Origin of the sequence: Streptomyces sp. P9-A2, assembly GCF_036634175.1 — a bacterium.
In the GTDB taxonomy this organism is placed as follows: Bacteria; Actinomycetota; Actinomycetes; order Streptomycetales; family Streptomycetaceae; genus Streptomyces; species Streptomyces pratens.
Window position 1 is genome coordinate 6239938 of record NZ_JAZIFX010000001.1, and the last position, 114953, is coordinate 6354890.

Consider the following 114953-nt stretch of genomic DNA (forward strand, 5'->3'; position numbering starts at 1 on the left):
ACACCCGGCGCGCGGGCCGTCACCCCGTTCCCTCGACCGGTCGGTGTCCTGCGCGGAGCCTCCCGGGCGCAGGGACGGACCCGGATGAGCTCCCGACAGCCGGTCGGGCGGCGCGCCCAGTGGCAGTCGAGCCGGGGAGGGCCCTGTTCACCGGGTGCCCGCCTCTTTCATGCCGCCGGTGTCCCGGGCGCGCCCGCCCACGCGGGCGGCGGTCCGGATGACGGCCTCGGTCACGGCGTCCGGGTCCTCCAAGGGCAGGACATGACCGGCGCGGGGGATCGAGGTGAACACGGCGTCCGGCAGCGCGGACGCCAACTCCCGTCCCAGCTCGGGCCGGATGACCCGGTCGGACTCGCCCGCGAGGACCGCGGCGGGCAACCGGACCTCGGCCAGCGCGGCCCGCAGGTCCATGCCCCGGGAGGTACGGAAGCAAGCAGCCCGCACCTGCGGTGTGGTCGCGGCGAACACCTGCCGGTTGACCTCGCGGAGCCGGGGGGCCAGTGACGTGCCCGTCATCTGCCCCAGCAGGGCCCGCCCGAGGCCCGGTCGGCGCAGGGCCCACGAGAAGAGCGGCGCCTCCATCATGCGGGCCTCCTTCTCCGGGGTGTCCTGATCATGCGCGGCCGAGGCGACCAGGACCAGGCCCACCGGACGGGCCCCGGGCTCGGGTGCCGCGGCCAGCGCGAGCGCGGCGAACCCGCCGCCGGAGTGCCCGACGACGAGCGGCGTGCCCCCTGCGTGATGGACGACCGCCGCCAGGTCCGCGTTCATCGCCTCGGTGGTCACCTCCGAGGCGCCCACGGTGGAGGCGCCGTGGCCACGCAGGTCGTAGGCGACCACCGGGAAGCCGCTCCGCAGCAGCCGGTCGGTCACCGGGCTCCAGATCCGGCGGCTGCCGCCCCAGCCGTGCGCGAGCACCACCACGGGCCGGTCCTCGGCGCCCCGCTCCAGCGGCTCCAGGACGGAGACTGCCAGCCGGGCCCCGTCCTTCGTACGCAGGAACGTCTCGCCGGGGGCGGGAGCCGGAGCGGGCCCGGTCACCGGGAGACTTCCGGGGCCGGGGCGGCGGGGGCCGCCGGCGACGGCGCGGCGGACAGCAGACGGCTGAGCCGCGCGAACGCCGCGCGCGTGGCGCGGGTGTGCTTCGCGTCCATGTCCACGAGGTTCGCCAGGACGGCGAGCGCGCCGTGCGGCTGGGCCCGGAAGCGCATCGCGAGCCGGGTACCGCCGTCGTCGAGCGGGGCGAGGGTGAACTCCGCCGTGCCCCGGAACGCCCCCTCCACGTACTTCAGGGCCAGGCGCCTGCCAGGTTCCACAGCGGTCGTGCGCGCGGTGAACCGGATCTTCTTGCCCCCTTTGTCCACGCCCTTGGTGTGGACGGTGACCCGGGTGAGCGCGCCCACCCGGGCCGGGGTGCCGTTCACCGGCTCGAAGGTGTTGTCCGGCACCCACCACCGGGCGTCGCCCGCGAGTTCGCCCATCAGGGCCTCCCAGACAGCGCCCGGACCGGCGGCGAGCAATGCCTCGTCGACCAGGTCGTATCTCTTCAACTGCTCTTCCTCCTCATGGGATCGACGGTGACGGGCCGCCCTCGAAGGGCGGCCGGGCCGTGCTCGGTCAGCCGAAGAAGCCCTGGCCGGGGGTGAGAACGTTGCCGGGGTCGAAGCGCTGCTTCGCCTTGCCCAGCGTCTTGTAGGAGGTGCCGAAGTGGCGGCGCCAGTCGTCGGTGGTGAGGTTCGGCACCGCGCCGACGAGGTAGCGCTTGGCGCCCATCGCCACCGCCCGGTCGTACAGCCAACGGTTCTGCTGCATCATGCGGTCGATGTCGGCGGCTCCGGTGCCCGGGTGCGGGAAGCGCAACAGGTCGAAGAGGTAGCCCACCCGGTCGTCCGGCTGGACGGCCATGGGCGCGGTGACAGCGGAGGTGAGGTACGGGTAGCTCAGCAGCACGCCCGCGCCCAGATCGTCCGGTGCCAGTTCGCCCTCCACCATGCGCAGGAAGCGCGCGGCCGAGGAGCGCGGCAGGAACAGGCTCAGCCAGGGCTTGGGCTGGGCCCAGTGTCCGGCGTCCTTCAGATACGCCTCGAAGCCGTCGAGACGGAAGAGGTAGTCGCGCAGCGCGTAGTCCTCGATGAGCGCCTCGGCGCGCAGGTCCTTGAGGCCCCTCAGCAGCCGGGCGCGGTCCGGGACGCGGCCGCCGGAGTACGTGGCGACCGCCTCGATCTTGTAGCGCCATCCCGAGTCGTCCGGCCGCCGGACCATCTCACCGCCCTGCATCTGGAAGCGGTGGTCCGCCAGCAGGATTTCGGAGTCCTTCATGAAGGCGGCGACGTTGTCGTAGAGCAGGCTGAAGACGGTGGCGCGTTCGGCGGCGGGCACGGTCCGCAGGGTGACCTGGACGATGACGCCGACCTGTCCGCCGCCCGCCAGCGCGGTGCGGAACAGTTCGGGCTGACGGCTCGGTGAGGTGGTGACGACCTCGCCGGTGCCCGTCACCACGACCAGCGACTGCACGGTGTCGGCGATCAGACCCTCGGTACCCATGGTCAGGCCGATGCCGCCGACGCTGAGGGTGCCGCCGACGGAGAGCGGCAGGTAGTCGGGCAGGGCGGGAAGCGTACGGCCCCGGAGCAGCAGGTGGTCGGTGATCTCCGCGAACGTCGCGCCGGCCTCGACGGTGATCGAGGCGGAGCCGGTGGACAGGATGCGCGCCATGCCCCGGGCGTCCACCGCGATGCCCCCGGGGACGGCGGCCTGGCCGTAGCAGGAGTGGGACTCCAGGTCCCCGCCGGTGCCGCTGCGGCCGCTGACGGCGAGCTTGAGCTTGTTGGCCCGGGCGTAGCGGATCATCACGGCGATGTCCTGGACCGAGCCGGGGGTGAGCACCGCCCATGGAACCGTGCCCGTCACCAGACGGCCGAAGTCGTGGGAATAGGAGCCGAACTGGGAAGTGTCGGTGGTGAGGGTGCCGTCGAGGTCGGGCACGGGCACGACGCGGTCGCCGGTGCGTCGGGCGGTGTCGGCGGCAAAGGCCCAGCTTCCGGTGGTGGCGTTCCAGCCGATCACGGCGGCGGCGGCGCCCACCGTGCCGAGGACCGCTCTGCGGGAGGGAGTGTGCAGGTTCATCGGGGAAACTCCGTGTCTCGTCGGTCGCGGGTACGCGGTTCGGTCGCGGTGGCGCGGCCGTCAGGAAGCGGTGTGCGCGGGGGCGCGCAGATCCTCGCTGGTGCTCAGCAGGTGCTCGGCCGGGTCGAAGCGGCTGGTGGCCCGCCGGAAGCGCCAGGTGTAGGTGGGCCAGATCGAGGGGTTGCGCCCGTGCTCGTCGAGGTACCAGCTCCGGCAGTTGCCCGCGTTCCACACGGTGCCCTCAAGCCGCTGGTCGAGTCGCTCGTTGTACGCCCGCTGGGCCTCGGGGAGCACCTCCACGCAGGCCAGCCCGCGCTTGTTCATCATCTTCAACGCGTCGAGGACGTAGGCGATCTGCGCCTCGATCATGATCACCTGGGAGGAGTGGCCCAGGGTCGTGTTGGGGCCGAGCATCATGAAGAGGTTGGGGAAGCCGGCGACACCGGTTCCGCGCAGGGCGCTCATGCCCTCGCTCCATGTCTCCTCGAGGCTCACACCGTCCCGTCCGAAGAGGCGTTCCGCGATCGGCCGCTGTACGGCTTCGAAGCCTGTCCCGAGGATGATCGTGTCCACCGGCCGCTCCTGGCCGTCGGCCGTGACCACCGCGTCGGCCGTGACCTTGGCGATGCCGTCGGTGACCAGGTCCACGTTGGGCTGCTGGATCGCCGGGTAGTACGTGTTGGAGAAGAGCAGGCGCTTGCAGGCCAACACGTAGTCGGGCGTCAGCACGGCCCGCAGCCGCTCGTCCGGCACGCTCGTCTTCAGGTGGTCGGAGGCCATCTTCTGCATCTTCGCGGCGACGGCGGGGCGCGCCATGACGAAGGCGAGGATCTCCCGGCCCCACATGTTGAAGTTCCGCCGGAAGCGCTGGTAGCCGGGCACGGAGGTCAGCAGCTTCGTCTGCAGGGCGCTGTTGACCTTGTCGTTCTTGGGCCCGATCCAGGGCGGGGTGCGCTGGTAGAGGTCGAGGTGGCCGACCTCCGGCTGGATGGCGGGCACGAACTGGATGGCGGAGGCGCCGGTGCCGACCACGGCGACCCGGCGGCCGGTGAGGTCTACGTCATGGCGCCAGCGGGCGGAGTGGAAGACCTCGCCCTGAAAGTCGGCCAGGCCCGGGATGTCGGGGATGGCGGGTTCGCTGAGGTAGCCGGTGCCGGTGACGAGCACCTGGGCTGTGTAGTCCCCGCCCGTGGTGGAAATCCGCCAGCGCTTGCGCAGGTCGTCCCAGCGCGCCTCGGTCAGCTCGTGCCGGAAGCGGATGCGGGAGCGCACGCCGAACTCGTCGGCGCAGTCGCGCAGGTAGGCGAAGAGCTCCTGCTGCTTGCCGAAGGTGCTCTTCCAGCGGGGGTTCGGCGCGAAGGAGAAGGAGTAGAGGTGCGACATCACGTCGCAGGCACAGCCCGGGTAGGTGTTGTCCCGCCAGGTGCCGCCGACCTCGTCGGCCCGTTCGAAGACGAGGAAATCGTCGATGCCCTGCTGGAGCAGCCGGATCGCCGTTCCCAGCCCCGAGAAGCCGCTGCCGATCACCGCCACCCGCAGGTCGCGTGCGGAGTCCGGAAATGTCTCGGTCATGCCCGTCACCCCTTGCGGACCAGCGTGAGCCGGAAGTTGTTGAAGAAGCGGTCCTCCAGCGTGTACGCGAAGATGTCCAGGTAGCGCTCGAAGCGGGCCACCACCTCCTCGTTCTCCAACGCGACCGCCTCGTCGCGCCGTTCGGCGAGCCGGCCCAGCCAGGCGCGGCACGCCCGCGCGAACGCCTCGCGCTCGTTGACCAGTTCCACGACCTCGAACAGGCCCTCGGCGCCGGCCGCCAGCTCGTGCAGGTGCGGGATGTGCATCCCGGTGAACTCGGAGCGCTGGAGGAACTTCAGGTCCGCCAGGATCTTGCGGCCGATGGGCTGGGCCTCGGCGGTCATCGTGTGCAGCACGAACCGGCCGTCCGGCACCAGTGCCTCGTGCACCTGCTGGAAGAAGAAGCGGTAACGCTTGGTCCGCTCCTTCGGAGGGAGGCTGGAGGGGACGAAGTGCTCCAGGGCGTTGACGCAGAATGCCGCGTCGTACGCGCCGGGGGCGTGGTGCTCCGACCAGCTCTCGACCCGGGTGGTGACGGCCGGGTTGCCCAGATCCGCGATATACGCCGCCTGGGTGCGGCTCAGAGTGAGGCCGACGGCCTCCCGGACGCCGTGCTTCGTCGTCAGGCGGTGGACGAGGGTGCCCCAGCCGCATCCGATGTCGAGCACGCGGTCCTTCCCGGCCGCGTGCGCCAGGTCGGCGAACACGTCGAGCTTGCGTTCCTGCGCGACGTCCAGGGCCTCGACCAGGCGCTCACCCGGCTCCCAATAACCCCCGCTGTACATCATGCTGGGGCCGAGCAACAGTCGGTAGAACTCGTTTCCCACCTCGTAGTGGTGGCGGACGGCGTCCACCTCCGGCTCCGCGGTGTGGGAGGCAATCGTCGCCATCCTCGCCCTCTCCTCGCAGCTTCGACCGTCGGGCACCCGCGCGTCGCGGCGGCCGTCCGGCTGTCTGAACCGTGCTGGGGCTGAGCCAAGCCGATCGGCGCAATTCGGCCGCAACAGCGTTGTGTGACCGCCTTGTTGCGGTCGGGTTGCGAGGGACGGCTTTCATGCGGACACACGACCTTCCGTCGCGTTCAGAGAGGAACAACCATGGCACTGCCGACCGTCGAGGAACTCGCGCAGCAGCTCGCCGTCGTCTCGGGGGCCACCGAGGTGACCCCCGACGCGCCGATCCAGCACATCGCGGATGTGGACTCGCTGGACCTGATGGAGTGGCTCTACAACTTCCAGAACCAGTACCCCGACATTCCCGCGGACGAGTCCCTCTTCGCGGACCTGGACGACACCACGACCATGCGCGACGTGTACACCAAGCTGCTGGAGCACCTGCCCCAGCCGGCCGAGCGGTGACGGTACGTCACATGAGTGGATTCGACATCGCGGGGTGGGGCAAGGCCCTGCCCGAACGGGTCATCACCAGTGCCGAGCTGGCGGACCGCTTCGGGGTCGACGAGGACTGGGTCGTCAGCCGCTGCGGCATCCGCGAGCGGCGGGCGGTCGACCCCGGTCAGACCACTGCCTCGCTGGCCGTCGAGGCGGGCCGCGCGGCCTTGGACAAGGCGGGCCTGACCGGTGCCGACATCGCCCATCTGATCGTGGCCACGGCCACCCCCGAACAACCCTCGCCCGCCACCTCCGCCTTCGTCCACCATGAACTGGGCATCGGCGGCGGGGCGATGGACGTCAACTCCGAATGTGCGGGCTTCGTGTACGGCCTGGTCACGGCCATGGGGTTCCTCCGTATGGACCGCCGCCCGATCCTGTTGATCGGCTCGGACACGCACACGCTGACCGCCGACCCGGCCGACCGTGACCTGTCCATCCTGGTGGGCGACGGCGCGGCCGCGGTGGTACTCGTGCCGGGTCCGGAGGATCCGGTACTGGCGTGGAACCTGGGTGCGGACGGCTCCTGCGCCGACGCGCTGAAGGTGCCCGCGGGCGGCAGCCGGATGCCCACCACACCGGAGACGGTCGCGCAGGGACTCCACTACGCGCAGATCAAGGGCAACGAGATCTACCTCAACGCGGTCCGCTACACGGTCCGCACGGTGCGCGAGACCCTGGAGAGCGCCAAGGTCCCGCCCACTGAGGTGGACCACGTCGTCCCGCACCAGGCGAACATCCGGATCATCAACTCCGTTCTCCAGCACACCGGTCTGCGGCCGGAGTCCCTGGTGACCAACCTGGAGCGGTACGGCAACACCGCCTCGGCCTCCATCCCGCTGGCGCTCACCGAGGCGCTGGAGGCAGGACGCATCCGGCCTGGGGAGCTCGTGCTGTTCGCGGGCTTCGGCGCGGGGATGACCTGGGGTTCGGTGCTGATGCGCTGGGGAGGGGCCGCGTGAGCGGACAGGGGGCGGGGAAGCGCCCCGACGCGCCGGTCGCGCTGGTGACCGGCGCGTCGGGCGGGCTCGGGCAGGCGCTCGCGGTCGAACTCGACGCGTTGGGCTGTCGGGTGGCCGTACACTACCGCCGTGCTGCCGACCAGGCCGATGCGGTGCGCGAGAAGCTGACGCACGACGCGGTGGTCGTCGGCGCGGACGTGGGCTCGTGGGAGGCGACCCAGAAGCTGTACCGGCGCGTCGAGGAGTCCCTCGGGCCTATCGATGTCGTGGTCAACAACGGGGCGATCCGCCGGGACGCCCTGATGGCGATGCAGTCCCCGGACGACTGGCACGAGGTCATCCGAACCAACCTGCTGGGGACGTTCCACACCAGCCGGGTCGCACTGCCGCACATGTTGCGGCAGCGCTGGGGCCGGATCATCAACGTCGTCTCGCCCTCGGGCCTGATCGCCACGGCGGGTCAGACAGCGTATTCCGCCTCCAAGGCCGGGGTCATCGGCATGACCCGGACGCTGGCCGCCGAGTGCGGCCGGCGCGGGGTCACGGTGAACGCCGTCTCACCGGGATTCATGATCACGGGCATGACCCAGGACCTGCCGGAACGGATCATGGACGACATGGCACGCAAGGCGCCGGTGCCGAGGTTCGTCACGGTGGAGGAGGTCGCCCGCAGTGTCTCGCTCTTCCTCGACCAGGACTGCATGACCGGTCAGGTGGTCAGCATCGACAGCGGGGTCTCCGTCATGTGAGACGGGACCCGCGGCGATGAGTCCGGGAGGGGCGCGTGGGAGCGCCCCTCCCGGATTTCGTGCGGGTCGATCGGGTTCTGGGTGGGGGTGGGTCCGAAGCGGACAGGTCCGGGATTCCGGCCGTACGGGCAGGTCCGGAAACAGCCGTACGGGCAGGTCCGGAAACAACGGTGAGCCGGGGGGCCGCGGACGCCGGTCCCGGCGTCCGCGGCCCCCCGGCTTCCGGTGTCAGCTCAGCGCGTGCGACGGCACCGCCTGGTGCGGTGACGGGACGGGCGGGGGCATGGGCCTGGAACTGCTCAGCAGCCCCAGGTAGGCGGCCTCGCTCTCCGGGCTGGGGTCTATCCCCAGCTCCTCGGCGAGCACCGTGCGTAACTGCTGGTATATCTGCAGGGCTTCGGCCCTGTTGCCGGCCAGCCGGTGCGCGGTCATCTGACACCGGTAGGCGCTCTCTCTGAACGGCGCCTGGCGCACCGCCTCATCCGCGTACCGCAGGGCGTGATGCGTGTCGCCCAGCGCGGAGGACGAGCTACTGGCGGTCTCCAGCGCGGAGACGCGCACCTCCTTCAGCCGGCCCCGGACCGAGCCGACCCACTCGCCCTCGTGGGAAGCGAGGAAAGGTCCCCGCAGCAGGGACACGGCCATGACGGCGAGCCGTTGCGCGGTGGCGTGGTCACCGTTGCGGTACGCTGCCGCCGCGCTGACGGCGGCACTCTCGGCGCGGTCCACGTCCACCTGGGCACCCTCCGGAAGCCGCAACAGATAGCGCCCCCCGCGGGCGATCAGAAGGGGCTCGGAGGTGGGTGACTCCTCGGACAGGAAGGCCCGCAGGCGGCTGACGACGCTGCGGAGGGCCGAGGCCCAGGTGCTCGGCGGGCCGTCCGGCCAGATGGTGTCGGCGAGCTGTTCCCGGTCGATACCGGTGGGCCGCTCGACGCAGAGCCGGGCGAGAGCGATCTGAGCCTGGTGACTGGAGAGAACCTGGGGGGCCTCTCTGTCGTGTTCGATGGACACAAGGCCGACAAGCCTGATGAGCACGGCTACTCCCCCGAGAGTTTGAGGCGGCCCCCACCGGTTTGGCCGAGGGAAGCCGACTTGCTGTCGTGTGGCGTGCTGGTGGTGCGTACGGCCCCGGTCCGGCCCGCGCCCCTGAACGGCGGACTTGTGGATTCCGCGAGAGGAGGGAGCCGGAGCGGAAGGGGCTTTACAAAATCCTCCCCAGAACTGAGTAAACATCATTCTCGTTCAAAACAGTGGTGTGTCAACTGAGCTGTGAATCGGTAAAAGTTGAATCACGACGCATATAACTTTCCATATGCGAATCAGTCGGGTGGCTACTTGGTCTTGCTCCCGTGTTGCGCCCTCATTGCGTGGTGGACGTTGAATTCGAGGCACGACGGTTCCGTTGTGCCGGTGCGCAATGGACGCCATGAACGAGAGGACGTCCGATGGCTTCCGCAGGGTGGGGGAGAATCGCGTACAAGCTCGACGCTACTCGGCGTCGCGTGGCCTCGCTGGAGTGGGGCGCCGAGCGCCGCAACAGCTTCGTCCCCTACACCGCCGAGCGCGACTCGGCCTACGTCGACCTGGACGGCCGGCGTCTGCTGATGATGTCGGGCTACAGCTACCTCGGCCTCTCCGGTGACGAGCGAGTGGTCTCCGCCGCCCAGGAGGCCGCCGCCCGATACGGCACCGGCAACCACGGGGTGCGCGCGCTGGCGGGTTCCATCCCGCTCCACGAGGAGCTGGAGGCCGAGATCGCCGAGATCGCCGAGCGGGACCGGGCCATCGCCTTCGGCTCCGGCTACGCCGCCAACGTCGGGACGATCGGTGCGCTCGTCGGTCCCGGCGACACCGTCTTCGTCGACAAGTACGCCCACGCCAGCATCGTGGACGGCTGCCGGCTCAGCGGTGCCACCGTGGTCCGTTTCCGGCACAACGACACCGAGCACCTCACTCGGCGGATGGAGGCCGCCGCACCCGGCGGGGTACGCCTGGTGATCGTCGACAGCGTCTACTCGATGGACGGTGACATCGCCCCGCTGCCGCGGCTGCGCGAGGTCTGCGACGCCCACGAGGCATTGCTGATGGCCGATGAGGCCCACGCCCTCGGCGTCATCGGCCGCACCGGCATGGGCATCGAGGAGCACTTCGACCGCGAGGTGCGGGTGGATGTCAAACTCGGCACCCTCTCCAAGGCCATCCCCTCCATGGGCGGCTGGGTCGCCGGGTCGGCCGAGCTCATCGGCCATCTGCGGTACGCCGCCCGGCCGTTCCTCTTCTCCGCCGCGCTCGCCCCCGCGTCGGCCGCCGCCGCCCTGGCGGCGTTGCGGGTGCTGCGCGCCGAACCGGAGCTCGTCGCCCGGGTCCAGAGCCACGGCACCCGCTTCCGGGATCTGGTCACGGCGGGCGGGATGCGGATCGGCGACAGCGAGACGGCCGTCGTCCCGCTTATCGCCGGTACCGATGAGGCTGCCTACGACCTGGCGACCGCCGCCCGAAGGCTGGGCGTCATCGGCCTGCCGGTGGTGACCCCGGCCGTCCCCCGCGACCTGGCCCGGCTGCGCATCGCCGTGACCGCACGGCACACGGACGCGGACATCGAATTCGCGGCCGAGGCCCTCCTCAAGGCTGCGGGGGAGTGCGGCCTGCCGACCGCCTGACCGGAGCCGCCCGGCCCGAACCGAAGGGCTCCGGGCCGCGACCCCGGGGCCGTACGGGACCCGACGCCGCACCGGACCCCGCCGGGCGACCGCCCCGGAGAGCGGCGGGAAACAGGCTGTGCTTGCTTGCTCCGGTCGGCCCGAGACCACCGGAGAGTGAAGGAGAGAACAGACCATGCGTACTCCGGCAGGACGTCCCGCCCGATCGGACGTGGCCATCAGCGGCATGGGTGTCGTCACCCCGGCCGGCTGCACCACCGAGGAGCTGTGGACCGCCGTCTCGGCCGGCCGCTCCCTCGCCGCCGACCTCACCCACTTCGATGTCGCGCAGCACCGCATCCGCATCGGCTGCCGGGTGCGCGGCCTCACCGACGCCGACCGGGACCACCCCTGGCAGCGGGTGCTGGCGAGCAAGGACGCCCAGCGGCTCGATCCCTTCGCCCGGTACGGGCTCGCCGCCGCCCTGGCCGCGCACGCCGACGCCGGGCTTCCCGAGGCCTCCGCCGCCCGTTGCGCGATCGTGGTCGGCAACGCCGTCGGCGGGCGCACCACCAGTGACCTGGAGTCCGTGAACTTCGCGGCCCGCGGCCCCCAGGGCGTCCGCCCACTGATGCCCCTGATGACGATGCCCAACGCCGCCGCCGCGCAGATCGCCCTTCAACTGGGCTGGCACGGGCCGGCCCTCACGGTCAGTACCACCTGCGCCAGCGGCGCCGACGCCATCGGCCTGGGCGCCGCGATGCTCCGGGACCACCGCGCGGACATCGTGATCGCCGGGGGCTGCGAGGCGACCCTCACCCCGATCACCCTCGCCGGTTTCGGCAACCTCAACGCCACCTCCACCCGCACCGACGCCGCGACCGCGTGCCGCCCCTTCGACGAGAGCCGGGACGGCTTCGTCATGGGAGAGGGAGCCGCCTTCGTGGTCCTGGAGCGGGCGGAGGACGCCCGGGCCCGGGGTGCCCGCCCGCACGGCCTCGTAGCTGGGCACGCCGCCACCTCCGACGCGTACCACCTCTCCGCCCCGCACCCCGAAGGCGCCTTCGCCGCCGATGCCATGTCCGGTGCCCTCACCGACGCCGGGCTCGCCCCCGCCGACATCGCCCATGTCAACGCCCACGGCACCGCCACCGTGCACAACGATCGCGCCGAAGCCGCCGCGCTGGCCAAGGTGTTCGGGCCGTACGGGCTTCCGGTGACCGCCAGCAAGGGCGTCATCGGCCACCTCATCGGAGCGGCCGGGGCCGTCGAACTCGTCGTCGCCGTCCTGTCGATGAACGCGGGCGCGGTGCCGCCCACCGCCAACCACACACGAACGGAGCCCGAGATGGAGATCGACGTGGTCCACGGCGCCCCGCGGCCCGTCGCCCTCGGCCCGGCACTGACCAACTCCTTCGGCTTCGGCGGCCACAACAGCAGCCTGGTGGTGACCCCCGCATGACACTCCCCGGACCCCTCCTCGACCCGGCCGCCCCGCCGTTCGACCCGGCGGCCGCCCACCGCTACCGCACGGTGACGCGCCAGGCCCTCGGCCGGGCGGAGCCCGCCCGCCCCGACGCGGGCCCCCTCGCAGCCTTCGTGCTCACCCACCCGCTCGCCGAACGCACCGTCGCCGACCTCGCCGCCGGGCACGGCCCGTACGCCCTGGTCCACCTTGCCCAGGAGATCGAGCTGCGCGCCCCGCTGCTGCCCGGCACCGCCGTCGACGCCCGCGCCGAGGTGCTCGGGGCACGCGTCGAACTCAAGGGCACCCGCCTCGCCCTGCGCACCCGCCTCACCGACCGGAAGGCCGGGACCCCGGTCGCCGACCTCACCACGCACATCCTGCTGGTCGGCATCCGCGCCACCGAGCCGCACGGCACCCTCGCCACGGCCCCCGCGCCCCGCCTGGAGGCGCCCGGTACGCCGGTGAGCCACGCCGTCGCGATCGACCGGGAGTGGATCGCCCGCTACGGCGAGGCCGCAGGGGACCTCAACCCGGTCCACCTCGACCCGGCGGCCGGCCGGGAGGCGGGCTTCCCCGATGTCATCGCCCACGGCATGGCGCTGGTCTCGCTGGCCGTCGAGGAGATCACCGAGCGGTACGCCGACGGGCACGCCGACCGCGTCCGGGCGCTCGGCGCCCGCTTCGCCCGCCCGGTGCTCCCCGGCACGGAAACGGCCCTCGAACTGACCCCGCCGTCCGCGCCGCCCGGCCCCGGAGACACCGTCCTGTTCACCGTCCGCTCCCAGGGTGCCGCTGCCGTCAGGGGCGGCTGGGCCCGCCTGGGACCCGCAGAGGGAGGGCACCGATGACCGACCGACACGGCGAGACCGCCGAGGCCGTCCTGCGCTGGGCCGAGAAGACCCCCGACGCCCCCGCCCTGTGGTGGAACGGCACCGCCACCACCTACCGCGAGCTGGCCGGCGAGACCGCCGCCGCCCGCGCCCGTCTCGCCGGGCATCTCCCCGCCGGCGCCACGCTCGCGGTCCTCGACACCAAGGCGCCCCGGACCGTCGCCACCGTTCTCGCCTGCCTCGTCTCCGGCCACCCCGTCCTGCTCCCCTCGCCCACGCTGCCGCGCGACCACCTCGCCGCCGTGACCGCTGAGGCGGGCTGCGGGTACACCCTGACGGGGGAGACCGTCACGGCTCTGCCCCCGCAGCCCGGTGACGCCCGCAAGCAGGCCGTCCCGCCGGGCACCGGTTTCGTCCTGACCACCTCCGGGTCCACCGGAACACCCAAGGCCGTCCCCCTGCCCCACGACGGCGTGGACGCCTTCACCCGCTGGGCCGCCGACGCCTTCGGTATCACCGAGGGAACCCCCGTCCTCAACTACGCTCCGCTCAACTTCGACCTGTGCCTGCTCGACGTGTGGACCACGCTCGCCCACGGCGGCCAAGTCGTGCTCGTGGACCCAGCGGTCGCCGCCAGTGGCCCCCGCCTGGTCGGCCTGCTGCGCGCCCACCGGATCGAGGTGGTCCAGGCGGTACCGCTCTTCTACGCGCTGCTCGCCGCCGCCGCGCGGGCCGAGGGAGGCGGCCCGCTGGAGACCATGCGCCATGCGGTCTTCACCGGGGACGTGATGGCCGAGCGGCCCCTCGCCGACCTCACGGCCCTCGCCCCGGGCGCGCGACTGCACAACGTCTACGGCTGCACCGAGACCAACGACAGCCTGATCCACGAGGTCGACCGGGACCGGCCGCTGCCCTCCCCGCCGCCGCTGGGCCGCCCGCTGCCGGGCGTGCACGTCCGGCTGCGGGACTCCGAGGGCCGCCTCGTCACCGGCCGGGGCGAGCTGGAGGTCTCCACGCCCTTCCAGAGCACCGGCTACCCCGACCGGCGACGCACCGCCGAGAAGTTCATCACAGACCCGGCCGACGGCTCGGACGAGGGGGTGCGCTGGTTCCGTACCGGCGACCTGGTCGAGGCCGACGCCGACGGGGTCCTGCGGCTCGTAGGACGCCTCGACCATCAGGTGAAGATCAGGGGCGTCGCCGTCAACACCGCCGAGGTCGAGCAGGTGATGCTCGACCACCCCGACGTCGTGGAAGCCGGGGTGACCACCCTGCCCGACCCCGTCGAGGGCCGCCGCCTGGTCGCCGTGGTCCGGCTGGAGCGCGACTCGACCGCGACCAGCCTCGACCTCAAACGCCATTGCTCCGCCCGGCTGCCACGTGGTTCGGTGCCCGCCACCCTCGTTCCCGTACGCGAGCCTCTGCCCCGTACCAGCACCGGGAAGGTGGACCGCCGGGCCTTGGCCGCGCTCCGCCCCGCCGCGCCCCAGGCGCCGGCCATGTCGGTCGGCACCCGGTCCTGACTGCCGCGTACACGGGCACGTCCCGCACGAACACGCCGTACCGGCACGCCTGTGCGCGTACCCCGTACGAAAGCTTCCGCACCACCACGCCCGTACGCACACCTCTGTACGAACACCCTGTCAAGGAGAGCCTCGTGAGCAACGCCGACCAGATCAGCGAGTACATCGTCCGGGAGTTCCTGCCCGACCTCACACCCTCCCAACTGCCGTACGACCAGAACCTCCTGGGCGACGGCGTCATCGACAGCCTCGGAGTCCTCAAGTTGATCGCCTGGGTCGAGCACCACTTCCAGCTCGCCGTCGGCGACACCGACCTCGACCCGGACAACTTCCGCAGTGTCCAGGCCATCGACGCCTACATCGCCCGTTCCCGGGGCGCCTCCGTCACGGGTAGCTGAGCCGTGCACCCCGCTCTCGTCCCGCTCGTCGACCGGCGTGCCCCGGCAGACGCGGACAACTGGGACACGCTGTGGCAGGCACTGGCCGACGGAGCGCTGGACCGCGCCGACGTCCTCGCCCTGCTCGCCTCGCTCACCGCTGCGCTCCCCGACGGCCCGAGCCTGCTCACGCTCCTCGACTCGCTGGACCGGCGCCGCCCGGCCCCGCCGGCCGTGCCCTGGCCCGGCACCGTCAACGTGGTGGGCACCGGGGGCGGGCCCCCGACCGTCAACCTCTCCACGGCGTCCGCCCTGGTGGCCGCCGCCACCGGCGTCCGGGTCGTCAAGTCCGGTTCGCGCGCCCACACCGCGCGGACGGGCTCGGTCGACCTCCTGGACCGCCTCGGCGTCCCCCTCACCTCCTCCCTCGATCACACCGCCGACCACCTGGCCGCGCACGGCATCGCCTTCACCGGCCCGTTCGTCTACCCCGGCCAGCTCGCCCGGCTCGCGCTGCTCGCGGTCCCCACCCCGATGCGGGTCTTCGGCCGCTTCCTCAACACCCTTGGCCCCTTCCTGGCCGTCGTCCCCGTGGCCGCCCAGGTCACCGGGGTCTCCGCGGCCGAACCCCCGCCCCCGCTCCGCACCCTCGCCGCCCGGCCCGGCGGCCCCGTGACCTGGCTGACCACCAACGCGGCGGGCGCCGACGAACTCCTCAGCGTCACCGACAACACGATCCACCTCCCGGGCGGCGACACGCGCATGCTCCGGGCGGGCGAACTGGTCCCTTGTGAGGGCACTCTCGACGACCTCGCCCCCGTCTCCCGGGAGGAAGCGGCCGACCACTTCCGGACCGTCCTGACCGGCCGGGCGGGCGCCCCGCTGCGCGCCACCCTCCAGCTCAATGCCGCCGCGCTCGCCGTCGCATCCGGCCACCGCGACGACTGGGCCACGGCCGTCGCCGAAGCCGGCGCCGCGCTCGACGACGGGGCCGCGCTCGGACTGCTGGAACGCCTCACCACGACCCGCGCGCGAGGAGTGAGCCGCGTTGGCTGAGTTCACCCAGAGGTTCTTCGGCGAGGCACGCGCCCGCGCCGAACTGGGCCTGGCCGTCTTCCTGAACGCCGGGGACCCGCCCCTGTCCGTCCTCAAGGACTGCGTCGCCATGCTGGACGAGTCGGGCATCGGCTGCCTCGAACTAGCCGTCCCCTTCCCGGACTCGCCCACCGACGGGCCCGTCGTACGGCGCTCCGCGGACCGGGCGCTCGCCGAAGGTGTGGGCCTCGCCGAGACCCTGGCCTTCGTCGCGGCCGTACGGCCATCCCTGAAGCGCCTGCGCATAGCCCTGCTCGCCGACTGGAGCCACACCCTGCGCACCGCGCCACCGACCGACTACGCGCGGGCCGTGGCGGACAGCGGTGTCGACGCCCTGCTCGCCCACGGTCTGCCACCCCGGCTGCGTTCCGCCCACCACGAGGCGCTGCGCGAGGCCGGACTGCCCGAGGTCACCACCTGCTACCCGGCGAGCCCCCCGGCCACGGTGACCGATGCGGCGGCCCACGCCACCGGCTACCTCTACCTGATCGCCCGCTACGGTCGCAGCGGCAGCGGCACGCCCTCCGCCGGCCACGCCGGACTGGCTCCGGTCGTCGGTTTTCTGCGTGACCTCACAGCTTCCCCGATAGCCGTCGGCTTCGGGGTGTCGACCGCCGAGGACCTCGCCTCCGTCGCGCTGAGCGGCGCGGACGCGGCGATCGTCGGTTCCGCCGGGGTGGCGGTGATGGAGCGGGCCCGCGAGACCGGGGCGGACCCGGTCGACGCCTACCGCTCCTTCATCGCCACCCTCACCACAACCCCCACGTGCCGAGGAGGATATCCGTGATCATCCGCCAGCTCGAGAACGCCAAGACCGTCGAATGGGGCAACGGCCTCAGCCGCCGCTTCATCGTGGAAGCCGACGGCCTGGGCTACAGCATCACCGACACCATCGTCCTGGCCGGAACCAAGTCCCGGTTGCAGTACCGCAACCACCTGGAGACCTGCTACTGCATCGAGGGCTCAGGGGAGGTCGTGGAGTTCGACGGCACGAGCCACCCACTGAGACCGGGCGTCCTGTACTCGCTGAACGATTACGACCCGCACTATCTGATCGCCTCACCCGACGAGGACATGCGGCTGGTCTGCGTCTTCGCCCCCGCGCTCCAGGGCGACGAGGTCCACAACCTGGACGAGAACGTCTCGTCGGCCTACTAGGGCGTGCCGGACGCCGCGGGGCAGGCGGGACTTTCGAAACACGCCCCAGCCGACCGGTTCAGCGGGCGACCAGGTCGTCACGCATCCCCCGCCCGTAACCGACCGAGGCCACCCGCACGGCCCGTACGGAAGGCTCCGCAGTGAGGCACCGCAACGAAGATCAGCAGGCGCTGAGCGCAGGCATGGCCCAGTGGGGCAAGGCCCTCAGCGAAGGACACGTCGAGGCGGACGCGCGGTCCGCCTTCGACCCGGCCCGCTGGCGGCTGGTGAGTGGGAGCGGGGTGCTGGGGCTGCCCTTCCCCGAGCGGTGGGGCGGCGCCGGCCAGTCCCTCGTCACCACCCTCCACGTCCTGGAGACCCTGGGCGAGACCTGCCGGGAGACCGGCCTCAACTTCTGCGTGACGACCTCGATGGCCAGCACCGGGGTGCCGCTCGACGCCTTCGGAACGGACTCCCAGCGGGAGCGCTTCCTGCCGGGAATCTGCTCCGGGGAGCTGATCGGCGCCCACGCCATCACCGAACCCGACAGCGGCTCGGACGCGATGGCGATGACCACCCGGGCCGAGCGGGACGGCGCGGACTACGTGCTCACCGGCGGCAAGGCGTTCGTCAGCAACGGTCCGATCGCCGACGTCTTCGTCGTCTACGCCCGTACCCACCCCGACGGCGGTCCGCTCGGGACCACCGCCTTCCTCGTCGAACGCGGTACGCCCGGCCTCTTCGTGGGCGAGCCGACCGCCAAGATGGGCCTTCGGACCGCCCCGTTGTCCACCCTGCACCTCGACGGCTGCCGGATCCCGGCCGACCGCGTCCTCGGCCGGGCAGGCGGCGGGCTCCTCGTCCTCGACCACGTGATGAAGCGCGAGATCCTCTTCGGCTTCACCGTCGGCCTGGGCGAGATGCGCCACCGGCTGGGGCGCGCCGTCGCCTACGCGCGCGAACGCCGCGCCTTCGGCCACCCCATCGGTGACTACCAGGCGGTCTCGCACCGAGTGGTCGACATGAAGATCCGCACCGAGACCGCCGCGAAGTGGCTGTACGACACCGCCGAGCGGCTCACGGCGGGGGAGGACGTCACCGCCGACCTCGCCATCACCAAGATCCTCGCCAGCGAGGCCGCCCTGTCCACCAGCCTCTCGGCGATCCGCGTCTTCGGCGGCGCGGGCTACCTCTCCGAGGCCGGCCTGGAGAAGGACCTGCGCGCCGCCGTCGCCGGCACCCTCTACTCCGGCACCAACGACATCCAGTACAACCGGATCGCCTCGACCCTGGGGCTCGGGGGATGAGCGCACCGCACCGGTCCGGCCTGCCGCCGGGGCACCGGCCGCTGCTGAAGGTGTGCGGGGCGACCCGCGTCGAGGAGGCCACCGCTGTCGCCGCGCGGGCCGATCTGGTCGGCCTCTGGTACGGCGTCGAGGGCGGCGCCCACGACCTGCCCGCCGCCCTGCCCGAGCTGGCTGACGCCGTCCGCGCCGGGGGCCGGGCCGAACCCGTCCTCGTCACCTTCCTGCATGACGCCGACCGGCTCGCGCGGGCGGCCCGGGCCGCCCGCATCCGCTGGATCCAGCTCCACGCCTACCAGCCGCCCCGGGCCGTCGCCGCCCTGCGCGCCGCGTTGCCGGACGCGGTCCTCGTCAAAGCCGTGCACGTCGTCGACGGGAGTTGCGCCGAACGCCCTTTCTTCGGGGCCTACGCGCGGGCGGGCACCGACCTGTTCCTCGTGGACGCCGCGACCCCGGGCGGCGGGGTCGGCAGCACCGGCCACCATCTCCCCCCCGAGGTGCTGGAGCCGCTGCTGCCCGCCCTCGGGCTGTCCTTCCTGCTCGCCGGGGGCATTACCGAGGCCGACGCGGCGCGCGGCCCGGCCCTCGGGGCGCACCCCGGCTTCCGGGGTGTGGACGTGGACAGTGCCGCCCGGGGCGACGACGGCCTGCTGAGTGCCGACCGGGTCACCAGCCTGGACCGCGCCTGGACGGGGGCGGACACAGGATCGGGAAGCCCGCCGGGGATTCACGCAGGGGCCGGTCAGAGCGCCCGGTCCCGTACGGACGCCCCTCCCGCATCCATCACCCCGCGAGGGAACCTGACATGACCCAGCCCCTGCCCTTCATCTCCGCGCTCCTCGGCGCCGAGCGCCCCCTGATCATGGAGGTGAAAGCCCGCGACGCGCACGGCGGCAACCTGCTGCGGGGCCGCGCCCCCGGCGACCTGGCCGCAGCCTACGAGCGGTCCGGTGCCCCGTGCGTCTCCGTCGTGACCGGCCGGTGGTTCGGCGGATCGGCCGCCATGCTGACGGAGGTCACCTCCCGGGTCCGCGTCCCCGTGTTGCTCAAGGACTTCGTCACCCGCCGCGACCAGATCGCTGCCGCAGCCTCGGCGGGTGCCTCGGCGGTGCTGCTGACGGCTGCACTGCTGCCGCGCGAGTCTCTGGAGGGCCTCTCCCGGGAGTGCCAGGAGTACGGCCTCACCCCCTTCGTCGAGATCACCCGCGCCGAGGAGGCGGCCGGTCTGCCCGACCCGCACCGCTGCGTCATCGCGGTCAACAACAAGGACATCGCGGCCAAGGAACGCGACGCGGGAGACCTGGACCGCAGCCGGTCCCTGCTGCCCGCCGTACGGGCCGCGGGCACCCTCTGCCCGGTCAGCGCAAGCGCGGTGGGCGGTCCAAAGGTCGCTGCCGGGCTGCTGGCGGAGGGGTACGCCGCCCTGCTCGTCGGGACGGCGCTCCTTCGCGCGCCCAGCGTGGAGGAGTGGCTGCGTGAGTTCGACGCCTGCCGCGCCGGGGCCGTCGTGCCGGGGGCGATTCCGGTTCCGACGACCGCCTCCGTATCCTCCTCGGCGCCCGCGACCCCCGCCGAGCCGCCGCTTCCGGCCGGTCCCGTCGCCGAGGCGGAAGGAGCGCCCGTGTGAGCGCCGCACCCATGGAGACCGTCACCACCGGCGGCGTGGAGCGGATCGTGCTGGGACGCGGCCGCCACCGGCTCGGTGCTTGGCAGGCCGCCTCCGCCACCGGCAGCCCCCGGTCCGTACTCGTCGCGATCCATGGCCGGGCGATGTCCCCGGGCTACTTCGCCGGACCGGTCGCCCCGCACACCTCCCTGCTCGCCCTCGCCTCCTCCCTCGGCCACACCGTCCTCGCGGTCGAGCGGCCCGGCTACGGCCTCTCCCGCTCGTCACTCCCGCTCGGGCTCCCCCTGGCCGACCAGGCCCGCCTGCTGCGCCAGGCGCTCGCCGACTACGCCGAACTCCACCCGGTCGGGGCCGGGTTCTTCCTCCTCGGTCATTCCGACGGCGGCAAGACCGCCCTGTACCTGGCGGGCGAGTCGTGGGGCGAGGCCCCGGCCGAGCGCCTGCTCGGACTCGACCTCAACGGCTGCGGCTGGCACTACTCTCCGGCAGCCGCCCACTTCCCCGACACCTTGGGGGGCGGCGCGGGCCGACTCAACTGGGGCCCGCTGCGGCTCTATCCGGGCGGTACCTTCCGCGCCAGCCGCGTCCTGCTCCGCGACGTCCCGGCCGCCGAGGAGGCCGATACGGCCCTCTGGCCCGCACGCTTCCCGGGCGTCGCGGCCCGGGTGCGCTGCCCCGTGCGGCTCACCTTCGGGGAGTACGAGGGCTGGTGGTGCCTCGACCGCGACGAACTGGCGGCCGTGGCCGCCTGCTTCACCAGGACACGTCGGCCCGTGGCCGAACGCGTTCCTGAGGCGGGCCACAACCTCAGTCTCGGACTGGCCGCCCCCCGCTACCACTTGTGCGCGCTGGCGTTCCTGGAGGAGTGCCTGACGACCGTGCCGACCCCCGTCCGGTGACGACCGCGTATGCGTCCGAGCGTGTGAAGCATGGACCGCGCATCCCTCCGCCTGCTGGGATGGTCCTTCGAGTAGTGCGGACGGTGCGCTCTCGCTCGCGCACCGTCCGTCAGCAGCCGGGAGAGACCACCCGATCGACAGGACGGCAATGTGAGCCATCACCCTCCGCCCAGCCCCTCACCCTGGGCGGCACCTCCCTTCCGGCCGGCCGCGCCGCCTGGCCGCGACCGTTTCACCGGGCCGCTCCTGGTGGCCTCCGTCCTCTGCACCGGCTTGATGGCCGGGCTGTTCTTCTCCTACGACATCTCCGTCATGCCGGGCCTCGCGGAGCTGGACGACCGCACGTACGCGGCGGCCATGCAGCGCTTCAACGCGGTGATCGACGGCAGCGCGCTGTTCGGCATGGTTTTCCTCGCCGCGCTGGGTCTCACGGTCGCTTCCGCGATCCTGGCCTTCCGGAAGAAACGGCTCACGGTCGCCGTGCCACTGGTCGTCGCGGCCGTCTGCTACCTGGTGGTACTCGTGATCACCGTCACGGTCAGCCTCCCGCTCAACGCGGAGCTGGCGGCGCTCGGGAGCACGGCCACCGCCAAGGACCTCTCGGCGGTGATCGAGGACTTCAAGTCGGTGTGGGTGCCGGTGAACGTCGTCCGGACCGTGCTGTGTGTGCTGAGCCTCGGGGCGCTGTGTTCAGCCGTGCTCCGGTACGGCCGCGCGACCGCGGCCGTACCCTTCCCGCCCGTGTGACCTGCCTCCGCCCGGCGCGACGGTCCGGTCCCCGCCCGACCTCCGGGTCCGGGACCGGAATCGGGGAAATCCGCGCGTCGCACGATGCGGTGAAGGGGCGGGGCGAAGAGCCGCTTGCCGTACCCCGGGAATTCATTCGACCGAAAGCTCGGGATTTTTCGCGAGGGCGAATTCCTTGAGAACCCATTCCCGTTCCACCCCGTGCTTTGCGTTCGCGTACGGCCGTGGAGTGAATGCCCCGTGCCCGCACACGCATCGGCGCGCCTCTCACCCGCGTTCGTGCGGGGTGAGGGGGTACGCCGAGTACGCCGTCCGGGAATTTACGGGACGGTCAGGTGCCTGTCTCCACCAGCGCCGTCCGGCCGCCCAGCGCCACCGAGAACGCGTCCGCGTCGAAGCTGGTCGGTGACAGCGCCTTCCTGCCGACGGCCGGCTCTGCCTCGCGTGCCGGCTGGACCTGGTCACCCTGCGAGGTCGTCGGCTGCGCCATGGCCGATCACCACCGCGTCACCGGGGCACCCGGCTGGGTGCCGTCGGCAGTGTCGTTCTCCTTGCGGCGCTTGCCGGCGGTCTCGGTGCCGTCGGCGATCACGTCCGGTGACTGCTGGAGTGAGCGCCTCGCGAAGTCGGTCCGGAAGGCTCCGGGCTCCTTGGCCATGGCCGTGATGCCCAGCGGGGTGACCTTGTTGCGCGGTGAGGCGGACACCGCTTCCAGTGCCGCCTTGGTGGCGGAGCAGTAGCCGGAGCCGGGTGCGTTGACGCGGGTGGCGACCGAGGAGACGCCGGCGATGACGCCACTGCGCCGGGCACGCATGCCGGGGAGTGCGGCTTTGATCATGTCGACGGCGCCGAAGGAGTGGGTGGCGAACAGTTGCCGTACGTCTGCTCCGCGGCCTTCCCCGACAGCGGCGCGGTATCCGTAGCCGGCGTTGTCGACCAGCACGTCGATCGCGCCGAAGTGTTCCTCGGCCCGCTTGACCGCTTCGGCGATCTGCTCGGTCGGTCACGTCGAGGGGAAGGGCGAGCGCGGTGGCGGAGTGGGCGTCGGCGAGATCTTGGACGCGGGCCGTGTCCCGGGTGGTGATCACGGCATTGTGGCCACTTTCGAGTACGGCCTGTGCGAGAGCACGGCCGAGACCGGTCGAGCGGCCGGTGATGAGCCAGATGGACAGGGTGGGCAAACCTTCCGGAGCGGGGGTGGTTCGAAGGGCCGGCAGAGGACGGCCCCGGCGCGCGGATGATCCTGTGTGGGTCCGCGATGAGCGTCATGCGCGAACTGCTGTCCGGAACGAAGCCGTTGCGCGGCCGTGCGGTGATCGATCTGAGGCTGGGGGTCTTCGACTGCCGGGCCAGCCGTACCGGAGGCCGGAGAAGACCGTGCCCACCTTCACCGACCGGGGCGATCGGCGCACTGTGACGCGGTACATGCCCTTACCACGTCGACGGCGGCGAGAAGCGGATCTACCGTACTCCCACGGTTGCGAGCGGACCGCCGGGCGTCACCGCGGAGTTCGGAGCCGGGGCCGTTCTCGGTACGAGTGGCCGAGGCACTTCGGGCCATCGCGTCCACGCAGGCCCCTACGGGTGACCACGAGACGAAAGAGCCGAGCATGCTCATTGGAGTGACCCGGGAGACCAGACCCGGGGAGACCCGGGTCGCGGCCACACCCGCGACCGTCAGACAACTGACCGGACTGGGCTACGACGTGGTGATCGAGACCGGGGCGGGGGCGGGCTCGAGCATCACCGACGAGGCGTACACCCAGGCCGGTGCCGCGATCGGCACTGCGGAGGAGGCGTGGCGTGCCGACCTGGTCTTTCGGGTGAACGCCCCCGAACTCCCGGAAGTGGAGCGGCTCAAGGAGGGCGCGACACTGGTCGCCCCGCTCGCGCCGGCGGCCAACGGCGACCTGCTCACGGCGTTGGCCGCGTGCAAGGTCGACGCCCTCGCGATGGACGCGGTTCCGCGCATCTCCCGAGCCCAGTCGCTGGACATTCTCTCCAGCCAGGCCAACATCGCGGGGTACCGTGCGGTGATCGAGGCGGCGCACCACTTCGGCCGGTTCTTCACCGGTCAGGTGACCGCGGCGGGCAAGGTGCCGCCGGCCAAGGTGCTCGTCGCCGGTGTCGGCGTGGCGGGTCTGGCGGCGATCGGCGCGGCCGCCTCCCTGGGCGCCGTCGTCCGTGCCACCGATCCACGGCCCGAGGTCGCCGACCAGGTGAAGTCGCTCGGCGGCGCGTACCTGCCGGTGGACATCGAGGTCGAGCAGTCGACCGACGGGTACGCGAGGGCGACCTCCGGGGCGTACGACCGACGGGCCGCCGAGATCTACTCCGAGCAGGCCGCGGACGTGGACATCATCATCACCACGGCGCTGATCCCGGGGCGGCCGGCGCCGAGACTGATCACGGCCGCCGATGTCGCTTCCATGAAGCCCGGGAGCGTCATCGTCGACATGGCGGCCGCCCAGGGCGGGAACGTCGAGGGATCGGTCAAGGACAGGGTCGTCACGACCGACAACGGTGTGACGATCATCGGCTACACCGACCTGCCCGCGCGTCTGCCGGCGCAGTCGTCACAGCTGTACGGCACCAACCTGGTCAACCTGATGAAGCTGATCACTCCCGCCAAGGACGGGCGGATCGCCGTCGATCTCGAGGATGCCGTGCAGCGCGGGCTGACCGTGGTCCACCAAGGCGACGTGCTCTGGCCCCCGCCCCCGGTGCAGGTGGCCGCGGTCCCCGCCGCGGCCACTGCGGCGAAGGAGCCGGGGAAGACGGGAGAGAAGGTGCCAAGGGCGGAGAAGAAGCTCTCCGCGACCGCCAAGACGGCACTCGTCGGCACCGGATCGCTGGCGCTGTTCCTGCTCAACGCCTTCGCCCCCTCGGACATCACGCAGCACTTCACCGTGCTGACACTGGCGACCGTGGTCGGCTTCTACGTGATCGGGCACGTGCACCACGCGCTGCACACGCCGCTGATGTCGGTCACCAACGCCATCTCGGGAATCGTCGTGGTGGGTGCGCTGCTTCAGCTGACGGGCACCGACAACGTGGTGCTGGTGCTGGCCGGCGTCGCCACGCTGCTCGCCTCGATCAACATCTTCGGAGGCTTCGCCGTCACCCGCCGCATGCTCTCGATGTTCCGGAAAGCGTGAGGTGACCATGGACGTCCTCTCGATCTCCAGCGCGGCGTACCTGGTCGCCGCCCTCCTGTTCATCCTGGCGCTCGCCGGGCTCTCCCGGCACGACACCGCGTCCCAGGGCTGGGGCTACGGCGTCGCGGGCATGACGCTCGCGCTCGCGGCCACGATCCTGCGGGTCACCGACGTCGGTTCACTCACCTCCGTCATCGTCCTCGGGTCCGCGGTCGCGGTCGGCGCGGTCGTCGGACTCTGGTGCGCGAGGAGGGTGCAGATGACCGGCATGCCGGAACTCATCGCGCTGCTGCACTCCTTCGTCGGTCTCGCCGCGGTGCTGATCGGCTGGAACGGTCACCTCGAGGCGGGCTCGCACGCCGACGGCATCCATCACGCCGAAGTCTTCATCAGCGTCTTCATCGGCGCGGTCACCTTCACCGGCTCCGTCGTCGCCTTCCTGAAGCTCTCGGCGCGGATGAGGTCCGCACCGCTGATGCTGCCGGGCAAGAACGTCATCAACGTCGGGGCTCTGGCCGGCTTCGTGATCCTCACGGCGCTCTACGTCGTCACGCCGTCACTCGGGCTGCTGACAGCGGTCACCGCGCTGGCGCTGGTGCTCGGCTGGCACCTGGTCGCCTCCATCGGCGGCGGCGACATGCCCGTGGTCGTCTCCATGCTCAACAGTTACTCCGGCTGGGCGGCCGCCGCTTCGGGATTCCTGCTGGGCAACGACCTCCTGATCGTCACGGGCGCGCTGGTCGGTTCCTCCGGTGCGTACCTCTCCTACATCATGTGCAAGGCGATGAACCGCTCCTTCATCTCTGTCATCGCGGGTGGCTTCGGGCTGGAGGCCGGTCCGTCGGGTGACCGGGACTACGGCGAGCACCGTGAGATCTCCGCGGCGGACACCGCCGAACTTCTCCTGTCGGCCTCGTCCGTCGTCATCACCCCCGGTTACGGCATGGCGGTGGCGCAGGCGCAGTACCCGGTCGCGGAGATGGCCCGGCTGCTGCGCGAGAAGGGTGTCGAGGTGCGCTTCGCCATCCACCCGGTCGCCGGGCGTCTGCCCGGACACATGAACGTCCTGCTGGCCGAGGCGAAGGTGCCGTACGACATCGTCCTGGAGATGGACGAGATCAACGACGAACTCGCCGACACGGACGTCGTGCTGGTCATCGGCGCCAACGACACCGTCAACCCGTCGGCGGCCGAGGACCCGGACTCGCCGATCGCGGGGATGCCGGTGCTGCGGGTGTGGGAGACCAAGAACGTCGTGGTCTTCAAGCGGTCGATGGCCGCCGGCTACGCCGGCGTGCAGAACCCGCTCTTCTTCCGGGAGAACTCCCAGATGCTCTTCGGTGATGCCAAGACCCGCGTCGACGAGATAGTGGGTGCGCTGTCGCGGATGCCGGCCTGAGAGAGAGGCGGCAGTGTGCTGCTGGTGCGGTGGTGGGACCGCACCAGCACACTGAGGGTTCTCCCCGTACCTCATCGGGTCAGCGGCCGGCCTGCCGTCCGTGTTCCCGTAGGCCACCGTCGGCCACCTCCCGCACATCTGCCACGCCGTACCGCCCCTGACCGGCTCCATCGGCACGCCCAGTGACGCATACCGTCTACGGAATGCGCGCGCACGCTGACGCCGCGTACGCGCGTCGACTGTGGTGAAACGGCAGGAATCGCCAAAGGATTGGGCATATGGCGCCACTGGTCACCCCGTCGCCCCCCAAGAACCCGTCACCGTACGTGTGTTCTTCCGACGGCGCGGCTCCACCCTGCGCGGCGGCGATGATGGACCCATGGTGGAAGAACTGACCCGGCCCACCCGCGGTGGGTGTACGGCCGGTCGGCCGACGCGCGCGGTGCTGCCCCCGTCGTCGCGTGTGTGGCTCGGGCCGGTCGCGGTTCTCGCCGCGCTGGTGGTCGTCGTGCTCGGGGTGGTGTACGCCGGCGGCAGCGAGCCCGGTGGGGCGGACGCGTGGATCGCGGTGGACGGGGTGGGGCCGCCGTGGCGGCACGTCGCTCTGACCACGGACTTCCTGGGGGAGCCCGTGGGAGCGGCGGTGCTGGTCGGGGCCGCCGTGACGGGCTGTCTGCTGGTTCGGTGGCCTCGCGCGGCGGTGCTCGTCGTGGTCGGGACCGGTCTGGCCGTGGGGACCACGAAGCTGCTCAAGCCGCTGGTGGGGCGCACCATCCACGGTGACGCCAACCTGTCCTACCCGAGCGGGCACACCGCCTTCCTCACCGCGTTCGCCCTCGTGGTGGCGCTGCTCGTGACCGGCCGGCTCGGCCTGGGCAGGACGGCCGGCACGTCACTCGTGCTCGCCGCGGCGCTGGCCGCCGGCGGCGCCATGGGCTGGGCGCAGGTCGTCCTGGGCGCGCACTATCCGACCGACGTCCTCGGCGGCTGGTGCACCGCGCTGGCGGTGGTACCGACGACCGCGTGGCTGGTCGACGCGGGGCGGCGGAAACACTTCTGACGTCACGTCACGTCACGTCACGCCAGGCGGCGGAACGCCGGCTTCACCGGTCGTCCGCCCAGCCACGGGGTGGGGTCACCGGCGTCCAGCGCCTTCCGGTACACCGCACATGCCTGGGCCACCACGTCGACGGTGTGGTCGATGTCGGCGTCGGTGAGCGCGGCGCTCACCACGAACGACGGGGCCAGCACCCCGCCTGCGAGGAGCCGGCGCAGGAACAGGGTGCGGTACTCCTGAGACGGCTGCCGGTTCTCGTCGAGGGTGGCGAAGACCAGGTTGCTGGCCCGGCCCCGGACGACGACGTGGTCGCCGACGCCCATGGCGGCCGCGGCGTCGCGGACCCCGGCGGCCAGTCGCTCGCCGAGGGTGTGCAGTCGCGCGGTGACGCCCTCTTCGGCGTAGGTGGTCTGCACGGCCATCGCGGCCGCCAGGGAGTGCGTCTCCGCACCGTGCGTGGTGGACAGGAGGAACACCCGCTCCCGGGAGTGGCGCAGCCCGCCCCGCTCCATCAACGCGCGGCGCCCGGCCAGCGCCGAGACGGCGAATCCGTTGCCCAGCGCCTTGCCGAACGTGGAGAGGTCGGGGACGACGCCGTACAGACCCTGGGCGCCCGCCTCGGACCAGCGGAAGCCGGTGATCATCTCGTCGAAGATCAGTACGCAGCCGTGCCGGTCGGCCAGTTCGCGCAGGCCGGCCAGGTACCCGGGAGTGGGGTCTCCCCTGCTCGAACGAAGTTGAGAGCCCGGGGAAGGCTCGGTGTGGGTGGCGGGTTCCAGGATCAGGCAGGCGACCTCGTCCCGGTGGCGGGTGAGGAGCTCCTCCGTGGCGGCCAGGTCCCCGTAGGGGAACGCCACGGTGAGTTCGGTGGTCGCCGCCGGAACACCGGCGGACATCGGCGTGGTGCCGATGAACCAGTCGTCGACGGAGAAGAAGGGGTGGTCGGCGCAGAGGGCCACCCGGGGGCGGCCGGTGGCGGCGCGGGCCAGGCGCACCGCGGCGGTGGTGGCGTCGGAGCCGTTCTTCGCGAACTTCACCATCTCGGCGGTCGGCACGGTGGCCAGGAAGCGTTCCGCGGCCTCGGCCTCCACCAGGGACGGACGGACGAAGTTGCTGCCCCGGTCCAGTTCGCGCCGCACCGCCTCGAGCACGCGCGGGTGGGCGTGGCCGAGGCTGACCGACCGCAGGCCGGAGCCGTACTCGACGTAGCGGTTGCCGTCGACGTCCCACACGTGGGCGCCGCGGCCGTGGCTGATGACCGGGGCCAGGTTCTCGGGGTACTGGTCGTCGCCCTTGGCGTAGGTGTGCGCGCCCCCGGGGATCAGGGCGTGCAGCCGCTCGTTCGCCGCGCGTGAGCGGGGCAGTTCGAACTCTTCGGTGTCCACGGCGGCCTCAGCTCTCCCTGTTCTTCAGGACCTCGGCGAGGCTCGGCGCTTCCCGGTCCCGCTGGGACATCGAGGTGACCGGCAGCGGCCAGGGGATGGCGAGCTCCGGGTCGTCGAAGGCGATCGTCACGTCCTCGGCCGGATCGTGCGGGCGGTCGATCCGGTACGAGGTGTCGGCGGTGTCCGTCAGCGCCTGGAAGCCGTGCGCGCATCCCGCCGGGATGTACAGGGTCGCCTGCGTCTCGCCGGACAGTTCGAAGGAGGCCCGGCCCAGGTAGGTCGGTGAGTCCGGCCGCAGGTCCACGACGACGTCGTAGATCCTCCCGTACGAGCACCGCACCAGTTTCGCCTCGCCGGCGCCGGAGCGCAGGTGCAGTCCGCGCAGCACGCCCCTGACCGAGCGGGACAGGCTGTCCTGGACGAAGGCGTCCGGGTCGAGGCCCACCGAGCGGACCACGTCGGCGTCGAAGGTGCGGCAGAAGAAGCCGCGTTCGTCGGCGTACGGCGTCGGCTCGAACAGGTACGCGCCGGCGATCGCCGGGACTTCGGTCGCTTTCAAGGGGTCTCCCGTACGGTGTGGGCGGGGTCGGTTGCCGGAAACAGGGCCGCCGTCAAGGCGGTGAACTGGCGGTCGAGTTGCGCGGTGATGGCCCGGTTCCGCTCGGTCAGGATCTGCCGCAGCTCGGCCGACCGCTTCTCCAGCGACCGGAACTGTTCGAGCAGCCGGTCGGCGTCGATCTCGCGGGCCGGGTGGCAGTACGCGTCCAGGCCCATGCCGGCCATCAGCGCGTCGCTCTTCGCCGCGTAGCTGAGGGCGAGGGTCGGTGTGCCGGTCTTCAGCGCGCAGACCAGGTTGTGGTACCGGGTCGCCACCACGGTGTCGGCCGCCGCCGTCTCCTTCATCAGGTCGGCCAGTGAGGCGGCTTCGGCGGCGGTGACCAGCGGCGAGTCCACCGCGTCGAGGATCGCCTCTGCCACCGGCGTATCGCACGCGTCACCGGTGAGCAGCCGGACCGGTCTGCCGTCCTCGACCAGCGCGCGGACGAAGCGGGTCGTCCCGTCCAGGTAGCGCCGGTGGATCTCCTCGGACCGGTCGCGGTCGTCGTCGCCGCCGTGGAAGTCCATGACGCCGACGCAGACCGGGCCCGGCGGGCCCGAGGGTGTGTTCGCCGGCGGTGCCGGCAGGGCGAACGCGAGGTCGGGGTGGACCTCGTCACGTGCGGTGTCCACGCCCATCGACCGCAGCGCGTCGCGGGACAGGGCGTCCCGGTACGACCGGTGGGCGGCCAGCCGGGCCGACCAGCGCACCAGGGTCCGGGTCGGCCGGCTGCCGATCGGGGCGGCGCCGACGCCGACCAGCGCGACCTTGGTGCGCAGCAGCCTGCCGCTCGCGCAGAGGAGGAACAGCGAGTACGGGAAGCCCCACGGGCGCAGCGGCAGCGTGGCCTCCAGGACGCCCATGCCCGGCACGATCACCACGTCGTGCCGGCGCACCCAGGCGGCGGTGCGGAAGACGTCGACGAGTTTGCCCAGACCTTTCCCCGCGATCGCGCCCGCGCGCGACGCGGTCCGGTACTCCCCGCGGTACCGGTGCAGCCGCGTCGCGGGGATCCCGTACCGGGCCGTGACGACCTCGGGTCCGCCGCACAGCGCGTCCACGACGGCCTCCGGGTGCGCGGCGCGCAGGTACCCGAGCACGGCCTCCAGCGACCCGTCGTTGCCGAGGTTGCCCGAGCCGAGCAGGCCGAACACCCCGACGCGCACCGCGGTCACGCCTGCCGCCCCTCACGGCCGGCGACCAGCGCGTCGACGGAGACGGTGAGCCGGTCCGGGTCGACCGGGGCGCGGTCCTCGACCCGCTCGCCGGCGCCCGGCCGGACCCGGGAGGTCATCCACGCGGCCAGGTGGCGGTAGCACGCGCGTCGGTCGGCCGGGGACAGCGGTGCCCGCCGGATCGCCGAGACGAAGCCCCAGACGTACTCGGCGAGCAGCCGGGGCGTCGGGTGCAGCGGGCCCGCCCGGCGCGGGTCCAGGTTGACGCACCGGGACCGCTTGCCCGGGTTCGCCCGCTCGGCGCGGGTGGGGTGGTCGCGGCGGAAGTACAGCAGCTCCGGAACCTGGTGGAAGGGGCCGTGCAGGGTGATCTCGGCGACGAACACGCGGTCCGCGTGGTGGTAGCTGTCGTGCGGCTTCACCCGGCGCAGCACGTCGGCCCGCATCACCCCGTAGAAGTCGTCGCCGCCGGGCTCGAACAGCAGGCTGCGGAAGCGTTCCGGCGCGTGCGGGGAGTCGGTGGCGAGCCCGTACGCGTAGGGGACCTTCACCTTGCCGTCGCCGTCGATGACGGCCTGGCCGCTGTGCGCGAGGATCACGTCCGGCCGCTCGTCCAGCGCCTCGACGCAGCGCCGGAGCAGGTCCCGGGCGTACAGGTCGTCGTGCGAGGCCCACTTGAACAGTTCGCCGCGGCACTCGGTGAACACGTGGTTGTGGTTCGGCGCGGCGCCGATGTTCCGGGGCAGCCGGAGGTACCGGATGCGCGAGTCCCGCGCGGCGTACCGGCGGCAGATGTCCTGGGTGCCGTCGGTCGAGGCGTTGTCGGAGACGACCAGCTCGAAGTCCTCGTAGGTCTGGCCGAGCAGGGCGTCGAACGCCTCGGCGAGGTACTCCTCGCCGTTGTACACGGGCAGGCCGATGCTCAGCCTGGGTCGGGCGGTCATCTGAGTCCTTTCGTGGAAACTCCCGCCTTCAGGAGGGGGAGGAAACGAAACTCCTGTGGAGCAGGACATCGAGCGGGGTTCCGCCGTCAAGGCGGAAAACCGTGCCCTGACCGGCAGATTTGATACTCACAGACAGTCCCGCTAGTTTGTGAGCATGACCACAGCGTGCGTGAAGCGGGCGTTCAAGTACCGCTTCCATCCGACCGATGCGCAGGCGGCCGAACTGTCGCGCACGTTCGGATGCGTGCGGAAGGTCTACAACCTGGCGCTGGCGGCCCGCACCGAGGCGTGGGCGCGGCAGGAGCGGGTCAACTACAACCAGACGTCGGCGTTGCTGACGGCCTGGAAGAAGACCGAGGAACTCGCCTACCTGAACGAGGTCTCCTCGGTCCCGCTCCAGCAGTGCCTGCGCCACCTGCAGATGGCGTTCGCCGGCTTCTTCGGCAAGCGGGCGAAGTATCCGCGCTTCAAGTCGAAGAAGAAGTCCCGGAAGTCCGCCGAGTACACCACCAGCGGGTTCCGCTACCGAAACGGGCGGCTGACGCTGGCGAAGATGACGGAACCGCTGGACATCGTGTGGTCCCGGCCGCTGCCGGAGGGAGCGCAGCCGTCCACGGCGACCGTCTCGCAGGACGCGGCCGGGCGCTGGTTCGTGTCCCTGTTGTGCGAGGATTCCACCGTCCGGCCGCTTCCCGCCACCGATACGGCGGTCGGTATCGACGTGGGTCTGGACCACCTGCTGACCCTCTCGACCGGGGAGAAGATCACCAATCCCCGGCATGAGCGCCGCGACCGCGCCCGTCTGGCCAGGGCCCAGCGGGAGCTGTCGCGGAAAGCGAAGGGCTCGGCGAACCGTGAGAAGGCCCGGCGCAAGGTCGCCCGCATCCATGCCCGCATCGCTGACCGCAGGCGTGATGTGCTGCACAAGCTGACCACTCGATTTGTGCGTGAGAACCAAACGCTCGTGATCGAGGACCTGGCCGTGCGCAACATGGTCAGGAACCGGAACCTGGCCCGCGCCATCAGTGATGCCGCGTGGTCGGAGTTCCGGAGCATGCTGGAGTACAAGGCCGCCTGGTACGGGCGGGACGTCGTGGCCGTGGACCGCTTCTTTCCCTCCTCCAGGCTGTGTTCCCACTGCGGCGCCCTGCAGGACAGGCTGCCGCTGCAGGTCCGCACCTGGACCTGTGACTGCGGCGCGACCCATGACCGGGACGTGAATGCAGCGCAGAACCTTCTGGCCGTCGGACTGACGGTGTCGGCCTGTGGAGCCGGTGTAAGACCTCAACGGAGAACTCCGGGCGGGCAGTCGGCAGTGAAGCAGGAAACCCCACGGCGCGAGCCGTAGGAATCCCCCTCCTTCAGGAGGGGGAGGAAGTCAAGTGGTCCTCACTTCGGGGAGGGGGTTCTGGTGGTGCTCGTGCAGGGCGGAACGCAGGTGCAGCCACCACACGGCCGAACTGCAGACGGTCGCGGCGGCGACGCCCCAGGCCGAGCCGGCGGTGCCGGCCACGACCGCGCCGCCGAGCCCGCCGGTGACGTAACAGGCGGAGGCGATCAGCTGGCCGCGCAGGCTGCGCCGGGCCGCGCCGAGCGCGCGCAGCCCGGCCGCCGCGCCGGTGCCGAGCCCCGCGCCCGCGACGCCGAGCGTGACGGGCACGACGAGCTCCGCGGCAGCGCTCCAGACGCCGCCGAGTACGAGTTCGCCGAGCCGGTCCGGCACCAGCAGGAGGGCCCCGCCCCAGAGCAGTGCGGCGACGGCCTGCCCGCCGCCGAGCAGGAGGCAGAACGCGCCGAGGCGGTGCGGGGCCTGCCGCAGCATCCGCGCCGCCTCCGCGACGGTGACCAGCGAAAGCCCCATCAGCAGCGCGAGGAACGGCCCGAGCAGCAACTCGGCGCCCCGGATCACCCCCACCGCGCCGACCCCGACGATCGCGCCGAGCCCGTACGCCCGCAGCTGACTCGCGCCGCTGTTGCTGACGTTCTCGACCAGGTAGCGGTAGCCGAGGTCTCGGTGCGCGCGGATCCACTCGCGCGCACCGGACAGCCGGGGCCGGATACCGGACTGGAAACAGCCGTACACCGCGGCCACCGCGGCGGATCCGCCCCAGGCGAGCACGAAGGCGGACACACTGCCCACGCGGGCGGCCACCACCAGGGCAGGGACGAGCGCGACGCCCCACACGACGTCGTTGACGAACGCCTTCCGCCCGGTACCGGCGGCGAAGAACGCGAACCGCCACGCGTCCTGCAGCAGCAGCCCCGGCAGCATGACGCCGAGGCAGGCGAACGCGGACCCCAGGCTGCCGCCGAGAGCGAGGCCGGCCACCACGGACGCCGCGCCGAGGGCGGTCCCGACGCCGAGCGTGGTACCCGACGACCGGGCCACCGCGCCGCGCCAGGAGGCGTCCGGCACTCCGCTGAAGCGCACCACGAGCGGGTCGGTGGCCAGTCCGCGGGAGACGTTGAGCACCACGCCGTAGGTCACCCAGGCCAGGCTGAACACGCCGAACGCGGTCACCCCCAGGGAGCGGGCCACGTAGACGCCCACCACGAAGTTGGACACGCTGGAGGCCGCCTGGTCGGCCAGTCCCCAGGACAGCCGCCCGGCGACGGCCCGCCGGGCGGATCCGGCCGGTGCCCTCGTCTCCCCCTCGGTGGGCATCGGCGTCACGCCTTGAGCAGCCCGGCGCCGTGCAGGGCGCCGGCCGCGGCGGCGACGGTGTCGAACGGCAGCCCGGACCGCTCGGCGACGTCCAGCAGAGCGTGCTCGCCGTCGGAGAGGCTGAGCACCCAGAGCATGGCCATCTGGGCCTGCTTCGCGTCGCTGCGGCCGCCGAGTGAGTCGTACAGCCCACGGCGGCCCAACTGAGGCTCGCCGTAGGGGCTGAGGTTGACGTACCGCCGGTTGCGGTCGAGGACGTCGAACGCCTCGCGGCAGACCGCGAGGGTGTCCGCCATCGCCTCCGGGGAGACGAAGTCCAGGTTGTCCGCCGAGGTGTGGTACTCGGGGTACCCGGCGTACGGGGTCCGGCTGAGCGAGCCCACGCCGAGATCGAACCCGGGCGAGCAGTACTGCCGCTCGTCGTAGCCGTAGGGAGTGAACTCGGCGATGTGGTGCGGGCGTTCGGAGGCTGCCAGCACATGCCGCAGCACCCGGTCGATCTCCGCGTCGCCGCGCCTGCTCTGCTTGTACGTCAGCCGGCCCGGGTCGCCGGCGCAGGCCAGCACCAGGCCGTGCTTGACCCTTCCCCCAGCTCTCGGCTCCTCCCCCGGCCTTCGGCCGGGAGGTGCCCCCGGAGCAGGGGATACCCCGTTCACCCGCTCCGCGTTGCGGGCCAGCCAGGTGATCGCCCCGATGGTGCCGGGCGCGAAGATGAACCGGTAGGTGTAGTACGGCTGTCGCTCCGCCAGCGCCCGGGCCAGGAAGACCGCCACCGCGATGCCGGCCAGGTTGTCGTTGGCCAGCGACGGGTGGCAGACGTGGCAGGAGACGATCACCTCGTCGGGGACCTGCCCGGGGATCACGTGCTCGGCGTAGGTGAGGTGGCCGTCGGCGAGTGTGGAGTCGATCCGCACCTCGTACTCGCCGTCCGGCAGCGCGTCCAGGGTCTCCTGGGCCAGGCAGAAACCCCATTCCGGCGTGTAGTAGCTGGTGCGGTACGGCACCCAGGCCGGGTGGTCCGGCAGGGTGTGCAGATGCGGGCGCAGCTCGGCCAGCGGCATGGTCGCCGACACCGGCACGCTGTAGCCGAGCACGTGCAGGCTGGACGCGTTGAAGTCGACGACCCGGTGGCCGGCGGCGTCGGCGATGTAGGCGTCCCGGATGTTCCACTCCTGCGGCACCGTCCAGTCGAGCACCTGGGTACCGGTCGGCACCTCGTGCACCCGCAGCGGAACGTACTCGCCGACGATGTCCAGGGTGGCGCGCACACCGTCGCCGGTGATGCTCCGGCACAGCGGGTACAGCCGCTCCACCAGTGCGTACATCTCCTCTCCGGCTCCGGCTCCGGCTCCGGCTCCGGACCCGGACCCGGACCCGGTCACCGTCGCCACCGCAGGGTGTCGTCGACGGCGCCGGTGTCGGAGGCCGCGCGCAGCACGGCGAGACGGGTGAAGCGTCGCTCGAAGTCCTCCCGGGTCAGCTCGTGTTCGCGGTAGGCGTCGGCGAGTTCGAGCGCGCCCCGCTTCACCGTCCACTCGCAGTCGAAGCCGGGTATCGCGGCGCGGAACCGGGAGAAGTCCACCCGGTACGACCGCGGATCGGCACCGGTCTCCCCGGTGATCACCACCTTGGAGCCGGACACCGCCTCGGCGACCTGTTCGGCGATCTCGGCGACCGTGACGTTGTTGACCTCGCTGCCGATGTTGAACGCCCGGTCGTGCACCGCCTCCCGCGGCGCGGTCAGCGCGGCCGCGAAGGCCCGCGCGATGTCGGCGGCGTGCACCAGCGGGCGCCAGGGGGTGCCGTCGGAGAGCACGAGCACCTCGCCGGACAGGAGCGCGTGGCCCACCAGGTTGTTCAGCACGATGTCGGCGCGCAGCCGGGGGGAGTGTCCGAAGGCGGTGGCGTTGCGCAGGTACACCGGGCTGAAGTCGCCGTCGGACAGCGCGTGCAGGTCGTCCTCCACCCGCACCTTGGACTCCGCGTACGGCGTCACCGGGCGCAGCGGGGCGTCCTCGCCCACCAGTTCGTCTCCGCCGGCGGCGCCGTAGACCGAGCAGGTCGACGCGTACAGGAACCGCCGGACCCCGGCGTCACGGGCCAGCTCGGCGAGGCGCACGGACGCGTGGTGGTTGATGTCGTAGGTGAGTTCCGGCGCCAGCGATCCCAGCGGGTCGTTGGACAGGGCGGCCAGATGGATCACGGCGTCCACCCCGGCCACGTGTTCGGCCGTGACGTCGCGCAGGTCCACCCGGTGCCCCGGAGGGTCCGCGGGCGCCGGCCCCAGCACGCAGTCGGCGAACAGGCCGGCGTCCAGGCCGACGACCTCGTGTCCGGCGGCGGCGAGGACCGGGGCCATCACGGTGCCCAGGTAGCCCTGATGTCCGGTCAGCAGTACGCGCAAGGTTCAATCCCCCAGGTCGAGAGTGAGTTTGGTGACGGCGAACGCCTCGGCGTAGCGCGCGTGGCATTCGATGCCGCGGATCCGGGCCAGCCCGAGGAAGGCCTCCCGGTCGTACCAGGGCCGGTGCCGCTGCGAGGGGTAGTGCTCCTGCAGCAGCCGCACCTTCCGTTCGGCGGTGTCCGGCGACAGCGGCTGGTACGCCACCGGACGGCCGAGATCACCGTCCCATTTGACGATCTCGTAGCCGAGCACGAGGTGGTCGCGGAACGCGGTGGTCATCAGCTTCGCCAGGCCGCGGTGGTCCTGGTGCGCGTCCTCGGTGCGCGGGGCCAGGACGAGATCCGGCTCGGTCCGCGTCCGTAGTTCCTCGACCGCGGCCTTGGCCTCCTCCCAGTGCGCCGGCATCCGGCCGTCCGGCAGCTTGAGCACGGTCAGCCGCAGGTCGGCACCCGGGCAGAAGGCGGCGAGCGCGGCCCGCTCCTCCTGCTCCCGCTCGCCGCCACCGCCGGAGAGCACCAGCGCGTCGACGCGGACGCCCGGCCGCGCGAGGCACAGCGTCAGCAGCGTGCCGCCGGCGCCGATGGCGATGTCGTCGCAGTGCGCGCCCACCGCGACGAGCCGCTCCAGGCGCCCGGCGCCGAGCCGGATCACGCCCTCACCCCGGCGCCCGCTCCCGCACCGTCCCGCTCCCACACCGCCCACGGGCGGTCGCCCCGGGCGTAGGCGTCGTCGAGCGCGGCCCGCTCCTTCACGGTGTCGGTCGGCTTCCAGAAACCGCGGTGCCGGTGCGCCGCCAGCCGCCCCCGCTTGGCCAGTCGGGCACACCCGTCGGCGACCAGGTCCCCGCCCTCCGGGATGTGGTCGAAGACCTCCTGGCGGAGCACGAAGTAGCCGCCGTTCTCCCACAGCGGCAGTTCACTCACCGGGGTGATGCCCCCCACCAGGCCGTCCTCGCCCAGGTCCACGCAGTGGAACGACGACTGCGGCGGCACCACCATCATCGACGCACCGGCGTCGCGCCGGGCGAACCGGTCGATCATCTCCGGCAGCGGGGCGTCGGTGAGCACGTCGGCGTAGTTGGCGAGGAACATCTCGTCCCCGTCCAGGTGGTGCCGCACCCGGCGCAGCCGCTCCCCGATCGGTGACTCGATGCCGGTCTGCGCGAAGGTGATCGTCCAGTCCGCGATGTCGGTGGTCAGCAGCTCGGTCCGCCCGCCCCGCAGGACGAAGTCGTTGGACGTGGTCTCCTCGTAGTTGAGGAAGAAGTCCTTGATGTGGTGTGCCCCGTACCCGAGGCACAGGATGAACTCCGTGTGCCCGTAGTACGCGTAGTAGCGCATGACGTGCCAGATCAGCGGCCGCGGGCCGACCATCGCCATCGGCTTGGGCACGTCGTCGGAGGTGCCGTTGCGCATCCGCAGCCCGTAGCCGCCGCAGAACAGTACGACCTTCATCGCTCGACCTCGACTCGCTCGACCTCGACAATGCTCAGTTCCGGTATGGGGAAGACCAGCCGGCCGCCCCAGTCGTGCACGAAGGACAGCTGCTCGGTCAGCTCGGCCCGCAGGTTCCACGGGAGGACGAGGACGTAGTCCGGCCGGTCGGCGTCGATCTGCTCGGGCGGCAGGATCGGGATGCGGGTGCCCGGGGTGAACCGGCCGTGCTTGTAGGGGTTGCGGTCGACCGTGTACGGGAGCAGGTCGGGCCGGATGCCGCAGTGGTTGAGCAGGGTGTTGCCCTTGCCCGGTGCTCCGTAGCCGACGACCGTCTCGCCGCGCTCGGCCGCCTCGATGAGGAACCGCAGCAGGTCCCGGCGTACCTTGGCCACCCGGGCGGAGAACTCGGTGTATCCGGACAGCTCCTGGAGCCCGGCGGCCTTCTCCCGGTCCAGTACATCGGCCACCTGCCGGGACGGCTCGCCGGCCACCTCGGTGGGCCGGGCCCACAGCCGGACGGAGCCGCCGTGCGTGGGCAGCGACTCGACGTCCACCAGCGTGAGTCCGCCGCTCGCCAGCGCCCGGATCGCGGACGCGACCGTGTAGTACTGGAAGTGCTCGTGGTAGATCGTGTCGTACTGGTTCTCCTCGATCAGGGTCAGCAGGTGCTGCACCTCGACGGAGACCCAGCCGTCGTCGGCGACCAGGGCGCGCAGCCCCCGGGTGAAGCCGACCACGTCGGGGATGTGCGCGTACACGTTGTTGGCCACGACCAGGTCCGCCGGGCCGTGTTCGGCGCGGACGGCCGAGCCCGTGTCCGGGTCGAGGAAGGCCGTGTGCGTGGGTACCCCCGCGTCCCGCGCCGTGGCGCCGACGTTCACCGAGGGCTCGATGCCGAGGCAGCGGATCCCGCGGTCCACCACATGCCTCAGCAGGTACCCGTCGTTGCTCGCGACCTCGACCACGAAGGAGTCGGTGCCGAGGTCCAGCCGCGCCGCGGCGTCGGCGACGAACGTGCGCGCGTGCTCCACCCAGGACGTCGAGTAGGAGGAGAAGTACGCGTACTGCGTGAACGTCTCCTCCGGCGTGATCAGCGGAGGGATCTGCGCGAGCCAGCAGTCGGTGCACACCCGCAGATGCAGCGGGTACGCCGGTTCCGGTCGGTCCAGTTGGTCCGCGGCGAGAAAACTCTCGCACGGCGGGGTCGCTCCGAGATCGACGACGCTCGTGAGCGCCGCCGAGCCGCAGAGTCGGCATCGTGTCATGTACTGCCCCCATCCCGCTCGGGCGGGTGCCCCCGCCGCGAGCCAGTGTTTCCGTCCCCTGCCGGCGGCGGGCGGTCCCCGCCGCCGGACCGACCCGCGATCGCGGTGCGGTACCCCTCCACCAGGCGCTCCAGCCCGACGGCCGGGCTGAAACCCTGTTCGTAACGGTGCCGGGCCGCCCGGCCCATCTCCCGGTTGTGTGCCCGCTCGACCGTGATCCGGCGCAGGCGGGAGGCGAGCGAGGCGGCGTCGTTCGGCCGGTGCAGCAGCCCGGTCCTGCCGTCCTCGACGAGTTCGGTGAAGGCGCCGTGACCGGCGGCGACGGCCGGGACCCCCGCCGCCATCGCCTCCACGACCACCAGGCCGAACGCCTCCAGCCACGTGGAGGGAGCCACCACGGCGACCGACCGCGCCACGGCCTGCCGGCACTGAGCCGGGTCGTACAGGCCGACGTACCGCACGTCGTCCCGGCCCGCCGCCCAGGCGGCCACCTCCCGCTCCAGTGGCCCCGCGCCGGCGACCACGAGCGGCACGCCCACACCGCCGCCGGCGGCGATCTCGTCCCACGCGGCCATCAGCAGCCGTACCCCCTTGGCCTCCGCGAGCCGGCCGAGATAGAGCAGATGCTCGCCGTCGCCCGTCCGGCGGACCTCGGGGTCGGGCACGAAGTTGTGCTTCACCGCCAGCCGTCCGGCCGGCATGCCGGCCCCCACCAGGACGTCGCGCTGTGCCGCGGAGATGCAGAAGAACCGCTCCACGCCGGACCACCACCGCCGCCGGTTGACCGACAGGCTGACCGCGAGCGGCACCGTCGCCGGCCGGGAGTCCCGGTAGCAGCCGTGCCGGACGGCGGGCAGCGGCGTGCCCCCGACGCACTCGGTGCACGGCCGGCCGTCCCGCTGCAGCGTGCCGGGCGGGCAGACCTGCGTGTAGTTGTGCAGCGTGGCGACGGCGGGCACCCCGGCGTCGGCGCAGGCGGCCAGCACCGCAGGCGACAGCAGCGGGAAGACGTTGTGGACGTGCACCACGTCCGGCCGCTCGCCGCGCAGCCGGGCGGCGAGCTCCCTGCGGACCGCCGGGTTCCACGGCACCAGCAGCGGCAGCGCGGCCTTGCCGAGCAGGGACCGGCCGGTGATGTCGTCGCTGCGCCGCTCGAACACCCCGACCCGGTGGCCGGCCCCGCGCAGCAGCGCCACCTCCCGGTCGACGACCATGTTCTCGCCGCTCGGCTGCTCCGAGCGGTAGCGGTTGTGCACCACGAGGACACGCATGCTCAGGTCACCTCCGATGTCCGGGCCCATCGCGGGACGCGCCGTCGTGGGACGCCGGGCGCCGGGAGGGCGGTGGCGGCGGCAGGCGTCGGGAGGGCGGTGGCGGCAGCGGGTGCCGCCAGCAGTGAGGCGGCCACGGCCAGATGCAGCAGATACGGCGAGGCGTCGCCCAGCCCGGCCTCGGTGTACGACGCGATCGCGCAATAGCTGATCAGGAAGAGCGCGCAGGCCCTCGACAGCGACGGCGGCCGCAGCAACGCGACACCGCCCAGCACGATGATCATCGCCGCCACCAGGGCGACGCCGGTCGTCCCCTGCTCGTGGTAGACGGCCAGCCAGCTGTTGTCGATCGGCAGACCGCCGAACGACTTGTCGCCCAGGCCCGCGCCGAACAGGTGCTCCGAGGTCGTCCGGGGCGCTGCCAGCAGGGCGTCCCAGACCTTGGCCCGGCCGGTGAGACTGGCGAAGTTCTCCTGGCTCTGTCCGCGCAGGAACCACGCCTGCAGCGCGGAGCCGAACCCCACCGCGGCCACGGCGGCGCACAGCACCGCCCAGGTGAAGAACCGGCGGGCGGCGGCACTGGTCAGGACGAGCGAGCCGATCGCCACCGTCAGCCCGGCGATCAGGCCGAGCGTGGCCGTACGGGTATGGGTCAGCGCCAGCAGGACCAGGGCCGGCACGACGACCAGCGCCGCGCCGCGCCGGTCGGTGCGGCGGCCCAGGACGAGCAGCACGGCGAGCCCGGTGATCACCGCGGCGTACTGTCCGATCTGCGGCGGGGTGAGCGGCCACAACGCGCCGACCAGCCGCCCCCCGTAGAGCTCGGGCAGGGCGGCGCCCGGCGAGACGACCAGGCCGGCGGCCACCGAGCAGAGCACCAGGAAGTACATCCGGATGTGGTGCCGGACGAACGTCGGGCCGCCGTCCCACCAGCGGCTGAGCAGCCACAGCGTGCCGACGAAGAGAGCCAGCCGGGCGCAGCGGAACAGCGCGCCGAACCCGGACTCCAGGCTCGCGCTGGAGAGCACGCTCGGCACCAGCAGCAGGGTGAGGAGGAACAGGAAGGCGCTCGGCCGGATGCGCAGCCGGGGATTGACCGCGAGCGCCAGCGCGAACGCGGCGACCAGCGCGCCCATGGTGACCGTCTGGATGAGGGAGCGGGGCAGCGGGACGATGGTCTTCGCCCCGGTGGAGCCGAGCGTGTTGAGGACCAGCAGCCCCCAGGCCGTCCCGACGATCTTCGGCGTGCGGTCCGTGCGGTCCGTGCGGTCCATCTCAACCACCGTCCCGTGTGCGGAAGGTGCTGCCCGCGTCCTGCCGGTACGGCGCCCCCTGCCACTGCCCGGGGTCGAGCACCCGGCTCGGGTCGTGGGCGACGAACTTCCATGGTCCGACGTAGACGTTGTCGTGCCAGCGGTTGTGCTGCCCGAGGGTGATCGCCTCGGCCACCCGCTCGCCCTGGTACGGCGACCAGTCCGGGTAGGTGCCGTAGTTGGCCAGCATCGCCATGCGGTCGCACTTCACCGTGCAGTCGACGACGGACTTGTCCAGCACGAAGCGGTTGTCGTGGATGTCCACCCGCTGGGTCTTCCACCGGCAGTCGGCGTAGAGCGGTGCGGTGGCGATCGCCGGCCGCGCGCAGCGGCCGGTGTCCTCCACCAGCAACGTGCAGTCACCGGACGAGGTGTTGGCCGGACTGTTGCAGAACCGGTCGGCGTTCTCCCACAGGGTGATCCCGGACCAGTTGTTCTCCAGCACGTTCCCGTTGATCTCGATCCTGTCCGTGCGGGCCCGGACCCGTGGTTCGCCGCCGGACTCGGACAGGTAGACGGTCGCGAACGGGAAGGTGTCGCCGCGGTCGGCGTACCTGCGGCCCTCGACCCAGTTGTTCCGCCGGATCGTGTTCTCGCGGATGACCGCGTTGTAGCTGGTCTCGTAGATCAGCGCGGCACCGTCGTTGGCCTCCAGCAGGTTGCCCTCGACGCGGAAGTCGTTGTTGTTGGTGTCCGCCCACAACCCGGTCCCGCGGTTGTCGTGCACCCAGTTGCCGCGTACGTCGGCGCCGTCGACGGCCCAGAACTTGATGCCTCCGGTGCAGCCGCAGCCCGGCCGCCGCCGCTCCCAGTCGCCGGTGTTGTTGCCCGTGATCTCGTTGCCCTCGACCACAAGGCCGGTGATACGGCCGCCGGCCTTGTACGCGTTCATGCCGTACTGGCCGTTGTCGCGCAGGCAGTTGGCGCGGACCTGCTGGCGGGCACCGGCCATCAGCCCGGCGCCGGAGTTGTTCTGGACCGTCGCGTGCTCGATCACCCACCCGTCGGCCGAGTCGTGGTTGACCACGCCCTCGTCGTGCGGCGCGACGAAACCCTGCACGGTCAGATGGCGGACGGTGACGTCGCGGGCGGTGCCGCCGAACGCGTACTGGTTGGTCTTCCGGCCGTCGAGCACCGCGCCCGGCGCGCCGAGGTAGTGGTTGCCCTCCTTGGGGACGACCTGGGCGTAGCGGTCCGGTTCGAGTGTGTGCGTGCCCGGCCGGAGCCAGAACGTGGTCTTCGGGGGACTGCTCTTGGTCTTCGCGGCCAGGTCACCGGTCACCGCGGGGTCGACCGTCACCGCACCCGCCGGCGCCTTCGCCGGCCCGGCCTCGGGCTCGGCGCACACCCGGGCCACGGACGCGGACGGCGATGCGGTCGGCTCCGGCCGCGCGTCCGGCGTGCCCTCGCAGCCGGTCGCCGCCAGCAGGACCAGCGCCAGCGGTGCCGCCGGTAACGCCCGGCGCCGCCACGTGCTTCCCACGTACCCTCCTCCCCTCAACCCTTGAACCCGAGCACGGTGGTGAACTCCTCCGCGCCGTCGGTGAAGCCGGTGCCGACCAGCGTCGTGGCGGGTTCCTTGCGGCCGAAGCCGGGGGAGTACCAGCCCAGCGGCGGGTCGCTCTCGCCGCGATGCGCCCGCCAGGACAGCTCCCCGGGCAGGTCGAGCTCCGCGGAGCGGTCCTCGCCGTCCCGGGCCCAGGTGAGTGCCGCCCGGTCCCCCACCAGGTCCGCGGTGATCGCCGGGCCGAGGTGGAACACCAGGCGCATGGCCCGGCGCGGGCCGCGCACCTCGTCGATCACCTTCAACTCCCGTCTGGCGGACGTCAGTTCCACCCGGCGGCGGTGCACGGACGGCCGGTAGCCGTCGTGCTCGGCGCACCAGCGGGCCACCCCCTCGCCGGAGGTGTCCACGGCCAGGACGCGGCTGCGGGCCTGCCGGGTCCACAGGAACGGGCCGCCGGAGACGGACTGGTCACCGCCGTCCACCTGGACAGTGTTGTGGCCGAGGGTCGACCGGAAGTACCGCCGCCACTCGGGCTGCCCGTGGTAGCAGTACGTCCCCGGATCGGCGAGCACGTCGACCCCGTCGTGCCGGACCTCCACGGACAGCGCGTCCGCGTGGGCGTGCGCGGCGATGGACAGGAATCCGTGCGGACCACCGTCGCAGCGGCACCAGATGCCCTCCGGGCCGCGCAGGATGGTGAGCCCCGCGTCGGCGAAACGGTCCGGCCGGCTCGCCGGGCGGGACACGGCCGGGGCGGGGCCTGCCGGGAGTTTCCCGCCGTCCGCTCGAAGGGCCGGCGCCGCGACGTCCGGTGCCTGCCCTCGGCGGGCGGTGGCGCCGGCCACGCGGCGGAGCCACTTGTCCAGCGGTGCCGTGCGGCGAGGGCGTGCGCCTGGCGCGGCGCGGAGCCACCCGCTCAGGGGTGCCGTGCGGCCAGGGCGTGTGCCTGGCGCGGCGCGGAGCCACCTGCTCAGGGGCGCCGTGCGGCGAGGGCGTGCGCCTGGCGCGGCGCGGAGCCACCCGCTCAGGGGTGCCGTGCGGCCAGGGCGTGTGCCTGGCGCGGCGCGGAGCCACCTGCTCAGGGGCGCCGTGCGGCGAGGGTGCGTGCCGAGGGCCGGGCGGAGCCACTTGTCCAGCGGTGCCGTGCGGCCGGGGCGTGCGCCTGGCGCGGCGCGGAGCCACCCGCTCAGGGGCGCCGTGCGGCCAGGGCGTGTGCCGGGGGCCGGGGCGCGGGCGGGAGACTTCGGATCGGCCCCGGGCCGGATGAGCGCGGCCAGCAGCGGGGTGCGCACATCGGTGCCGGCCACCTCCGGCCACCAGTCGAGCCGGCCGAACACGGCGTCCCCGGTGGCCAGCAGCGAGGCCCAGCGGTCGGTGCCCGCGCCGTCCACGACCAGACCGTGCCCGTCGTCCGCGTCCCCCTGGCGCGGCGGCCGCAGCCGGTCGTCCACGACGGCCGCGAGCGCGTCGGTCATCCGCAGCAGCACCAGCCGGACCGACGCGGGGACCGGCACACCCGCGGTGTCCGCCTCGGCCACCGCGGCCAGGCCGAGCTCCAGCACCAGTCCGTGGTACTCGGTGGCCAGCTCGCGGTTGAGGCCGGAGTCGAAGGTGTTGCTCCGCAGCCGCCGCTCCAGCGACCGCAGCGCGTCGGCCCGCAGGCGCGCCGAGGAGGGGAACCACCCGAACGCGCAGGCCGCGGCCAACTGCCCGGCGGCCTCGGCGATGACGTGGTTGTTCGCCGAGGACCCCCGGCTGGGGAAGGCGGCCAGCCAGCGCTGGTGATGCCAGATCTGGCTGCGCGCCACCGGGTTGCCCTCGAACAGAGCGGCCGCGCCCGGCCAGCCGTCGAGCAGCCGGCGGATCCACACCCAGGACAGCAGCCGGATCCCCAGCTCGATGCCGCTGGTCCAGTGCACCCCGCGCAGCGGCGCGTTGGCCGCCCACCACGACCGCAGGTGCTCGGCCACGCGCTCGGCGTACCGCTCGTCCCCGGTGACCGCGTAGGCGGCGGCGAGCACGGTGAGGTACTGGTGCCGGGACGGCTCCCAGATCTGCTTGATGTCCCCGACCGCGCCCTCGTCCCGGTACGGCACGTCGAAGGCGTAGCCCGAGGGAGCCCGGCGCCCGGTCTTCGGGTCGTACCACCAGTCCGGGTCGGCCAGGTCGTCGCGCTCCACCCCGAAGAACACGGCGTGCCCGGCCATCAGCCGGTCCGCCTCGGCGACGAGACGCTTCACGGCGTCCGGCGGCACCGCGGCGATCGTTCCCGCGGGCAGGACGGAGGTGAACCGGGCGCCGGTCACGGCCGGGCAGTCCGGCGGCGGCGCCGACCGCCACCGCCGCCTGCGCACCGCGTCGCCCACCCGGCCGCCGATCTCCCGCGGCCCCATCCGGGACAGCCGCCGCAGGTACCAGCCCGGACTCCCCGAGCTCACAGTCATCGCGCCCTCGCCAGCGTCACCGGCGCACCGCCGGCCAGGCCCGCCCGCACCGCGAGGGTGGCCGCCGTGGTGGCCACCAGCGACTCCAGCGGCACCGGCATCGGCCCGCCGGTCCGCACCGCCTTGACGAACGCGGCCAGCTCGGCGGCCTGGCCCTTGTCCCGGGCCTTGGGCAGCCGCGAACTGCCCCACCGCTTGCGGCCGTCGTAGACAGAGGCACGGACGAAGTCGTCGAGGCGCAGCGCGCGGCCGTCCGCGACCAGGTCCAGGGTCTCCTTGGGGAAGCCTGCCGGGCCGGTGGTGACGTAACCGATGGTGGCGGTGGACCCGTCCTCGTAGCGCAGCACGACCTGCAGGTCCTCGCCGCCGGGCGTGGAGAGCGCGTACACCGAGACCGGGTCGGCCCCGAGCAGCCAGCTCGCCGTGTCGATGAAGTGCCCGCCCTCGCCCGCGAACCGCGAGCCTTCCGTGCCTTGTCGGAGGTACCAGCTGCCGTGGTCCAGGCGGCCCGCGTTGACCAGGTAGCGGACGTGTCCCGGCCCGGTCCGGGGGCCGAACCGCTTCCCGGCCTCCCGCAGCAGCGGCGCGAACCGGCGGTTGAAGCCCACCTGCAGCCGGTCGTTGCCGGACTCCTCCACCGCCGCGAGCACGCCGGCCAGCTCGTCCTCGGTGAGCGCCAGCGGTTTCTCCACGAACACCGCCTTGCCGGCCAGCAGCGCCTTCCGGGTCAGTTCGGCGTGCGAGCTGTGGCGGGTGACCACGAACACCGCGTCGACGGACTTGTCGCCGAGCACGGCGTCGAGATCGGTGGTCGCCCCGGCGAAGCCGAACTTCCGCCGCGCGTTGGCCGCGGACAGCGCCGTCGTGGTGACGACCGTGGACAACTCGACGCCGTCGCGCCGCGCCAGGTGCGGCAGCAGCATCGACGTCGCGTAGTTCCCCGCCCCGACGAACGCGAGGCGTACCGGCGTCTTCGCGGCCCGGACCGGGGCGGACGCCTTTCCGCCGCGCCGCACCGCGGGCACGGCCACCGAGGGCGCCTCCGCCTCGACCTCCTGCTCGGGGTACCGGAACAGCACGGCCACGGCCTTCAGGCCGCCGTCCTTCAGACTCCGGTACGTCTCGACGGCGTCGTCGAAGTCGGCCGTGTGGGAGACCAGGGGTTCCACGTCGACGCGGCCGCGGGCGGCGAGATCCAGGAAGCACGCCAGGTTGCGGCGCTCGGTCCAGCGCACGTAACCGATCGGGTAGTCCCGGCCCTCCAGTTCGTACTCCGGGTCGTAGCGCCCGGGGCCGTACGACCGGGAGAACCGGACGTCGAGCTCCTTCTCGTAGTACGCGTTCCACGGCAGGTCCAGGCGGCACTTGCCGATGTCGATCACCCGGCCGCGGTCCCGGCACAGCCGGGCGGCCAGCTCGACGGGCTGGTTGCTGTCGCCACCGGCGGCCAGGTACACCTGGTCCACGCCGTGACCGCCGGTGAGTTCGGCGACGGCCTGCTCCACGGCCGAGGAGGCGGGATCGCCGCAGGCCGCCGCGCCCAGCCGCTCGGCGAGCTCGCAGCGCACCGGGTCGGGGTCGACCCCGACGACCCGGACCCCCGAAGCGGCCAGCAGCTGCACCACCAGCTGCCCGATCAGCCCGAGGCCGATGACCAGCGCCACGTCGCCGAGCTGCGGCTCGCCCTGGCGGACGCCCTGCAGCGCGATCGACCCGACGGTGCCGAAGGCCGCGTGCCGAGGCGCGAGACCGTCCGGCACCGGGGCGTAGAGGTTCTTCGGCACCCAGTTCAGCTCGGCGTGCAACGCGTGCTCGTTGCCGGCGCAGGCCACCAGGTCGCCGACCTTCACATCGTCGATCCCGGCGCCGACCTGCTCGACCACCCCGCACAGCGAATAGCCCAGCGGCGTGTAGGAGTCCAGCTTGCCCATCACCTTGCGGTAGGTGGCGGGCACCCCGTTGACGGCCACGCTCTGCACGACCTTCGCCACCTGGTCCGGCCGGGAGCGGGCCTTGCCCAGCATCGACATGCCGGCCTCGGACACCTTCATGAGCTCGGTCCCGGTGGAGATCAGCGAGTAGGCGGTGCGGACCAGCACACCGCCCGGCTTGCACCCCGGCACCGGCACGTCGAGCAGGGCCAGTTCGCCGCTCTTGTAGTTCTGTACGACCTGTTTCACCCGAAGTCCTCGTCCTCTTGTCTCTACGCCTTTGTCTCTACGCCGTCGACGATTTCTGTCCGGACCCGGAGGTCGCGCCGCGGTACCAGTACTCGAGGGTCAGCACATGCCACAGATGCTTGGAGAAGTCCTGCTGCCCGGCGGCGTCCTCGGCGACGAGCCGCTGAAGCGCGTCGCGGCGCAGGAACCCGGAACGGACGAGCTCGCCGTCGTTGACCACCTCGCGCACCAGCGGGGCCAGATCCCGGCTCATCCAGGCCCGCAGCGGGGCGCTGAACAGGCCCTTGGGCCGGTAGACGATCTCCCGGGGCAGGACCGAGGCGGCCGCCTCCTTGAGGACGGCCTTGCCCTGCCGTCCGACGATCTTGCGTTCGCCGGGCACGGCGAACGCCGCCTTGACCACCTCGACGTCGACGTACGGCACCCGTACCTCGGTCGACGCGGCCATGCTGGAGCGGTCCGTGTACGCGAGGTTCAGGCCCGGCAGGAACATCCGGGCATCGGCCAGGCACATGCGGTTGACGAAGTCGTCGAGGCCGTTGTCCTCGTAGACGTCCGCGTGCTCGGTCAGCACGTCCTCGACCGTCCCCGCCAGGTCCGGGTCGACCAGGGCGAGCAGCTCCTCGCGGTCGTACATGGTGTAGCTGCGCCGGAACGCGGTCTCCTCCGGCAGATCGGCGAAGGAGAGGAACCGCTTCGCGAAGCGCACCGACCGGTACCCCCGGCGGGCCGTGGCGACCGGCAGCCGGTCCACGGCGCCGGACACCCCGCGCCGCAGGGGCCGCGGGACGCGCTGGTAGCGCAGCGCGAGCGTGTTGGCCAGGTGCTTGCGGTACCCGGCGAACAGCTCGTCGGCGCCCATTCCCGAGAGCATCACCTTGACCCCGGCCTCCCGGGCGGCCGAGCAGATCAGGAACGTGTTGATCGCGGCGGGGTCGCCGATCGGCTCGTCCAGGTGGTACGTCATCCGCGGCAGCAGGTCGAGCACGTCCGGAGCGATCTCGATCTCGTGCAGGTCGACACCGAACCGCTCGGCCACCTGCCGGGCGTAGCGCAGGTCGTCCGGCATCGCCTCGAACCTGGCGTCCTCGGCGCGGAACCCGATCGTGTAAGCGGAGATCCCGGGCCGGTCGCGGGCCGCCAGCGCGGTCAGGTAGCTGGAGTCGAGGCCGCCGGAGAGGAAGGTCGCCACGGGTACGTCGGAGAGCAGGTGGCGCCGGGTCGACTCCTCGACGACGGCGGCGATGTCCGGCCGCTCACCGGCCAGGGCCCGCTCCCTGCCCTCGGCGGCGACGTCCTTCAGGTGCCAGTACCGGCCGCGCTCCACCCGGCCGTCGGGCCGGCACCTCAGCCAGCTCCCCGGCGGCAGCTTCTCCGCCTCGCGGAACGCGCACCGTGAGTCCGGCACCCAGTAGTACAGCAGCGAGGCCACCATCGCCGCGTGGTCCACCTCCAGCGACCCGCCGGTCACGGCGGCGAGCGCCTTGAGCTCGGAGGCGAACACCAGACCCTCGCCGCGCCGGAGCAGGAACAGCGGCTTGACGCCGAGCTGGTCCCGGGCGAGCACCAGGTCACCGGTCCGCTCGTCGAAGATCCCGAACGCGAACATGCCGCGCAGCCGGGGCAGGCAGTCCGTGCCCCAGCGCCGCCAGGCCTCCAGCACCACCTCGGTGTCGGAGGTACCGCGGAAGCGCACCCCGGCGGCCGCCAGCTCGGCGCGCAGTTCGGGCGCGTTGTACAGCTCGCCGTTGTAGGTCAGGGCGAGGCCGCCCGAGACCATCGGCTGGGCGCCGGTCCCGGACAGGTCGATGACGGCCAGCCGGCGGTGCCCGAGGTGCACTTCGCCGTCACCGACGGAATGGCTGTACCGGCCCGCCCCGTCCGGACCGCGGTGGGCGAGGGTGTCGGTGAGCCGGTCGGTGACGGCCTTCCCGTCGTGCCATCGGTACGTGCCTGCGATGCCACACATGTGTTACCGCGCCTCCTGGTCGCTGTCCGGGACCCGTGCCGCCGGCATCGGCAGTTGTTCCGCCGGCCGGGGGCCGGCCCCGTTCCGCCGGGCCGACGGCTCGCTGTGGCCGCGCGGCGCGGTGTGCGGCCCGTCCCACAGCGTGCCGTCGGTCCGGTCACGGGGATCGGGGTCGATCAGCACCACACCGATCACCGTGATGCGCTGCTCCGCGAGCTGCCGCGCCACGGTGTGCAGCCATGCGGCGCTGCCGTGTCCGGCACGCACGACGAGCACGGTCCGGGTGCCGAGGCAGCGCAGGTCGGTCCACGCCGTGCCGGGCGCCACCGAGCCGACGCCGAGCCGGCGCTCGCCGGGCGCCACGGCCGCGGCATGCTCGCCGCCGACCGCGACCGCGGACTGCTCTCCGCCGACCGCGGGCGCGGACTGCTCTCCGCCGCCCACGGCCGGCTCTCCGGGCTTCGGGTGGCGGCCCCGGAGTTGCGGACCGGGCAGATCGTCGGGGACGGCCGGGGTCTGTTCGCCGCCGACCACGGGCGGGTCTCCCGGCTTCGGGCGGCGGCCCGAGAGCTGCGGACCGGGCAGACCGTCGACGACGACCACGGGCTCCTGCTCGGCCAGTTCCCGGGCGAGGTCCAGGGCGATCACGCTCGCGCCGCGCGCACAGCCCAGTTCCAGCAGCGACACCGGTTCCGTGGAGCCGCGTACGGTGCGGGCCAGGGACGTGGTGAGCCGTGTCCGTGCCGCCCGTGTCCGGCGGCGCCGCCACAGCCGGGCCGGCCGGCGGGGCAGCTCCGCGATCACCGACGCGCCGAGGTTCGCCGCGATGTCCCGGCGCAGTACGGGGCGGTCCGCCACCACCGAGGCGACCGCGGCCACCGCGAGTCCGAGGGCGAGTCCGAGGGCGAGCCCGATCGCGGCATCGGTGGCGGCGGTTCCGGTCAGGGAGTGCCGCACCACGCGCGGCGCGTCCACGATCTGCGTGCCGGCGACGAGTTGGGGCGTGCCGATGCGCGCCTCCGCGGCACGCTGCCCGAAATCGGTGAACCGCGAGGTGAGTTCGGCCCGGCGGGCGAAGAGAGACTCCATGCTCGCCGAATCCTGCGGACCGCTCTGCGGCGACGATCCGTCTCCGATCGCCTCGTTGACCTCGGCGAGTTCCTCCCGCATGCGGTCACGCTGTTCGAGCAGGGTCTTGGCCTCGGCGTCGGCGGCTTCCCGTATCCGCCGCACATGGTCCGCGACGAACGCGTCGGCCAGCGCCTCGGCGCGGGCCACCGCTTCCGCGTCGCTGTCACCGGTCACCGTGATCCGCAGCAGGTTGTTGGTCAGGCCGAGGCCCTCGTAGTCCTCCATGAAGTCCTCCGGTTTCTCCGGGGACTCCAGGGACCGCAGGGCCGCACCGGCGATCCGCGTGGTGTGCAGCAGCGCGGCGTCGGTGCGGATCAGCGTTCCGGGGTCGTTCGGCTGGTCCTGCTGATGCGCGACCAGCACCTTGGTCACGGCGGTCGGTGGCGGCGGCAGCAGGACCGCCACCGCCGCGCCGAGGAGCAGTCCCAGCAGTGCCATGGAGCACCAGAGGCGGCGTCGCCTGCGCACCGCCACCACCAGTGCCTGAAGGTCCAGCAGCGGGGCGGAAGCCGGAGACTCCGATGTCGCGGGCGTCGTCATGCCGAACCTCCCGTCGTGTTGCCGCCCACCGCGAGCGCCGGCACGGCGGCATCCCGGGGACGGCCGGCGGACCGCGCCGGACGGGCCGGGACCGGGCAGGCGAGGACGAGGCCGACCACCTCGTGCCCCGCGTCCGTACACGCCCCGGCGATGCCGGCGAGCTCCTCCGCGGTCCAGATGCCCGCGCTGAGCACGACCAGGACGCCGGCCTCGTCGTCGCGGTCCGGCACCATCGGCCGGGACACCGAAGCCCCCACCACTCGTAGACGCGGATCGCTCCCGGCCTCGGCGGCGAGCCGCTCGGTGGCCCGGAGGGCGGTCCGGTCGCCGTCCGGGACGACGACCAGCAGCCGCCGGGGTGCGGGCAGCCGGTCCCGGAGACGGGCGCACACCCGCCGGTAGCGGAGCTGCCGGCCGGCCTCGTCACCGGACGTCCGCGGGGTGGGCACGTCCCACCGGACGTCGACGCCCAGCAGCCGGCGGATCCGGGCCCGCGGGCCGCTGTCCTCCGGCCGGTGCGCGGACGGTTCACCAGGTACGTCGACGGTACCCAGCAGCGCCGAGCCCAGCGCCGCGGCGATCTCCGGTCCGGTGCGCGGCCGGCGGCTCACGCGGGCGGCGGCGAGATGGCCGACGACCGCGAGCAGGAAGAACAACAGCGCCCCGGCGACGACGAGTTGCGGCCTCGTCGGCGGTGCCTCGCCGTCCGGCCGGGCCGCCGGTCCCATGACGACCATGCCGGCCCTGCCCGCGGCCGGGTCGGCCTGTTCCAGCTCGGTGACGGCCTCCTGCAGCGCGGTGCGCAGCTTCGCGAGCTCGGTGCGGGTCTGCACGCTCTCCACGGTCTGCCCCGGATCGGCCGCGTCGGCCAGTTCGGTGATGCGGCGGCTGGTGCGCACCACCATCTCCCGCAGCTCCTCGGGCCGCGCCGCGGCTTCGGGGTCGGTGGTGTCGCCCGCGATCCGCGCGGCGAAGGTGACGAACTGCTCGACCATCCGGTCGGAGAGCCGCTGTGCGCGCTCCGGGGTGTCGGCCGTGCCCGAGATCTCGATGATGTTCCCGTCGGCGGCCTCGGCGCTCACCCGGTCCCGCAGCTCGCTGCCGCCGACCCCGTTCCAGCCGAGCTCGGCGGCCACGCGGTCGACCACCACCGAACTGGTCGCGATCTCCACCTGGGTCAGCAGCTCGCGATCCTCCCACGCCCCCGGCAGCAGTACCGACGCCGATGTCGTGTAGCGCGGCGGGAACACCAAGGAGGTGCCGAAGCCGACGAGCGCGCCCACCACCGCGAGAACGGTGAGCAGTCGCCGGCGCCGGCGGATCATCCGCCCGATCGTGGCCAGGCGTAGCGTGTCATCGCTCAACGGAGCGGCCTCTTCCCTGCCCGGTACGGGCCGCGCGCCGGCACCGGAGGCCGGTCACGGCAGGCGGCGGCGTACGCGGCGAGCAGCGACGCCTGCGAGTTCCGCCAGGCGAGCGGCCCGTTGATCCGCTCCTGGCCGATCTTGCCCATCCGGGCCCGCTGCTCCGGGTCGTCCAGCAGCAGCGCGATGAGCCGGGCGAACTCGGCCTCGTCATCGGCGGGCGCGTAGACGGCGGCGTCACCGGCGGAGACGCGCGCCTCCCGGAGGTCGAACGAGACGACCGGCCGGCCCATCACCATGTACTCCAGGACCTTGTTCATGGTCGACACGTCGTTGAGCGGATTGTGCGGGTCGGGGGAGAGGCACACGTCCGCGGTGGACAGGTAGCGCACCAGGTCGGCGTCCGGGATACGCCCGGTGAACCGCACCTGCTCCGAGAGCCCGAGCCGCCCCGACAGCTCCACCATCGCGTCGAAGGTGTCGCCGGCGCCGACGAACACCGCGTGCCAGTCGGTCCGTCCGACCTCGTCGCGCAGCTTCGCGAGGGCCCGTAAGGCGTAGTCGACGCCGTCCTGCGGGCCCATGACGCCGAGATAGCACAGCAGATGGGGCTTGCCGCGCTTCAGTTCCGGCTCGGGCGGTACGGGGTGGAACCGGCCGGTGTCGGGTGCGCTGCGCACCACGAAGACGTCCTCCGGCAGCCGGCCGCCGCGGCGCACCGCGACGTCCCGGTAGCTCTCGTTCGTGGCGAGCACGACGTCCGCGGCCCGGTAGGTCATCCGTTCCAGCGCGCACACGGCGCGGTAGAGCAGGTCCTCGCCGCGGCCGAACCGGGAGAGGTACAGCTCGGGCACCAGGTCGTGCTGGTCGAAGACGAAGCGCGCTCCGCGTCGCTTCATCCACAGGGCCGGCAGGAACAGCAGGTCGGGCGGGTTGCAGGCGTGGACCACGTCGACCGGGCCGACCTTCCGGGCCAGCCGGACCGTGTGCCACAGCGCCGATCCGTACTCCCGCAGGTAGCCGGCCGGACCTCCGGTGGCCGCGCGCAACGGGTAGCGGTGGATCCGCACCCCGTCGATCTCCGCCTCCGCCTCCGTGTCCCGCTTGCTCCCCTGCGGGCAGATGACGTGCACCTCCCAGCCCGCGTCGCGCAGCGTCGTGCACTCCTGCCACACCCGCCGGTCGAACGGCACCGACAGGTTCTCCACGAGGATCAGCGCGCGCCGGTGCGGCCGGTCGCCGCCGGCTGTGTCACCGAACGACGCGTCACCGAACGATCCGTCACCGAACGACCCGTCACTGAACGATCTGTCACCAGGCAAGGCCCACGTACCCCGGTTCGGCCCGGCGCGCTTCGGCGTCGGGAAGGTGGACGAGGTCGACGATCACCGGGCCGCCGCCATGGGGCAGCGCCGACAGCACGGCCGGGTCCCTGGTCCCGACCAGGCACACCTCGGCGTGCTCGAGCACCTCCTCGACGGAGTCCGCGAGCAGCTGCGCGAGGTGCGGCAGCCGGGTCTCGATGTACTCGCGGTTCGCGCCGAGCAGTCGGGACAGGCTCACGTTGGCGTCGTGGATCCTCAGGTCGTACCCCTTGCCGAAGAGCCGCTCCGCCAGCTCGACGAGCGGGCTCTCGCGGAGGTCGTCGGTGCCGGGTTTGAAGGACAGCCCGAACATTCCCACCCGGCGCTTTCCGGTGCGCTCCACCAGCTCCACCGCGCGCTGCAGATGGTCGGAGTTGGAGGGCAGCACGTGGGCGAGGATGGGCACCGAGACGTCGGCCCGCTGCGCCGCGTGGACCAGGCTGCGCAGGTCCTTGGGCAGGCAGGAGCCACCGAAGGCGAAGCCGGGCCGCAGGTAGGCGGGGCTGATGTTCAGTTTGCGGTCGGCCAGGAACACGTCCATCACCTGGTGCGAGTCCACCCCGAGCGCCTGGCACACCGCGCCCAGTTCGTTCGCGAAGCCGATCTTGAGGCCGTGGAACGCGTTGTCCGCGTACTTGATCGCCTCGGCCGTCGGAATCGGCACCCGGAACACCTCGCCGGGCAGACCGTCGTACAGCGCCGCCACGGTGTCGCCGCTCGCCGGGTCGAGTTCGCCGATGACGGTCTTGGGCGGGTCGAAGAAGTCCCGCACACTCGTGCCCTCGCGCAGGAACTCCGGGTTGACCGCGACCCCGACGTCCACCCCGGCGGTGCCACCGACGTACTTCTCCAGGATCGGCACCAGCAGGTTCAGGCAGGTGCCGGGGAGCATGGTGCTGCGGAACACGACGGTGTGCCGCCCGCGCCGCTCGGCCAGCGCGGCGCCGATCTGCTCGGTGACCCGCTCCAAGTAGGTGGTGCACAGGCTGCCGTTGGGCTCCGACGGCGTCCCCACGCAGACCAGCGACACCTCGCTGTCCATGATCGCCTCGCGGACGTCGCCGGTGGCGCGTAACGCCCCGGTCCGCACGGCCTCGGCGACGAGCTCGCCGATCCGTTCCTCGACCACCGGGGCCTTGCCGTCGTTGACCAGGTCGACCTTCACCTGGTTCACGTCCACCCCGACGACCTCGTGCCCCATGGCGGCCAGGCACGCGGCCGACACGCAGCCCACGTAGCCGAGCCCGAAAACGCTGACTCTCATGACCTGTTCCTCCCCCCAGGCAGGCCCTCGCGGCCTGCGGTCCGCGTGCCGGCGGGACTGTCGATCCGCAGTCCGCCGCGCATCAGTAGGCCCCCTGCCCGTGGAGCACCGCACGCAGCGTCTTCCACAGGATCACCGTGTCCAGGGCGAGCGACCAGTCCTCCACGTACCGCAGGTCGAGGCGGACCGCCTCCTCCCACGACAGGTCGCTGCGTCCGCTGATCTGCCACAGGCCGGTGAGTCCGGGCTTGACCAGCAGCCGCCGCCGGATGTCCGGGCCGTAGGCCGCGGACTCCTCCGGTAACGGAGGCCGTGGACCGACGAGCGACATCGATCCGGTGAGTACGTTGAAAAGCTGCGGGAGTTCGTCGAGCGAGTACCGGCGCAGCACCGCTCCCACCCGGGTCACCCGCGGATCCCGGCGGATCTTGAACAGCAGGCCGGCGCCCTCGTTGCGGTCGGCCAGCGCGTCCCGTGCCCGGTCCGCCCCGGCGACCATGGTGCGGAACTTGAGAATGGTGAACTCACGGCCGTCCTTGCCGACCCTGCGCTGGCGGTAGAAGGCCCCGCCCCGGCTGTCCACCAGCACGAGCAGCCCGACGCACACCATCAGCGGCGCGAACACCAGCAGCAGGACCGCCGCGCCCATCCGGTCGACGACCCCCTTGACCACCCGGCGGCCCCCGGTGAAGGCCGGCATGCTGACCCGCAGCAGCGGGATCCCGAGCACCGCGTCGATGTGCAGCCGCGGGCCGGCCACCTCCATCAGCACGGGGGCCACGACCATCTCGGTGTCGCTTCCCTCAAGGCTCCAGGCCAGCCGCTGCAGCCGGTCCGGTGACCAGTGCGGGTCCGGGGTGACCGCGACGACCCGGTAGCCGTCGTGGTGGACGTGGCCCGCGACGTCCGTCAGCCGGCCGACGACCGGCACTCCGTCCAATCGGTCACCGCCGGGCCCGGCACCGTACGTCGTGCACACCGCGTCCACCCGCCAGCCGAGATGCGGGAACTTGCGGGTCCGGTTGATCAGGTCGCGCACGGTGGCCGGGCTCCCGGCGGCGAGCACCGGTCTCAGGCACCGTCCTTCTTTCCGCTGTTTGTGCAGCCACAGGCGCAGCAGATACCGCTCGGTCATGGTGACGACCGCGATCGCGGGGATCGCGACGAAGATCCAGAGTTTGATGTTGCGCGAGGTGAGGGCGATCCCGCCGAGCGCCAGTACAACGATCGCCATGAACAGTGAGCGTCCGAGCCGGCGGAACTCCTCGGCGCCCTGGCCGAGTACGGCCGGAACCCACGACCGGCTCACCGCGAGTGCCCCCAGCACCAGCAGCCAGGTGCCGAAGGCGAGAATTCCCCACTTCTCGTGCCAGTCGGCCGCGTCCCGCACCCCGAAGAAGTTGCCGATCGCCGCCACCACGAAGGCCGTGGCCACGGTATCGCCGGTGATCACGGTACGGCGGTACCGCTGCTCCCAGTCGATCGCGGGCCGGCCGATCGTCCCGTTCGCCAGACGCCCGCGCGCCGACGGAAACGGGCTCAATAATCCCCCTTGCCGCACAGAACCCCCCCAGGTCCCCAGTGGTTCGACGTATTCGCCCAACACTGTTCCTCCCGCCCCCGGGAGGCCCCCGCCCCCCCCGCACCGCGCTGTTCCTCTCCGTAGGAGGCCCCCGCCCCCGTGCATGGCGAATTCGGCTGTTTCAGAGGTACTCGAACAACTCGCCCTGGCGACAGATGACTTGCCTGCCCTGCCAGGCTTTCGAAGTGCGTGGGAACCCGTCGAGACCCCGGGTGCTCCCCGCACCCGGGCCCCTCTCGGGCCCCTGGAACTGTTCATCCCCACGTCTGGTGCCGGGGACGTGACTGCTTACTGCTGACTTTCCGTAGCGCCGGACCTATAGATCATTAACGGTCGTCTCGTGTTCGAACAGCTGAAGCACGGTCAATCTAGACCATCGGCGCCGGTATGTAGAGGGGCCGTGTGCAGTTCGTGTTCAGATTGGGGACTGGATCCATCCAACGGTGGCCGCCTCCGGACACCTGACGCCGCCACGCGCTCCAGCAGCCCGCCGGCCGACCCGGGCAACGTGCGGAGCGAGTGCTTCGCCGTCCGTCGTGCCGGCCGGGGTCTGAGCGTCTCCCCTGTCGAACGCGCCGGCATCCGGCAACTCGCCGAACGCCTTACCCGGCGTCCGGTGACTGCACTGCCTGATTGATCTGCTCGCCCCGAGGGCCGTGTGTGGTGAGCATGCAGGGATGCGTGAGACTCCTTGAACCACCCCGGTTGCCGAATGCCTGTGCGGGTGCGAGTTGCCGTCGATCGAGGGGGCCGTCGAGGTCTTCACGCAGAACTTCATCCGCGCCGTGACCCGCCCGCCCGCACGCTGACCGCTCGCCGCGGTATCGGCGCGGGCACCCTGTGTCCCGGGGCTCACGGTCCCGCGCCAGGGAGCATCATCCTGCTCGTTCCCGCTTGTAGAGTAGGAATTGATGAAGCGTCAATTGCGTTGTTGCAGAAGGTTTTTGAGCTGACATTCGCTCTCATGGCGACGGCCGCTGACGGTACAGTCGGGTCGTGGACAACGCGGTGTATCACTTCGAACGGTACGAGTTGGACACCTGTCGCGGTCGGCTCAGCCATGACGGACAGCAGATCCATGTCGAGCCTCAAGCCGTGGATCTGCTCTGTTACCTCGTGAAGCACCGCGGCCGCGTCGTGCCCGCGCCGGAGCTTCTCGGCCTGATGGGGCGTGGCCGCACGGTCAGTGAGGCCGCACTCGCCACCTGCCTGCGCACCGCCCGTCAAGCGATCGGTGACACCGGCAGGCGGCAGGAGTCCATCCGCACGGTGCGACGGCGCGGCTATCAGTTCGTCGCGCGCGTCACGGTCGCGTCCGTCCCTCCGTCCGCCGTGCCCGGCACCGCGGCGACAGCGGCGGCCCACGAGGTCATCCGGTTCTGCCGGACCGGCAGAACCGGATGACCTCGTGGGCCGGGCCGCCGAGGCCGTCGTCCGTTGCCGGTTCGCCCTCCCGACCCCGTGTACCGCAGGTGCCGCCGACCGTCACCGGCGCCACGAACTGATAACCGCGCCGGTGCGCCGTGCGGATCAGCTTCTGCGCGCTGCCGGTGTCGCCGACGGCCAGGCGCGCCGTCCTGAGCGCCGTGGTGAGGGCTGCCTCGCCGACGAAGCGGTCACTCCACACCTCGTCCAGCAGTTCATGCTTCGACACCACCCGGTCCCGGTGCAGGACGAGATGGCACAACAGGTCCAGGGCACGCGGTTCGACATGGACCGGCTCCCCGTCCCGGCGGAGCTGGATTCGGGCGGTGTCCAGCTCGTACGGCCCGAAGAAATGCCTGTCCCCCTCCACCGTCGCAGCGTACAACTCCCTTCTGGCAACGTATACATGGGCGATTCCCGGCCGGTGCGTGCCGGTGCAGACCTGTACGTGTCTGTGCGGGCCTGGCGTGCGCCGCGTTCCCCGTGGGCGGGGGTGGGCCGATCGTCGGATCTGCCCCCTCGTCGGAAGCCGCTCGCCGCGGGGCACGGTCAGGGTGCGCTGCCGCCGCGCTCGTCGGGGTGTTCGGGCTCTTGGGCGGCCGGCGCGCTCTTCCGGTTGCGGCGCGGGGAGGGCTGAGGGGAGCGACGAGGGGGCGGCGCCCGGTCCGGCAACGACTCCACGGCATTCCAGTGGGCGGCGACCACGGCGAGCCGGTCGTGTTCGGCGGGCAGCAGCCGGATACGGAACCAGCCGATCATATGCACCAGTTCGTCCAGGGCCATTTCCGCCTCGTCGTTGTCGATGAGTTCGAGAACCGGCCTCAGTGCCGCAAGCGGCCCGCCCTCCGCTGCCGTACGACGGGAGATCTCCACCGTCGTACGGCGAAGGAGGGCATCGAACGGGTCGTGGCTCATGCTCCCCATGATGACGGCCGGTTCCCCGGGTGCGGCCTCTCACGTACCGGGGAGGCGGGGCCTGCCGGTCAGCGCGTGTGCCGGTCGCCGGTGAGTCCGCCGCCTCCTGCCGCGATGCCTCCGGCCGGCTCGGCCGGGGTGAAGGGGGCGGTGTCCTGGGTGCAGGTCGCCCCCTCGGGCGGCAGGGCACCGGTGGTGAAGTAGCGCACGGCGTGCTCGTTCACGCAGGTGCTGGGATTGAGCAGGGCCGTGTGGCCGTAGCCGTCGAGGGTCAGCAGGCGGGCGTCGGCCAGGGCGCGGGTCATGACTTCGGCGGCCTGGTAGGAAGTGGCCGGGTCATAGGTCGGGTTGACGACCAGGACGGGGTGGGCGGTGGGCCGGTCCCAGGGCCCGGTGTAGCGGTGGGCCGCGGTGGCGGGCCAGTGGGCGCACCATTCGTAGTCCCACACCCAGCGGCGACCGAGGTCCCCGGCGCGTGCCGCGCTGAAGGCGTCGAGTTCGGCGTAGCGTTCCAGGGCGCGGGGGTTGGGGCTTTCGGAGCAGACGACCGCGGGCTGCTGCTCGAACCCGGGGTAGGGAAGGAGCGACGGGAGTTCGGGAAGGGGCGGAGCCTCCACCTGCCACAGCTCCTGCAGCAGTTCGGCGGCGTCGGTCCAGCCCGGATGGACGAAGTACAGGAAGGACCACAGGGACTCCACGGTCCTCGCATAGGTCCACTCACCGACCGGCTGCTGCCGGAGCCGCTCCAGCAGGGTGGTCAGTTTGGTCCGGGTGGCCTCGGGGTCGCCGGCGGTGAAGGCGCAGCCGGACGCCGGCGCCAGGCCGCACAGTTCCAGGAACTTCCCGAAGGTGTCGGCCGAGCCCAGGTCCGAGCCCATCCGCAGCGGAGTCGTCTGCTGCGCCTCGGTGTTCATTGCGCCGCCCGCGTAACCGGCCGGGTCCACGTTCCCGTCCAGCAGCAGGCCGCCCACCTTGTCGGGGAAGAGATTGGCGTACACGGCACCGAGGAACGTGCCGTACGAGACGCCCCAGTAGTTCAGCTGCTCGTCCCCCACCGCGTCGCGCAACCGGTCCAGGTCGCGGGCGGTGTCCGGCGTGGACACGTACGGCAGCAGCTCCGGGACGCGCTCCGCGCACCCCTCGGCCAGTTCCTGCCTCCCCGCGCTCCAGACCTGCTGCTCCTCGGCCCCCACCGGGAACCCGGCCGGCTGCCGTTCCCACCAGGCCGCCGCCTCCCCGGCGTCGGCGAAGCAGCGCACCGCCGTGCTGCGGCCGATGCCCCGGGGGTCCCAGCTGACGATGTCGAAGCGCTTCCGGAGCTCGGCCGGGAAGAACCGCTCGTACCAGAGCGGCAGGGAGGCGGTGCCCGAACCACCTGGTCCACCGGGGTTGAAGAACAGGGAACCGATGCGTTCGGACGGGTCGGTGGCCTTGTGCCGGATCACGGCGAGGTCGATGGTCTCGCCGGCGGGGCGGTCGTGGTCGAGCGGGACCTCGAACGTCGCGCAGTCGAAGTCCGGCTCCGCCGGATCCTGGCACGGCTGCCACTCGAGCGCCGACGCCCCGGCGGCCCCTCCGCGCACGCTCTGGGCCACGGTGGTGGCGGGGGAGAGCGAACGCAGGGCAGCGCCAGGGCGATGCCCCAGGCCAGTCGTCTGCGTGGGCGTGATATCGGCCCTGGCATCAGCTGTCCCTTCCCTCGGGTACGCCGGGCGCTCACGTCGTCCACGGGGCCCGGCGGGTCCACCTCAGCCAATCGCCCGGCGGCCCGGACCGCACCCACCGGGCGTCCGAACGCGGTACGGGACAGCGGGTGGCCCGGGGGCCGGCCGGGGTCGTGCGGTGCGTGGACCACCCGGCCGCACTCCTGCTCTTCCGCGACGAGGCGCTGATCGACGCGACCGCCCACCATCGGCTCCGGCCACTCGACCAGGTGCGGTCACCGCAGCGCGAACGCCTCGCGGAAACACCGCTGTGCCGGCTCCAGCGCGGTCACAACGCCGGCGAGGTCGCCGAGCGGCTGGACGTACACCCGCAGACGGTGCGCTACCGCCCGCGGCAGCCGGGCGAGGTGTTCGGCGACGGACTGCACGACCCAAAGGCGCGCAGTTCGAGGCGCAGCCGGCCCTGCGGGTGATGAGGCGGCGCCCCGCCGGGTGAGCTGCGGCTGTGCCGCGGCGCAGCCGCAGCCGCGGCACACCTGCGTCCGGACCGGGCGGGTGATGGTCGGTGGTCGGCAGGCGGCGGGCGGATCGTCCGGTCGCGGCGCGGTGGCGCCGCCGGGCCCGCTCCGGGGGCGGCGGCATCGCCCGGATTCAGAGCGTTCGCGGAGGGAACCCGGTCGCGCGGGTGCACAGCCCCCTGACCCCTGGTGGAGAGGAGGGGCTCCCATGAGCGTCATCGAAGGCGCTGTCGACATCGACGTCCCGGTCCATATGGCCTACAACCAGTGGACCCAGTTCGAGTGCTTTCCCCGGTTCATGCGCGGCGTGCGCCGGGTGGACCGGTCGCGCTCCTCCATGACGCACTGGGTGACCAGGTTCGGCGGCGTGACCCGCGAGTTCGACGCGGAGATCACCGAACAACGCCCCGACGACCGGGTGGTGTGGCGCACGGTGGGGACGCCCCGCCTGACCGGTGAGGTGGGCTTCCGGGCGCTGGGGGAGACCCGTTGCCGCGTCGCCTTCCGTATCGATTTCACTCCGCGCGGTGCCGCCGAGCGGGCCGGGGACGCCCTGGGGCTGGTCCGCAGGCAGGTGCGGGAGGATTTCCGGCGCTTCAAGGAGTACATCGAGGGCCAGGGCCGGGAGAGCGGGCAGTGGCGGGGAACGATCAGTGGCGGCCATGTGGAACCGGACTCCGACCGTCTGCCGCCGCGAGTGCCGAACTGGCCGACCGGCTGAGAAACAGCCGTGACGCCATATTCCATAAGGTGATATTTCATAGACAGCCATGATGCGCCACCTTCCACGCTCGGCGGAGAGTGGAGGAGGCGAGTGGAACAGAGCGGGAGGCCGACGTGGTGCGAGAGTCATCGAACGGTGATCCGGGCGGCGAGCAGGCGAAGATCACTCCGCCGAAGACATGGGCGGCCGGTGTCCCGGCGGTGGCCCACGCGATGCGGTACTCCCTCGCCGAGACCTCGCCCCGCCGTACGGCACTGAACCTGCTCGACATCAACCAGACCCAGGGCTTCGACTGCCCGGGCTGCGCCTGGCCGGACCCCGCGCCGGGCCAACGCCACACGAACGAGTACTGCGAGAACGGAGCCAAACACGCCAACGACGACGCCACCACGCGACGCGTCACCCCCGAGTTCTTCCGGCGGCATCCGGTCTCCGAACTGGCGCGCGCCTCGGACCGGTGGCTGAACCAGCAGGGGCGGCTCACCCGGCCCATGGTGAAGCGGCCGGGCGCGGATCACTACGAGCCGATCAGCTGGCACGACGCCCTGGGGCTGATCGCCGACGAACTGCGGGCCATGGACTCACCCGACGAGGCGGTCTTCTACACCTCAGGCCGGGCCGGCAACGAGCCCGCCTTCGTCCTCCAGCTCTTCGCCCGGGCCCTGGGGACCAACAACCTGCCCGACTGCTCCAACCTGTGCCACGAGTCGAGCGGCGCGGCCCTGCACGAGACGCTGGGCACCGGCAAGGGCAACGTGAGTCTGCTGGACATCCACCACGCCGACCTCGTGCTCACCCTGGGGCAGAACCCGGGCAGCAACCACCCCCGCATGCTTTCCGCACTGGAGGAGACCAAACGCGGGGGCGGACAGATCGTCGCCGTCAACCCGCTGCCCGAAGCGGGCCTCATGCGTTTCAAGAACCCGCAGAAACCACGCGGAGTCGTCGGCCGGGGCACCAACATCGCCGACCAGTTCCTCCAGATCCGGCTCGGCGGCGATCTCGCCCTCTTCCAAGCCCTGAACCTGCTCCTGCTGGAGGCCGAGGACGCCGCGCCGGGGACGGTGCTGGACCGGGAGTTCATCGACCACCACACCAGTGGGTTCGAGGAGTTCGCCCACCACATCCGCACCACCGTCTCCTGGCCGGACGTCCTGGCGGCCACCGGCCTGGCCCGTGGCCAGATCGAGGAACTGCGGGACCGGGTCCTGGCCAGCGAGCGGATCATCGTCTGCTGGGCGATGGGACTCACCCAGCACAAGCACGCCGTGCCCACCATCCGTGAACTGGTGAACTTCCAGCTCCTGCGGGGCAACATCGGCAGGCCGGGAGCCGGCGTCTGCCCCGTGCGCGGACACAGCAACGTCCAGGGGGACCGGACCATGGGCATCTGGGAGCGGATGCCCCAGGAATTCCTGGACGCCCTCGAACGGGAGTTCTCCTTCACCCCGCCCGCCCATCACGGCCTGGACACGGTGAACTCCATCCGGGCCATGCTCGAAGACCGCGTCAAGGTCTTCCTCGGCCTCGCGGGCAACTTCGTACGGGCCACCCCCGACAGCGACCTGACCGAGAAGGCGCTGCGCCGCTGCCGCCTCACCGCGCACATCTCCACCAAGCTGAACCGCTCCCACACCGTCTGCGGCGACACCGCGCTGATCCTGCCGACCCTCGGCCGCAGCGAAAGGGACTGCCAGAACGGCGAGGAGCAGTTCATCACCGTCGAGGACTCCATGAGCCAGGTGCACGCCTCGTCCGGGCGCCTGGAGCCGGCGTCCAGCCACCTGCTCAGCGAGGTCGCGATCCTCAGCAGGCTGGCCCGCCGGACACTGGCCGACAAGGTGCCCGTGCCCTGGGAGGACTTCGAGGCGGACTACGGCACCGTCCGGGACCGCATCGCGCGGGTCGTCCCCGGCTTCGAGAACTTCAACAGCAAGGTGCGCAAGCCGGGCGGCTTCACCCTGCCGAACCCGGTGAACGAAGGTGTCTTCCCCACCCCCGGCGGCAAGGCGCTGTTCACCGTCAACGACTTCGAGTCGCTGCGCGCCCCCCGCGGGCATCTTCTGCTGCAGACGCTGCGCTCCCACGATCAGTGGAACACGGTGCCCTACACCACCGACGACCGATACCGGGGCATCCACGGCTCACGCCGCGTCGTGCTCGTCCACCCCGCCGACCTGCGCGCCCTCGGATTCGAGGACGGCTCCCAGGTGGACGTGGTCAGCGTCTGGCCGGACGGCACCGAACGCCGTGCCGAGGAGTTCCGGCTCGTCTCCTATCCCACGACCGCCGGGTGCGCCGCCGCCTACTATCCGGAGGCCAACGTCCTGGTGCCGCTGGACAGCGTGGCCGACACCAGCAACACGCCGACGTACAAAGGCATCGTCGTACGCCTGGAGCCACGTTCGGGCGACCGCGCACCCGAGGCCGTGGAGCGCCCCTGACGACACCGGTGAGCGGCGTCGACAACGGCAAGTCGATGATCGTGGAGAAGTTCCGCCGCACCCACCGGCCGGTCTCGCACCCGGACCGCGAGGAGACCCCGGTGCTCGCGGTGCAGATGCCCTCCGATCCCTCTGCGCAGGCCCTCGCCGATCGCCACTGCGGAGATGACCGGGGGAGATGACCGGGCCACCTGCTCACCCGCGGCGAGACCGCCCGGCGGCTTCTGGCCCTGCCCACCCAGAACTGCCCGAGCGCCAACTTGACCCGGCTCTTCAGGGCCGGGTCAAGTTGACGTTCGGTTTCCGAGCCGGAGCCTCATCGGAACACCGCCATCCCAGGACGGCCGAGCTCTGGGCCACGCTCGCCGGTGGGAACTGGTCCGAATACTTGTCATCTCTGACGTGACCGGGCCGGGGTACGGGGCTGCTCGCCCTGCGCGGCTAGGACGTCGTCAGCCGGCCCCCGCGAGGCGGCTCCATCTGGCCCCAGTCAGGGCACGTATCGAGTCGTGATCAATCTTCGGTAATCGTCCTCGCTCCGGCGCCTGATCCGTGGCCACTCGGCCCGCTTCTGAGCGACGGGGTGGTTCGGGTGGTTCACGCCGCCCATCCGGTGTCCGGACAGAAACCCGGACAGGGACCTGACCAGGTCGGACAGCCCGGGCCCTGTCCGGGACAAGCGGCGGATCTTGTGCTCGTCCGGCGAACGGAGCATCTTCTCTCACGGCGACCGAGCAGCCGTGGGGCGGCCGGCGCCGGCCAGTGGTCCCGGGGCGTACGGTGTCCGGCCTTGCGAGGCGACGGAACTTGTCTGCCCAGGGCGTCCAGTTCACGGATGAGGAGCCAGGCTGTGCGTATTCGTCGTGCTCTCACAGGCATTGCCCTCGGAGGGGCTCTCGCTCTCGGGGCCTCCGCCGCCCCGGCCCCGGCCCAGGCCGCGGACCCGTACGTCATCTACGGCACGTACTCCAACTACGCCCAGTGCGAGGACGTGGGCAGCACCGGTGAGTTCCACGGGCGGTGGATCAGCTGGATGTGCCCCAGGGGGAGCGGGGGTTACCAACTCTGGGTCCAGTACCGCTGAGTCATGACCTGCCGGCTGTCGCCGGCGGTCGACGGTCTGTCCGTCCGGCCATCACAGGGGCGGAGCACGAGGCAATTCCGGAGGGGGAAGTGAACATGAGGAACTGGCGAGGGCGCACGCTCATGACCGCGGTCGCGGGAGCGAGCGCCGCCGTTCTGGCGACGGCCGTTCCCGCGCACGCCGACTCGATCGTCTACAACGGCTACGCCGAGGGCGGGTTCATCAGCTACGGGGACAAGGTCTGGGTGGAGCACTACGAGGGCTCCTACAGCTACGTGGAGTGGTACACGAACTACGGTCGCGCGGGTGAGTGCTCGGCGAGCGCCGCCACGGGGGGCACGACCTGCAACTACGACATGCGTGAGAACAGCAAGATCACCCTGCGCGTCTGCACCATGCCCGCCGGGGTGTGCAGCACGTGGGTCAGGGACGACACGTAGCAACACGTCGTCCGTAGGCCGGTTAGGCCGGTTAGGCCGGTTCAGGACCGTACCCGACCAGGGGAAACGAGGGGAAAACGAATGAGATTGCGACGTTCCGTTCTCGGTGCCACCGCGGCCGCCGCTCTCGGCGCCGGCCTTGCCGTCGCGCCCGCGTCCGCCTCCGCGTCCGCCGTCACCTGCGGCGGGTGGCAGAACGAGGGCATGTTCGAGAGCTACGACGAGGTCAAGGACGACGGCAGGACGGCGCCCATCCGCAAGGGGCCCTACGGCGAGTGCGCCCCTGTCATCACGCTTCAGGGCGGGTACGTCGTCGACATCGACTGCTACGTGTCGAACGACTACGGCAACACCTGGACGTACGTGTCCTTCAAGAGCGTCAACGAGCGCCGCTACTACGGGTGGATCCACGACGACCACCTGGCGGGCGGGGGCAGCTACGAACGCTGCTGACCGCCTTGCCGGTGAGCCGCCGGGGCCGGTGGGGGCCGTTGGGCGGGCTCGTACCCGCGCGTGTGGTTTGCGGGTACGGGCCCGCTCGTCCCGTGGCTGTACGGGGGATGATCAGGGAGCTTCCGGCTCCGGGGCGGCGCCCTGGTCGGCGTCCCCCGTGGGCTCCCGGGTGAAGGTGAAGGTGAGTCCCGCCTTGTCGGCCAGTTCGCCGCCGGAGTCGAGGGGGGAGACGGTTCCCTTGGCGCTCACCTCCGCGCTGAAGGTCACCTCGTTGAGGCTGAAGCCGCCCGCGTGGCGCGGGAGTGACGTCAGTACGTCGTGCATCGCGGGCATGAAGTCGGCGAAGCCGGTGCGGAGTTCGCAGACAGAGGTCTCCGTGCGGGCGGCCCGCCATTACCGACACTCCACCAGTGCAACAGACAGACCCTAGCTGTCAGCCGGCCGCAACGCTGGGGAGTGCAGCATGTGGTGCACGTTCGCGTGTACCGGGCTGCGCACTTTCACGCGAACGCTGACAACAAGGGGTAAGGGGTGCGGACGGCCGGGTCCGACAGGCAGGGTGTCCGGTTGCGGTATGTCGGCCGGACCGTTCCGCCCGACATCGAACTCGCTCGACAGCGAGCAACGACGTCGCTCGGCTTGCGGAAATCATCAACGCCCAGTGCCGGCGCCCGCCCGTTTCTCGGTGCTGTGGCTGAGAAGCGACCTAAGGGCGTGCAGAGAAACAACTTGTGGGTTTCTGGACTTGATGTCGCAGGTCAGCGCGCCGCCCACCCGCATGTTGTTCTCCGGCAGACCCTAAGCGCGGAACCGACCGCCTTCGTGATCTGCACGCGCATCCGGGCCGACGGGACGATGGCGTCCCGCTGTGTGGTGCAGGGGGTCTCCGCGGCCCCGACGCCGCGGGGCCGGAGACGGGTGCCTTGCGGAAAAGCGTGAGCAGTCGGCGGACATGTGTCACGCAAGCGCTCAAACGAGCAGCCTCGGGACAGTAGTGGCCAAAGTGCTCACGCTTTTGGGGTGGTGTGTCGTCCCCCAGGGCGTGGGCGAGTGTCCCCGGGGGACGGTACGCGGCGAGGCTGCCCTCCCATCGGGCGGTCACGGAGGACCGCCCGCACGAGCAGCCGCCGGCCGCCCCCGGCAAGGCCCGGTACACCGCCCTGCCGGGCCACTCGATCTCCCTCCCGCCGAGCGGCACGACCGGCCCCGGCCCGTGACGCCACCTTCAGATTCCCTGCGCCACGCAGTGGGACGCCATCGACGGGACGCACACCCCCATCCGCTTCGACCGTGCCCGCAAGGCCCGCAGGGCCTCACTGTCCCGCCCTTACGGACAGGCCGGAGGGAGCGGCGGCGGGTGGCCATCGGGTGCAGGGCCGCCGATTCCGGCCTTGGGCCCCATCGGGGCAGCAGCCAAGCCTTGAGAGGCCGCCCGTCGCGGGCCGGCAGCGGCGCCGCCGCTTACTCCATCAGTGGTCGAGGTCGACTCCCTCTCCAGTCGACGCACGAAAACCTGTGATCGCCAGGGTAGACATTGGGCGGTGGTGTGGTTATGGTTTCTCTCGTAGCCGAGATCGAGCAAGGCCCGGCAGAGATGAACTGCCGGGCAGCGGTACACGCAGTACGCAGGACGGTGCGGTCGTGGAGTTTCGAAGCCAGGACAGTTGCAGGACGGCGACGGGACTGACAACCGCACCGGGTGGCCCGCAGTGATCAGGGGCCGCCGTGAGCAGGGCCGCGGTCAACGCGGTGGCAGTACCGGTAAGTGCAGTTCGCGGTACCCAGCAGTGAAGTCAGTGAGCAGCACCTCGGTGAAGGCGTCGGCTGCGGGCGCGCGCACCGGGAGGTTCGGCAGTGGGGTTCCAAGCCAGAGCAGACGCAGGACGGGCGACGGGGCTGGCTGCCGAAGAGTGGCGCTTCACGAGGCCACGGAGCAGTTCGCATCACCAGCAGTACGCAGGAGAGCAGTACCAGCAGTAGGCAAGTGATTGATCACCGAGGGAAGAACGGAGGAGCCAGGCGCCATCGGGATCGCCCGGGCGGAAGCCTTGAACCCGGGTACCGCAGGACATCGATAGTGAGGTGGTCTCCGGTCGAGCAACCGCGATCCCCGCACCCCCGGCAGTGTCTCGGTCGGGTCTGCGGAAACAGAGGGCCGGCGCAGTATCAGGGTCGGCAGATGGTATAGCAGTTCCTTCGGGGCCCCGGTGCCAATGGCACCGGGGCCCCTCCACGTGTTCCTCGGGGAGGGGTGGTGGCGGTACGCGACTCGTACGGCCGTCTTGATGGCGACGGCTACCCCGCCCGCGCCATGGGACCGGGACCGGCACGGCGGCGCTGACGTGTTCGTGAACGGTGACCGCTCTTCCCGCATCTTTGCGCTCCGGGCGGGTCAATAGCTGTGACCGCGAGGTGAGAGTTCAACGCGCCGCGTCGGGAGTGTTCTTACCCCACCGGGAAGAATGGAATTACATATCACACGCCGACCAATATGGCGTGCTACTGTCGATATCAGTTGCAGTCTTGGTTCCCATACTTCAAGCGCCTCCAGCGGTACTTTCAACCGGGGGGCATTTTTGTATTTCCGGTCGTTCCGGGAGGGGCATCATCGCGGCGACCCGGTATCCGTGTATGACGGATCCCGGCGTGCTTACTGCCAAAGGAGATATGACATGGCGTCCGGCACCGTGAAATGGTTCAACCCGGCAAAGGGGTTCGGCTTCATCGAGCAGGAGGACGGCGGCGCCGATGTGTTCGCCCACTTCTCGAACATCGCCGCCCAGGGCTTCCGCGAACTGCTCGAAGGCCAGAAGGTCACCTTCGACATCGCACCGAGCCAGAAGGGCCTGACGGCCGAGAACATCGTTCCGGCCTGACGCCGGCGCCCACTCTGCGGCGGGTGCCCGCACCCCTCGGGGGTACGGGCACCCGCCGCGGGCATTTCCCGTAGTGGGCTCACGCGCGGGGCCACCATTGCCCGCATCCGTACCTGACTCACTACAGGTCGGATTTTCTTTCGCATTCTGTCCGGCTCTTTCCGGTGATTCTCGCACCGCTTTCAATTGGCGGGAATTCCTTGATACGGGCCGCATCGAGGAAGGTTCTGAATGAACCCCGCACCTACGGAGGGTCACTCCTCCCACAGCCGGACCAGCGGCCCCGCTTTCGGCTCGCTCGCCCCGAGTGGTGGGAAAACGGTGGGCACGGATATCCGTCGCAGGAACGACATCACCGTCACCGGCCGTGCGGACGGGCCGGTGCTCCTGCTGGCGCACGGGTTCGGCTGTGACCAGAACATGTGGCGCCTGCTGGTCCCCCTGCTGGCCGAGGACTTCCGGTTGGTGCTCTTCGACTACGTGGGATCCGGCCGCTCGGACCCTTCGGCCTGGAGCGAACAGCGCTACGACTCGTTGGAGGGCTACGCCTCGGACGTGCTGGACGTCTGCGAGGAACTGGACCTGCGGGACGTGACCTTCGTGGGGCATTCGGTCAGTGCCATGGTCGGGGTGCTCGCGGCGGCCGAGGCACCCCGGCGGTTCTCCCGCCTGGTGATGGTGGCGCCGTCGCCCTGCTACATCGACGAGGACGGGTACCGGGGCGGGTTCAGCGCGGACGACATCGGTGAGCTGCTGGAGTCGCTGGAGTCGAACTACCTGGGCTGGTCGGCGGCGATGGCCCCGGTCATCATGGGGAACGCGGACCGGCCCGAACTCGGCCAGGAACTGACCACCTCGTTCTGCGCGACCGACCCGGACATGGCCCGGGTCTTCGCCCGCACGACGTTCCTGTCCGACAGCCGCGAAGACCTCAAGACGGTCGCGGTGCCGACGCTGGTGCTGGAGTGCGAGCAGGACGTGATCGCCCCCCGCGAGGTCGGTGCCTACGTCAACGAGGCGATCCCGGGCAGCCGCCTGGTCACCTTGGAGGCGACGGGGCACTGCCCCCAACTGAGCGCACCACAGGCCACCGCGGTGGCGATCACCGACTTCATAAAAGCGGTCCGCTGATGGGCCGCGGCGGCCGACATCCGGACGGAGAGCAGGACGTGGAAGCCACCAACGCGGCCTTCGCCGTCCTGCTGGAGGACAGCGCGGAGGAGCTGTACGACCAGGCGCCCTGCGGTTACCTGTCGACGCTGATGGACGGCACCATCGCGAAGATCAACGCCACCCTCCTGGAATGGCTGGGTCTTTCACGGCAGCAGGTGGTGGGCCGGATGCGGTTCACCGATCTGCTCACCGTGGGCGGCAAGCTTTATCACGAGACGCACTTCGCCCCGCTGTTGCAGATGAACGGCGAGGTCGGCGGCATCGCCCTGGACATCAAAGCCGCCGACGGGCAGCGGATGCCGGTGCTCGTCACCTCGAAGGTGAAGACCAGTGACGACCGCGAACCGATACTCATCCGCACCACGGTCTTCGACGCCCGGGACCGCCGTGCCTATGAGACCGAGCTGCTGCGCGGACGCCGGGAAGCCGAAGAAGCGCGCCGGCAGGCCGAGGTCGACCGCAAACGACTCCAGGAAGCCCTCGCCGTCCTCCAGCAGAGCCTGCTGCCCGCCGAGCTCCCCACGGTTCCGGGCCTGGAAACCGGCTCCCACTACCACACCGCCTCTCCGGATCTCCTCGGCGGAGACTTCTACGACCTGTTCCCCCTCGGCGCGGACCGGTGGGCGTTCTTCCTCGGCGACGTGTGCGGCAAAGGCCCCCAGGCCGCCGCGGTCACCTCACTGGCCCGCTACACGCTGCGGGCGGCAGCCCTGCACGACCCGGACCCCGTCACCGTACTGACCACCCTGAACACCGTGCTGCACGAGCGGTACACCGGCGACGACCCCCGGTACTGCACCGCCGTCTTCGGCGTCCTGCACCCCGGCAGCGGCCACGTCGGCGTGCACCTGGCCTCCGGCGGCCACCCCTCCGCACTGATCCAGCGCGCCGACGGCACCGCGCACTACCTGCCCACCCCCGACGGCATGCTCATCGGCGCCCTGCCCCGGGCCCAGTTCACCCCCGCCCGCACCCGGCTGTCCCCCAGAGACACCCTGCTGCTCTACACCGACGGTCTGACCGAAGCCCGCACCGGGCCCGAGCGTGAGCTCTACGGCGAGGACGCCCTGCGCGCCTTCACCTCCGAACAGCCCGCCACGGGACCCCAGGCCCTCATCACCGCTCTGACCGGGCTCCTCGCCGGCTTCGGCGACGGACTCGACGACGACACCGCGCTGCTCGCCCTCGGAGTGCCCGCCCCGCTCCCCACCCTCGCGAGTGAAGACGAAGACCTGACATGAGCCCGCTGACTATCACTGCCCGAGACGCAGCCACCGGTCCCGTACTGGAGATCACCGGTGACCTCGACCACACGACGGCACCCGAACTCCGTCAGGCCGTGAACCGTCTCACCCTGGCCGGCGGGCAACTGCTGGTCCTGGACCTGGCCGGCCTGGAATTCTGCGACTCCAGCGGCATCACCGCTTTACTGGCGGCACGCAACCTGGCTGTGGAACAGAGCGGCGACATGGCCTTGGCCGCGGTCCCCGCCAACACCGCCCGGATCCTGCGCATCGCCGGCCTGGACCGGGTCTTCACTCTCCACCCCGACACATCGACAGCCATCAAGTCCGGCTCCACAGCCCGCTGATCATCAGGACCGCGGCGCCGGGCACCGGGTCGAGCCCGTAGGAATGGGACGAATCCACATTCCCTCTTCAGGCACGACAGCACCCACTCCCGGTCACAATCGTCCGCGCTCACTCACACACACCAGAACACACTCGCACTCAGCCAAACCCCAGCAGCTCCCAATCCCCTCGCAGGGCGGCGAGTCAGCCGGCCGCGGCATCCGGGTGAGCCGCCCGGCAACCGGGCGGCACCCCGTCCGGCCGGAGGCTTCAGGGGGACGGAACGGGGTACTCCACGGGGCGTGATCCAGCACGCACCGCGGCAGGGACCGGTCGCGCACCATCGCCCGGCGCCGCAGGCGCTCCCGCGCCGCGTCGGAGGAGGACGACGGTGTCACCCGTGAGGCTGCTGCTGGTCTCCGACACGCATGTGCCGCTACGCGCCAAGCGGCTGCCCTCCGAACTGCTGGACGAGATGGAGCGGGCCGACGTCGTGGTGCACGCGGGGGACTGGGTCGACGCCCCCACGCTCGACCTGCTGGAGGCGCGCGCACGGCGGCTGATCGGCGTGTTCGGCAACAACGACGGCCCCGAGCTGCGCGAGCGGCTGCCCGAGGTGGCCCGGGCGGAGCTGGGCGGCCTGCGGTTCGGCGTCGTTCACGAGACGGGCCCGGCGCGGGGGCGGGAAGCCCGCTGCGCCCAGCGCTTTCCCGACCTGGACGTCCTGGTCTTCGGCCACAGCCACATTCCCTATCTTCTGCCTCCTGCTTCGGAAAAAGAAGGATTCACCTGTTCCCGGAACGGAGCGACCGAATCCAGGTGCTCTTTCCACGGGGCCATGGGGAAAGGGCGGTACCTGGCGCGCTGCCCGGCGGGCGGCGGATCCCCCGGATGCCTGCGAGAGTGAACGAATGAGGCCGAAGGGGCCGGGTACCGGAAGGCCTGGTGAGTCCGACGAGAGCTGGAGGACCGATGGCCGTACGACACCGATTGGTCGAACGTTCCGTAGCGGACGTCTGGGCGGTTCTCGCGGACAGCACACGCTACGGCGACTGGGTGGTGGGCACATCGGATACACGGCCCGGAGAGGGCGTATGGCCGCAGGTCGGCTCCGGCATCACGTACAAGATCCGGCTGGGACGGTGGTCGGTGGCGGGAAGCACCGTCGTCCGACGTTGTGAGGCGCCGCACGTGGTGGAACTGGAGGCCGACGGCGGGCGGCTCGGCACCGCACGCATCGCCGTCGAGGTTCGGCCGTGGGGCGAGAACGCCTTGGTGACCATCGACGAACACCCCCTGCGTGGACCGGCCGGGAAGCTCCACAACGCAGCCGTGGACGCGCTGATCCAGCTGCGCCACCGCATGATGCTCGCCCGTTTGGCCGACGCGGTGGAGAAGACCCCGAAAAGCGCGCACGAACCGGCCTGACAACGGGCCGGGCCCCTGCCCGAAGGGCCCGGGAAAGCCCTAGGAGCCGGGGGAGCCCGAGGGCCGGGGGAGCCCTGAGGGCCCGGGAGGGCGACGGGCCCGTCGAGAACGCCAGGAGGCGACGATGCCGGACGCGGTGGTCATCGGCGCGGGACCCAACGGTCTCGTCGCCGCGAACAATCTCGTCGACGCGGGATGGAGCGTGGAGGTTCTGGAGGCCCAGCCGCAACCCGGCGGCGCGGTCCGCAGCGATCGCGGCGTCCACCCCGACTACGTGAGCGACGTCTTCAGCGCGTTCTACCCCCTCGCCGCCGCCTCCCCGGTCCTCCGGGAACTGGAGCTGGGGAAGGAAGGGCTGACCTGGAGCCACGCCCCGGCCGTCCTGGCACACCCGATGCCGGACGGCCGGTGCGCCGTCCTCGCACGCTCGGCCGCCGACACGGCGGCGGGCCTGGACATGTTCGTGGCGGGCGACGGGGACGCCTGGCTCGACCTGTGCAGCACGTGGGAGCGCCTGAGTCCGGACGTCCTGCGTATTCTCTTCACCCCCTTCCCCCCGGTCCGGGCCTCCCTCCGGCTCGCCGCCGGACTCCGGGCGGCCGGGGGCCTGCGCCTGGCACGGACCCTGCTGCTGCCCGTCCGCCGACTGGGGGAGGAGTCGTTCCGCGGCGAGGCGGGACGGCTGCTGCTCGCCGGCAGCGCGCTGCACGCGGACCTCGGCCCCGAAGCGGCCGGCAGCGGGGGCTTCGGATGGCTGATGTGCATGCTCGGACAGGCCTACGGCTTTCCCGTTCCGGTGGGAGGAGCCGGGGCGCTCACGGCGGCCCTGGTGCGCCGGCTGGAGCGGCGCGGCGGCGCGGTCCGCTGCGGGGAGCGCGTGACCGAGGTCGTCGTACGCGGCGGGCGGGCCGTCGGCGTACGCACCGCGGGAGGCGAGTCCGTACCGGCGCGTCGTGCCGTGCTCGCCGACGTGTCCGCACCGGTGCTGTACGGCGAACTGGTCGACGCACAGCACCTCCCCGGCCGGCTGTTGAAGGACCTGGACCGGTTCCAGTGGGACTCCGGGACCTTCAAGGTCGACTGGGCGCTGAACGGCCCCGTGCCCTGGACGGCCGGGCAGGCGGCCTCGGCGGGAACGGTCCACCTGGCCGACGGAGTCGACGGTCTCACCCGCTTCGCCGCCCAGCTCGCGACGGGGCAGGTGCCCGACCGGCCCTTCATCCTCTTCGGGCAGATGTCCACCACGGACGCCACCCGCTCACCGGCCGGCACCGAATCGGCCTGGGCCTACACCCACATTCCGCAGCGGATCAAGGGCGACGCGGGCGAGGACGGGCTGACCGGGCTCTGGGACCGGCGGGAGGAGGAAGCCATGGCCGACCGCATGGAGAACGAAGTCGAACGCTGGGCGCCGGGATTCCGCTTCCGCGTCACGGCCCGGCGCGTTCTCTCGCCGCGCACACTCGAGTCCATGGACGCCAACCTGCACGAGGGCGCGATCAACGGCGGAACGGCGTCCCTGCACCAGCAACTGGTGTTCCGGCCGACGCCCGGCACCGGCCGCCCCGAAACACCGGTGAAGGGCCTCTACCTCGCCTCGGCCTCCGCACACCCCGGCGGCGGAGTGCACGGCGCCTCCGGCGCCAACGCGGCCGCTGCCGCGCTGAGCGGCCTCGGCCGCCTGTGCTCGGCCCGCCTGCCGTGGAGCACCCGTGCGGGGAGCCCTCGTGCCGGGCGGAAAACCGGGGAGCAGCCGCCACAGCGGCGCGGCAGCGGGACGGGTTTCTCCAGCCGGGTGGAGTAGGCCGCCCGGTTCTTCGACCCGCCGCGTCGACAAGCGAGACACCTGGCCGGGGGCTCCGGCGGCCACGGGCCGGTCGAGTGCGGGCCCTCCTCACCGGGCGACCGGGCGACCGGGCGGTCGTGCTCAGCTCTGGTGCAGGCGCTTCAGGGCCAGAGAGAGCCCGACGCCCTTCGCGTGGTGCTTGAGCCGTTTGCGGTCGGGGTCGCGGTCGGTCTCGATCGTGAACCTTCCCTTCTCCTGGTAGTACCGTTCGGCTTCGAAATCGAAGAGCATCACGTCGTCGGCGGTCATCGGCTGCTCGGACGTCTTTCTGTCCCAGAACGTCAACGCTCCTTTGAAGAACACCTCCGTCTCCGAGGTCAACCTGACCACCAGGCCGCCCTTCACGGTGAGGCAGTACTCGTAGAACGCCCTCTGATCCTCGTCCGGCTGATTCCCGCCTCCGTGCTCCAACTTGTGCCAGGACCGGGACTGCAGTACCCAGAATTCGTCGGTCTCGGTCCGCGGCACGTCGACGGTGTAGGTCTCCTCCCGCGTGAACAGCCCGAACAACCCACTCTTGACCTGGCGGGTGCGCTCCGACCGTTCGACGACCTGCCGAGTCCTGCGTGGTGCCCGGGTTTCCCGGGCCACCTTTTCCGCATAGCGCCGCAGCCGGTTCCAGTCCAGCTCGCTCTGCTCGTAGGCGGCTCTGTCCGGTCTGCTCACGGTGCTTCCTTTCCCTACCCTCCCCGTTTCCGGGAGCCACGGCGATCGGCCGCGGCGGGCGGTGTGTGCTCACGGCGGGCAGGAGTCGACGACCGCCAGGGACACGACCTCGGCGGCCGGCACCCGGCGAGGGATGGTGGACTTGTCGGTGAGGATGGAGAAGGCCTTCGCCCCGCCGGTCAGTTCGCCGCAGAGGACGGCCTCGGGCGTCACGACGAGCACCCGGGGCCGCGGGTCCTGATTCCCTGCCGGGGCTTCGCGGGGAAGCCACCAGGACGTCAGCGTCATGGCGACGATCACGGGCAGGGAGACCAGCAGCGCGATCCTGGCCCTGCGGACATCGGACCAGCTCTTCGCCGCGGCAGCCGCCTTGTACCGTTCCAGGGAACCGTGACGGCTGCGCAGCAGGTCCCGGTCGACCGGCCCCGAACCACCCACCGCGGAAGCACGCGACGCGGCCCACAGACCGCAGAGCGCCACGGTGAAGCCGAATCCCAGAACCGCGGTCACGACACCGCGCCACACAGGGCTCAGTTCGGCCATCCTGCCGGGGCCGCCCAGCATGAGCCCGGCGGCCATGACGGTGACCAGCAGCCCCAGCCCGGTACGCCACTGCTCCGCGCTGGCACGGGCCCGGGTGAGCGAGTCCCCCGCGTACGCACGCCATTGCGCGTCCTCCGCGAGCTGGTGCTCGCTCGGTGGGGCGGACGGCTTCCGGTATCGCGCCGGGGGGATCATGCGATGTCGTCCCGGAGCACTTCAAGAGCGAACGTGATGCCGCAGCCGGTGGTGACGCCTGTGGGTCTGTTGCCGTGCGTGAGCTCGCAGTTGCAGGTGACATGGATACGGGTGTAGGGGTCCGGGGTGCCCGTGGCGTCGTCACCGAGCACGCCCGACTCACCGGCGGCGGTCAGGATCTCCTCGCCCGAGATGTCCCCCCGGCAGCGGGGGCAGGCGCCGCTGACGACCACCCGCGCGACCCCGCCCGAGTTTTCCACGACCGCGCTCAGTGCCGGGTCCTCCCCGACGCACATGTCGTAGGCGGCGTCCGTCCACTTGTACGCCAGTGGATCGTCGAGCTCGTACCTCAGGGCGTGATGTTCGAGGGCCGTCACCGCTGACCTCCGGGCTGCTGATGCGTGCCGATGGGAAGGAGAGGGGCCCAGTCGTGAACGGGACGTGACCGGACGCCTCGTCCGGCCAGGAGCCGACGAGTGGACCGGTGCACCGCCGTCGCCATGCTGTTCTCCGGCAGGGCGTGCAGCACCATCTCCGCATACCGGCCGGCCAAGGTGGAGTCTCCGAGCTCTCCGACCGTGGCCAGTACTTCGTCGGAGCCTCCCGCCAGCGCGAGCGTGGCGATGCTGATCGGGTCGCTGGGCACGCGGCCGGGGTAGGCACTTCCCCAGCAGGCGATCAGCGCGAGCCGCCGGGGAGGGCGCCGGCCCAGAAGGTCTGCGGGTAAAAGCCACTCGTTCTCGTCGAGTTCGAGATAGTGGCCCGCTCCGGGGAGCGGCCGGCCGTGCCCGGCCAGCACCATCAGTTCCCGCCCGTCGCAGAGGGCGCCGCGGGCCTCGGCGGCCGAGGACAGCCGGCGGGGATTCCATCGGCGGTCCCGCTCGAACAGGTCCATTCGATGATGCCGCACGAGCGGGCTGCGCCACACGTCGACATCCAGAGGCGATCGAGGCGACGGCGCGTGGAGTGACTTGACGTACCGTGTGGACAGTTGCCGCTGAATGGTCAGCGAGGGGCAGATCACGAAGCGTGCGGCCTCCCCCAGGACGAGGCCGTCCTCCAGCGGAAGCGCGCCCCACGGCACCGCCCACAGTTCACCGGTCGGGACGATCAGCAGATCCTGTGGGCCCGAAGCCGCGAGTGCCGTGATCAGACGGGGTGGGAGCAGTGCGGACAGCGGCCGCAGATCGTCGACCGTCAGCGCCAGACGTTCCGCGGCCCGGTCTCCGGACCTGAGGACGGACAGCAGGTCCAGGGCGGTCGGTGTCAGCCGAGAACTGCCCATGGAGGAGCGGCCGCCCGGGGCGCTCCACGACCAGCGCACCAGATCCCCGTCGACGGGGTCGAGGAGGATCTGGAGCGCATGGCACCCGTGGGGCAGTGCCTCCAGGAGCGCGCCGCCCTCGTCGGCCGGGGGGAGGTAGACGGCCGCCAGCAGATCGTCCAGGGACTTGCCCGCCCGGGGCTCGGCCCCCTGCCGGAACTCGAATGCGCCCAGGCGGCGGATCCTGCTCTCCCGGCGCTCGTCGCCGAAGCGGTCCTCGTCGGAGCGAGTGCTTCTCCGGTGCGCGAGCAGCCTGCGGTCCGCCCTGGCCAACAGGTCCTGGAGCTGGTCCAGTTCGTCGCCGGCCATGGCGCTGCTGTTCGCCTCCAGCAGGCCCGCCAGCCGGCGACCGGCCAGGAAGTCGGCCACCACGGCGAAGGTCTCCGGCGAGTGGTGTTTCTCCGCCGCCGACAGGGATTCCCCATACACGTCCCGGAAGCGTCGCCGGTACTCCTCCTGGAAGCGCTCCTCCTGGTGGTCGGCGCGGTAGGACTCGACCTCCACGACCGCCTCGCGCCAGGTCCGCAACGCGTCCTCCACCGAGCCGCATTCTTCCTGCGCCTCCGCGAGTTTGCTCATGGCGTGGGACACGCCCAGAAGATCGCCGAGTTCGCGGTACCGCTCCAGGGACCGGGTGAACAGTTCCACGGCCTCCGGCCAGTTTCCCCGGCCTCGTGCGGTTCTGGCCAGGTCCTGTGCGGCGTGCGCCCGCGCACGCGGCAGACCCGCGGACGTGGCGAGTTCCAGGGCCTTGTCGTACTTTTCCGCCGCCTCGTCGAACCGCTGGTCGTCCAGGTACAGGTCGCCGCGTAAGGAGTACACGTTGACCAGGCCGGTCGGGTTGCCGTCCTGCTGGAAGGCCGTCAACGCGGGGGCGAGCCACTCCCAGGCCTCGGCGTGCCGTCCCCACCGGTGCATCCAGCCGGCCAGCCGCTGTGCCGCGTTCCCCTGGCCCAGGGCGGATCGGACCGCGGAGAACGCGGCGTAGGCTTCCTTGCCGTGCTGTTCCGCCCGGGCCCGTTCGTCGAGCCACTGCGCACATTCGGCGGCACCGAGCAGCGCGTTCCCCCGGTACACGGGGTCGTCGAGGGCGGTGGCGATCCCCGCCGCCTCCTGGAACTGCTCCAGGGCGAGTTCGGCGGAGTGGTTCCACCTTCCTTGTCGGGCAGGGTGCCTGGTCCCTTCAGGGACGGGGTGCATGCCCGGTCCCGCGGAGCGGGGCAGAGGTGGCCGCAACGCCTCCAGGGCGATGCGGCGTTCCGGAGGAGGTGGCGGCGGGTTTGACTACAGGGATAGGTGTGGCATGCGCGGCTGTGGGCGGTGGGCTCGGTCGCTCGTTCGGGTGAGCCTGGTGGGATGCGAAGAGGGGGAGCGAGTGGCGGGGCTAGGTTTGGCGGCATGTCACGTTTCCGGATGTACCCGACTACCGCGCAGGCGGAGCGGATGCTGCTGCACTGCGCGCACGCCCGGTACGTGTGGAACCTGGCCGTCGAGCAGCACGCGTACTGGAAACCGGGGCGCAGGTCCGCTCCCGGGTTCGCCGAGCAGTGCCGTCAGCTCACCGAGGCCCGGCGGGACAACGACTGGCTGCGGGCCGGGAACGCGGATGTGCAGCAGCAGGCCCTGCAGGACTTCGCCAAGGCCAAGAACGCCCGGTTCGCTTCCGGGTTCGGTGAGCCGACCTGGCGCAGAAAACATCGGCATGAGGGCTTCCGTGTGATCGGCACCGACCGCGTGCCGGAGTCCCATCCGGACGGCACCCCGAAGCTGAACGCCAGGGGCAGGCAGGTCATGGGCCGCTCGGTGGTGGTGCGGAGGCTGAACCGGCGCTGGGCGCGGGTGAAGGTGCCCGGCTGCGGCTGGGTCCGCTTCCGCCTCACCCGCACCGGGCTGCCGGTGGCGAAGACCTTCCGGGTCACCTTCCGCAACCAGCAGTGGCACATCGCCTTCGCCGTGATCCCCGATCCCGTCGAGGCGCCCAGCATGGACGGGATCGTCGGGATCGACCGGGGGGTGACGATCACCGCCGCCCTGTCCGACGGGCAGAAGCTGAACTGCCCGCAGCTCACCACCCGGGAGCGGGCCCGGGTCCGCAAGCACCAGCGGAGGGCGGCCCGCGCCCCCAGGGGCAGCGAGGCCAAGGCTGCCGAGCACGCGAAGGTGGCCAGGCTCAAGGCCCGGGAGGCGGACCGGCGCAGGGACTGGTGCGAGAAGACCTCCACCATGCTCGCCCGCACCTACCGTCTGATCCGGTTCGAGAAGCTGAACATCACGACCATGACCCGCTCGGCGAAGGGAACCCTCGCACAGCCCGGCAGGTGGGTGTGGCAGAAGGCCGGGCTGAACCGGGCGATCCTCGCCCAGGGCTGGGGCCTGCTGCGCCGTCGGACCGGGGAGAAGGCGCCGGGCCGGGTGGAGGATGTTCCCGCCCCGTACACCTCGTTGCGGTGCAGTGCCTGTGGATGGATCGCGAAGGACTCGCGCAAGAGCCAAGCCGAGTTCGTCTGTGTGTCCTGCGGGTTCGCCTGCAACGCGGATGAGAACGCAGCGGTCAACGTCGCGGCAGGACAGGGCGGGATCCCCCGCCCCCGGCGTGCAGCCGGTGCCGGAGGGGTGACAGTGGCCACCGGCCGCTCGAGCGCCCGTGAACCTCGACCCACCCGGGTTGGAATCCCTTTCTTTTAAGAGGGGGAGGATGTCAAAGGGTCATGTACGCCCAGGGGACCAGTGCGCGCAGTCGGCCGAAGCGGTATGCCGAAGTGGCGGCCACCGCCGTGGCCTGCTCGAAGTGTTCGGAGGCGGCTTCGATGCGGTCCTGCTCCATGGCGATGTGGCCGAGCCCGATGCGGGCGTGCACCGTGGGCAGTCGTGGCTCGCTTCCGGTTTCCTCTTCGAGAAGGGCCCGGAACGAGGCCAGCGCCGCGGGATGCGCACCCGACCGCACCGCGTTGTCGCCTTCGGTCTCCAGGCGTAACTGCCGCACCCAGACTTCGGCTGTCAGATCCGGATTCCACGGACCTGACGGGGCCTCGGTGTCCAGCAGCATCCGGTAGCGGCTGCGCAGGGCGATCGGCCCGGGAACCTCGATGTCCCGTACCAGCGCCCGCTTCCGGTCGGCGTCCGGGTTCTGCCACGCGGCCAGGAGCACCTCGCACGCTGGATGCTCGGCGATGTCTGTGACGTAGGAATCCCCCATTGGTTCCCCTCTTCCAGAGGGCCGAAGATATCCAGCTCCGGTCGGCCTGACTACCACGAGAACAGGGGTCACTCTTTCGGGTTAATTCTTGTCGGAATGCTCGACCGCTGTGCGGTGGTGCGGGAGCTGTGTGCGGTGCCCGCGCCGGAGGGGTTCACCCCTCTCGCCGACACCCGTCTGGTGCCGCCGGCCGTCGGCGACGTCGGGGTGGGCGTCGGCCCAGGGGTGCTGGATACGGCCTGCTGCAGCGACTGCTGCGTCAGGTGTGCACGATGCCGTGCGGAGATCAGGGGGTCATCGAAGCACACTCTGTCCCCGGCCCTTGGATGTCAGGAGTTGCGCGGAGTCACCAAGCCGGATTCATAAGCGAGTACGACGAGTTGGGCGCGGTCGCGGGCGTGGAGTTTGGTCATGGCCCGGTTGATGTGGGTCTTCGCGGTCAGCGGGCTGATCACCATGCGGTCGGCGATCTGGTCGTTGGACAGGCCCTGCGCGACCAGGGCGACGGCCTCGCGCTCGCGGCCGGTCAGCTCGTCCAGCCCGGTGCTGGCGACGGTGGGGAGGGACTGGGTGACGTACCGGTTGATCAGCTTGCGGGTGATGGACGGGGCGAGCAGCGCGTCGCCGCGTGCGGCGACGCGTACGGCGTGCACAAGGTCGTCCGGCACGATGTCCTTGACGAGGAATCCGGCGGCGCCGGCGCGCAGTGCGTCGAGGACGTACTCGTCCATGCCGTAGTTGGTGAGGATGACGACGTGCACCTGGGCCAGGGCCGGGTCCGCGGCGATGCGCCGGGTGGCCTCGATGCCGTCGACGACCGGCATCTGGATGTCGATCAGCACGATGTCGGGCAGGTGCTGCTTGGTGAGCGCCAGGCCCTCCGCGCCGTCGGCGGCCTCGGCCACCACCTCGATGTCGTCTTCGAGGTCGAGGAGTGCACGGAATCCGCTGCGAATGAGCGGCTGGTCGTCGACGAGCAGGACACGGATCATGAGGTGTGGTCCACGGGGAGTTCGGCCTGGACGGTGAAGCCGTGCTCGCCGCGCGGCTGAGCGCGCAGCCGGCCGCCGAGGGCGGTGACGCGTTCACGCATGCCGAGCAGCCCCAGGCCGGGCGTCGGCACCGTGTCCGGCGTGGCCTTGCCGTCGTCATCGACCTGGACGACGAGTGAGTCGGTCCGGTAGTCGATGAGGACCGACGCGGTCGCGGCGGAGGCGTGCCGGGCGATGTTGGTCAGCGACTCCTGAACGATCCGGTAGGCGGCCCGGCCCACCGCGGCCGGCAGGTCGGGCCGCTGTCCGTCGATCGTCAGCGTCGCTTCAAGACCGGCCGTGCTTGCCTGTTCCACCAACTCCGGGATGTGATCGAGCCCGCGGGGCGGGGTGGTGTCGTCATCGCGCAGCGCCTCCAGGGTGGCGCGCAGTTCCCGGGTCGCCTCGCGTCCGGCCTTCTGGATTGCCAGCAGGGCCTCAGGTACCTGTTCACCCCGCCTGCGGGCCACGTGGACGGCGACTTCCGCCTGCACCTTGATGATCGAGATCTGGTGGGTGAGCGAATCGTGCAGTTCCCGGGCGATGTGCAGCCGTTCCTCATCCGCGCGGCGCCGCGCGGTCTCCTCCCGGGTGCGTTCGGCTTCGTCCGCCCGCCGCTCGGCCTGGCGCAGCGCCTCCCCCGCGGCGAACGCGGCGATCAACCAAGCAGCCTCGAGGACGTGTCGGGCCTGCGCCAACGCCTCGCCCGCCGGGCCATCGTGGAAGAGCAGCGCGGTGAGGTGAAGAACAACGAGCATGGTCACGGACACCGCCACCGTGAGAGCGCGGTGCCCGGCCCGCACCGCGCCGTACACCGCAACCAGGTACGAGACGGCGAGCACGTCGAAACCGGCCGCCTGGTAACCCACCGCGCACAGCCCGGTGACGGCCAGGACGGTCAGCGGAGCGCGGCGACGCGCGGCCAGCGCGAGGCCGCCGACTGCCAGCAGTGCGTAGCCGAGCACGTCGGGGTCCGCGTCGGGGGGCTCCCCGGAAAGCCCGGTGCCCAGCAGCAGGGCCGCCACGCCGAGGGCGATCGTCCAGTCCCTGACACCGGTCGGGACGCGAAACCGTCCTTTGTCCATGCGCGCACCTTAGCCAGGTGTCGCTGCGGGCGAGTCCCGCTCGTGGACGAGCGGCCGGCTACCGCGCCCGCAGTATCCGCGCGGCTCCTGCCGCATCCGCAGCAGGAGCCTGCGGCATCGGCGGTAGCGCGAAGTGCCTGCGCCTGCGGGACGACCGGCGGCGTGGCCGGCAGGCACGATCGGGACACATCCGCATCCCGGAAACGCAACGCGTGAAAGAGGAGAGCGACATGAACTCACCGGAAGCCCTGGCGACATCGATCCAACTGGTGACAGCCGCCGAGGATTACGGCATCCAAGGGCGAGGTCCGTCCATCGTGGCTGACTTGGTGGCGCTGGCCAGTGTGGCCATCGGCGCGCTGGCGCTGGCCCGCGCCAAAGAACGTATCGGCACCGGTGGCGGGCGAACCGGTGCCCTCGTGGCCATGACGGTCGGGCTGACCGGCATTGTCCTCGCCGGGGTGGCGCTGGCCATCGCCGACGGTGGTCCCGGCACCGGCAACGGGGTGGTCGGATCCGTCTTTGCCCTCGCGATAGGGCTGATCGGCGTAGTCCTCGGGGGGCCTGGCTCGGGCCCGCTCCCGCCGCACCGACCTACCGGCTGAGCTGCCTTGAACGGACAACGGCTCCTGTCCAAGGCTCGGATGATCGGAGCGCCCTGGGTCCAGCAGTGGCACGGCGAGTGCGACGAGGTGGCGACGTACCGGCCGAGGAGCTGGAGGCCGAGTACGAGAACCAGCCCCGCAAGCACCAGGTCGGTGCCGAGGACTTGAAGGCATGGCGCCCGGTGCGGAAGACCCGTGGCCGCAAGACCGTGGCGAAGTAGTCCGCGTTGGACGGAGAGTAGCCGCGACGCGTCCGGTGGGGCAGTAACAGACGTTGCCCCACCGGAAGTTCAGACGCGCGAGTCGGTCGCCAGTGTCGTGAACGCCGACCAGGCATCCCGAGAGACAGCCAGGGACTGCCTCTGGGTGGCCTTCGAGTCTCGTACAAGAACGGCCTCCGTGCATACAGCGACCTCTACGCAGTTGCCACCGCCACCGCCGCTGTAACTGCTCTTGAACCAAGCAAGTTCGGTGGTGCTCATAGCGCTCCTCGCATCTGCTCCAGCAGGCTCGCAGTGGCTTGATGACTCAGAGCCTGCGAGCGCATCTTGCCATAGCGCTGAAGCATGGCGCTTGCAGCTTTTGTGTCGGTGACGAGCATGCTGCAGTCATGCGCCTCTACATAACCCACCCACCGGTTCTCCCCCGTCTCAGCGAGGTAGAGAGGGCCCTCGAAACCGGAGTGATCCTCCTGAGTCCGAGGCATGACTTGAATCTCCACGTTTCGGAGGCAGCCCGCATCCAGGAGGTTGCTGAGGAGTACGTACGTGACCTCGGAACCCGCCAGACGGCGGTCCAGTAGCGCTTGTTCGACAACGAAGCTGAACGTACTGTTTGGCCGCTCGGTCAGGAGGCGCTGGCGTTCGAGTCGAGCCGTGACCTGCTGCTCGAACTGCTCCTCCGACAGGGGAGGAAGGCGCCGTTCGAAGAGGGCGCGAATGTACGGCTCGGGTTGAAGCAGCCCCGGAACCACCGCGCACTCGTACGCATACAGCGAGACCGCCTCCTCCTCGATCCCCGCCCACTGCCGGAACCAGGACGCCAGTCCCGCCTTCCGGGTCAGACTCCTCGCCGCTGCGCCCAGTACCCGCCCCGCGACCGCCCCCAGCACCTCCTCTGACCTGTCCAACAGGTCCCGTGGCGGGAACCGCTTGCCCTGTTCGATCTTGGCGATGTAGGCGGCCGAGTACCGCACCAGCGGCGCGAACTGCTCCTGCGTCAGGCGGGCTTCTTCCCGCAAGGCCTTGAGGACCGCGCCGAAGGTCTTCAGACTGTCCGAGAGCTCCGGCTCGCAGCCACCGCCTCCGCCCCCGCCCTGCCCTGCGCCTCCGCCCGCCCCGCCGCCGTTGTCCGTCGCCATCGCAGCCGCCTTCTCCTGTGCCGCCGGGCCGTATCCGCCTGCCTGGCCCGAGCTCGTGTCGTACCGTGTGCCGTGCGCGCTGCGCCACGCGTGACACACCCATCGTCACGCACGGCGACCGACCCGGTCCAGCGAGTGAACCAGTACAGCGTGATCTGTATCGGCGCCGGACCTGCCGACGGTCCGTCACCTCCCAGCAGGGTGGCCGCCATGTCAGCTCCACGCACCCAAAGCCCCACCCCGTCCTGTACGTTCACGCAGCGCTTCTCCGCCACCCGGCGCGGTGCGCGTCTCGCCCGGCTGCTCGCCGCGCACCAGCTCACCGAGTGGGGCCACCCGCACGGCAGCGAGGCGCACGACACGGCCGTCCTCGTCGTCGCCGAACTCGCTTCCAACGCCGTCCTGCACGGCCGCGTCCCGGGACGGGACTTCGGTCTTTCCCTGTCCGTGGACGACAGCCGGGGCATCGTCCGGATCGAGGTGACCGACACCCATCCCGCCCACCCCGCCCAGCCGGCGCGGCCGGCTCCCGGTCCGGACGAGGATGGGGGCCGCGGCCTGCTCCTGGTCGACGCGCTCGCCGCCGACTGGGGCGTCAGCGACCGCCTCGGCCCCGGCAAAACGGTCTGGGCCGAGTGCGCCCTGCCTCGGGTTGTACAGCCCGGGTGTTGACGGCTCCCCGGGCGATGACCCGGGCCGTGCAGGTTCTCCTTCGCCACGCCCAACAGGGCGCTGTCGACATCGATGTGGTGGCGGACACCAGCAGTACGCGGTCGCCGCGGGTGATCAGGTCACTGACGGCACGCTTCAGCACCGTCGTCCTGCCGGTGCCCGGCGGGCCACGGCGTGGTGCTCCATAGGGAGGGGAAAAGGCGGTGAGCGGGCCGGTATGCGAAAACCGGGCATCCCGCACAAGTGAGGAGAGGGATCCGGGACAATGGATCGACGATGACCTCCGAGACCTCCCGGACGCCCGAAGCCTCCCAGCGCTCCGGCCCCGTCCCCGCCGACTACGCCCCCTTCGCCCACCTCACCGTCCCCAACGCTCCCCTCTACCGCCAGGTGATGCGCGCGTTCCTCACCGCCAAGGAGCGGTTCGCGGTGCATCTGCGGCCGGAGGACGTGTACGCCGCCCTGGACGCGGGGAGGCGGCCCGCCGACGTCGAGGCGGTGACGCAGGCGTTGGACAAGCTCGTGGAGTGGGGCAATCTGCGGGCCGATCCGGACCACGCGCGGGTGACGGCGGTCGAGGACTTCTACCGCAGGCGCTTCATCTACCAGCTCACCCGGGCCGGTGAGGCGGCCGAGGCCGCGCTGGGGACGTACGACGAGGCGCTGGGGCGGCGCGGGGAGCTCCAGGCGGTCGCGCTGCACGACATCGTCACGCAGTTGCGGGCGCTGCTGGTGATCGCCGCGGAGGACGAGCCCGACCCGGCCAAGGCGTACGTCGCCCTGTCCGTGCTGACGGCGCGGTTCACCGACCTCGCGGACAACGCCCGTGCCTTCATGGGCTCGCTGCAGCGGACGATCGACCTGCACGACATCGAGGTCGAGGCGTTCCTCGCCTACAAGGACCGGCTGATCCAGTACCTGGAGCGGTTCATCCAGGACCTCATCACCCTCGGCGGGCGGATCGCCCTGCTGATCGGGGAGCTGGAGGAGCAGGGGAGGGTGAAGCCGCTCCTGTCGCTCGCCGCCGCCCGTGAGGCCGCCGACGCCGCTCCCGAGGACGCCGAGCACGCGGAGGCCGTGGCGTACGAGAAGTGGGCCGCCCGGTGGTCGGGGCTCGCGCAGTGGTTCGTGTCGGGGGAGGGGCGGGATTCGCAGGCCAGGCTGCTGCGCGGGCGGGCGCTCGGGTCGATTCCGCAGCTCCTGGCGGTGGTACGGCAGCTGAACGAGCGGCGGGCCGGGCGGTCGGACCGCTCGGCCGACTTCCGTACGCTGGCGCGCTGGTTCGCCCAGGCGCCGGACGACGCGGCGCGGCACCGGCTGTGGCGGGTGGCGTTCGGGCTGCACTCCTCCCGGCACCTCACCGTCGACGCCGACACCCTCGCCGAGCGGGCGGCCTCGCCGGAGCCGGCCTCGACGCCGTGGGGCGAGGCACGACCGCTGCGGATCAGCCCCCAGCTGCGCCGTACCGGCAGCTACGAACGACGCGGCAAACCGCGCAAGGTGGCGGACCGGAGCGAGGCGAAGCGCAGGCTCGCCGAGCTCGCCGCCCGGCAGACGGAGGAGACCCGGCGGGCACGGGACAGGCTCGTGACGGGCGGGCTGGTGCGGCTGTCCCGGCTCGACGCACTCGACCCGCTCGCCTTCCAGTTGTTCCTGCGGCTGCTCGGCGACGCGCTCGCCACCTGGCGGCCGGGCACGACCACCACCGCGGCCACCAGCGGGGACGGCTCCATGGAGATCCGGCTGACCGCCCTCGACGATGGGGCAACAGCTGAAGTCCGCACAACTGATGGGGTGTTCAGCGGACCCGACCACCTGATCGACATCATCGACCTCACGGCGGGGGAAGACGGGAGCGGCGGACCCGGTACGTCCGAAGGGCACTTCCCTGCCCCGGTAGATCCGAGTCCGCCGACAGCCATGTCCACACACATGCCCCAGCCCGCCCCCGGACAGGGCGTCCTCCTCCAGTCCTCCGGGGCCGCCCAAAACCGTATGGAGAACCGATGAGCGGCCCCCTCGCCGAGATCCTGGACGGCCAGCGCCGGGCCGACCTGCAGAAGGCCGCGCGCGCCCTGCTGAAGGAGCCGCTGCTCACGGCCGACGGACCGCACTCCGACGAGTTCCGGCTGGTGCGCCGGCACACCGCCGAACTGCGGGAGTGGTTCGAGCGCAACGTCGGCTGGACGCTGCGCACGGACGCCGACGCCGCGCGGCTGCGCAAGACACCGGGCACCCTCACCGATCCCACGCACCCGGCGCGCGAGGCCGCCCGCAGCGCCCTGCCCTTCACCCGGCGTCGCTACGTCCTGCTCTGCCTGACACTGGCCGTGCTGGAGCGGGGTGAGTCGCAGGTGGCCCTCGGACGCCTCGCCGAACAGGTCGTCCTGGCCGCCGCCGATCCCGAACTCGTCGCCGCCGGTATCACGTTCACCCTGGAACGGCGCGAGGAGCGCCTCGATCTCGCGGCCGTCGTGCGCCTGCTGCTGCGGCTCGGGGTGCTGCGCCGGGTGGCCGGCGACGAGGACGCCTACGTCAGCGGATCGGGCGACGTGCTGTACGACGTGCGGCGACGGGTGCTGGCCGGAATGCCGGCGTCCCTGCGGGGCCCCTCCATGGTCGAGGCCGAGGACTTCGAGGAGCGCCTGGTGGAGATGACCGCGCAGACCGCCCTCGACAGCGACGAGCTCAGGTTCCGCGCGATCCGCTGGAAGCTGACCCGTGTCCTTCTCGACGACCCGGTGCTCTACTACGACGACCTCGCCGACGACGAACTGGCCTACCTCACCCGGCAGCGCGGCTTCATCACCGCACGCATCAACGAACTGACGGGACTGGTCGCGGAGGTCCGCGCCGAAGGCATCGCCATGGTCGACCCCTTGGACGACCTCACGGACGTACGCATGCCGGAACAGGGCACCCACGGCCACATCACCCTGCTGCTGGCCGGTTACCTGGCGCGGGCGGGCAGGCCTGTCGAACCGGCGGAGCTGGCGTTCCGCATACGGGAACTGGCCGCGGAACACGGCGGATTCTGGTCCAAGTCGGCGAGGGAGCCGGGAGCGGAGCCCCAACTCGTCGAGCAGGCGCTGACGAAGCTGGTCGCGCTGGGACTCGCCGAGCGAACGGAACGGGGCGTCGTGCCCCGCCCGGCACTCGCGCGGTACGCGGTCGGCGAGCCCGTGATCAAGGAACGGGGGCCTGCCCGTCACCACCCCGCCCCGCCCCCGCACCCGACCATGACAGACGTCGTGCAGGACGAAGTGAAGGACGAAAGGTGAACCGCCTCGTGACCGCGCTCCCCAGTCCCGCCCCCGGCCGGTGGCGGCCCCTGCGCATCGGGCTCGTCGACCTGTTCCACTACGAGGTCGAGGAGTTCTGGTTCCGCGACGGACGGCTGCTGCTGCGCGGCAACAACGGCACCGGCAAGTCGAAGGTGCTCGCCCTCACCCTGCCGTTCCTCCTGGACGGTGACCTCTCCGCCCGCCGTGTCGAGCCCGACGGCGACCCGGGCAAGCGGATGGAGTGGAACCTGCTCCTGGGCGGCGCGCACCCGAACCCGGAACGCCTCGGCTACACCTGGATCGAGTTCGGACGGCTCGACGACACCACGGGCGAGGCGCATTTCCGCACGTTGCTGTGCGGGCTGAAGGCGGTCGCCGGCCGAGGTATCGCCCGCCACTGGTTCGCGGTGACGGACCAGCGCGTCGGCGCCGGCCTGGACCTGCTGGACGCGACCCGGACGGCGCTGTCCCGGGACCGGCTCGCGGAGGCCGTCGGCAGCCGAGGCATGGTGTACGACACGGCGAAGGCGTACCGCAGAGCCGTCGACGAAGCCCTCTTCGGGCTCGGAGAGCGGCGCTACGGCGCCCTCGTCGACCTCCTGATCCAGCTGCGCCAGCCCCAGCTGTCCAAGCGCCCGAGCGAGGCAGCCCTGTCCCGGGCGCTGACCGAGGCGCTGCCACCGATGGACCAGGCGGTCGTCGCCGACGCGGCGGAGGCGTTCCGGTCGCTGGACGAGGAGAAGGAGGAGCTGCGGGCGGCCCGCGAGGCCGAGCAGGCATCCTCGGCGTTCCTGGCCCACTACCGGCGCTACGCCCGTCTCGCCTCCCGGCGCCGTGCCCGCCTGCCCCGCCGTGAACACGCACGGTACGAGAACCTCCAGCGGGAACTCCTCAAGGCGCAGACGGACCGGGACCGGGCCGCGGCGGACCGCGAGGAGGCCCGTGCGAGGAGCGCCGCACTCGGCGAACGGGCCGCGCGGCTGGCCGCCCAGGACGCCGCGCTGCGGTCCGGGCCCGAGATGCGCGACGCCCGCGCGCTCGACCGGGCGGCGGCCGACGCCTCCCGCACGGCCGGAGAGCTGACGCGGGCCGAGGGGGACCGGCGGACGGCGGCCGAGGCGCACACCCGGGCCCTGGGCCGGCTCGCCACCGCGGGCAACCGGCTCACGGCCGCCCAGGAGACCCTCGACGACATCCAGGACCGGGTGGCGCAGAGCGCCGCCGCGGCCCGGCTCGATGTCCCCAGGACGCAGGGGGACCCCGAACCGGTCCTGCGCCGCGAGGCGGACGAGACGACGGCGGGCAGGCGGCGCGCCGTCGAGCACGTGGCGGAACTCGCCACCCGGGCCGAGCGGGCAGAGGAGCGGCGCGGGGCCGTCCGGCTGCGCGCCGACGAGGCCGACGAGGAGGTCGTGCACAGCGGGGAGCGGCTGGCCGAGGCGGAGGAGAACGTCGCCGGGGCGGGGCGGGCGCTCGTCGCGGCCGTGCGGGAGCACCTTTCCGGGTGCGTGGAGCTGCGGGTGCCCGGACCGGCGGGGGTCCTGGACGCCGTACAGGACTGGGTGAGCGGGCTGGACGGCCCGCTGCCGGCCCGTACGGCGGCGGCCGGGGCGCATCGCACCGCCGCCTCCCGCCTGGCCGACCGGGCGGCCGGGCTGGCCCACCGCGAGGCGGCGACGGCGGAGCGGCAGCGGCTGGCGTTGGAAGAACTGACCGCCCTTGAAATGGGCGGGGAACGCGGTCCGGCGGCTCCTCACACCCGCACGCCCGACGTACGGGACCGGGGCCTCGGCGCCCCTCTGTGGCGGCTCGTCGACTTCCGCCCGCACGTCACCGAGACCGAACGCGCGGGACTGGAAGCCGCGCTGGAAGCTTCGGGGCTCCTTGACGCCTGGGTACGGCCGGACGGCTCCGCCGTCGCGGCGGACGGCCACGACGTGCTGCTCGACCCGGTCGGACTGCTCGGCGGGGCAGGCCTCGACCGCGCGCTGTGCCCGGCGGTCGACCCGGCGGACGCGGGGGCCGCCGCCGTGGGGGAGGAGACGGTCGCGCGCCTGCTCGCCTCGATCGGGCTGACCGCGGGGACCGGCGACGGTCCCGAGGGGACCTCCTGGGAGGCCGGCGGCCACGACACCTGGGTCTGCGCGGACGGGCGCTTCCGGGTCGGCGCGCTCACCGGAAGCTGGGCCAAGGGCAGCGCCCAGTACGTCGGAGAAGGAGCGCGGGAACGGGCACGCCGTACCCGGATCGGTGAACTGCGCACCGAAGTCGACGGGTTGGTGGCGGAACGGGAAAAACTGGCCGGGGAGGCCCGCGCCGTGGCCGAACGCCGCGCCGTGCTCGACGCCGAACTCGCCGCGTTGCCGGGCGACGACGACCTGCGCCACGCGCACGCACGCGTCACCGCCGCGGCCGACGCGGCCCACCGGGCCCGCGCCCGGCAGGACGAACGGGCCGCGGAACTGGCCCTGGCGGCGGAACAGGCCGACCGCGCGGCGGCCGAACTCGCCGGGACCGCGGCAGACCTGCACCTTCCCGTCGACCGCACGGCACTGGGCGCCGTGCGCCAGGCGCTCGCCGACCACACCGCTCTCCTGGCGGCCCTGTGGCCCGCGCTGCGCGAACGCGCGGACGCCGAGCGTGCGGTGACCGGCGAGCAGGCGGAGACCCATCGGGCCGAAGCCCTCGTGTCCGAACTCGCGGAGCGTGCGACGCAGACGGCCCGGGTCGCCGCGGCGGCGGACGAACACCTCACGACCCTGCGCTCCACCGTCGGAGCGGCCGTCGCCGAACTCCAACGGCAACTGGAGGAGACGGCCGAGGCGGCCCGCGCCTGCGAGAGCGAACAGGGGAAGGCGCAGGAGGACTTCGCCGACGGAGACCGGCGGGCCAGCCGAGCCGAAGGGCGCATCGAGCGGCTCGCCGAGGACATCACCGAGGCGACCGCCGCGCGGGAGGAAGCCGTCGCGGCGCTCCAGCGGTTCGCCTCGACGGGGCTGCTCGCCGTCGCGCTGCCCGACCTCGCCGTACCGGACGACGACATGGGGACGTGGGCGGCGACCCCCGCCGTCACCCTCGCGCGAGCCGTCGAGTCCCGGCTCTCCTCGGTCGACGACTCGGACGCGGCCTGGGAGCGTGTGCAGAAACGGCTGAGCGAGGAGTTCGGCAGGCTCCAGGACGCGCTGTCACGGCACGGCCACACCGCCACCGCCCGTCCGAGCGAGGACGGCATGCGGGTCGACATCGTCTACCAGGGCCGGGAACGGGCCGTGCCCGAACTCGCCGAGGCGCTGGCCGCCGAGGTCGCGGAACTGACCCGCATCCTGTCCGCACACGAGCGCGAGATCCTGCAGACCCATCTGATCACCGAGGTCGCCGGGACGCTCCAGGAACTGATCGGGGCGGCCGAACGGCAGGTGAGCGTCATGAACAGGGAACTGGAGGAACGCCCGACCTCCACGGGAATGAAGCTGCGACTGGTGTGGCGGGCGTCCCGCCGGGCCCCGCAGGGACTGGCCCAGGCCCGTGAACGGCTGCGCCAGTCCGCCGACGCCTGGTCGCTCGAGGACCGGGCCGCGGTCGGCTCCTTCCTCCAGGAGCAGATCGCCCGCCGGCAGGCCGACGACAGCGTGGGCAGCTGGCTGGAGGACCTCACCGCCGCCCTCGACTACCGGGCCTGGCACGAGTTCGGCGTCGAACGCCACCAGCACGGCAAGTGGGTGCCGGCCACCGGCCCCGCCTCGGGCGGGGAACGGGTACTGGCCGCGTCCGTGCCCCTCTTCGCCGCCGCGTCCTCCCACTACGCGAGCGCGGGCGGCGCCCATGCCCCGCGCCTGGTCACCCTCGACGAGGCGTTCGCCGGCGTCGACGACGACTCGCGCGCCAAGTGCCTCGGCCTGCTGCGCGCCTTCGACCTCGACGTCGTCATGACCAGCGAACGCGAATGGGCCTGCTACCCACAGGTGCCCGGCATCGCCATCGCCCAGCTCTCGCGCGTCGACGACATCGACGCCGTACTGGTCACGCGGTGGGAGTGGGACGGCAGCGACCGGCGGCGCGGCACGGAGCCCGGCGCGCGGGCGGACGCGTCGACGGCGGCCTCCCCTGCCGACGCCCTCGACGAGGCGGCCGAGGGGCCGGTGGGTTCCCACGGAGGGCCGGGGCGGATCGCCGCCGCTGACGGCAACGGCAACAGCTCCGGCACTGGCACTGGCACTGGCACTGGCACCAGAACCGGAACAGGCAACGGCTCCGGATCCGGTTCCGGTAACAGCTCCGGCACTGGCACCGGCACCGTCTTTGGTGGACAGGAGTCCGTATGGAGGTGAGTCCTGCGGCGACTCCGGCTGCCCACGGCTGCCCGAGTCCCGGGACCCAGGCGGTGCCCGGACGGGAGACACCGGCGGACGACACCGTCGTGGAGGCGACGCCGACCGCACCGCCACCGGCCGGAGACCGGACCGGCATCGACGCCGAGCGTCTCGGCCGTCTGCTCGGTGATCCCGGCCTGGCTTGGCTCGTGGACCGCGTCCGGCAGCGCATGGCACACGGGAGGCCGCTCACCGGCTCCGTCACCCTGTCCGGCCCCGACGCATCCCAACGCGGTGCCGCCGAGCGCCTGCTGGGCCGGGCACCGCGAGCCGGAGGCTCTCTGAGCGTCCGCCTCGACACCGTGGACGCGGTCCTGCGCCGCTCCGGTGTCAGTCCCGACGGACTCGCGGCCGCCGTGGTGGCTCTCACCGGCCCCGTCCCACTCCGCGCGGAGAAGCGGGACAGGGAGGAACGCGCCTGGGAAGAGGCGTACGCGCCGCTCGGCACCCTCGACGCCGAGCTGATCCCCTGGGCGGAGCGGATCCGCGCGGACGGTCTCGTACGACGCCTCGCCCGTGCCCCGGAAGCGGCCGGCCCTCTGGTGGAGGATGCCGTACGCACGCTGCGTGCGCTGCCCGTGTCCCCTCCGACCTCGCGAGCGACGTTCGCGGCACGGAACCTCTCGGACTCCCACGCCTTGGACGAGGGGACACCGCTCGCCACTCTCGTCCTGTCCGGGCTCCGTTCTCTCACCGGCTTTCCCGACGGTGCCGGTGCCCAGTGGCGGAGGGAGGCATGGGCTTCGGCGGGTCTGCTCAAGGACGACCTGTCCTCGACCGTCCTCACCCTCAACCTGCGCGGTACCCCGCCCCTCGACTGGATGGCCGACGCGGGTGAGCCCACGGTCCTGACGCTCCGCTCCCTCACCCGTGACACATCGGTCGCCGCCGTCCCGGCGACGGGAACAGTCCACATCTGTGAGAACCCGGCCGTACTGTCCGCGGCCGCCGACGCCTTCGGCCCGGCGTGCCCGCCCCTGGTGTGCCTCCAGGGGCAGCCGTCGGCCGCCGCCCTCACCTTGTTGCGGGGCCTGTCCGCGCGGGGAGCCGGCCTTCTCTACCACGGCGACTTCGACTGGGGCGGTGTGCGTATCGCCACGGCGCTGGGACGAGGCGTCCCTTGGCGGCCGTGGCGCTACACGGCCACCTATTACCGGGCAGCCGCGGCCAGGGTGGCCGGAGCCCCCGGCCTGACGGGCCCACCCGCCGTGACCCCGTGGGATCCGGACCTGGCCGTCGCTCTCGCCGAGTGCGGTGTCCGGATCGAGGAGGAAGCGGTGCTGGACGACTTGCTGGCGGACCTGGGACCGGGGAGAGCGTGAGGCTGAAGCTCTCCCCGGACCCTGGGCAGCGGGTGTTTACGCTGCGGGAGTGAGGTCCTGCCTCGCGCATCCATCCGGTCGTACAACCTTTACCGACTCGCGCAAGTCTCTTGTGCGGCCGCCTCATTCGGATGGTCGGCTTCCGTTCGGCTTCATCCTGATGAGAAGGACTCCACGAACTGTCATGCGCACTCCACGTCACTTCTGGAAGACGGCCGCTGTTGTCGCGGCCGGACTGTCCGGGGCACTCGTCCTGCAGAGCATGACGGGCCAGCAGACCACCGGCGATCCCGCGGCGGGCGCGCCAGGGCCCGTGACCAGCAAGGCCGAGACGACCGCGCTGCGCGTGTCCGGGAACGGTGCCTCCGCCTCTCTGGGCAAGCGGGAGACCGGACCGTTCAGCATGCTCGGCGTGACCTGGTCCGACCCGTCCGCCCGCGTCGCCGGTACGGTCGAGGCCCGCACCCGGCAGGCCGGTACGCAGACCTGGTCGTCGTGGCTGAGGCTGGACGGCGACAGTGGTCAGGGGGAGAGCGGCGCCCTGCGCGGCGGAACCGAACCGGCCTGGGTGGGCCCGTCCGACGGGGTCGAGGTACGAGTCGACGGGAAGGGCGCCACGCGGCTGCCGAAGGGGCTGCGGCTGGACATGGTCGACCCCGGCAGCGGCGAGGTCACGGCGCTGGATCCGGCGGCGTACTCGGTCGACGAGGAGGAGACGCCCGACCCTCCGGTCTCCGAGCCGGCCCCGGACCCGGAGACGGACCCGGACGCAGAGCCGGGCACGGATCCGAGCACCGCTCCGCAGCCGGGCGAGACTGTGTCCGAGCCTCCCACCACCGAGCCGACAGCGCCCGAACCGTCCTCCGCCGGCCCCTCGGAGCCGGAACCCTCACCGTCCGAGCCGTCCGTCTCCTCCTCGCCCACCTCCTCGCCCAGCCCCTCGGTCAGCGTTCCGCCCGCGCCGCCGTCCACCGCGCCGAGCCCGCCGATCACCGACCGCGCCGGCTGGGGCGCGGACGAGTCGATCAGCCCGGAGGAGCCCGGCTACCTGCCGGGCGGCCGGGTCAAGGCGGTCGTGGTGCATCACACCGCCGAGTCCAACGACTACACCTGCGCCCAGGGCCCGGCCGTGGTCCGCGGCATCTACGCATACCACGTCAAGCAACTCGGCTGGAAAGACCTGGGCTACAACTTCCTGGTCGACAAGTGCGGCACGGTCTACGAGGGCCGCAAGGGCGGGACGGACCGGCCGGTGATGGGCGCCCACGCCTACGGCTTCAACGCCGAGACCACCGGCATCTCCGTCCTGGGCACCCACACCGCCACCGCTCCCTCCACGGCGGCCCTGACCTCCGTCGCCCGCATCGCCGCCTGGAAGCTCGGCCAGTACGGTGTCGACCCCACCGCCACCGTCACCCTCACCGCGGGCGACGGCGGTCGCAACTACTTCGGGAAGACCTGGGCCAAGGGTGCCCAACTGTCCCTGCCCGCGATCCACGGCCACCGCGACGGCTACAACACCCAGTGCCCCGGCGACGCCTTCTACAACGAGCTCGCCACCGTCCGGGCCTGGGCCGGCGGCCCGGTCTCCGGCCTCGCCCTGAAGTCGGTCACCGGCACCGGGACGGCCGGCTCGACGACGTACACCAAGAGCTCGGTGACCGTGAACTGGTCGGCCACCACCCCGGCCCCTCTCATCGCGAAGTACGAACTGCTGGTGGACGGCAAGGTCGCCGCCACCGCCGCCGGCACCGCCACCTCCGCCAAAGCCGACCTGGCCGTCGGCACCCACAAGGTGGCCGTGCGCGCCGTCCACCGGTCCGGCAAGGCAACCACGACGGCCACCGCGACCGTCGTCGCCGAGACCACGGCCCCCGCCTTCACCACCAAGCCGAACCTGGCTCTGCGCACCGGCACCGTCAACACCGCCGCCGTCCCGCTCACCCTGAAGTGGAAGGCCACCGACGGTGCCGCGCTGAAGGAGGTCCGGCTCACCGCGCCGACCGCGAAGACCTACGGGCCGACGATCACCAGCGCCCAGCACACCGCCAAGTCCGCCACGGCCACCAAGTGGTCCCTGAAGGCCTACGACCAGGCCGGCAGCACCGCCACCGCCTCGGTCACCGGCACCCCGGTCATTCTCCAGGAAACCTCCGCCACCAAGTCCGGCAAGTGGACCACCAAGTCCTCCGCCAGCTACCTCGGCGGGAAGTCGTACACCAGCTCCACCAAGAACGCCTCCCTGACCTGGACCTTCACCGGCAGTTCCGTCGCCTGGGTCGCCTCCCGCGCCGCCACCTCCGGCCAGGCGCACATCTACGTCGACGGCAAGAAGCTCACCACCGTGGACCTGAAGTCGGCCACCGCCAAATACCGCGACGCCCTCTGGACCAAGACCTGGAGCACGAGCGCCAAGCACACCGTCAAGATCGTCGTCGCCGGCACCAGCGGCCGCCCGGCCATCACCACCGACGGTCTCGTGTACCTCAAGTAACCTCCGCCGGCCCCGGCAGAACACACCGGCCCGGGGCCCGTTCGTACACGCGCGAACGGGCCCCGGGCCGGTGTGGGCTCGCGACTCGGGAACGGCGATCCGGCGTTCGTACCAGGCCAGGAACCGGCCGGCGCGCAAGGTCCCTGGCGCGGACGAGGACGGAGGCCGGGGGCCGGTCCTCGTGGACGCACTCGCCGTCGAGTGAGGTGGTACGCGACCGCCTCGGCCCGGGCAGGACGGTATGGGCCGGGTGTGCGACGGCGCCCCGGGGCTGACAGCGCGAGGCCCGAGGCCCGAGGTCCGCGGTCCGTGGCCGCGGGTGACGGGACCACACCCGTCGGTGTCCGCGTCAGAGTCGTGCCGCGGCGTCGAACAGCAGGGCCCGGAACCATTCGATGAAGTACTGGTCGGCCAGTCGGGGGTTCCAGACCATGTCGATCCCGAGGCCGGGCAGCGGGAACGGGAACTCCTCGATCCGCAGGTCGGTGAGGGTCCGCATGGTGGCGGCCACCTGGTAGCGGAAGAGCGCGACGCCGCCCGCGCGGGCCACCAGGAAGGGGACGAGCAGGAAGTCGGAGCTCAACTGGCCGACACGGTAGGGGATGCCATTCTCCTCGAGCACGGAGTACGGGAAGACCCGCCGGTCGGTGTCGACGACGATGTGCGGCTGGGTGGTCAGGAGGTCGAGCGCGCTCGCTTCCGGTGGCGTGTCCGGTGAGGCCACCACCACACAGCGGTCGTTGTACAGCCGCTCGCGCGGGTACGGCGAGAAGTGCCCCTCGGAGATCAGCACGACGTCGACGCCCAGGTCGGTGAAGGTGGCCTCGGTCGGGACCGTGATCGTCCGCAGGCGCAGCGTGGCGTGCGGGGCGCGTTCGGCGAGGAGCCGCGTCAGGTGGGGGCCGACGACGAACGCGGTGCTGTTCGTCAGGGCGACCGTGATGACGCGCCGGTCGGTGGCGGGGTCGAAGGAGGGGAAGTTCACGATGTGCGCCGCCTGTTGCAGCGCACTGCGCAGCGATGGGATCAGCTCCAGGGCGCGCGGGGTCAGCGTCACGCCCGTCCCCTGCCGGACGACGAGCTCGTCACCCAGCAGCCGCCGCATTCTCGTGAGGGCGTGGCTCATCGCCGGCTGCGACAGACCGACCCGCTGCGCGGCCTTGGTCACCGAACGCTCTTCGAGGAGCGCGAGAAGGGGCACCAACAGGTTGAGGTTGACCGATGCCAGCCGGTCCAGTCCCGAACCCGTGGTGCCCTTTTCTCCGTCGCCCATGGAATCGACCTTACGCGGCCGCCTGAGTCATACGGCGCAGCCGGGGGATGGGGATCCGGTAGTTGAGCGCCGCGGCCACACCACTGCCGTGGTCCTGTGACCAGCGCATCAGCGCCGGCCCGCCGCCGGGCTCCCCGTCGACGTACTCGGGTTCTCCGTCCAGCGGCAGATGGCCCACCGCCTTGAGGGTCAGTCCGAACTGCTCGGTCCAGAAGTACGGCTGGAACTGGAGCGGTGGCGCCTCGTCGCCCAGGACCAGCGCCCTCGCGGCGACCTTCGCCTGTTCGATCGCGCTGCTCCAGAAGGGGACGCGGCGCAGACCGTTCGGAGTCCGGACGGCCGCGAGGTCGCCGACGGCCGCGACGTCGGGGCGGACGAGCCCGCGCGGGTCGACCGCGATGGCACCCTTCGCCGCGAGACCCGTGTCCGCGAGCCACTCCGTGTTGGGTATGTCGCCGACGGCGGATACGAGCAGGTCCGCCTCGAGGACCGGGCCCTCCTGGAGGACGACCCGGGCGCTTTCCCCACGCCGTTCCAGCCGTGCCAGCTCGGTCTCGACGATGGTGAGCCCCAGCTCCAGTCCGGCCTTGACGAAGACACCGGCGAGGTGCGGACCGAGCTGGAGGATCAGTGGGGCCCCCTGGGAGACGAGGGTGACCCGGCAGCCCGCGGCCAGGCAGCCCGAGGCGATCTCCATTCCGAGCGGGCCTCCGCCGACCACGACGACCGACGGCCGGTCCGCCAGCCGCTCGCGCAGAGCGAGGGCGTCGTCGAGCCCGCGCAGGGTGAGCTCCTCGGGAAGGTCGGACAGTCGTCGCGCCCGGGAGCCGGTGGCGAGGACGACGCGGTCGTACGGCAGATCCGTACCGTCGTCGAGCGTGACCAGCCGGCGGTCGAGGTCGAGTCCGGTGGCACGGACGCCCAGGAGCTCGGTCGCCCCGTGGCCGGTCGGCGGGAGTTCGTGCGACGACAGGTCGTCGCCGTCGAGCAGGAGCGCCTTGGACAGGGCCGGACGGCTGTACGCCGGGTGCCGTTCGTCGCCGACGACGGTCAGTTCACCGTCGAAGCCGGCCTCGCGGAGCGTGTCGGCCGCGGTGAGCCCGGCGATCCCGTTGCCGACGACGACGACGCGGTTCACGGTGCCGGTGCTCATACGACCCTCAGCGCCGCGACCGGGCACACACGGGCGGCGGCGTTCGCCAGGGCGATGTCGGCCCCGTCGACCTCCTCGTGGTCGAGGACGAGCTCGCCCTCGTCGTCGAGGTGCATGAGCTGCGGGGCGGCCTCCTCGCACAGGCCGTGGCCCTCACAGCGGGGACGGTCCAGAACGATCTTCATGCGGGGATCACCTCCAGGACGGGGAGCTCTTCGATGCTCCGGGTGGTGTTGCTGGGAACGCGGACCTCGGGTCCGACGACGAGGCGCTCGACGCGCCGGGAGAGCGCCTCGATCACGGCGTGGGCCTCCAGGCGGGCGAGTCCCTGGCCCGCGCAGCCGTGCGGGCCGTAGCCGAACGAGAGGTGGTCGACCGGATTGCGCTCGACGAGGAAGGAGTCCGGGTTCTCGTAGTGCCGGGGGTCGTGGTTCCCGGCGCCGAGCAGGATCGCGATCTGCGCGCCCGCCGGGATGACGGTCCCGTCGATGTCGACGTCCTTGGTGGCGCGTCGGCCCCAGGCGTGGATGGGCGTCCAGAAGCGCAGTACCTCGTTGAACGCCGCCGGCACCAGCGACGGGTTCTCGCGGACCAGGGCGAGCTGGTCGGGGTGCGAGCCGAAGAGGGCGACGATGTTGCCGATCGCCGCGATGGTGGTGTCGACGCCGGCGCCGAGGTACTGGTGGATGATGTGGCCGGCCGTGCCCGGCGGGATGGTGCCCCGTGCCTCGGCGTCGAAGATGCCGCGGCCCACGGACCCCTCGGCCAGGTCCTCGGCCTTGACCTGGGAGCACCATCCGTAGAGCTCACCGGCGATGGGGAAGTTCTCGGCCGTGCGCTGGTTCATCGGGCCGAGGACCTGCATGGCCGCCTGCCCCCAGCGCAGCATGTTGTCGCGCACATGACCCTCGAAGCCGATCAGGTCCGCGACGACCTCCAGCGGGAACGCCCGGGCGAGGGCGTCGATCGCCTCGAAGGAACCCTTCTCGACGAGCTCGGCGACGAGAGCGTCCGCCTTCGCCTCGATCTGCCCCTTCATGCCACGCAGCGCGCGCGGGGAGAGGTTCTCGGTGAGCGTGGCGCGCAGCTGGGTGTGCACCGGCGGGTCGGACGCGAGCGAGGTACCGGTGATCGCCTCGTTGGCCATCGGGTTGAAGGCGATCGAGGTCGAGGAGAACGACTCCCAGTCCGCCAGCGCGTCACGGATGACGTCGTACCGCGTCAGCGCGTAGACGTCGTTCTCACGGAGGTGGACGACGGGGCCCAGCTCTCGCAGTTCGGCGTAGACGGGGTAGGGGTCGACCAGGACGTCGTCGGCGAAGAGGTCGACGTCGGAGGCAGGGGGAGGAGTCATGCCCCCAGTGAAGTGGCCGGTCTTACATCCAGCAAATGAATGATTCGCATGAAGTGACATGCAGGCGATTCATGCTTCAGCCGGGGCCCGTAACAGGTCATCCTGTCCGACGGTAGCCGCCGAGCTGGGCCTGGCGTGCCCAAATCACTCTCCCCCGCATTGTTTTTTCAGGATGTTCATTTCATTGACGCCATGTAAACCAAATGGTTAATGTCGCCACAACCGACGGGAGCGGTGCATCCCGCGCCGGGCGTGCGAGGCGGGCACGAGTGCCAAGAGCACCCGCGCATCCCGTGTACCCCGTGCGCCCCGTCCTCGAACCGGTGCCGGCGTCGACCCGCCGACCCTCCAGAAGTAAGAGAGAGCCACCATGCAGCACTCCGAGCTGAAGAACTTGAAGATCGCTGTTGTCGGTGCGGGGTACGGCGGTGCGGCGGCGGCCAAGGCGCTGAGCCTGCTGGGCGCCGAGGTCGACGTCTACGAGCAGGCGAGCCAGACCCGGGAGGTCGGCGCCGGTATCGGTCTGCGTCCCGCCACCATGAACCGGTTCCGCCAGTGGGGCATCTTCGAGGCGATCGCGGGGGTGACCTCGCCCAGCGAGTACTTCGAGATCCTCACCGCCACCGGTGAGCCGATCATGAAGGAGGCGTGGCCGGCCGACGGCGAGCAGACCCACACCCACCTGATCCACCGCGGCGACTTCATCGAGGCGCTGCTGGGCGTGCTGCCCGAGGGCATGGTGCACCTGGGCCACAAGCTGGAGAGCATCCAGGACCACGGCGAGCGCTCCGTGCTCACCTTCGCCAACGGCACGACCGCCGAGGCCGACCTGGTCGTCGGCGCCGACGGCATCAAGTCGGTGGTGCGCAGGGAACTGTTCAGCGACAAGGGCCCGGTCTTCTCCGGCGAGCACGCCTACCGCGCGGTCATCTCCCTCGACGACGCCCACGGCATGGTCACCGACGACAACCTGCGGATGTACATCGGCAAGGGCACGAAGGTCTACCTGCTGCCGCTGCGCCACCGGGGTCAGGTCTCCTTCGACATCACCGCGCTGTGCCCGGACAGTGCCTGGAACCCCGAGGTCACCAAGGACGACATCCTGGCCACGGTGGAGGGCTTCGACGAGCGCCTGGTCGCCATCGCGCGCGGCCTGGACATGTCCACGGTCAACATCCGCGCGGTCTACGACATCGACCCGGTCGACACCTGGCACTCCGACTCCGTGGTGCTGCTGGGTGACGCCGCCCACTCGATGCTGCACCACCAGGGCCAGGGCGCCAACTCCGCGATCGAGGACGCCGGCGCGCTGGCCGACGCGCTGCGCGATGCGCCCTCGCTGAAGGAGGCGCTGGCCTCCTACCAGGCCACCCGCAAGCCGGAGACCGACAAGTTGCAGGCCATCTCCCGCCAGGGCTGGTCCGAGGAAGAGATCGACGACGTCTTCCCCGGCCAGAAGCCCGCCGCCACCGCCCCCAAGGAGTGACCCGTGGCGGCTTCGACACCGTCTTGAAGCCCTTGACGGGAAGCCTCTGAAGGGAAGCACCCGAAGGGAGCGGGGACTTCCGGTGAGCCCGGATCGGATCGGTTCGGTTCGGTTCGGTTCGGCTCGTGGCGCGTGGTCACGGGCTGCGGGACGGAGGCCGTCGCGGCGGTCGGTACAGATGAGAGCCCCCCGTCCCGGGGCGTGAAGCCACCGGCCTTACGCCGGGTCGGGACGCTCACCGGACACGGCCGTCGCCGATTTTCGCCGTGTCAGTTCCTCCGCCGCACGAGGGAGACGGTGAACGGGTGGCTCGGGGAGGTCAGGATCCGTTGGGCCGGTCCCTGTTCGACGACTTCGCCGGCGTCCAGGACGGCGATGCGGTGGGCCATGGCGGCCGTGTCCAGGTCGTGGGTGATCAGGACCAGGGACAGGTCGTCGCGGTCGCGGACCAGCGCGGTGAGGAGGCCGAGGATGTCTCGGCGGGTGATCGTGTCGAGGCCGGAGGTGATCTCGTCGCAGACGAGGACGCGGGGTCGGGCGAGCAGGGCACGGGCGAGTGCGGCGCGCTGTAGTTCGCCGCCGGAGAGCCGGCCGGGGTGCCGTCGCACCAGGTCCTTTGTGAGTCCGAGGCGGGCCAGGGTGCTCAGGGCCTCCCGCGTCGCCGTGTCCGCGTCGGCACGGCGCAGGCGGACCGCGGTGCGGGCGACCTGGTGCAGGACGGGGCGGTGTTCGTCGAAAGCGGCGTGCGCGTCCTGGAAGACGTACTGCACGGCCGCGAGCTGTGCGCGGCTGCGGTCACGCACGCTGTCCGGCAACGGGGTGCCGTCCAGGAGGACGTCGCCGTCGTGGTCGCGGTGGAGGCCGGCGAGGCATCGGGCGAGGGTGGTCTTGCCGCTGCCGGAGCGGCCGACGACGGCGAGGCACTCGCCCGGATACAGGTCGAGCCCGGGGGCACGCAGCACCACGGTCGTGCCGTGTGCGCCGTCGCGGTGGCGGGCGGTGAGGCCGCGTACCCGTAGGACGGGCTGACCGGCACCGGCCGGACCGTCCGGTGCCGGGCGGCCCGGTGAGGGCAACTCCTTCTGCTCGCCGAACAGTTCGCGAGTCCAAGGATGCCGGGGCGTGAGCCGGAGGCGCTGGGCCGGGCCCGACTCGACGACCCGGCCCGCCCGCATGACCACCACGTCGTCGGCGAGTGACCGGACGACGTCCAGGTCGTGGCCGATCAGCACGACGGCGATGCCGCGGCCGGCGACGGTCGCGAGGTGCTCGACGACGCGGCTCTTGGTCAGGGCGTCCTGACCGGTGGTGGGCTCGTCGGCGACGATGACGCGCGCGCCGAGCAGCAGCGCCTGGGCGAGGACGACGCGTTGCTGCTGACCACCGGAGAGCTGGTGCGGGTGGCGTCGCAACAGGGCTTCGGCGTTCGGTAGTTGGGCCTCCGCGAGGGCGTGCAGGACGCGTGCGCGGGCCTCCGCCCGGCGCTGCCCGCGCGGAAGGTGGCTCACCTGGACGCGCGCGATGTCGGTCAACAGCGCGGAGACACGGCGGGCGGGGTTGAGGACGGCGGCCGGGTGCTGGGGGACGTGACCGACGAGGCCGTCGGCCCTCACGCGTACGTCGCCGGTGACATGGGCGCCGGCCGGGTACTCACCGAGCAGGGCGAGGCCGGTGGTGGTCTTGCCGCTGCCGGAAGCGCCGACCAGCGCCGTGACCTTGCCGGGCAGCACCCGCAGGCTCACTCCGTCGACGATCGCCCGGCCGTCGATCTCGACGCGCAGGTCGCGGATCTCGGCCACGGGATCCACGGTGGTGGCCTTGTGGTTCGCGGTGGTGGCCTTGTGGCTCACGGGCGTGGCCTTGTGGTTCACGGGCGTGCGCCCTTCTCTGTCCGGCTCCGGACGGTTGCGCCCGGAGCGTCGGTCCTGGTCGAGGGGACCGCGGCGCCCCGTCTCCCGCCCTTGTCCAGCGCGGCGTCGAAGAGGAGATTCGTCCCCGTCGTCAGGGCGACGATCAGCAGGGCGGGGACGAGCACGGCCCATGGCTGGACGAACAGGCCGGTGCGGTTGCGGTCGACCATGACCGCCCAGTCGGCGGCGTCGGGCGCCACGCCGACGCCGAGGAACGCGGCCGTGGCGACCAGGTAGAGCACACCGGTCAGCCGGGTTCCGGCATCGGCGGCCAGGGTGCGCAGCATGGAACGGCCGACGTAACCGACGCCCATGCGCCACCAGGTCTCGCCCTGCATGCGCAGGGCCTCGACCGCGGGCCGGGCGGCGGCCTCCGCGGCGGCGGCCCGCACGAGACGGGCCGCGTCGGGCACGTTGGCCACGGCGACCAGCAGGGCGAGACCGGCGGGGCCGGGGGTGTACACGGTGGCGGTCAGCAGGATCAGCAGCAGCGACGGGACGGCGAGCAGCACGTCCAGGGGCCGCATCAGCAGCTCCTCCAGCAGGCGGTGGTGGGTGAGCGCGCCGGCCAGGCCGACGGGCAGGGCCACGAGGTAGGCCAGGGCGGTCGCGGCGAGAGCGGTCAGCACGACCGGCCGGCCGCCGTGCAGCACCTGCCGCCAGACGTCGCGCCCGACGAAGTCGGTACCGAGCCAGTGTCCGCCGCCCAGGGTGAAGGAAGCGGCCCGGGGACCCGGATCGCCCGCGAGAACGGGGCCGAGCAGGGCGAGGACCAGAGGGACGGCCAGGATCGTGAGGCCGAGTGCGAAGCGGCCCGGGCGCCATGTCCTCACGCGGCCACCCCCGCTCGGGGTGCGAGCCGGTGGGCGACCAGGTCGGCGCCCAGGTTCAGTACGACGGTCAGGACGCCGAACACCACCGTCAGGCCCTGGACCACGGGTACGTCGCGTTCGGCGACGGCGCCCAGCAGAACGGTGCCGAGTCCGGGAATCACGTACAGGGCCTCCACGACGACGACACCGCACAGCAGCCAGTCGACTGTGCGGGCGATTTGCTGGGCGGCGGGGGCCAGCGCGTTGGGCAGCGCGTGCGTGTACCGGACGCGGGCGCCGGACACGCCGTAGCGGCGGGCCTGCGCCACGTACGGGGAGGCGAGCGCGTCGATCATGCCGGCGCGCACCATCCGCGCCAGCGAGCACACGGGCCGGGACAGCAGGACCAGGACGGGCAGGACGAGCGCGGCCGGATGGGCGAGCAGGTCGGTGCCGTAGCCGACGGCGGTCGGCGGCAGCCAGCCCAGTCGCAGGGAGAGGACGGTCACCAGCAGGACCCCGAGGGCGAACTCCGGGACGGCGTACACGGCGAGCGTCGCGGAGCTGATCACCCGGTCGACGAACCGTCCTTCGTGGCGGGCGGCCAGCATCCCGAGCCCGAAACCGGCCGGTACCAGCAGGACCACGGTCAGCGCGGCCAGCAGCAGGGTGGGGCCGAAGCCGTCGGCGATGTACCGGCCGACCGGGCGGCCGGAAACGAGGGAGGTGCCGAAGTCGCCGTGCGGCAGACCCGCCGCCCAGTCGGTCAGCCGCTCCCACGCGGGCCGGTCCAGCCGCATGGCCTCGCGGATGGCCTCGACGCGGGCCGGGTCGGGCTGGTCCCCGGCCAGGGCGACCGCGGCGTCGCCCGGCAGCGCCTCGGTGAGTGCGAAGACCAGCAGCACCACGGCCGCGGTCTGCAGGAGACCGAGGAGCAGCCGCCGGGCGACGAAGGAGCGCAGTCCGCTCACGTGAGCCACACCCTGTCGAAGCGGGCCCAGTCGAGGGTGTTGGCGGGCGCCTTCGTATCGACGCCCCGGACGGTACGCGCGGTGGCGATGATCCAGTCCGCGAAGCCCCAGACCAGGAAGCCGCCCTCGCCGTACAGACGGCGCTGCATGCGCTCGTGCACGGCGGCGCGTTCTGCCCTGTCGCGGGTGGACTGGGCCTGCCGGTAGAGCGCGTCGAAGTCCTTGTGCCGCCACTTGGTGGCGTTGGTGGAGGAGTCGGTGAGCAGCCGCTGGGAGATGTGGGCCTCGATCGGCATGGCGCCGGAGCGGTAGCAGCACAGGGTGCCGCGGTCGAGGACGTCGCTCCAGTAGGAGTCCTTGCTGCCCATCCGCACCTCGACCGTGACGCCCGCCTTCCTCGCCTGGTCGCGGAAGATGCTCGCGGCCTCGGTGAACCCGGCGGCGACGGCCGAGGTGTCCAGGGCGACCTTCAGCTTCTCGGCGCCGGCCCGCTTGAGCAGGGCGCGGGCCCGCTCGAGGTCCTGTCCACGCTGCGGCAGGCCGTCGGCGTAGTACTCGTAGCCCTTGCCGAACAGGTCGTTGCCTACCTCGCCCGCGCCGGACAGGGCGCCGTCGACGAGCTCCTCGCGGTCGGCGATGAGGAAGAACGCCTGGCGCACCCGCTCGTCGTCGAAGGGCGGCCGGTCGGTCTTCATGCAGAACGCCTGCATGGTGCTGCCCCGCAGCCGCACGATCTCGACTTGGCCCTTGCCCTCGTGGGCACGGGCGGTGGCGGGGTTGAGCTCGTGGGCGTACTCGATCTGCCCGCCGAGCAGCGCGTTGACGCGGGCCGACTCCTCGTTGGCCACGACGAACTCGATCTCGTCGAGGTGCGGGGCCCCCTCCCAGTAGTCGTCGTAGCGACCGAAGACCGCCGAACGGCCCGGGGTGAACGACACGAAGCGGAACGGACCGGAACCGATCGGTTTCCTGTCGAACCCGGTGGCGTTCCCGGGCACGATGTACGCGCCGAACGCGGCCAGGATGTTGGGGAACTCGGCCGTGGGCCGCTTGAGGACGAACTCGACGGCGCGTTCGCCGGTGGCGCGGCTGGCGTCGAGGTCGATGGGTTCCAGGGACGCCTTGGCGCGGAACGCCCGCTTCGGGTCGGCGATGCGGCGGTAGCTGTACAGCACGTCCTCGGCGGTGACCGGCCTGCCGTCGTGGAAGGTCGCCCTGCGCAGGGTGACCTGCCAGCGGTCGAGCGTCCTGTTGGACTCCCACCTCTCGGCCAGGCGGGGCTGGGCCGACAGGTCGGCACCGTGGTCGGCGAGCTTGTCGAACAGGGCCTTGGCGCGGGCGACGTCGACGAACAGGTTGGCCAGGTGCGGGTCGAGGGTCTCTCCGGCGCCGCCGCCCGCGAACGCGGCGCGCAGCCGCCCGCCCCGCTTCGGTGAGCCACCGCCCTTGCCCGCATCGTCGCCGGAACCGGTGCCGGTGCCGCCGCATCCGGCCAGGGTGAGTGCGCCGAGCGAGGCGGCGCCGGTCGCGGCGAGGAAGCCGCGGCGGCGCAGTCCCGGGGAGCGATGCGGCGAGGGGAGGGGACGGGGGGATGTGTCACGCATGAGGGTTTCCTCGAGGTGTGAGTGGATGTATGGGTGCTGGTGCTGGTGCTGGGCGGGGGCGAATCCTGGGTGCGGGTGCGGGGGCGAATCCTGGGTGCGGGTGCGGGTGCGGGTGCGGGTGCGGGTGCGGGTGAGGGTGAGGGTGAGGGTGAGGGTGAGGGTGAGGGTGAGGGTGTGCGGGACATATGGGTCGTGTGGGGCATGCGACGTGTGCGGGGCGTGCAGGGTGTGCGGGCTGTGCGGGACATGCGACGTGTGCGGGGCGTGCGGGCTGTGTGGGGCCTGCGGGGTGTACAGGGCCTGCGGGGCGTGCGGGCTGTGCGGGACATGCGACGTGTGCGGGGCGTGCAGGGTGTGCGGGCTGTGCGGGACATGCGACGTGTGCGGGGCGTGCGGGCGGACGTGGTCAGGCGGATCCGGTCAGGCGGATCCGGTCAGGTGGATCGGGTTCAGGCGGGCCACCACGTGCAGCCGGTCGGCGTCGGTGGTGCGGCCGGGGAGGCGGCCTTCGTGCCACGCCGGCGCCGTGCGAGGGCCCGGCCCGTCGTGGAGTTCCAGGACCTCGAAGCCGTGCGCGGCCAGGAAGTGGCGCAGTTCCTGGGGGAACAGCAGCCGCCACGCGGAACGCTGTTCGACGGGCTCCGATCCGTCGTCCGCGTTCCAGACGCGTGTACGGTGCAGCAGTTGGTCCGTACGGTTCACCATGAGGGTGGTCGTGGACCGGTGGACGGTGCCCCGCCAGGTGAACTCGTCGACTCCGGGCGTGTCGAGCAGGTCGGTACGGCCGAGGAAGTACGCGCCGTTGCGCATCTCCGCGACCAGCAGCGCACCCGGGGTCAGGGCGCGGCGGCAGGAGGACAGGAACCCGTCGAGCTGGTCGTTGGTGTGGCAGTACAGCAGGGTGCTGTCGAGGCACACCACGGCGTCGAACACTCCCTGCCCGAGGTCGAATCCGTGCAGGTCGGCACGGACGTACCCGGGGCCCGGATGGTGGGTGCGGGCGTGCGCGAGCATCGCCTCGGAGAGGTCCACGCCGGTGACCCGGCGGCCGGCGCCGTGCAGGTGGGCGGCGTCGCGGCCGGTGCCGCAGCCCACGTCCAGCACCCGCGGGCCCGCCCCGTGCCGCCGCAGGCAGTCCTCCGTCCAGCGCCCGGCCAGCCGGTCGGGGTCGGGGAAGCGGGCCTCGTACAGCTCGGGGTGGTCCGTGAGCAGGTTGGGCGCGCTCGCGCCCGTTTCGGGGGTCATGTCGGTGTCCCTTTTCGGACTTCCCGGACTTCCCGCGCTCCCCGGACCGTCGCGGGGGCGGCGGACTTCGGCGGCGCGGGCAGCGACCCGAGCCGGCGCAGCCGGGCCACACCGAGTGCGGAGACGAGCCCGAACAGCGCGCAGCACGCCCACGGGAGCCATTCGGCGCCGCCGTGCCGCCCGGTGTCCATGGCCCGGCCGACGACGGTGTTGCCCACCGCGGCGGCGACCCCCGAGACGACGTAGAAGATCCCGAAGTAGGTGCCGGTGAGCTCGGGGCGGCCGAAGCCGGGGATCAGCTCCATCACGAACGGCTGGGCGACCATCACCCCGACGTGCAGCAGCAGGGCCCCGGCCAGTACGGGCAGGGCACGCAGCGCCGCGTCGGCCGCGCCGCCAGGAGCACCGCCGCCCGTGCCCGTGACCAGGACGGGCGGCAGGAAGGCCAACGACATCAGGGCCAGTCCCACCGAGATCCAGCGGGCCCGGTCCCCGCGTCGCTTGAGGGCGCGGGTGATGCGCAGCTGGAACGCGAGACCGGCGAGAGTGCCGACGACGAAGACGAGCCCGGCGGCACCGTTCCAGCCGGTGGCCTGCCGCGCTCCGTCGGGCAGCAGCAGGTACAGCTGGTTCTCCAGGGTGAACATCCCGACCATGGCGAGCGCGAAGGCGAGGAAGGCGCGGTTGCCGAGCACCTCGCGCCAGTCCGCGAGGACGGAGCCCCGGCTCGGGGCGACCTCCCGGGCGGGCAGCACCAGGGCCTGCGCCACGGTGAGGACGGCGAAGATCCCGGCGGCGGTCAGGGCCGACGTACGGAAGTCCACGAGCAGCAGCGCGCTTCCCAGCAGCGGCCCCACCAGAGCTCCCGTGGTGGCGAACACGTTGAACAGGGCGAACGCCTCGGCCCTGCGCTCGTCGGCCTCCTGGGCGATGTAGGCGCGGACGGCGGGGTTGAACAGGGCCCCCGCGAACCCGCTGAGGACGGACGCGGCGAGCAGGACGGCCAGGTCGTCGCCGAGCGCGAACAGCGCGAAGCCGAGGGTGCGCAGGGCACAGCCGGCGATGATGACGCCCCGTGCGCCGAGCCGGTCGGAGGCGGAGCCGCCGATGAGGAACAGACCCTGCTGGCTGAGGTTGCGCACGCCGAGGACGACGCCGACGACGACGGCCGACAGGCCGAGGTTCTCGGTGAGGTGGGTGGCGAGGTAGGGGACGAGGAGGTAGAAACCGGTGTTCACACCGAACTGGTTGACCAGCAGGAGCCGGACCGCGAGCGGGAACCGGCGTATCTCATGCCAGGTCTTCACGGCGCGCCTCCCGCCCTGTCCGCAGCCTGTTCCCACGGCGCGCCTCTGGCCCTGTCCGCAGCCTGTCTTCCCGGCGCGCTTCTCGCGGTTCGACGCCCAGTCCGGGCAGGCCACTCGCCCGTACGAAGCCGTCCTCGCCGCCGATGCCGGTCCACGGGTCGTGGGCGAGCAGCAGGTGTCCGTCGAGGTCGGTCCAGCGGGCCCGGCCGGCGAGGTGCACGGCGGGCGCGAGTCCCAGGCTGCTGGCGGTCAGGCAGCCCAGCATCAGCTCCGTGCCGCTGCCGTCGAGCAACTCGGTGATGCGCAGGGCCGCGTGCACGCCGCCGCACTCGGCGAGCTTGACGTTCACGCCGTGGACGCGCCCGGCCAGACGGCGTACGGCCTCCAGGTCCATGGCGTCCTCGTCGGCGATGACCGGCAGCGGTGAGCGCTCGGCCAGGGAACCCAGTGCCTCGGGGTCGCCCGGAGCGAGGGGCTGTTCGACGGCCTCGACGCCGAGTTCGGCGAACCGGGGCAGCAGTGCCGTCGCCTGCCTCATGGTCCACGCGCCGTTGGGGTCGAGGAGCAGCCGGGCCCGGGGCGCCGCGTCGCGGACGACGCGGACGCGCTCCACGTCCTCCTCGGGGTCGGGCAGCCCCGCCTTGACCTTGATCACTTCGAAGCCGTTCGTCATGAGGGACCGGGCCTGCGCCGCCGCGTGGGCGGGGGAGGTGATGCCGATGGTGCGGGCGGTGGCCGCGACCGGGGGGTGCGCGGAGCCCAGGAGCCGGTGGACGGGACTGCCCGCGCGCCTGCCGACGAGGTCGAGCAGGGCCGCCTCGACGGCGGCGGTCACGGCCGGGGGAGCGCTCTCACCGGGCGGCCCGCCCGTCCGCAGCGACTCCAGGGCGCTCTCCGGGTCGGGGAAGCGGACCAGGTCCCTCCCCGCGGCGGCGAGGAGACGTCCGAGGGTCTCGGTGTCGAGGCGGTGGTGGACGCTGGTGACGGCCTCGCCGTGGCCGGTCGTGCCCTCGTGCTCGATGCCCAGCCACACGGCGTCACGGGCGGACATCGTCGAGCGGGAGATGCGCAGCGGCTCGGTGAGTTCGAGGCGCACGGTGCGTCGGCCGGCCTTCACGGCGTTCCTTCCGGACGAGGAGCGAACTCCACCGGGCCGGTGACGCGCGTGCACCGCGTCCAGCCGGTGGCCTCGGCCGCCCGCGGGTGCCGGATCTCGACGGGCCGGGTGGCCGCGGCGGCCGGGTCGAGGCCGTGGGCGGCGGCGAAGTCGTCGTCGTAGACGGTGCCGAGGTAGCGGTGCGGTCCGTCGGGGAAGACGGTGGCGACGACCGCGCCGGGATGGACACGGGCCGCCCAGGCCGCCACGCGGGCGACCGCGCCGGTGCTCCAGCCGCCGCTGACGAAACTCTCGCGGGCCAGACGGCGACAGCTGTCCACGGCCTCGGCGGGGCCGACCCAGTGCACCTCGTCGAAGGCGCCGTGGGCGACGTTGCGCGGGTGGATGCTGCTGCCGAGGCCGCGCATCAGCCGGGGCCGTGCGGGCTGTCCGAAGATGGTGGAGCCGATGGAGTCGACGCCGATCAGCCGCAGCGCGGGCCAGTGGCGGCGCAGCGGGCCGATGATGCCGGCGCTGTGCCCGCCGGTGCCGACACTGCACACGAGGATGTCCAAGTGGTCTAGCTGGGAAGCGAGTTCGGTGGCCAGTGAGGCGTAGCCGGCCGTGTTGTCGGGGTTGTTGTACTGGTCCGGCCAGTAGCCGTCGGGCAGGACGGCGAGCAGTTCGCGCAGCCGGGCCAGCCGGGCGGCCTGCCAGCCGCCGTGCGGCGCGGGCCGGTCCACGATCTCCAGCCGTACCCCGTGGGCGCGCAGCAACTGCCTCATGGAAGGCTCCAGTTCGCTGTCGCCGACCAGCACGACGGGATGCCCCAGGGCCTGCCCCGCGAAGGCGAGCCCGATGCCGAGCGTGCCGGAGGTGGACTCCACCACCGGTGCGCCGGGCAGCAGTTCGCCGCGTTCCCGGGCGCCCCTCAGCATGGAGACGGCGGCCCGTGCCTTCATGCCGCCCGCGGCGAGTCCTTCGAGCTTGGCCCAGAACCCGGGATGCGGTCGGGGCAGGCCGGCGGTGACGTGTACGACGGGCGTGCGTCCGAGCAGGGTGAACAGTTCCGGGCGGGCGGCGGGGCGTACGGCGGTCGCGGTCACCGGGTGCCTCCCGGGCGGCCGGCGCGGTAGCGGTGGACGGTGCCGGGGCCGCCGTCCAGCCAGAAGAAGGGGTACGGCTCCGCGCACACCGCGCTCACCCCGTGGCCCAGGAAGCGGGGCAGTACGGCACTGCCGGTCTGGGCGAACACCACCAGTTGCTTGCCTCGCCGCAGCGCGTGCTCCCGCAGCGGCTCGAAGGTGCCGTTGCCCAGTGTCATCCCGGACACCAGCAGCGCGTCGCAGCGGCCGGCCGCGCCGAGGGCGTCGGTGACGACCGTCTCGCCCCACTCCGTGAGACCGCCCTTGAGGTCGCACGGGACATGGTCCAGGCCTCGTGAACGCAGCGCCTCCAGCAGTGAGTTGACGACGCCGACCACGAGCACCGTCGCCCCGGGCGGCAGGTCGAGCAGCTCGACCACGGCCCGCGCCCTGGCCCGGGACTTCTCCAGTGACGTCCCGGCCGGCAGGGGCACGGCCCGGGCCCCGTTGGCCGGGGTGTGCGGGGCGGTGTGCATGAGGTAGGCGTCCAGCGCGGCGACGCGCACCGCGGGCAGTGGGTGCTCCAGCAGGCGGGCCACGTCCGCGCCGACGCAGTCCTCCACCGCGCCGTCGGGCAGGGTGCCGGGTTCCACCGCGCAACTGCCGACGGCCTCGGCCAGCCGCAGGCTGAGGACCTCGTTGCGGTAGCCGCCGCCGCGCCCGTCGTGCCGTACGGCCTGCCGGGTGGTGAAGGCCATGGAGATCCGCCGCGCGGCCGGGTCCGGGCCGAGCTCACCGGCACGGGCCCGCGCCAGGAGCGCGTCGTACGCCGCCACACGGGCGGGCGCCGGGGTGGCGGAGGTCATCGGATCACCAGCCCGGAGTGCAGTTCGCCGAGCAGGGTCTCGACCCGTGCGCGGGCGCCGGGCCCTTCGGCGTCGCCCACCATGACGTGGCCGAGGTACTCGTTGTTGCTGCCCGCCGCCCGCACCTGTGTGCCCGGTTCGGCGAGCTGTACCTCCAGCACGTCCGGCACGGTTCGCAGCCGATTGTCGTCCAGGGCTTCGAGCGTGCCCGTGGTCCGCGGCACGAGGAAGCCGACGGCGGCGCTGGCGAGTCCGGTGGCCGTGTGCCGCAGATCGGGTGCGCGGCCCAGGGAGACGTCCACGAAGGCGGCGGCGAGGTCGATGCCGGTGACGTGGCGTACGAGTTCGGTGATGCGGTTTCCGGCGGGCCGCGGGTTGACCTCGACCACGCGCGGTCCGGCGGAGGTCAGCTTGATCTCGGTGTGCGCCACCGTGGCGTCGGTCAGGCCGAGCGCCTTGAGCGCGCCGAGCGCGGTGTGTCCGGCGGCCTCCGCGTCCGCGGCCGACAGGGCCGCGGGGAACATGTGGCCGGTCTCGATGAACGCGGGTGCTCCGCCGACGCTCTTGTCGGTCATGCCGACGACGTGGACCGCGCCCGCGTGCGAAACCGTCTCGACGCTCACCTCCGGGCCGTCCAGGAGCTCTTCGAGCAGGACGACGGGTGCCCGCCGCTGCCCGCGCGCGTTGACCGGGAAACCGGCCAGTTCCCGTACGGCGGAGGCAAGTTGCTCCTCATCGTCCACCCGCCGCACGTACATGCCCGCACACAGGTCGACGGGTTTGACCACCAGCGGATAGCCGATCTCCCGAGCCGCCCGCGCGAGGTCGGCCCACGCCTCGTGCACCGCGAACCGTGGCTGGGGCAAACCGGCTTCGGCCAGGACGCGACGGGTGGCGTCCTTGCGGCAGGCGGTGCGGACCGACTCGGCACCCGGGCCGGGCAGTCCGAGCCGCTCGGCAGCCCGCGCCACCGCCGGCAGGTAGTAGTCGCAGGAGCTGATCACCCCGTCGAACCCGAACACCGTGTGCAGCCACTCCACTTGGGGCAGCAGGGCTTCGGCGTCATTGGTGTCCGCCGTGATCACGTTGCGCGCACCGAGCAGGGGGTGTGCCGGGGCCCCGGGTGTCGAGCGCAGGTAGTGGTGCAGGTCGCGGGTGAGGAACGTGAACTCGTGTCCGCCCTCCCGTATCGCCCGTGGCAGCAGCCTGCTCATTGATC

At 71.9% G+C, this 114953-nt stretch carries 100 protein-coding genes and 2 pseudogenes (2 of these 102 only partly in view); 45 read left to right on the forward strand and 57 right to left on the reverse strand.

What is annotated here, in order from left to right; translation table 11 throughout:
* From V4Y04_RS28335 to V4Y04_RS28360, 6 genes are all read right to left on the reverse strand, one after another.
* Window positions 1-23, reverse strand: the start of a protein-coding gene (locus V4Y04_RS28335) for a hypothetical protein (protein ID WP_332431184.1). It extends 214 nt beyond the left edge of the window; 23 of the gene's 237 nt are visible here — the first part of the coding sequence; the start codon lies at window positions 21-23; the stop codon falls past the left edge of the window.
* 124 nt (window positions 24-147) lie between these two features.
* Window positions 148-1041: an alpha/beta fold hydrolase gene (locus V4Y04_RS28340; RefSeq protein ID WP_332431185.1), complete on the reverse strand. Its 894-nt coding sequence runs from the start codon at window positions 1039-1041 to the stop codon at window positions 148-150.
* The gene (locus V4Y04_RS28345) at window positions 1038-1550 is read right to left on the reverse strand and encodes an SRPBCC family protein (RefSeq protein ID WP_332431186.1); all 513 of its coding nucleotides are present in this window, start codon (window positions 1548-1550) and stop codon (window positions 1038-1040) included. Before V4Y04_RS28345 ends, V4Y04_RS28340 begins: the two co-directional genes overlap by 4 nt.
* 67 nt (window positions 1551-1617) lie before the next feature.
* Complete coding sequence (locus V4Y04_RS28350; protein WP_332431187.1) at window positions 1618-3126, reverse strand: FAD-binding protein; 1509 nt, start codon at window positions 3124-3126, stop codon at window positions 1618-1620.
* Between the two features lie 60 nt (window positions 3127-3186).
* The gene (locus tag V4Y04_RS28355; RefSeq protein ID WP_332431188.1) at window positions 3187-4698 is read right to left on the reverse strand and encodes a flavin-containing monooxygenase; all 1512 of its coding nucleotides are present in this window, start codon (window positions 4696-4698) and stop codon (window positions 3187-3189) included.
* Between the two features lie 5 nt (window positions 4699-4703).
* Window positions 4704-5588 carry a class I SAM-dependent methyltransferase gene (locus V4Y04_RS28360; RefSeq protein ID WP_332431189.1) on the reverse strand — a complete coding sequence of 295 codons (885 nt, stop codon included), beginning with the start codon at window positions 5586-5588 and terminating at the stop codon, window positions 4704-4706.
* Between the two features lie 207 nt (window positions 5589-5795).
* On the opposite strand from V4Y04_RS28360, the gene V4Y04_RS28365 reads away from it, so the two are divergent.
* The 3 genes from V4Y04_RS28365 to V4Y04_RS28375 are packed head-to-tail and all read left to right on the forward strand — an operon-like array spanning window position 5796 to window position 7800.
* A complete protein-coding gene (locus V4Y04_RS28365) occupies window positions 5796-6056 on the forward strand; it encodes a hypothetical protein (protein ID WP_332431190.1) in 261 nt (86 codons plus the stop codon).
* 11 nt (window positions 6057-6067) lie between these two features.
* Entirely contained in the window at window positions 6068-7051 is a 984-nt protein-coding gene (locus V4Y04_RS28370) for a 3-oxoacyl-ACP synthase III family protein (RefSeq protein ID WP_332431192.1), read from the forward strand.
* Window positions 7048-7800, forward strand: a complete 753-nt coding sequence (locus V4Y04_RS28375) for an SDR family NAD(P)-dependent oxidoreductase (RefSeq protein ID WP_332431193.1) — start codon at window positions 7048-7050, stop codon at window positions 7798-7800. Before V4Y04_RS28370 ends, V4Y04_RS28375 begins: the two co-directional genes overlap by 4 nt.
* 228 nt (window positions 7801-8028) lie before the next feature.
* On the opposite strand, the gene V4Y04_RS28380 is transcribed toward V4Y04_RS28375, so the two are convergent.
* Window positions 8029-8838: an AfsR/SARP family transcriptional regulator gene (locus tag V4Y04_RS28380; RefSeq protein WP_332431195.1), complete on the reverse strand. Its 810-nt coding sequence runs from the start codon at window positions 8836-8838 to the stop codon at window positions 8029-8031.
* 410 nt (window positions 8839-9248) lie between these two features.
* On the opposite strand from V4Y04_RS28380, the gene V4Y04_RS28385 reads away from it, so the two are divergent.
* The 13 genes from V4Y04_RS28385 to V4Y04_RS28445 all read left to right on the forward strand — a co-directional run bounded on the left by V4Y04_RS28385 (window position 9249) and on the right by V4Y04_RS28445 (window position 21449).
* Window positions 9249-10463 carry an aminotransferase class I/II-fold pyridoxal phosphate-dependent enzyme gene (locus V4Y04_RS28385; RefSeq protein WP_332431196.1) on the forward strand — a complete coding sequence of 405 codons (1215 nt, stop codon included), beginning with the start codon at window positions 9249-9251 and terminating at the stop codon, window positions 10461-10463.
* Between the two features lie 175 nt (window positions 10464-10638).
* The gene (locus V4Y04_RS28390; RefSeq protein WP_332431197.1) at window positions 10639-11904 is read left to right on the forward strand and encodes a beta-ketoacyl-[acyl-carrier-protein] synthase family protein; all 1266 of its coding nucleotides are present in this window, start codon (window positions 10639-10641) and stop codon (window positions 11902-11904) included.
* Window positions 11901-12758, forward strand: a complete 858-nt coding sequence (locus tag V4Y04_RS28395; protein ID WP_332431198.1) for a MaoC/PaaZ C-terminal domain-containing protein — start codon at window positions 11901-11903, stop codon at window positions 12756-12758. Before V4Y04_RS28390 ends, V4Y04_RS28395 begins: the two co-directional genes overlap by 4 nt.
* On the forward strand, window positions 12755-14263 hold the full coding sequence (locus tag V4Y04_RS28400) for an AMP-binding protein (protein ID WP_332431199.1): 1509 nt from the start codon (window positions 12755-12757) through the stop codon (window positions 14261-14263). The genes V4Y04_RS28395 and V4Y04_RS28400 overlap by 4 nt, the downstream gene beginning before the upstream one ends.
* A gap of 134 nt (window positions 14264-14397) precedes the next feature.
* Window positions 14398-14661: an acyl carrier protein gene (locus tag V4Y04_RS28405; protein ID WP_332431200.1), complete on the forward strand. Its 264-nt coding sequence runs from the start codon at window positions 14398-14400 to the stop codon at window positions 14659-14661.
* A gap of 3 nt (window positions 14662-14664) precedes the next feature.
* A complete protein-coding gene (locus tag V4Y04_RS28410) occupies window positions 14665-15696 on the forward strand; it encodes a hypothetical protein (protein WP_332431201.1) in 1032 nt (343 codons plus the stop codon).
* Window positions 15689-16522, forward strand: a complete 834-nt coding sequence (gene trpA / locus V4Y04_RS28415; protein ID WP_332431202.1) for a tryptophan synthase subunit alpha — start codon at window positions 15689-15691, stop codon at window positions 16520-16522. The genes V4Y04_RS28410 and trpA overlap by 8 nt, the downstream gene beginning before the upstream one ends.
* Complete coding sequence (locus V4Y04_RS28420; protein ID WP_332431203.1) at window positions 16519-16893, forward strand: ectoine synthase; 375 nt, start codon at window positions 16519-16521, stop codon at window positions 16891-16893. The genes trpA and V4Y04_RS28420 overlap by 4 nt, the downstream gene beginning before the upstream one ends.
* 140 nt (window positions 16894-17033) lie before the next feature.
* Window positions 17034-18179 carry an acyl-CoA dehydrogenase family protein gene (locus V4Y04_RS28425; protein ID WP_332431204.1) on the forward strand — a complete coding sequence of 382 codons (1146 nt, stop codon included), beginning with the start codon at window positions 17034-17036 and terminating at the stop codon, window positions 18177-18179.
* Entirely contained in the window at window positions 18176-18985 is an 810-nt protein-coding gene (locus V4Y04_RS28430; RefSeq protein ID WP_332431205.1) for an N-(5'-phosphoribosyl)anthranilate isomerase, read from the forward strand. Before V4Y04_RS28425 ends, V4Y04_RS28430 begins: the two co-directional genes overlap by 4 nt.
* Complete coding sequence (locus V4Y04_RS28435) at window positions 18982-19803, forward strand: indole-3-glycerol-phosphate synthase (protein ID WP_332431206.1); 822 nt, start codon at window positions 18982-18984, stop codon at window positions 19801-19803. Before V4Y04_RS28430 ends, V4Y04_RS28435 begins: the two co-directional genes overlap by 4 nt.
* Entirely contained in the window at window positions 19800-20702 is a 903-nt protein-coding gene (locus V4Y04_RS28440; protein ID WP_332431208.1) for an alpha/beta hydrolase, read from the forward strand. The genes V4Y04_RS28435 and V4Y04_RS28440 overlap by 4 nt, the downstream gene beginning before the upstream one ends.
* Before the next feature lie 150 nt (window positions 20703-20852).
* On the forward strand, window positions 20853-21449 hold the full coding sequence (locus V4Y04_RS28445) for an anthrone oxygenase family protein (RefSeq protein ID WP_332431209.1): 597 nt from the start codon (window positions 20853-20855) through the stop codon (window positions 21447-21449).
* 331 nt (window positions 21450-21780) lie between these two features.
* Here V4Y04_RS28445 and V4Y04_RS28450 read toward each other — a convergent pair whose 3' ends face one another.
* Window positions 21781-21939, reverse strand: coding sequence for a hypothetical protein (locus tag V4Y04_RS28450; protein ID WP_332431210.1), 159 nt, complete (start codon window positions 21937-21939; stop codon window positions 21781-21783).
* A gap of 6 nt (window positions 21940-21945) precedes the next feature.
* Window positions 21946-22630 (reverse strand): annotated as a pseudogene (locus V4Y04_RS28455) (SDR family NAD(P)-dependent oxidoreductase).
* Window positions 22631-23059: 429 nt separating this feature from the next.
* On the opposite strand from V4Y04_RS28455, the gene V4Y04_RS28460 reads away from it, so the two are divergent.
* From V4Y04_RS28460 to V4Y04_RS28470, 3 genes are all read left to right on the forward strand, one after another.
* Window positions 23060-24607 (forward strand): Re/Si-specific NAD(P)(+) transhydrogenase subunit alpha, encoded by a 1548-nt coding sequence (locus V4Y04_RS28460; RefSeq protein WP_332431211.1) that lies wholly within the window; start codon window positions 23060-23062, stop codon window positions 24605-24607.
* 7 nt (window positions 24608-24614) lie between these two features.
* Window positions 24615-26006 carry a Re/Si-specific NAD(P)(+) transhydrogenase subunit beta gene (gene pntB, locus V4Y04_RS28465; RefSeq protein ID WP_332431212.1) on the forward strand — a complete coding sequence of 464 codons (1392 nt, stop codon included), beginning with the start codon at window positions 24615-24617 and terminating at the stop codon, window positions 26004-26006.
* Between the two features lie 379 nt (window positions 26007-26385).
* The gene (locus tag V4Y04_RS28470; RefSeq protein ID WP_332431213.1) at window positions 26386-27066 is read left to right on the forward strand and encodes a phosphatase PAP2 family protein; all 681 of its coding nucleotides are present in this window, start codon (window positions 26386-26388) and stop codon (window positions 27064-27066) included.
* Between the two features lie 17 nt (window positions 27067-27083).
* Here the strand turns inward: V4Y04_RS28470 and V4Y04_RS28475 are convergent, their stop codons facing one another.
* Genes V4Y04_RS28475 through V4Y04_RS28490 form a run of 4 tightly spaced genes read right to left on the reverse strand, consistent with a single transcriptional unit; the run spans window position 27084 to window position 31165 of the window.
* Window positions 27084-28448 carry a glutamate-1-semialdehyde 2,1-aminomutase gene (locus tag V4Y04_RS28475; protein ID WP_332431214.1) on the reverse strand — a complete coding sequence of 455 codons (1365 nt, stop codon included), beginning with the start codon at window positions 28446-28448 and terminating at the stop codon, window positions 27084-27086.
* Window positions 28449-28455: 7 nt separating this feature from the next.
* Window positions 28456-29007, reverse strand: a complete 552-nt coding sequence (gene rfbC / locus V4Y04_RS28480) for a dTDP-4-dehydrorhamnose 3,5-epimerase (RefSeq protein ID WP_332431215.1) — start codon at window positions 29005-29007, stop codon at window positions 28456-28458.
* Window positions 29004-30221: a polysaccharide pyruvyl transferase family protein gene (locus V4Y04_RS28485; protein WP_332431216.1), complete on the reverse strand. Its 1218-nt coding sequence runs from the start codon at window positions 30219-30221 to the stop codon at window positions 29004-29006. Before V4Y04_RS28485 ends, rfbC begins: the two co-directional genes overlap by 4 nt.
* Window positions 30218-31165, reverse strand: a complete 948-nt coding sequence (locus tag V4Y04_RS28490; RefSeq protein ID WP_332431217.1) for a glycosyltransferase family 2 protein — start codon at window positions 31163-31165, stop codon at window positions 30218-30220. Before V4Y04_RS28490 ends, V4Y04_RS28485 begins: the two co-directional genes overlap by 4 nt.
* Window positions 31166-31319: 154 nt before the next feature.
* On the opposite strand from V4Y04_RS28490, the gene V4Y04_RS28495 reads away from it, so the two are divergent.
* On the forward strand, window positions 31320-32513 hold the full coding sequence (locus V4Y04_RS28495; RefSeq protein WP_332431218.1) for an RNA-guided endonuclease InsQ/TnpB family protein: 1194 nt from the start codon (window positions 31320-31322) through the stop codon (window positions 32511-32513).
* Between the two features lie 30 nt (window positions 32514-32543).
* On the opposite strand, the gene V4Y04_RS28500 is transcribed toward V4Y04_RS28495, so the two are convergent.
* The 17 genes from V4Y04_RS28500 to V4Y04_RS28580 form a co-directional block, all read right to left on the reverse strand.
* Window positions 32544-33830 (reverse strand): hypothetical protein, encoded by a 1287-nt coding sequence (locus V4Y04_RS28500; RefSeq protein WP_332431219.1) that lies wholly within the window; start codon window positions 33828-33830, stop codon window positions 32544-32546.
* Window positions 33831-33835: 5 nt separating this feature from the next.
* Window positions 33836-35155 carry a DUF4910 domain-containing protein gene (locus tag V4Y04_RS28505; protein WP_332431220.1) on the reverse strand — a complete coding sequence of 440 codons (1320 nt, stop codon included), beginning with the start codon at window positions 35153-35155 and terminating at the stop codon, window positions 33836-33838.
* A 53-nt stretch (window positions 35156-35208) separates the two neighbouring features.
* Complete coding sequence (locus V4Y04_RS28510; protein ID WP_332431221.1) at window positions 35209-36234, reverse strand: NAD-dependent epimerase/dehydratase family protein; 1026 nt, start codon at window positions 36232-36234, stop codon at window positions 35209-35211.
* A gap of 3 nt (window positions 36235-36237) precedes the next feature.
* Entirely contained in the window at window positions 36238-36885 is a 648-nt protein-coding gene (locus V4Y04_RS28515) for a PIG-L deacetylase family protein (RefSeq protein WP_332431222.1), read from the reverse strand.
* Window positions 36882-37688 carry a glucose-1-phosphate cytidylyltransferase gene (locus V4Y04_RS28520; protein WP_332431223.1) on the reverse strand — a complete coding sequence of 269 codons (807 nt, stop codon included), beginning with the start codon at window positions 37686-37688 and terminating at the stop codon, window positions 36882-36884. The genes V4Y04_RS28515 and V4Y04_RS28520 overlap by 4 nt, the downstream gene beginning before the upstream one ends.
* Window positions 37685-38935 (reverse strand): class I SAM-dependent methyltransferase, encoded by a 1251-nt coding sequence (locus V4Y04_RS28525; RefSeq protein ID WP_332431224.1) that lies wholly within the window; start codon window positions 38933-38935, stop codon window positions 37685-37687. Before V4Y04_RS28525 ends, V4Y04_RS28520 begins: the two co-directional genes overlap by 4 nt.
* Complete coding sequence (locus tag V4Y04_RS28530) at window positions 38932-40206, reverse strand: glycosyltransferase (RefSeq protein WP_332431225.1); 1275 nt, start codon at window positions 40204-40206, stop codon at window positions 38932-38934. Before V4Y04_RS28530 ends, V4Y04_RS28525 begins: the two co-directional genes overlap by 4 nt.
* Before the next feature lie 2 nt (window positions 40207-40208).
* A complete protein-coding gene (locus V4Y04_RS28535; protein WP_332431226.1) occupies window positions 40209-41480 on the reverse strand; it encodes an O-antigen ligase domain-containing protein in 1272 nt (423 codons plus the stop codon).
* 1 nt (window position 41481) lies between these two features.
* Window positions 41482-43002, reverse strand: a complete 1521-nt coding sequence (locus V4Y04_RS28540) for a right-handed parallel beta-helix repeat-containing protein (RefSeq protein WP_332431227.1) — start codon at window positions 43000-43002, stop codon at window positions 41482-41484.
* Between the two features lie 14 nt (window positions 43003-43016).
* Window positions 43017-45470 carry a heparinase II/III domain-containing protein gene (locus V4Y04_RS28545; RefSeq protein WP_332431228.1) on the reverse strand — a complete coding sequence of 818 codons (2454 nt, stop codon included), beginning with the start codon at window positions 45468-45470 and terminating at the stop codon, window positions 43017-43019.
* Entirely contained in the window at window positions 45467-47650 is a 2184-nt protein-coding gene (locus V4Y04_RS28550) for a bi-domain-containing oxidoreductase (RefSeq protein WP_332431229.1), read from the reverse strand. The genes V4Y04_RS28545 and V4Y04_RS28550 overlap by 4 nt, the downstream gene beginning before the upstream one ends.
* A 37-nt stretch (window positions 47651-47687) precedes the next feature.
* Window positions 47688-49619, reverse strand: coding sequence for an asparagine synthase (glutamine-hydrolyzing) (asnB, locus tag V4Y04_RS28555; protein ID WP_332431230.1), 1932 nt, complete (start codon window positions 49617-49619; stop codon window positions 47688-47690).
* Between the two features lie 3 nt (window positions 49620-49622).
* Entirely contained in the window at window positions 49623-51290 is a 1668-nt protein-coding gene (locus tag V4Y04_RS28560) for a Wzz/FepE/Etk N-terminal domain-containing protein (protein ID WP_332431231.1), read from the reverse strand.
* Window positions 51287-52654 carry a polysaccharide biosynthesis protein gene (locus tag V4Y04_RS28565; RefSeq protein ID WP_332431232.1) on the reverse strand — a complete coding sequence of 456 codons (1368 nt, stop codon included), beginning with the start codon at window positions 52652-52654 and terminating at the stop codon, window positions 51287-51289. Before V4Y04_RS28565 ends, V4Y04_RS28560 begins: the two co-directional genes overlap by 4 nt.
* Window positions 52651-53976 carry a glycosyltransferase family 4 protein gene (locus V4Y04_RS28570; RefSeq protein WP_443080100.1) on the reverse strand — a complete coding sequence of 442 codons (1326 nt, stop codon included), beginning with the start codon at window positions 53974-53976 and terminating at the stop codon, window positions 52651-52653. The genes V4Y04_RS28565 and V4Y04_RS28570 overlap by 4 nt, the downstream gene beginning before the upstream one ends.
* Complete coding sequence (locus tag V4Y04_RS28575; protein ID WP_332431233.1) at window positions 53966-55282, reverse strand: nucleotide sugar dehydrogenase; 1317 nt, start codon at window positions 55280-55282, stop codon at window positions 53966-53968. The genes V4Y04_RS28570 and V4Y04_RS28575 overlap by 11 nt, the downstream gene beginning before the upstream one ends.
* A gap of 82 nt (window positions 55283-55364) precedes the next feature.
* The gene (locus tag V4Y04_RS28580) at window positions 55365-56843 is read right to left on the reverse strand and encodes a sugar transferase (protein ID WP_332431234.1); all 1479 of its coding nucleotides are present in this window, start codon (window positions 56841-56843) and stop codon (window positions 55365-55367) included.
* 1017 nt (window positions 56844-57860) lie between these two features.
* Here V4Y04_RS28580 and V4Y04_RS28585 point away from each other — a divergent pair.
* A complete protein-coding gene (locus V4Y04_RS28585) occupies window positions 57861-58268 on the forward strand; it encodes a winged helix-turn-helix domain-containing protein (RefSeq protein WP_332431235.1) in 408 nt (135 codons plus the stop codon).
* Here the strand turns inward: V4Y04_RS28585 and V4Y04_RS28590 are convergent.
* The 3 genes from V4Y04_RS28590 to V4Y04_RS28600 all read right to left on the reverse strand — a co-directional run bounded on the left by V4Y04_RS28590 (window position 58234) and on the right by V4Y04_RS28600 (window position 60799).
* Complete coding sequence (locus V4Y04_RS28590) at window positions 58234-58659, reverse strand: winged helix-turn-helix domain-containing protein (protein WP_332431236.1); 426 nt, start codon at window positions 58657-58659, stop codon at window positions 58234-58236. The genes V4Y04_RS28585 and V4Y04_RS28590 overlap by 35 nt on opposite strands.
* A 179-nt stretch (window positions 58660-58838) precedes the next feature.
* Window positions 58839-59204 (reverse strand): hypothetical protein, encoded by a 366-nt coding sequence (locus tag V4Y04_RS28595; RefSeq protein WP_332431238.1) that lies wholly within the window; start codon window positions 59202-59204, stop codon window positions 58839-58841.
* 68 nt (window positions 59205-59272) lie between these two features.
* Window positions 59273-60799, reverse strand: a complete 1527-nt coding sequence (locus V4Y04_RS28600) for an alpha/beta hydrolase (protein ID WP_332431239.1) — start codon at window positions 60797-60799, stop codon at window positions 59273-59275.
* Window positions 60800-61050: 251 nt separating this feature from the next.
* On the opposite strand from V4Y04_RS28600, the gene V4Y04_RS28605 reads away from it, so the two are divergent.
* From V4Y04_RS28605 to V4Y04_RS28635, 7 genes are all read left to right on the forward strand, one after another.
* Window positions 61051-61341 carry a helix-turn-helix domain-containing protein gene (locus V4Y04_RS28605; RefSeq protein WP_332431240.1) on the forward strand — a complete coding sequence of 97 codons (291 nt, stop codon included), beginning with the start codon at window positions 61051-61053 and terminating at the stop codon, window positions 61339-61341.
* Window positions 61342-61594: 253 nt separating this feature from the next.
* On the forward strand, window positions 61595-62107 hold the full coding sequence (locus V4Y04_RS28610) for an SRPBCC family protein (protein WP_332431241.1): 513 nt from the start codon (window positions 61595-61597) through the stop codon (window positions 62105-62107).
* A gap of 119 nt (window positions 62108-62226) precedes the next feature.
* Window positions 62227-64554 carry an FdhF/YdeP family oxidoreductase gene (locus V4Y04_RS28615; RefSeq protein WP_332431242.1) on the forward strand — a complete coding sequence of 776 codons (2328 nt, stop codon included), beginning with the start codon at window positions 62227-62229 and terminating at the stop codon, window positions 64552-64554.
* Between the two features lie 8 nt (window positions 64555-64562).
* Window positions 64563-64736, forward strand: a complete 174-nt coding sequence (locus V4Y04_RS28620; protein ID WP_332431244.1) for a TniB family NTP-binding protein — start codon at window positions 64563-64565, stop codon at window positions 64734-64736.
* 668 nt (window positions 64737-65404) lie between these two features.
* Window positions 65405-65638 carry a hypothetical protein gene (locus V4Y04_RS28625; protein ID WP_332431245.1) on the forward strand — a complete coding sequence of 78 codons (234 nt, stop codon included), beginning with the start codon at window positions 65405-65407 and terminating at the stop codon, window positions 65636-65638.
* Between the two features lie 95 nt (window positions 65639-65733).
* Complete coding sequence (locus tag V4Y04_RS28630; RefSeq protein WP_332431246.1) at window positions 65734-66078, forward strand: hypothetical protein; 345 nt, start codon at window positions 65734-65736, stop codon at window positions 66076-66078.
* 81 nt (window positions 66079-66159) lie between these two features.
* On the forward strand, window positions 66160-66531 hold the full coding sequence (locus tag V4Y04_RS28635) for a hypothetical protein (protein WP_332431247.1): 372 nt from the start codon (window positions 66160-66162) through the stop codon (window positions 66529-66531).
* Between the two features lie 111 nt (window positions 66532-66642).
* On the opposite strand, the pseudogene V4Y04_RS28640 reads toward V4Y04_RS28635, so the two are convergent.
* Window positions 66643-66906, reverse strand: a pseudogene (locus tag V4Y04_RS28640) (Pepco domain-containing protein); the annotation flags it as partial.
* 2297 nt (window positions 66907-69203) lie between these two features.
* On the opposite strand from V4Y04_RS28640, the gene V4Y04_RS28645 reads away from it, so the two are divergent.
* From V4Y04_RS28645 to V4Y04_RS28675, 7 genes are all read left to right on the forward strand, one after another.
* A complete protein-coding gene (locus tag V4Y04_RS28645; protein ID WP_332431249.1) occupies window positions 69204-69407 on the forward strand; it encodes a cold-shock protein in 204 nt (67 codons plus the stop codon).
* A 321-nt stretch (window positions 69408-69728) separates the two neighbouring features.
* Window positions 69729-70538 (forward strand): alpha/beta fold hydrolase, encoded by an 810-nt coding sequence (locus tag V4Y04_RS28650; protein WP_332431250.1) that lies wholly within the window; start codon window positions 69729-69731, stop codon window positions 70536-70538.
* Window positions 70538-71821 (forward strand): PP2C family protein-serine/threonine phosphatase, encoded by a 1284-nt coding sequence (locus V4Y04_RS28655; protein ID WP_332431251.1) that lies wholly within the window; start codon window positions 70538-70540, stop codon window positions 71819-71821. Before V4Y04_RS28650 ends, V4Y04_RS28655 begins: the two co-directional genes overlap by 1 nt.
* Window positions 71818-72171 carry an STAS domain-containing protein gene (locus V4Y04_RS28660; RefSeq protein WP_332431252.1) on the forward strand — a complete coding sequence of 118 codons (354 nt, stop codon included), beginning with the start codon at window positions 71818-71820 and terminating at the stop codon, window positions 72169-72171. Before V4Y04_RS28655 ends, V4Y04_RS28660 begins: the two co-directional genes overlap by 4 nt.
* A gap of 380 nt (window positions 72172-72551) precedes the next feature.
* On the forward strand, window positions 72552-73058 hold the full coding sequence (locus tag V4Y04_RS28665) for a YfcE family phosphodiesterase (RefSeq protein ID WP_332433029.1): 507 nt from the start codon (window positions 72552-72554) through the stop codon (window positions 73056-73058).
* 65 nt (window positions 73059-73123) lie between these two features.
* Complete coding sequence (locus V4Y04_RS28670; RefSeq protein WP_332431254.1) at window positions 73124-73579, forward strand: SRPBCC family protein; 456 nt, start codon at window positions 73124-73126, stop codon at window positions 73577-73579.
* Between the two features lie 124 nt (window positions 73580-73703).
* Window positions 73704-75383, forward strand: coding sequence for a phytoene desaturase family protein (locus tag V4Y04_RS28675; RefSeq protein WP_332431255.1), 1680 nt, complete (start codon window positions 73704-73706; stop codon window positions 75381-75383).
* Window positions 75384-75506: 123 nt separating this feature from the next.
* On the opposite strand, the gene V4Y04_RS28680 is transcribed toward V4Y04_RS28675, so the two are convergent.
* The 4 genes from V4Y04_RS28680 to V4Y04_RS28695 all read right to left on the reverse strand — a co-directional run bounded on the left by V4Y04_RS28680 (window position 75507) and on the right by V4Y04_RS28695 (window position 79353).
* On the reverse strand, window positions 75507-76091 hold the full coding sequence (locus tag V4Y04_RS28680) for a hypothetical protein (protein WP_332431256.1): 585 nt from the start codon (window positions 76089-76091) through the stop codon (window positions 75507-75509).
* Window positions 76092-76160: 69 nt separating this feature from the next.
* Window positions 76161-76829 (reverse strand): hypothetical protein, encoded by a 669-nt coding sequence (locus V4Y04_RS28685; protein WP_332431257.1) that lies wholly within the window; start codon window positions 76827-76829, stop codon window positions 76161-76163.
* Window positions 76826-77206 (reverse strand): hypothetical protein, encoded by a 381-nt coding sequence (locus V4Y04_RS28690; RefSeq protein WP_332431258.1) that lies wholly within the window; start codon window positions 77204-77206, stop codon window positions 76826-76828. Before V4Y04_RS28690 ends, V4Y04_RS28685 begins: the two co-directional genes overlap by 4 nt.
* Complete coding sequence (locus V4Y04_RS28695) at window positions 77203-79353, reverse strand: tetratricopeptide repeat protein (RefSeq protein ID WP_332431260.1); 2151 nt, start codon at window positions 79351-79353, stop codon at window positions 77203-77205. The genes V4Y04_RS28690 and V4Y04_RS28695 overlap by 4 nt, the downstream gene beginning before the upstream one ends.
* A 198-nt stretch (window positions 79354-79551) precedes the next feature.
* On the opposite strand from V4Y04_RS28695, the gene V4Y04_RS28700 reads away from it, so the two are divergent.
* A complete protein-coding gene (locus V4Y04_RS28700; protein WP_332431261.1) occupies window positions 79552-80838 on the forward strand; it encodes an RNA-guided endonuclease InsQ/TnpB family protein in 1287 nt (428 codons plus the stop codon).
* Window positions 80839-80851: 13 nt separating this feature from the next.
* Here V4Y04_RS28700 and V4Y04_RS28705 read toward each other — a convergent pair whose 3' ends face one another.
* From V4Y04_RS28705 to V4Y04_RS28715, 3 genes are all read right to left on the reverse strand, one after another.
* A complete protein-coding gene (locus V4Y04_RS28705; protein WP_332431262.1) occupies window positions 80852-81349 on the reverse strand; it encodes a hypothetical protein in 498 nt (165 codons plus the stop codon).
* A 329-nt stretch (window positions 81350-81678) separates the two neighbouring features.
* Window positions 81679-82341, reverse strand: a complete 663-nt coding sequence (locus tag V4Y04_RS28710; RefSeq protein ID WP_332431263.1) for a response regulator transcription factor — start codon at window positions 82339-82341, stop codon at window positions 81679-81681.
* Window positions 82338-83465 carry a sensor histidine kinase gene (locus V4Y04_RS28715; protein ID WP_332431264.1) on the reverse strand — a complete coding sequence of 376 codons (1128 nt, stop codon included), beginning with the start codon at window positions 83463-83465 and terminating at the stop codon, window positions 82338-82340. The genes V4Y04_RS28710 and V4Y04_RS28715 overlap by 4 nt, the downstream gene beginning before the upstream one ends.
* A 230-nt stretch (window positions 83466-83695) precedes the next feature.
* Between V4Y04_RS28715 and V4Y04_RS28720 the strand changes: the two genes are divergently transcribed.
* Together V4Y04_RS28720 and V4Y04_RS28725 are read left to right on the forward strand one after the other, a co-directional pair.
* Window positions 83696-84070 carry a DUF6223 family protein gene (locus tag V4Y04_RS28720; RefSeq protein ID WP_332431265.1) on the forward strand — a complete coding sequence of 125 codons (375 nt, stop codon included), beginning with the start codon at window positions 83696-83698 and terminating at the stop codon, window positions 84068-84070.
* A gap of 77 nt (window positions 84071-84147) precedes the next feature.
* Window positions 84148-84291 carry a hypothetical protein gene (locus V4Y04_RS28725; protein WP_332431266.1) on the forward strand — a complete coding sequence of 48 codons (144 nt, stop codon included), beginning with the start codon at window positions 84148-84150 and terminating at the stop codon, window positions 84289-84291.
* A gap of 69 nt (window positions 84292-84360) precedes the next feature.
* On the opposite strand, the gene V4Y04_RS28730 is transcribed toward V4Y04_RS28725, so the two are convergent.
* Both V4Y04_RS28730 and V4Y04_RS28735 read right to left on the reverse strand, forming a co-directional pair.
* Window positions 84361-84552 carry a DUF397 domain-containing protein gene (locus tag V4Y04_RS28730; protein ID WP_332431267.1) on the reverse strand — a complete coding sequence of 64 codons (192 nt, stop codon included), beginning with the start codon at window positions 84550-84552 and terminating at the stop codon, window positions 84361-84363.
* A complete protein-coding gene (locus V4Y04_RS28735) occupies window positions 84549-85430 on the reverse strand; it encodes a helix-turn-helix domain-containing protein (protein ID WP_332431269.1) in 882 nt (293 codons plus the stop codon). Before V4Y04_RS28735 ends, V4Y04_RS28730 begins: the two co-directional genes overlap by 4 nt.
* 210 nt (window positions 85431-85640) lie before the next feature.
* On the opposite strand from V4Y04_RS28735, the gene V4Y04_RS28740 reads away from it, so the two are divergent.
* The 6 genes from V4Y04_RS28740 (at window position 85641) to V4Y04_RS28765 (ending at window position 97572) form a co-directional block, all read left to right on the forward strand.
* A complete protein-coding gene (locus tag V4Y04_RS28740; protein ID WP_332431270.1) occupies window positions 85641-86102 on the forward strand; it encodes an ATP-binding protein in 462 nt (153 codons plus the stop codon).
* A 276-nt stretch (window positions 86103-86378) separates the two neighbouring features.
* Window positions 86379-88112 carry a TIGR02677 family protein gene (locus tag V4Y04_RS28745; protein ID WP_332431271.1) on the forward strand — a complete coding sequence of 578 codons (1734 nt, stop codon included), beginning with the start codon at window positions 86379-86381 and terminating at the stop codon, window positions 88110-88112.
* Window positions 88109-89383, forward strand: a complete 1275-nt coding sequence (locus tag V4Y04_RS28750; RefSeq protein ID WP_332431272.1) for a TIGR02678 family protein — start codon at window positions 88109-88111, stop codon at window positions 89381-89383. Before V4Y04_RS28745 ends, V4Y04_RS28750 begins: the two co-directional genes overlap by 4 nt.
* Entirely contained in the window at window positions 89380-93714 is a 4335-nt protein-coding gene (locus V4Y04_RS28755; protein ID WP_332431273.1) for a TIGR02680 family protein, read from the forward strand. Before V4Y04_RS28750 ends, V4Y04_RS28755 begins: the two co-directional genes overlap by 4 nt.
* Window positions 93705-95078 carry a TIGR02679 family protein gene (locus tag V4Y04_RS28760; RefSeq protein WP_332431274.1) on the forward strand — a complete coding sequence of 458 codons (1374 nt, stop codon included), beginning with the start codon at window positions 93705-93707 and terminating at the stop codon, window positions 95076-95078. The genes V4Y04_RS28755 and V4Y04_RS28760 overlap by 10 nt, the downstream gene beginning before the upstream one ends.
* A gap of 184 nt (window positions 95079-95262) precedes the next feature.
* Window positions 95263-97572: an N-acetylmuramoyl-L-alanine amidase gene (locus V4Y04_RS28765; protein WP_332431275.1), complete on the forward strand. Its 2310-nt coding sequence runs from the start codon at window positions 95263-95265 to the stop codon at window positions 97570-97572.
* A gap of 349 nt (window positions 97573-97921) precedes the next feature.
* Here V4Y04_RS28765 and V4Y04_RS28770 read toward each other — a convergent pair whose 3' ends face one another.
* From V4Y04_RS28770 to V4Y04_RS28785, 4 genes are read right to left on the reverse strand one after another with little or no spacing between them, the layout of a single operon-like run.
* Window positions 97922-98845: a LysR family transcriptional regulator gene (locus V4Y04_RS28770; RefSeq protein ID WP_332431276.1), complete on the reverse strand. Its 924-nt coding sequence runs from the start codon at window positions 98843-98845 to the stop codon at window positions 97922-97924.
* A gap of 10 nt (window positions 98846-98855) precedes the next feature.
* The gene (locus tag V4Y04_RS28775) at window positions 98856-99998 is read right to left on the reverse strand and encodes an NAD(P)/FAD-dependent oxidoreductase (RefSeq protein WP_332431277.1); all 1143 of its coding nucleotides are present in this window, start codon (window positions 99996-99998) and stop codon (window positions 98856-98858) included.
* Window positions 99995-100183: a ferredoxin gene (locus tag V4Y04_RS28780; protein ID WP_326755253.1), complete on the reverse strand. Its 189-nt coding sequence runs from the start codon at window positions 100181-100183 to the stop codon at window positions 99995-99997. Before V4Y04_RS28780 ends, V4Y04_RS28775 begins: the two co-directional genes overlap by 4 nt.
* Window positions 100180-101352 (reverse strand): cytochrome P450, encoded by a 1173-nt coding sequence (locus tag V4Y04_RS28785; protein WP_332431278.1) that lies wholly within the window; start codon window positions 101350-101352, stop codon window positions 100180-100182. The genes V4Y04_RS28780 and V4Y04_RS28785 overlap by 4 nt, the downstream gene beginning before the upstream one ends.
* Before the next feature lie 370 nt (window positions 101353-101722).
* Here V4Y04_RS28785 and V4Y04_RS28790 point away from each other — a divergent pair, with 370 nt between their 5' ends.
* Window positions 101723-102838, forward strand: coding sequence for an FAD-dependent oxidoreductase (locus tag V4Y04_RS28790; RefSeq protein ID WP_332431279.1), 1116 nt, complete (start codon window positions 101723-101725; stop codon window positions 102836-102838).
* A gap of 269 nt (window positions 102839-103107) precedes the next feature.
* Here V4Y04_RS28790 and V4Y04_RS28795 read toward each other — a convergent pair whose 3' ends face one another.
* From V4Y04_RS28795 to V4Y04_RS28840, 10 genes are all read right to left on the reverse strand, one after another.
* A complete protein-coding gene (locus V4Y04_RS28795; RefSeq protein WP_332433030.1) occupies window positions 103108-104637 on the reverse strand; it encodes an ABC transporter ATP-binding protein in 1530 nt (509 codons plus the stop codon).
* 68 nt (window positions 104638-104705) lie between these two features.
* A complete protein-coding gene (locus V4Y04_RS28800) occupies window positions 104706-105581 on the reverse strand; it encodes an ABC transporter permease subunit (protein WP_332431280.1) in 876 nt (291 codons plus the stop codon).
* Window positions 105578-106531 (reverse strand): ABC transporter permease, encoded by a 954-nt coding sequence (locus V4Y04_RS28805; protein ID WP_332431281.1) that lies wholly within the window; start codon window positions 106529-106531, stop codon window positions 105578-105580. Before V4Y04_RS28805 ends, V4Y04_RS28800 begins: the two co-directional genes overlap by 4 nt.
* The gene (locus V4Y04_RS28810; RefSeq protein ID WP_332431282.1) at window positions 106528-108135 is read right to left on the reverse strand and encodes an ABC transporter substrate-binding protein; all 1608 of its coding nucleotides are present in this window, start codon (window positions 108133-108135) and stop codon (window positions 106528-106530) included. Before V4Y04_RS28810 ends, V4Y04_RS28805 begins: the two co-directional genes overlap by 4 nt.
* 420 nt (window positions 108136-108555) lie before the next feature.
* Window positions 108556-109380, reverse strand: a complete 825-nt coding sequence (locus V4Y04_RS28815; protein ID WP_332431283.1) for a class I SAM-dependent methyltransferase — start codon at window positions 109378-109380, stop codon at window positions 108556-108558.
* Window positions 109377-110687: an MFS transporter gene (locus V4Y04_RS28820; RefSeq protein WP_332431284.1), complete on the reverse strand. Its 1311-nt coding sequence runs from the start codon at window positions 110685-110687 to the stop codon at window positions 109377-109379. Before V4Y04_RS28820 ends, V4Y04_RS28815 begins: the two co-directional genes overlap by 4 nt.
* Complete coding sequence (locus V4Y04_RS28825) at window positions 110671-111804, reverse strand: dipeptide epimerase (RefSeq protein WP_332431285.1); 1134 nt, start codon at window positions 111802-111804, stop codon at window positions 110671-110673. Before V4Y04_RS28825 ends, V4Y04_RS28820 begins: the two co-directional genes overlap by 17 nt.
* Window positions 111801-112889, reverse strand: a complete 1089-nt coding sequence (locus V4Y04_RS28830) for a PLP-dependent cysteine synthase family protein (RefSeq protein ID WP_332431286.1) — start codon at window positions 112887-112889, stop codon at window positions 111801-111803. Before V4Y04_RS28830 ends, V4Y04_RS28825 begins: the two co-directional genes overlap by 4 nt.
* Window positions 112886-113734 (reverse strand): Rossmann-like domain-containing protein, encoded by an 849-nt coding sequence (locus V4Y04_RS28835; RefSeq protein ID WP_332431287.1) that lies wholly within the window; start codon window positions 113732-113734, stop codon window positions 112886-112888. The genes V4Y04_RS28830 and V4Y04_RS28835 overlap by 4 nt, the downstream gene beginning before the upstream one ends.
* Window positions 113731-114953: the 3' portion of an ATP-grasp domain-containing protein gene (locus V4Y04_RS28840; protein WP_332431288.1), read on the reverse strand. The gene runs 34 nt beyond the window's last position; the window shows 1223 of its 1257 coding nt (coding positions 35-1257); its start codon lies beyond the right edge, outside the window — the gene reads right to left on this strand; it ends in the stop codon at window positions 113731-113733. The genes V4Y04_RS28835 and V4Y04_RS28840 overlap by 4 nt, the downstream gene beginning before the upstream one ends.

Excerpts from the sequence above, each read along its gene's own strand:
- V4Y04_RS28520 (WP_332431223.1), bottom strand. The coding sequence starts at position 37,688 with ATGAAGGTCGTACTGTTCTGCGGCGGCTACGGGCTGCGGATGCGCAAC.
- V4Y04_RS28705 (WP_332431262.1), bottom strand. The coding sequence starts at position 81,349 with ATGGGGGATTCCTACGTCACAGACATCGCCGAGCATCCAGCGTGCGAG.
- V4Y04_RS28785 (WP_332431278.1), bottom strand. The coding sequence starts at position 101,352 with ATGACTCCTCCCCCTGCCTCCGACGTCGACCTCTTCGCCGACGACGTC.
- V4Y04_RS28535 (WP_332431226.1), bottom strand. The coding sequence starts at position 41,480 with ATGGACCGCACGGACCGCACGGACCGCACGCCGAAGATCGTCGGGACG.
- V4Y04_RS28355 (WP_332431188.1), bottom strand. The coding sequence starts at position 4,698 with ATGACCGAGACATTTCCGGACTCCGCACGCGACCTGCGGGTGGCGGTG.
- V4Y04_RS28695 (WP_332431260.1), bottom strand. The coding sequence starts at position 79,353 with ATGCACCCCGTCCCTGAAGGGACCAGGCACCCTGCCCGACAAGGAAGG.
- V4Y04_RS28575 (WP_332431233.1), bottom strand. The coding sequence starts at position 55,282 with ATGAGAGTCAGCGTTTTCGGGCTCGGCTACGTGGGCTGCGTGTCGGCC.
- V4Y04_RS28735 (WP_332431269.1), bottom strand. The coding sequence starts at position 85,430 with ATGGCGACGGACAACGGCGGCGGGGCGGGCGGAGGCGCAGGGCAGGGC.
- V4Y04_RS28765 (WP_332431275.1), top strand. The coding sequence starts at position 95,263 with ATGCGCACTCCACGTCACTTCTGGAAGACGGCCGCTGTTGTCGCGGCC.
- V4Y04_RS28635 (WP_332431247.1), top strand. The coding sequence starts at position 66,160 with ATGAGATTGCGACGTTCCGTTCTCGGTGCCACCGCGGCCGCCGCTCTC.
- V4Y04_RS28685 (WP_332431257.1), bottom strand. The coding sequence starts at position 76,829 with ATGATCCCCCCGGCGCGATACCGGAAGCCGTCCGCCCCACCGAGCGAG.
- V4Y04_RS28365 (WP_332431190.1), top strand. The coding sequence starts at position 5,796 with ATGGCACTGCCGACCGTCGAGGAACTCGCGCAGCAGCTCGCCGTCGTC.
- V4Y04_RS28760 (WP_332431274.1), top strand. The coding sequence starts at position 93,705 with ATGGAGGTGAGTCCTGCGGCGACTCCGGCTGCCCACGGCTGCCCGAGT.
- V4Y04_RS28660 (WP_332431252.1), top strand. The coding sequence starts at position 71,818 with ATGAGCCCGCTGACTATCACTGCCCGAGACGCAGCCACCGGTCCCGTA.
- V4Y04_RS28460 (WP_332431211.1), top strand. The coding sequence starts at position 23,060 with ATGCTCATTGGAGTGACCCGGGAGACCAGACCCGGGGAGACCCGGGTC.
- V4Y04_RS28370 (WP_332431192.1), top strand. The coding sequence starts at position 6,068 with ATGAGTGGATTCGACATCGCGGGGTGGGGCAAGGCCCTGCCCGAACGG.
- V4Y04_RS28675 (WP_332431255.1), top strand. The coding sequence starts at position 73,704 with ATGCCGGACGCGGTGGTCATCGGCGCGGGACCCAACGGTCTCGTCGCC.
- V4Y04_RS28710 (WP_332431263.1), bottom strand. The coding sequence starts at position 82,341 with ATGATCCGTGTCCTGCTCGTCGACGACCAGCCGCTCATTCGCAGCGGA.
- V4Y04_RS28770 (WP_332431276.1), bottom strand. The coding sequence starts at position 98,845 with ATGGGCGACGGAGAAAAGGGCACCACGGGTTCGGGACTGGACCGGCTG.
- V4Y04_RS28390 (WP_332431197.1), top strand. The coding sequence starts at position 10,639 with ATGCGTACTCCGGCAGGACGTCCCGCCCGATCGGACGTGGCCATCAGC.
- V4Y04_RS28730 (WP_332431267.1), bottom strand. The coding sequence starts at position 84,552 with ATGAGCACCACCGAACTTGCTTGGTTCAAGAGCAGTTACAGCGGCGGT.
- V4Y04_RS28395 (WP_332431198.1), top strand. The coding sequence starts at position 11,901 with ATGACACTCCCCGGACCCCTCCTCGACCCGGCCGCCCCGCCGTTCGAC.
- V4Y04_RS28385 (WP_332431196.1), top strand. The coding sequence starts at position 9,249 with ATGGCTTCCGCAGGGTGGGGGAGAATCGCGTACAAGCTCGACGCTACT.
- V4Y04_RS28495 (WP_332431218.1), top strand. The coding sequence starts at position 31,320 with ATGACCACAGCGTGCGTGAAGCGGGCGTTCAAGTACCGCTTCCATCCG.
- V4Y04_RS28700 (WP_332431261.1), top strand. The coding sequence starts at position 79,552 with ATGTCACGTTTCCGGATGTACCCGACTACCGCGCAGGCGGAGCGGATG.
- V4Y04_RS28715 (WP_332431264.1), bottom strand. The coding sequence starts at position 83,465 with ATGGACAAAGGACGGTTTCGCGTCCCGACCGGTGTCAGGGACTGGACG.
- pntB (WP_332431212.1), top strand. The coding sequence starts at position 24,615 with ATGGACGTCCTCTCGATCTCCAGCGCGGCGTACCTGGTCGCCGCCCTC.
- V4Y04_RS28360 (WP_332431189.1), bottom strand. The coding sequence starts at position 5,588 with ATGGCGACGATTGCCTCCCACACCGCGGAGCCGGAGGTGGACGCCGTC.
- V4Y04_RS28505 (WP_332431220.1), bottom strand. The coding sequence starts at position 35,155 with ATGTACGCACTGGTGGAGCGGCTGTACCCGCTGTGCCGGAGCATCACC.
- V4Y04_RS28740 (WP_332431270.1), top strand. The coding sequence starts at position 85,641 with ATGTCAGCTCCACGCACCCAAAGCCCCACCCCGTCCTGTACGTTCACG.
- V4Y04_RS28525 (WP_332431224.1), bottom strand. The coding sequence starts at position 38,935 with ATGACACGATGCCGACTCTGCGGCTCGGCGGCGCTCACGAGCGTCGTC.
- V4Y04_RS28430 (WP_332431205.1), top strand. The coding sequence starts at position 18,176 with ATGAGCGCACCGCACCGGTCCGGCCTGCCGCCGGGGCACCGGCCGCTG.
- V4Y04_RS28720 (WP_332431265.1), top strand. The coding sequence starts at position 83,696 with ATGAACTCACCGGAAGCCCTGGCGACATCGATCCAACTGGTGACAGCC.
- V4Y04_RS28745 (WP_332431271.1), top strand. The coding sequence starts at position 86,379 with ATGACCTCCGAGACCTCCCGGACGCCCGAAGCCTCCCAGCGCTCCGGC.
- V4Y04_RS28835 (WP_332431287.1), bottom strand. The coding sequence starts at position 113,734 with ATGACCTCCGCCACCCCGGCGCCCGCCCGTGTGGCGGCGTACGACGCG.
- V4Y04_RS28450 (WP_332431210.1), bottom strand. The coding sequence starts at position 21,939 with ATGGCGCAGCCGACGACCTCGCAGGGTGACCAGGTCCAGCCGGCACGC.
- V4Y04_RS28560 (WP_332431231.1), bottom strand. The coding sequence starts at position 51,290 with ATGACGACGCCCGCGACATCGGAGTCTCCGGCTTCCGCCCCGCTGCTG.
- V4Y04_RS28435 (WP_332431206.1), top strand. The coding sequence starts at position 18,982 with ATGACCCAGCCCCTGCCCTTCATCTCCGCGCTCCTCGGCGCCGAGCGC.
- V4Y04_RS28610 (WP_332431241.1), top strand. The coding sequence starts at position 61,595 with ATGAGCGTCATCGAAGGCGCTGTCGACATCGACGTCCCGGTCCATATG.
- V4Y04_RS28645 (WP_332431249.1), top strand. The coding sequence starts at position 69,204 with ATGGCGTCCGGCACCGTGAAATGGTTCAACCCGGCAAAGGGGTTCGGC.
- V4Y04_RS28790 (WP_332431279.1), top strand. The coding sequence starts at position 101,723 with ATGCAGCACTCCGAGCTGAAGAACTTGAAGATCGCTGTTGTCGGTGCG.
- V4Y04_RS28670 (WP_332431254.1), top strand. The coding sequence starts at position 73,124 with ATGGCCGTACGACACCGATTGGTCGAACGTTCCGTAGCGGACGTCTGG.
- V4Y04_RS28350 (WP_332431187.1), bottom strand. The coding sequence starts at position 3,126 with ATGAACCTGCACACTCCCTCCCGCAGAGCGGTCCTCGGCACGGTGGGC.
- V4Y04_RS28500 (WP_332431219.1), bottom strand. The coding sequence starts at position 33,830 with ATGCCCACCGAGGGGGAGACGAGGGCACCGGCCGGATCCGCCCGGCGG.
- V4Y04_RS28490 (WP_332431217.1), bottom strand. The coding sequence starts at position 31,165 with ATGACCGCCCGACCCAGGCTGAGCATCGGCCTGCCCGTGTACAACGGC.
- V4Y04_RS28815 (WP_332431283.1), bottom strand. The coding sequence starts at position 109,380 with ATGACCCCCGAAACGGGCGCGAGCGCGCCCAACCTGCTCACGGACCAC.
- V4Y04_RS28470 (WP_332431213.1), top strand. The coding sequence starts at position 26,386 with ATGGTGGAAGAACTGACCCGGCCCACCCGCGGTGGGTGTACGGCCGGT.
- asnB (WP_332431230.1), bottom strand. The coding sequence starts at position 49,619 with ATGTGTGGCATCGCAGGCACGTACCGATGGCACGACGGGAAGGCCGTC.
- V4Y04_RS28630 (WP_332431246.1), top strand. The coding sequence starts at position 65,734 with ATGAGGAACTGGCGAGGGCGCACGCTCATGACCGCGGTCGCGGGAGCG.
- V4Y04_RS28545 (WP_332431228.1), bottom strand. The coding sequence starts at position 45,470 with ATGACTGTGAGCTCGGGGAGTCCGGGCTGGTACCTGCGGCGGCTGTCC.
- V4Y04_RS28655 (WP_332431251.1), top strand. The coding sequence starts at position 70,538 with ATGGGCCGCGGCGGCCGACATCCGGACGGAGAGCAGGACGTGGAAGCC.
- V4Y04_RS28400 (WP_332431199.1), top strand. The coding sequence starts at position 12,755 with ATGACCGACCGACACGGCGAGACCGCCGAGGCCGTCCTGCGCTGGGCC.
- V4Y04_RS28750 (WP_332431272.1), top strand. The coding sequence starts at position 88,109 with ATGAGCGGCCCCCTCGCCGAGATCCTGGACGGCCAGCGCCGGGCCGAC.
- V4Y04_RS28775 (WP_332431277.1), bottom strand. The coding sequence starts at position 99,998 with ATGAGCACCGGCACCGTGAACCGCGTCGTCGTCGTCGGCAACGGGATC.
- V4Y04_RS28810 (WP_332431282.1), bottom strand. The coding sequence starts at position 108,135 with ATGCGTGACACATCCCCCCGTCCCCTCCCCTCGCCGCATCGCTCCCCG.
- V4Y04_RS28530 (WP_332431225.1), bottom strand. The coding sequence starts at position 40,206 with ATGCGTGTCCTCGTGGTGCACAACCGCTACCGCTCGGAGCAGCCGAGC.
- V4Y04_RS28595 (WP_332431238.1), bottom strand. The coding sequence starts at position 59,204 with ATGAGCCACGACCCGTTCGATGCCCTCCTTCGCCGTACGACGGTGGAG.
- V4Y04_RS28780 (WP_326755253.1), bottom strand. The coding sequence starts at position 100,183 with ATGAAGATCGTTCTGGACCGTCCCCGCTGTGAGGGCCACGGCCTGTGC.